At 69.3% G+C, this 114,273-nt stretch carries 98 protein-coding genes and 1 tRNA gene (1 of these 99 cut by a window edge); 43 read left to right on the forward strand and 56 right to left on the reverse strand.

Features of this window, described 5'->3' with window-relative positions:
- Positions 1-7: 7 nt before the first annotated feature.
- The 3 genes from JR064_RS03700 to JR064_RS03710 all read right to left on the reverse strand — a co-directional run bounded on the left by JR064_RS03700 (position 8) and on the right by JR064_RS03710 (position 5,178).
- A complete protein-coding gene (locus tag JR064_RS03700) occupies positions 8-2,833 on the reverse strand; it encodes a 2-oxoglutarate dehydrogenase E1 component (RefSeq protein WP_179565127.1) in 2,826 nt (941 codons plus the stop codon).
- Positions 2,834-3,014: 181 nt separating this feature from the next.
- Positions 3,015-3,929: a GNAT family N-acetyltransferase gene (locus JR064_RS03705; protein WP_206228846.1), complete on the reverse strand. Its 915-nt coding sequence runs from the start codon at positions 3,927-3,929 to the stop codon at positions 3,015-3,017.
- A gap of 10 nt (positions 3,930-3,939) precedes the next feature.
- Entirely contained in the window at positions 3,940-5,178 is a 1,239-nt protein-coding gene (locus JR064_RS03710; RefSeq protein WP_206228847.1) for a ribosomal protein uL16 3-hydroxylase, read from the reverse strand.
- Between the two features lie 237 nt (positions 5,179-5,415).
- Here JR064_RS03710 and JR064_RS03715 point away from each other — a divergent pair, with 237 nt between their 5' ends.
- The gene (locus tag JR064_RS03715; protein WP_206228848.1) at positions 5,416-6,597 is read left to right on the forward strand and encodes an OmpA family protein; all 1,182 of its coding nucleotides are present in this window, start codon (positions 5,416-5,418) and stop codon (positions 6,595-6,597) included.
- Positions 6,598-6,634: 37 nt separating this feature from the next.
- On the opposite strand, the gene JR064_RS03720 is transcribed toward JR064_RS03715, so the two are convergent.
- Entirely contained in the window at positions 6,635-7,273 is a 639-nt protein-coding gene (locus JR064_RS03720; protein WP_206228849.1) for a DUF3060 domain-containing protein, read from the reverse strand.
- Positions 7,274-7,343: 70 nt separating this feature from the next.
- Entirely contained in the window at positions 7,344-8,711 is a 1,368-nt protein-coding gene (purB, locus tag JR064_RS03725) for an adenylosuccinate lyase (RefSeq protein WP_206228850.1), read from the reverse strand.
- 222 nt (positions 8,712-8,933) lie between these two features.
- Here purB and JR064_RS03730 point away from each other — a divergent pair, with 222 nt between their 5' ends.
- From JR064_RS03730 to JR064_RS03740, 3 genes are all read left to right on the forward strand, one after another.
- Complete coding sequence (locus JR064_RS03730; protein WP_206228851.1) at positions 8,934-9,923, forward strand: YiiG family protein; 990 nt, start codon at positions 8,934-8,936, stop codon at positions 9,921-9,923.
- Between the two features lie 25 nt (positions 9,924-9,948).
- A complete protein-coding gene (locus JR064_RS03735; protein WP_206228852.1) occupies positions 9,949-10,185 on the forward strand; it encodes a hypothetical protein in 237 nt (78 codons plus the stop codon).
- A gap of 201 nt (positions 10,186-10,386) precedes the next feature.
- Entirely contained in the window at positions 10,387-11,799 is a 1,413-nt protein-coding gene (locus tag JR064_RS03740) for a class II fumarate hydratase (RefSeq protein WP_206228853.1), read from the forward strand.
- 456 nt (positions 11,800-12,255) lie between these two features.
- On the opposite strand, the gene JR064_RS03745 is transcribed toward JR064_RS03740, so the two are convergent.
- The 7 genes from JR064_RS03745 to JR064_RS03775 are packed head-to-tail and all read right to left on the reverse strand — an operon-like array spanning position 12,256 to position 16,693.
- On the reverse strand, positions 12,256-12,699 hold the full coding sequence (locus tag JR064_RS03745; RefSeq protein WP_206228854.1) for a hypothetical protein: 444 nt from the start codon (positions 12,697-12,699) through the stop codon (positions 12,256-12,258).
- Positions 12,700-12,752: 53 nt separating this feature from the next.
- Positions 12,753-13,313 carry a DUF2884 family protein gene (locus JR064_RS03750; protein ID WP_206228855.1) on the reverse strand — a complete coding sequence of 187 codons (561 nt, stop codon included), beginning with the start codon at positions 13,311-13,313 and terminating at the stop codon, positions 12,753-12,755.
- 40 nt (positions 13,314-13,353) lie between these two features.
- Positions 13,354-14,181, reverse strand: coding sequence for a GIN domain-containing protein (locus JR064_RS03755; RefSeq protein ID WP_179565656.1), 828 nt, complete (start codon positions 14,179-14,181; stop codon positions 13,354-13,356).
- Between the two features lie 55 nt (positions 14,182-14,236).
- Entirely contained in the window at positions 14,237-15,217 is a 981-nt protein-coding gene (locus tag JR064_RS03760) for an ABC transporter permease (RefSeq protein WP_179565112.1), read from the reverse strand.
- The gene (locus JR064_RS03765; protein ID WP_206228856.1) at positions 15,214-16,095 is read right to left on the reverse strand and encodes an ABC transporter ATP-binding protein; all 882 of its coding nucleotides are present in this window, start codon (positions 16,093-16,095) and stop codon (positions 15,214-15,216) included. Before JR064_RS03765 ends, JR064_RS03760 begins: the two co-directional genes overlap by 4 nt.
- The gene (locus JR064_RS03770) at positions 16,092-16,454 is read right to left on the reverse strand and encodes a GntR family transcriptional regulator (protein WP_046980357.1); all 363 of its coding nucleotides are present in this window, start codon (positions 16,452-16,454) and stop codon (positions 16,092-16,094) included. The genes JR064_RS03765 and JR064_RS03770 overlap by 4 nt, the downstream gene beginning before the upstream one ends.
- Before the next feature lie 2 nt (positions 16,455-16,456).
- Positions 16,457-16,693, reverse strand: a complete 237-nt coding sequence (locus JR064_RS03775; RefSeq protein ID WP_009603375.1) for a hypothetical protein — start codon at positions 16,691-16,693, stop codon at positions 16,457-16,459.
- Positions 16,694-16,823: 130 nt separating this feature from the next.
- Between JR064_RS03775 and JR064_RS03780 the strand changes: the two genes are divergently transcribed.
- The 7 genes from JR064_RS03780 (at position 16,824) to JR064_RS03810 (ending at position 23,835) form a co-directional block, all read left to right on the forward strand.
- Positions 16,824-17,390 carry a glutathione peroxidase gene (locus JR064_RS03780; protein ID WP_241092836.1) on the forward strand — a complete coding sequence of 189 codons (567 nt, stop codon included), beginning with the start codon at positions 16,824-16,826 and terminating at the stop codon, positions 17,388-17,390.
- Positions 17,391-17,477: 87 nt separating this feature from the next.
- A complete protein-coding gene (locus tag JR064_RS03785) occupies positions 17,478-18,425 on the forward strand; it encodes an FKBP-type peptidyl-prolyl cis-trans isomerase (RefSeq protein ID WP_179565110.1) in 948 nt (315 codons plus the stop codon).
- A 15-nt stretch (positions 18,426-18,440) separates the two neighbouring features.
- Positions 18,441-19,784: a UDP-glucose dehydrogenase family protein gene (locus JR064_RS03790; RefSeq protein ID WP_206228857.1), complete on the forward strand. Its 1,344-nt coding sequence runs from the start codon at positions 18,441-18,443 to the stop codon at positions 19,782-19,784.
- Complete coding sequence (locus JR064_RS03795) at positions 19,747-20,010, forward strand: SlyX family protein (RefSeq protein WP_047325588.1); 264 nt, start codon at positions 19,747-19,749, stop codon at positions 20,008-20,010. The genes JR064_RS03790 and JR064_RS03795 overlap by 38 nt, the downstream gene beginning before the upstream one ends.
- Positions 20,011-20,031: 21 nt before the next feature.
- Positions 20,032-20,808: a DUF2058 domain-containing protein gene (locus JR064_RS03800; RefSeq protein WP_206228858.1), complete on the forward strand. Its 777-nt coding sequence runs from the start codon at positions 20,032-20,034 to the stop codon at positions 20,806-20,808.
- 17 nt (positions 20,809-20,825) lie between these two features.
- Positions 20,826-22,973, forward strand: coding sequence for an acyltransferase family protein (locus tag JR064_RS03805; protein ID WP_241092837.1), 2,148 nt, complete (start codon positions 20,826-20,828; stop codon positions 22,971-22,973).
- Between the two features lie 31 nt (positions 22,974-23,004).
- On the forward strand, positions 23,005-23,835 hold the full coding sequence (locus JR064_RS03810; protein WP_206228860.1) for a transporter: 831 nt from the start codon (positions 23,005-23,007) through the stop codon (positions 23,833-23,835).
- 266 nt (positions 23,836-24,101) lie between these two features.
- On the opposite strand, the gene JR064_RS03815 is transcribed toward JR064_RS03810, so the two are convergent.
- The 4 genes from JR064_RS03815 to JR064_RS03830 form a co-directional block, all read right to left on the reverse strand.
- Positions 24,102-24,995: an NAD-dependent epimerase/dehydratase family protein gene (locus JR064_RS03815; RefSeq protein ID WP_206228861.1), complete on the reverse strand. Its 894-nt coding sequence runs from the start codon at positions 24,993-24,995 to the stop codon at positions 24,102-24,104.
- 91 nt (positions 24,996-25,086) lie between these two features.
- Positions 25,087-27,834, reverse strand: a complete 2,748-nt coding sequence (gene metH / locus JR064_RS03820) for a methionine synthase (RefSeq protein WP_206228862.1) — start codon at positions 27,832-27,834, stop codon at positions 25,087-25,089.
- 110 nt (positions 27,835-27,944) lie between these two features.
- Positions 27,945-29,063 (reverse strand): homocysteine S-methyltransferase family protein, encoded by a 1,119-nt coding sequence (locus tag JR064_RS03825; protein ID WP_206228863.1) that lies wholly within the window; start codon positions 29,061-29,063, stop codon positions 27,945-27,947.
- A complete protein-coding gene (locus JR064_RS03830) occupies positions 29,060-30,058 on the reverse strand; it encodes an ArsR/SmtB family transcription factor (RefSeq protein WP_206228864.1) in 999 nt (332 codons plus the stop codon). Before JR064_RS03830 ends, JR064_RS03825 begins: the two co-directional genes overlap by 4 nt.
- 93 nt (positions 30,059-30,151) lie before the next feature.
- Here JR064_RS03830 and JR064_RS03835 point away from each other — a divergent pair, with 93 nt between their 5' ends.
- Entirely contained in the window at positions 30,152-31,333 is a 1,182-nt protein-coding gene (locus JR064_RS03835) for an acyl-CoA dehydrogenase family protein (protein ID WP_206228865.1), read from the forward strand.
- Positions 31,334-31,517: 184 nt separating this feature from the next.
- Here JR064_RS03835 and JR064_RS03840 read toward each other — a convergent pair whose 3' ends face one another.
- From JR064_RS03840 to JR064_RS03850, 3 genes are read right to left on the reverse strand one after another with little or no spacing between them, the layout of a single operon-like run.
- On the reverse strand, positions 31,518-34,691 hold the full coding sequence (locus tag JR064_RS03840; protein WP_206228866.1) for a multidrug efflux RND transporter permease subunit: 3,174 nt from the start codon (positions 34,689-34,691) through the stop codon (positions 31,518-31,520).
- 12 nt (positions 34,692-34,703) lie between these two features.
- Positions 34,704-35,981 (reverse strand): efflux RND transporter periplasmic adaptor subunit, encoded by a 1,278-nt coding sequence (locus JR064_RS03845; protein WP_206228867.1) that lies wholly within the window; start codon positions 35,979-35,981, stop codon positions 34,704-34,706.
- Entirely contained in the window at positions 35,978-36,637 is a 660-nt protein-coding gene (locus tag JR064_RS03850) for a TetR/AcrR family transcriptional regulator (protein ID WP_185823849.1), read from the reverse strand. The genes JR064_RS03845 and JR064_RS03850 overlap by 4 nt, the downstream gene beginning before the upstream one ends.
- 252 nt (positions 36,638-36,889) lie before the next feature.
- Here JR064_RS03850 and JR064_RS03855 point away from each other — a divergent pair, with 252 nt between their 5' ends.
- The 5 genes from JR064_RS03855 (at position 36,890) to JR064_RS03875 (ending at position 45,627) form a co-directional block, all read left to right on the forward strand.
- Positions 36,890-41,998, forward strand: coding sequence for an NAD-glutamate dehydrogenase (locus JR064_RS03855; protein ID WP_206228868.1), 5,109 nt, complete (start codon positions 36,890-36,892; stop codon positions 41,996-41,998).
- Between the two features lie 255 nt (positions 41,999-42,253).
- Entirely contained in the window at positions 42,254-42,877 is a 624-nt protein-coding gene (locus JR064_RS03860) for a hypothetical protein (RefSeq protein ID WP_206228869.1), read from the forward strand.
- 73 nt (positions 42,878-42,950) lie between these two features.
- Entirely contained in the window at positions 42,951-43,721 is a 771-nt protein-coding gene (locus tag JR064_RS03865; protein WP_179565650.1) for an NAD kinase, read from the forward strand.
- Between the two features lie 134 nt (positions 43,722-43,855).
- A complete protein-coding gene (locus JR064_RS03870) occupies positions 43,856-44,821 on the forward strand; it encodes a 5'-nucleotidase (protein WP_179565081.1) in 966 nt (321 codons plus the stop codon).
- The gene (locus tag JR064_RS03875) at positions 44,818-45,627 is read left to right on the forward strand and encodes a spermine/spermidine synthase domain-containing protein (protein WP_206228870.1); all 810 of its coding nucleotides are present in this window, start codon (positions 44,818-44,820) and stop codon (positions 45,625-45,627) included. Before JR064_RS03870 ends, JR064_RS03875 begins: the two co-directional genes overlap by 4 nt.
- Positions 45,628-45,732: 105 nt before the next feature.
- Here the strand turns inward: JR064_RS03875 and JR064_RS03880 are convergent, their stop codons facing one another.
- From JR064_RS03880 to asnS, 13 genes are all read right to left on the reverse strand, one after another.
- Complete coding sequence (locus tag JR064_RS03880) at positions 45,733-46,269, reverse strand: DUF2939 domain-containing protein (protein ID WP_179565077.1); 537 nt, start codon at positions 46,267-46,269, stop codon at positions 45,733-45,735.
- Between the two features lie 111 nt (positions 46,270-46,380).
- Positions 46,381-47,067, reverse strand: a complete 687-nt coding sequence (locus JR064_RS03885; protein WP_179565075.1) for a DUF2461 domain-containing protein — start codon at positions 47,065-47,067, stop codon at positions 46,381-46,383.
- A complete protein-coding gene (gene sbcB / locus JR064_RS03890; protein WP_179565073.1) occupies positions 47,064-48,503 on the reverse strand; it encodes an exodeoxyribonuclease I in 1,440 nt (479 codons plus the stop codon). The genes JR064_RS03885 and sbcB overlap by 4 nt, the downstream gene beginning before the upstream one ends.
- Positions 48,504-48,631: 128 nt before the next feature.
- On the reverse strand, positions 48,632-50,011 hold the full coding sequence (locus tag JR064_RS03895; protein ID WP_206228871.1) for an FAD-dependent oxidoreductase: 1,380 nt from the start codon (positions 50,009-50,011) through the stop codon (positions 48,632-48,634).
- 34 nt (positions 50,012-50,045) lie between these two features.
- The gene (gene kynU, locus JR064_RS03900) at positions 50,046-51,317 is read right to left on the reverse strand and encodes a kynureninase (protein WP_179565069.1); all 1,272 of its coding nucleotides are present in this window, start codon (positions 51,315-51,317) and stop codon (positions 50,046-50,048) included.
- A 30-nt stretch (positions 51,318-51,347) separates the two neighbouring features.
- Entirely contained in the window at positions 51,348-53,483 is a 2,136-nt protein-coding gene (locus JR064_RS03905; protein ID WP_206228872.1) for an FUSC family protein, read from the reverse strand.
- 33 nt (positions 53,484-53,516) lie between these two features.
- Entirely contained in the window at positions 53,517-54,041 is a 525-nt protein-coding gene (locus JR064_RS03910) for a 3-hydroxyanthranilate 3,4-dioxygenase (RefSeq protein WP_179565065.1), read from the reverse strand.
- Between the two features lie 45 nt (positions 54,042-54,086).
- The gene (can, locus tag JR064_RS03915; protein WP_058197164.1) at positions 54,087-54,749 is read right to left on the reverse strand and encodes a carbonate dehydratase; all 663 of its coding nucleotides are present in this window, start codon (positions 54,747-54,749) and stop codon (positions 54,087-54,089) included.
- A 147-nt stretch (positions 54,750-54,896) separates the two neighbouring features.
- Positions 54,897-55,520, reverse strand: a complete 624-nt coding sequence (locus tag JR064_RS03920) for an FMN-binding negative transcriptional regulator (RefSeq protein ID WP_206228873.1) — start codon at positions 55,518-55,520, stop codon at positions 54,897-54,899.
- Between the two features lie 7 nt (positions 55,521-55,527).
- A complete protein-coding gene (locus tag JR064_RS03925; protein WP_179565061.1) occupies positions 55,528-55,842 on the reverse strand; it encodes a hypothetical protein in 315 nt (104 codons plus the stop codon).
- Entirely contained in the window at positions 55,839-56,144 is a 306-nt protein-coding gene (locus JR064_RS03930; protein WP_179565059.1) for a hypothetical protein, read from the reverse strand. The genes JR064_RS03925 and JR064_RS03930 overlap by 4 nt, the downstream gene beginning before the upstream one ends.
- Positions 56,141-56,518, reverse strand: coding sequence for an ADP-ribosylation/crystallin J1 (locus tag JR064_RS03935; protein WP_191824094.1), 378 nt, complete (start codon positions 56,516-56,518; stop codon positions 56,141-56,143). The genes JR064_RS03930 and JR064_RS03935 overlap by 4 nt, the downstream gene beginning before the upstream one ends.
- A gap of 4 nt (positions 56,519-56,522) precedes the next feature.
- Entirely contained in the window at positions 56,523-57,923 is a 1,401-nt protein-coding gene (gene asnS, locus JR064_RS03940) for an asparagine--tRNA ligase (RefSeq protein WP_179565055.1), read from the reverse strand.
- A gap of 141 nt (positions 57,924-58,064) precedes the next feature.
- Between asnS and JR064_RS03945 the strand changes: the two genes are divergently transcribed.
- Entirely contained in the window at positions 58,065-58,418 is a 354-nt protein-coding gene (locus JR064_RS03945) for a HesB/IscA family protein (protein ID WP_179565053.1), read from the forward strand.
- 15 nt (positions 58,419-58,433) lie between these two features.
- Here JR064_RS03945 and JR064_RS03950 read toward each other — a convergent pair whose 3' ends face one another.
- Entirely contained in the window at positions 58,434-59,222 is a 789-nt protein-coding gene (locus JR064_RS03950) for a 4'-phosphopantetheinyl transferase family protein (RefSeq protein ID WP_206228874.1), read from the reverse strand.
- 427 nt (positions 59,223-59,649) lie between these two features.
- Here JR064_RS03950 and rpsF point away from each other — a divergent pair, with 427 nt between their 5' ends.
- The 5 genes from rpsF to zipA all read left to right on the forward strand — a co-directional run bounded on the left by rpsF (position 59,650) and on the right by zipA (position 65,531).
- Positions 59,650-60,084 (forward strand): 30S ribosomal protein S6, encoded by a 435-nt coding sequence (gene rpsF, locus JR064_RS03955; RefSeq protein ID WP_003473337.1) that lies wholly within the window; start codon positions 59,650-59,652, stop codon positions 60,082-60,084.
- Between the two features lie 11 nt (positions 60,085-60,095).
- Positions 60,096-60,326 (forward strand): 30S ribosomal protein S18, encoded by a 231-nt coding sequence (gene rpsR / locus JR064_RS03960; protein ID WP_003473336.1) that lies wholly within the window; start codon positions 60,096-60,098, stop codon positions 60,324-60,326.
- Positions 60,327-60,553: 227 nt separating this feature from the next.
- Positions 60,554-61,003, forward strand: coding sequence for a 50S ribosomal protein L9 (rplI, locus tag JR064_RS03965; RefSeq protein WP_179565049.1), 450 nt, complete (start codon positions 60,554-60,556; stop codon positions 61,001-61,003).
- A 228-nt stretch (positions 61,004-61,231) separates the two neighbouring features.
- On the forward strand, positions 61,232-64,735 hold the full coding sequence (gene smc, locus JR064_RS03970) for a chromosome segregation protein SMC (RefSeq protein WP_179565047.1): 3,504 nt from the start codon (positions 61,232-61,234) through the stop codon (positions 64,733-64,735).
- Positions 64,736-64,793: 58 nt separating this feature from the next.
- Positions 64,794-65,531 (forward strand): cell division protein ZipA, encoded by a 738-nt coding sequence (gene zipA / locus JR064_RS03975; protein ID WP_206228875.1) that lies wholly within the window; start codon positions 64,794-64,796, stop codon positions 65,529-65,531.
- A gap of 218 nt (positions 65,532-65,749) precedes the next feature.
- Here zipA and JR064_RS03980 read toward each other — a convergent pair whose 3' ends face one another.
- Positions 65,750-66,874 carry a pyridoxal phosphate-dependent aminotransferase gene (locus tag JR064_RS03980; RefSeq protein ID WP_206228876.1) on the reverse strand — a complete coding sequence of 375 codons (1,125 nt, stop codon included), beginning with the start codon at positions 66,872-66,874 and terminating at the stop codon, positions 65,750-65,752.
- A gap of 331 nt (positions 66,875-67,205) precedes the next feature.
- On the opposite strand from JR064_RS03980, the gene ligA reads away from it, so the two are divergent.
- The 5 genes from ligA to gyrA all read left to right on the forward strand — a co-directional run bounded on the left by ligA (position 67,206) and on the right by gyrA (position 75,833).
- Positions 67,206-69,722, forward strand: a complete 2,517-nt coding sequence (ligA, locus tag JR064_RS03985; protein WP_206228877.1) for an NAD-dependent DNA ligase LigA — start codon at positions 67,206-67,208, stop codon at positions 69,720-69,722.
- 40 nt (positions 69,723-69,762) lie between these two features.
- Positions 69,763-70,722, forward strand: a complete 960-nt coding sequence (gene epmA, locus JR064_RS03990) for an EF-P lysine aminoacylase EpmA (protein WP_206228878.1) — start codon at positions 69,763-69,765, stop codon at positions 70,720-70,722.
- 139 nt (positions 70,723-70,861) lie between these two features.
- Positions 70,862-71,569 (forward strand): DUF3011 domain-containing protein, encoded by a 708-nt coding sequence (locus JR064_RS03995; protein ID WP_179565037.1) that lies wholly within the window; start codon positions 70,862-70,864, stop codon positions 71,567-71,569.
- A gap of 147 nt (positions 71,570-71,716) precedes the next feature.
- Positions 71,717-72,781 carry an S-methyl-5-thioribose-1-phosphate isomerase gene (gene mtnA / locus JR064_RS04000; RefSeq protein WP_206228879.1) on the forward strand — a complete coding sequence of 355 codons (1,065 nt, stop codon included), beginning with the start codon at positions 71,717-71,719 and terminating at the stop codon, positions 72,779-72,781.
- A 211-nt stretch (positions 72,782-72,992) separates the two neighbouring features.
- The gene (gene gyrA / locus JR064_RS04005) at positions 72,993-75,833 is read left to right on the forward strand and encodes a DNA gyrase subunit A (RefSeq protein ID WP_206228880.1); all 2,841 of its coding nucleotides are present in this window, start codon (positions 72,993-72,995) and stop codon (positions 75,831-75,833) included.
- Positions 75,834-76,220: 387 nt separating this feature from the next.
- Here the strand turns inward: gyrA and JR064_RS04010 are convergent, their stop codons facing one another.
- Positions 76,221-77,075, reverse strand: coding sequence for a tetratricopeptide repeat protein (locus tag JR064_RS04010; RefSeq protein ID WP_191824100.1), 855 nt, complete (start codon positions 77,073-77,075; stop codon positions 76,221-76,223).
- A 143-nt stretch (positions 77,076-77,218) separates the two neighbouring features.
- Here JR064_RS04010 and JR064_RS04015 point away from each other — a divergent pair, with 143 nt between their 5' ends.
- Positions 77,219-77,626 (forward strand): hypothetical protein, encoded by a 408-nt coding sequence (locus tag JR064_RS04015; protein ID WP_206228881.1) that lies wholly within the window; start codon positions 77,219-77,221, stop codon positions 77,624-77,626.
- A 349-nt stretch (positions 77,627-77,975) separates the two neighbouring features.
- Here JR064_RS04015 and JR064_RS04020 read toward each other — a convergent pair whose 3' ends face one another.
- From JR064_RS04020 to JR064_RS04050, 7 genes are all read right to left on the reverse strand, one after another.
- Positions 77,976-78,368 carry a DUF3037 domain-containing protein gene (locus JR064_RS04020; RefSeq protein WP_179565029.1) on the reverse strand — a complete coding sequence of 131 codons (393 nt, stop codon included), beginning with the start codon at positions 78,366-78,368 and terminating at the stop codon, positions 77,976-77,978.
- On the reverse strand, positions 78,346-79,122 hold the full coding sequence (locus JR064_RS04025; protein WP_206228882.1) for a HipA family kinase: 777 nt from the start codon (positions 79,120-79,122) through the stop codon (positions 78,346-78,348). Before JR064_RS04025 ends, JR064_RS04020 begins: the two co-directional genes overlap by 23 nt.
- 131 nt (positions 79,123-79,253) lie before the next feature.
- Positions 79,254-79,880 (reverse strand): TetR/AcrR family transcriptional regulator, encoded by a 627-nt coding sequence (locus tag JR064_RS04030; protein WP_179565027.1) that lies wholly within the window; start codon positions 79,878-79,880, stop codon positions 79,254-79,256.
- A complete protein-coding gene (locus tag JR064_RS04035) occupies positions 79,880-80,137 on the reverse strand; it encodes an acyl-CoA-binding protein (RefSeq protein ID WP_184410100.1) in 258 nt (85 codons plus the stop codon). Before JR064_RS04035 ends, JR064_RS04030 begins: the two co-directional genes overlap by 1 nt.
- Positions 80,138-80,234: 97 nt before the next feature.
- On the reverse strand, positions 80,235-80,966 hold the full coding sequence (locus JR064_RS04040) for a hypothetical protein (protein ID WP_179565023.1): 732 nt from the start codon (positions 80,964-80,966) through the stop codon (positions 80,235-80,237).
- 157 nt (positions 80,967-81,123) lie between these two features.
- Positions 81,124-82,644, reverse strand: coding sequence for a glycosyltransferase family protein (locus JR064_RS04045; protein WP_206228883.1), 1,521 nt, complete (start codon positions 82,642-82,644; stop codon positions 81,124-81,126).
- Between the two features lie 11 nt (positions 82,645-82,655).
- Positions 82,656-83,768: a glycosyltransferase gene (locus JR064_RS04050; RefSeq protein WP_206228884.1), complete on the reverse strand. Its 1,113-nt coding sequence runs from the start codon at positions 83,766-83,768 to the stop codon at positions 82,656-82,658.
- Between JR064_RS04050 and JR064_RS04055 the strand changes: the two genes are divergently transcribed.
- Positions 83,737-84,378, forward strand: a complete 642-nt coding sequence (locus tag JR064_RS04055; RefSeq protein ID WP_206228885.1) for a hypothetical protein — start codon at positions 83,737-83,739, stop codon at positions 84,376-84,378. The genes JR064_RS04050 and JR064_RS04055 overlap by 32 nt on opposite strands.
- A gap of 240 nt (positions 84,379-84,618) precedes the next feature.
- Here JR064_RS04055 and JR064_RS04060 read toward each other — a convergent pair whose 3' ends face one another.
- The 5 genes from JR064_RS04060 to hutI form a co-directional block, all read right to left on the reverse strand.
- Positions 84,619-86,055, reverse strand: a complete 1,437-nt coding sequence (locus JR064_RS04060) for a serine hydrolase domain-containing protein (RefSeq protein ID WP_206228886.1) — start codon at positions 86,053-86,055, stop codon at positions 84,619-84,621.
- A gap of 192 nt (positions 86,056-86,247) precedes the next feature.
- Positions 86,248-87,915 carry a urocanate hydratase gene (gene hutU, locus JR064_RS04065; RefSeq protein ID WP_191824106.1) on the reverse strand — a complete coding sequence of 556 codons (1,668 nt, stop codon included), beginning with the start codon at positions 87,913-87,915 and terminating at the stop codon, positions 86,248-86,250.
- A gap of 63 nt (positions 87,916-87,978) precedes the next feature.
- Positions 87,979-88,860, reverse strand: a complete 882-nt coding sequence (gene hutG, locus JR064_RS04070; RefSeq protein ID WP_206228887.1) for an N-formylglutamate deformylase — start codon at positions 88,858-88,860, stop codon at positions 87,979-87,981.
- A gap of 89 nt (positions 88,861-88,949) precedes the next feature.
- Positions 88,950-90,491: a histidine ammonia-lyase gene (gene hutH / locus JR064_RS04075; RefSeq protein ID WP_206228888.1), complete on the reverse strand. Its 1,542-nt coding sequence runs from the start codon at positions 90,489-90,491 to the stop codon at positions 88,950-88,952.
- Positions 90,488-91,690, reverse strand: a complete 1,203-nt coding sequence (gene hutI / locus JR064_RS04080; RefSeq protein ID WP_206228948.1) for an imidazolonepropionase — start codon at positions 91,688-91,690, stop codon at positions 90,488-90,490. The genes hutH and hutI overlap by 4 nt, the downstream gene beginning before the upstream one ends.
- A gap of 63 nt (positions 91,691-91,753) precedes the next feature.
- On the opposite strand from hutI, the gene JR064_RS04085 reads away from it, so the two are divergent.
- The 3 genes from JR064_RS04085 (at position 91,754) to JR064_RS04095 (ending at position 96,085) form a co-directional block, all read left to right on the forward strand.
- Positions 91,754-93,151, forward strand: coding sequence for a formimidoylglutamate deiminase (locus JR064_RS04085; protein ID WP_206228889.1), 1,398 nt, complete (start codon positions 91,754-91,756; stop codon positions 93,149-93,151).
- Positions 93,152-93,191: 40 nt separating this feature from the next.
- Positions 93,192-93,923 (forward strand): histidine utilization transcriptional repressor HutC, encoded by a 732-nt coding sequence (hutC, locus tag JR064_RS04090; RefSeq protein WP_206228890.1) that lies wholly within the window; start codon positions 93,192-93,194, stop codon positions 93,921-93,923.
- 173 nt (positions 93,924-94,096) lie between these two features.
- A complete protein-coding gene (locus tag JR064_RS04095; protein WP_191824111.1) occupies positions 94,097-96,085 on the forward strand; it encodes an SDR family oxidoreductase in 1,989 nt (662 codons plus the stop codon).
- 232 nt (positions 96,086-96,317) lie between these two features.
- On the opposite strand, the gene JR064_RS04100 is transcribed toward JR064_RS04095, so the two are convergent.
- The 3 genes from JR064_RS04100 to JR064_RS04110 all read right to left on the reverse strand — a co-directional run bounded on the left by JR064_RS04100 (position 96,318) and on the right by JR064_RS04110 (position 99,517).
- Entirely contained in the window at positions 96,318-97,322 is a 1,005-nt protein-coding gene (locus JR064_RS04100; RefSeq protein ID WP_206228891.1) for a restriction endonuclease, read from the reverse strand.
- 201 nt (positions 97,323-97,523) lie between these two features.
- Complete coding sequence (locus tag JR064_RS04105; RefSeq protein ID WP_206228892.1) at positions 97,524-98,159, reverse strand: phasin family protein; 636 nt, start codon at positions 98,157-98,159, stop codon at positions 97,524-97,526.
- A gap of 83 nt (positions 98,160-98,242) precedes the next feature.
- On the reverse strand, positions 98,243-99,517 hold the full coding sequence (locus JR064_RS04110) for a patatin-like phospholipase family protein (protein ID WP_206228893.1): 1,275 nt from the start codon (positions 99,515-99,517) through the stop codon (positions 98,243-98,245).
- A gap of 87 nt (positions 99,518-99,604) precedes the next feature.
- Between JR064_RS04110 and JR064_RS04115 the strand changes: the two genes are divergently transcribed.
- Positions 99,605-100,324, forward strand: a complete 720-nt coding sequence (locus tag JR064_RS04115) for a DUF8198 family protein (RefSeq protein WP_179564995.1) — start codon at positions 99,605-99,607, stop codon at positions 100,322-100,324.
- A gap of 195 nt (positions 100,325-100,519) precedes the next feature.
- On the opposite strand, the gene JR064_RS04120 is transcribed toward JR064_RS04115, so the two are convergent.
- Positions 100,520-100,795, reverse strand: a complete 276-nt coding sequence (locus JR064_RS04120) for a polyhydroxyalkanoic acid system family protein (protein ID WP_003473856.1) — start codon at positions 100,793-100,795, stop codon at positions 100,520-100,522.
- Between the two features lie 119 nt (positions 100,796-100,914).
- Here JR064_RS04120 and JR064_RS04125 point away from each other — a divergent pair, with 119 nt between their 5' ends.
- Positions 100,915-101,712 (forward strand): FHA domain-containing protein, encoded by a 798-nt coding sequence (locus JR064_RS04125; RefSeq protein WP_206228894.1) that lies wholly within the window; start codon positions 100,915-100,917, stop codon positions 101,710-101,712.
- On the opposite strand, the gene msrQ is transcribed toward JR064_RS04125, so the two are convergent.
- Both msrQ and msrP read right to left on the reverse strand, forming a co-directional pair.
- Positions 101,681-102,310: a protein-methionine-sulfoxide reductase heme-binding subunit MsrQ gene (msrQ, locus tag JR064_RS04130; RefSeq protein WP_206228895.1), complete on the reverse strand. Its 630-nt coding sequence runs from the start codon at positions 102,308-102,310 to the stop codon at positions 101,681-101,683. The genes JR064_RS04125 and msrQ overlap by 32 nt on opposite strands.
- A 105-nt stretch (positions 102,311-102,415) precedes the next feature.
- Entirely contained in the window at positions 102,416-103,384 is a 969-nt protein-coding gene (gene msrP, locus JR064_RS04135; RefSeq protein WP_206228896.1) for a protein-methionine-sulfoxide reductase catalytic subunit MsrP, read from the reverse strand.
- 152 nt (positions 103,385-103,536) lie between these two features.
- On the opposite strand from msrP, the gene serC reads away from it, so the two are divergent.
- The 3 genes from serC to aroA all read left to right on the forward strand — a co-directional run bounded on the left by serC (position 103,537) and on the right by aroA (position 107,661).
- Positions 103,537-104,622: a 3-phosphoserine/phosphohydroxythreonine transaminase gene (gene serC, locus JR064_RS04140; RefSeq protein ID WP_206228897.1), complete on the forward strand. Its 1,086-nt coding sequence runs from the start codon at positions 103,537-103,539 to the stop codon at positions 104,620-104,622.
- Between the two features lie 78 nt (positions 104,623-104,700).
- Positions 104,701-105,894: a prephenate dehydratase gene (gene pheA, locus JR064_RS04145; protein ID WP_206228898.1), complete on the forward strand. Its 1,194-nt coding sequence runs from the start codon at positions 104,701-104,703 to the stop codon at positions 105,892-105,894.
- 453 nt (positions 105,895-106,347) lie between these two features.
- Positions 106,348-107,661: a 3-phosphoshikimate 1-carboxyvinyltransferase gene (gene aroA, locus JR064_RS04150; RefSeq protein WP_206228899.1), complete on the forward strand. Its 1,314-nt coding sequence runs from the start codon at positions 106,348-106,350 to the stop codon at positions 107,659-107,661.
- 79 nt (positions 107,662-107,740) lie between these two features.
- On the opposite strand, the gene JR064_RS04155 is transcribed toward aroA, so the two are convergent.
- Both JR064_RS04155 and JR064_RS04160 read right to left on the reverse strand, forming a co-directional pair.
- On the reverse strand, positions 107,741-107,959 hold the full coding sequence (locus JR064_RS04155) for a hypothetical protein (protein WP_179564985.1): 219 nt from the start codon (positions 107,957-107,959) through the stop codon (positions 107,741-107,743).
- A 106-nt stretch (positions 107,960-108,065) separates the two neighbouring features.
- Entirely contained in the window at positions 108,066-108,725 is a 660-nt protein-coding gene (locus JR064_RS04160; RefSeq protein WP_206228900.1) for an energy transducer TonB, read from the reverse strand.
- Between the two features lie 141 nt (positions 108,726-108,866).
- On the opposite strand from JR064_RS04160, the gene serS reads away from it, so the two are divergent.
- From serS to JR064_RS04185, 5 genes are all read left to right on the forward strand, one after another.
- Complete coding sequence (serS, locus tag JR064_RS04165; RefSeq protein WP_179564981.1) at positions 108,867-110,147, forward strand: serine--tRNA ligase; 1,281 nt, start codon at positions 108,867-108,869, stop codon at positions 110,145-110,147.
- 573 nt (positions 110,148-110,720) lie between these two features.
- Positions 110,721-111,707, forward strand: coding sequence for a LysR family transcriptional regulator (locus JR064_RS04170; RefSeq protein WP_179564979.1), 987 nt, complete (start codon positions 110,721-110,723; stop codon positions 111,705-111,707).
- A 128-nt stretch (positions 111,708-111,835) separates the two neighbouring features.
- Positions 111,836-111,925 (forward strand) — tRNA-Ser (locus JR064_RS04175).
- Between the two features lie 484 nt (positions 111,926-112,409).
- Positions 112,410-113,057 carry a response regulator gene (locus tag JR064_RS04180; RefSeq protein ID WP_145706360.1) on the forward strand — a complete coding sequence of 216 codons (648 nt, stop codon included), beginning with the start codon at positions 112,410-112,412 and terminating at the stop codon, positions 113,055-113,057.
- 139 nt (positions 113,058-113,196) lie between these two features.
- Positions 113,197-113,760, forward strand: coding sequence for a putative glycolipid-binding domain-containing protein (locus JR064_RS04185; protein WP_241092841.1), 564 nt, complete (start codon positions 113,197-113,199; stop codon positions 113,758-113,760).
- A 182-nt stretch (positions 113,761-113,942) separates the two neighbouring features.
- On the opposite strand, the gene JR064_RS04190 is transcribed toward JR064_RS04185, so the two are convergent.
- Positions 113,943-114,273, reverse strand: the 3' end of a protein-coding gene (locus tag JR064_RS04190) for a ribonuclease E/G (RefSeq protein WP_206228901.1). 3,272 nt of this gene lie beyond the right edge of the window; the window shows 331 of its 3,603 coding nt (coding positions 3,273-3,603); its start codon lies beyond the right edge, outside the window; its stop codon occupies positions 113,943-113,945.

A 114,273-nucleotide genomic window follows, 5' to 3' on the forward strand; every position in this document is an offset into this window, starting at 1 on the left:
AGGAGGTTTATTCAGCGACTTGGTCGTTGAACGGATTCAATAGCGCGTCGGCGACCAGCTTCAGCTGCTCTTCCAGATGCTCGGCGAAATGGCCGGCAGCGGGAGACGGCGAGCGCGGGCGGCCGGCGTAGTGCAGGCTTTGCCCGTCGGCCAGGCAGGCCTGCAGGTGGTGCTTGATCTGGTACCAGGCGCCCTGGTTCTGCGGTTCTTCCTGGCACCAGACCAGGTCGGTGGCGTTGCCGTAGCGCTTCAGCTCCGCGGCCAGCAGCTCGCGCGGGAACGGGTACAGCTGCTCCACGCGCAGGAGGGCGACGTCGTCCTGGCCACGCTTGGTCTGGTCCTCGAGCAGGTCGTAGTAGACCTTGCCCGAGCAGGCCACGACGCGCTTGACCTGCTTCGGATCGGCCTTCGCATCCGGGATCAGGTGCTGGAACTCGCCGTCGGCCAGTTCCTCCAGCGTCGACACCGCCAGCTTGTGGCGCAGCAGCGACTTGGGCGTCATCACCACCAGCGGCTTGCGCGTGGTCATGCGCATCTGCCGGCGGATCATGTGGAAGCACTGCGCCGGGGTGGTCGGCACGCAGACCAGCATGTTCTCCAGCGCGCACAGCTGCAGGAAGCGCTCCAGGCGCGCGGAGCTGTGCTCCGGGCCTTGCCCTTCGTAGCCGTGCGGCAGGAACAGCGACAGCCCGCTGATGCGGCCCCACTTGGCTTCGCCGGCGGCGATGAACTGGTCGATCACCACCTGCGCGCCGTTGGCGAAATCGCCGAACTGCGCTTCCCAGATGCACAGCGCATTGGGGTCGGTGGTCGAGTAGCCGTACTCGAAGCCCATCACCGCTTCCTCGCTGAGCAGCGAGTCGATCACGGTGGCGTCTTCCGGGTTCTCGACCAGCTGGCGCAGCGGCAGGTAGTAGCTGTCGGTCTTCTGGTCGTGCAGGATCGCGTGACGGTGGAAGAACGTGCCGCGGCCGGCGTCCTGGCCGACCAGGCGCAGCTTGTGGCCCTCGCCGAGCAGGGTGGCGTAGGCCAGGTTCTCGGCGAAGCCCCAGTCGCCCGGCAGGTCGCCGGCGGCCATCTTCACGCGGTCGTCGTAGATCTTGGCCACGCGCGGATGCAGCTCCACGCCGGCCGGGATCGTGGTGATGATCTTGGCCAGCTGGTCCAGGGTCTTGCGCTTGACCGTGGTGTCGACCTTGTCGGCGAGCTTGCCGGACAGGTAGTTGCTCCAGTCGATGGCGAACTCGTCCGGCTTGCGGGTCGCCAGCTCGGTGGTGTATTCGCCCGAATCGAGCTTGTTGCGGTAGCTGTCGACCAGCGCCTGCGCCTCGCCCGACTGGATCACGCCCTCGCTTTCCAGCTGCGCGGCATACAGTTCGCGGGTGGTCTTGTGCTTGCGGATGGTCTGGTACATCACCGGCTGCGTCGCCGCCGGCTCGTCGGCCTCGTTGTGGCCCCAGCGGCGGTAGCAGACCAGGTCGATGACCACGTCCTTCTTGAACTGCTGGCGGAAGTCGTAGGCCAGGTTGGCCACGAACGCCACCGCGTCCGGATCGTCGCCGTTCACATGGAACACCGGCGCGCCGATCATCTTCGCCACATCGGTGCAGTACAGCGTGGAGCGGGCGTCGTCGCGGGCGCTGGTGGTGAAGCCGATCTGGTTGTTGATGACGATGTGCACGGTGCCGCCGACGGCGAAGCCGCGCGCCTGCGACATCTGGAACAGCTCCATCACCACGCCCTGGCCGGCGAACGCGGCATCGCCGTGGATCACCACCGGCAGTACCGTCTTGCGCGCGGCGTCGCCGTAGCGCTCCTGGCGCGAACGCACGCTGCCGACCACGACCGGGTCGACGATTTCCAGGTGCGAGGGATTGAACGCCAGCGCCAGGTGCACCGAATTGCCGTCGGCCACCGCCACGTCGGCGGAGAAGCCCATGTGGTACTTGACGTCGCCGGTGTGGGCGCGGTCGTCGTGGGCGTGCTCGAACTTGCCTTCGAACTCGTCGAACAGCTTGCGCGGGTTCTTGCCCAGGGTGTTGACCAGCACGTTGAGGCGGCCGCGGTGGGCCATGCCGACCACGATGTCCTTGACCGCATCGGCGCCGGCGCGGCGCACCACCACGTCCATCATCGGGATCAGCGCATCGCCGCCTTCCAGCGAGAAGCGCTTCTGGCCGACGTACTTGGTGTGCAGGTAGCGCTCCAGGCCTTCGGCGGCGGTGATCCGCTCCAGCGTGCGGCGGCGGCTGTCGGCGTCGCCGGCGATGTTGCCGCCGGCGTTCTCCAGCCGCTGGTAGATCCACTGGCGCTGCTCGAATTCGGGGATGTGCATGAATTCGCTGCCGATCGACCCGGTGTAGGTCGCCTTCAGCCGCGCCAGCAGGTCGCGCAGCTTCATCCGCGGCTGGCCGCCGAGGCCGCCGGTGCTGAACTCGCTGCCCAGGTCGCTTTCCGACAGGCTGTGGAACGGCAGGCCCAGGTCCGGCGGATTGATCGGCGGGGTCAGCCCCAGCGGATCGAGCCGGGCGCCGAGGTGGCCGCGCGAGCGGTAGGCGGTGATCAGCCGGCCGACATGGCGTTCGCGCTCGTCGCCGCCCGGGCTGGTGCCGCTGTTGGCGGCCTGGCGCGCTGCGCTGGCGATGTGCGCGATGACCGCCGAGTGGGGAACGTCACCGGCGTCGCGGCCCTGGAAGCCGTCGAAGTAGGTCTTCCACTTGGGGTCGATGCTGTCGGGAGAGACCAGGTACTGCTCGTACAGGTCTTCGATATAGGCGGCATTGCCGCCGGCGAGTTGCGATGACTGCGCAAACTGCTTTAGGAGATTGTCCACGATGGTGGGGTCGGGTCGCTTTGTGGGTTGGCTTGCGGTTGGAACCGGCGGACGCGTGGCCTGCGCGGGCGTAATCAAGCGAAAAAATTATACCCCCATGCGCAAGCCGGGGTGTGCATTTCGGATACACAGGGGCTACGCAGGGTTCATTCATTGCGTCATCGGCGGCGGCGGCGCGGCGCTACCAGCCCAGCGCGCGCAGCTCGGTGCAGTCGCGCGAGCGCTCCCAGACCCGGGCGAACGCCTCGCGCAGCTGGCGCGCGCGGCCGCCGCCGAGCAGGTCGGTCTCGCCGTCGTAACGGTGACCCAGCGCACGGAAGTAGTAGCCGCCGCCGTCGTTGACCAGGTACGCGGCGGCATAGCCCTGGTCGACCGGATCGACCACTTCGCGGAAGCGGAACACGCTGGGCAGGCGTTGCGCCAGGGCCAGCAACGGCGCGGCGGCGCGCTGCGGGGCGGCCGCATCGTGCAGCAGCACGCGCACCTGCTTGTCGTGCGCGGCCACCGCGAAGCGGCGCAGTTGCGCGAGCAGCGGCGCGCTGTCCAGCAGGCCCGGATCCAGTGCGCGGCTGTAGATCAGCACCTGGCGCCGCGCCTGCGCGACCACCGCGGCGCTGGCCGCGATCGCCGCGGCCGCATCCTCCACTGCGGCCGCGCCGCCGAGCAGCCGTTGCATCGGTTGCCGTTCGCCGCCGGCGCCGGCGCCGCGCGCGCCGGCCGGCAGGAAGCCGTGCCGGGCGTAGAAATCGAGCGTGGCCGGCGGCGCCTGCAGCTCCAGGCGCGGCCAGCGTCGGCGCTGCGCTTCCTCGATCAACGCGGCCAGCAGCGCGCTGCCGACGCCGCGACCGCGCCAGGCCGGCAGCACCGCCACGCAGCCGATGCGCTGCTCGGGGCCAAGCCGTGCGCTGCCGAGCGGCTGGCCGTCGTCGGCGCGGGCCAGCACGTGGTAGCTCAGCGCATCCAGCGCCTGCTCGGCCGCATCCGCATCCGCATCCGCAGGCGTCGGCAGGCCGGCCTGCTCGCGCAGCGCGCGCAGTTCCCCGGCCTGGCGGGCCGGGTCGAGCGTTTCGATGCGGAAGCCTGGGGCGGCGGGCATGGCGGGCGGCTCAGTCGTGCGCGTCGGCATCCTCGTCGCCGTGCTCGCTCTCGTCCAGCGGCTGGTAGAAGCCGGCTTCGACCAGCTGCAACAAGGTTTCGCGGCCGGCGGCGGACAGCGCCGCGTAGTCGCCGCCGTCGAGGTGCTCGGCCGCGGCCAGGCGCCGCGCGTCCTTGATCGGCAGGGCGAATTCCAGGCCGCTGCAGAACAGGGTGGCGCCGCGCGTGGCCCGGCGCCAGGCCGGCCGCGCCCACGGGTGGCGCTGCAGGACCAGGCCCTGTTCCAGCGCCGCCGCCACTTCCTGCGGCGCCGGCGGGTTGGCCGGCGGCAGGATCTCGCCGGCGGCGCGATAGGTGGTGATGAAGCGGCCGAACCAGGCGCCGAGGCGGTCGGGATCGTTCATGCGCAACGCGTTCAGCGCCTCGACCACGCGGCCCATCGCCGCCGCATCGATCTCGTACGGATCGGCCGGCACCTGCAGGTCCTCGTCGTGGTAGCGCAGCGCCTCGTCAGCGCCGTCGATCAGGGTGTCCAGGTAGTCGCCGATCAGTTCGGCCGAGGACGGCGCGCGGGTGCCCACCGAGAAGGTCAGGCAGGCGTCTTCGGCGACGCCGTGGTGCGGCACCAGCGGCGGCAGGTACAGCATGTCGCCGGGGCCGAGCACCCAGTCGTGGGTGGGCCTGAAGCGGCGCAGCAGCTTCAGCTCGACGTCCTCGCGGAAGTCGGTCGGCGGCGCCGCGCGGCCCATCGACGCGCTGGCGTCGATCTGCCAGCGGCGGTGGCCGTGCGCCTGCAGCAGGAACACGTCGTAGTGGTCCACGTGCGCGCCGACCGAGCCGCCGGGGGCGGCGAAGCTGACCATCACGTCGTCCACGCGCCAGCGCGGCAGGAAACGGAACTGCTCGAGCAGGGCGCGGATGTCCGGGTCCCATTTGTCAACGTCCTGCACCAGCAGGGTCCAGTCGTGGTCGGGCATCCCCGGGAATTCGCTTTCCTGGAACGGTCCGCTGCGCACGCTCCAGCGGTCGTTTGCGCGGTCGTGCACGATCAGCCGCGACAGCGCGGCCTCTTCGCAGGCCAGGCCGGCCAGATCGCCCGGCTCGATCGGCGAGACGAAGCCGGGGAAGGCGTTGCGGATCAGCAGCGGGCGCTTGTGCCAGTAGTCGCGCAGGAAGCGCGCGGCGGGCATGCCCAGCGGCAGTTGCCGGGTGGCGTCGATTTCGATCGGGAACGAGGCGGGTTTGTTCATGGGCAGGCGGTCCGGCAGGGGCGAGGCCGACGTGGAGGCCGGCGATGGCCGCCATTGTCGCCCAGCCCGCCGCACGCTGCGTTGTCCGTGCGCATGGCGGCGGCTGCGGCGGCGTGCTTGCGGGCGCGGCGGGCGCCGTGCCCATGCCGTCGCGGTTCGCCCGCCGGCGCGGCGCCGGTTTGACAAGCGGCCTGCGCGCAAGCTGAAGTGCGCGCCTCAGGACCAGGAGGGAAGGGAATGCGTTCACTGCCGATCTTGCTGTCGTCGTTGTTGCTGGCAGGGTGTGGGACCGCGGACACGCCGGGTACGCCGTCCGCGCCGGCAGCTGCCGCGGCCAAGGCCTCCGCCCCGCCCGACACCACGGCCGCCGCTGCGGCGGACATGCCGGAGTTTCCGGCCATTCCGCTGATCGTGGTCCCGGAAATCCTCGGGGTGACGCCTGCGCAGCGTGCGCTGGAAGCGTCGATGAAGGGCGCGCTGGATCCGATCCAGGGCGTCAGCATCGCGCCGGCGCGCTGCGGCACCGATGGCGTGCTGGTCAACGATGCCGGCATCACCGGCGTCGATGCGCAGGGCAATCTGCTGCGCAACGGCGCGGACGGCCTGTTCAAGATCAATGCCGACGGCAGCGGCACGGCCAACTTCGAGGGCGGCCTGGTCCAGGTCAACGCCGACGGCAGCGGCACCATCAACGGCACGGTCGGCGACGGCGAGGACGCGATCGTGCGGGTGCAGGCGGATGGATCGGGCAGCTACAACGGCCCGGCCGGCCTGATCACGCTGGACGGCAGGGGCGCAGGCACCTGGAACGGCGGCAGCGGCCTGATCCAGAACAATGGCGACGGCAGCGGCACCTGGAACGGCCCTGAAGGCCTGGTGACCATCAATGCCGACGGTTCCGGCACCTGGAACGGCGAGCACGAAATGATCCGCAACAACGGCGACGGTACCGGCATGATCGGCACGCCCGGGCGCAAGGTGGCGATGGCGCCGCTGCCCAAGGTGCCGCCGGCCGGGCGCTTCCCGCCGCTGCGCAAGTTCGCGCCGCCCGGCGCGCCATGCGGCTATCTGATCACCTTGAACGACCGGGTCCTGTTCGACTTCGACAAGTCGCAGATCCGCGCCGATGCCGCAACGGTGCTCGACACGCTGGCGACCGCGCTCGGCACCGTGCAGGCGCGCGACCTGGAAGTGGGCGGGCATACCGACAGCAAAGGCAGCGACGACTACAACCAGGTCTTGTCCGAACGCCGTGCCGCGGCGGTGCTCGAGGCGCTAAGGGCGCGCGGGCTGGCGCTGAAGGCGTCCGCCAAGGGCTACGGCGAATCGCGCCCGGTGGCGCCGAACCAGTTGCAAGGCCAGGACAATCCCGCCGGACGGCAGTTGAACCGGCGCGTGGAGATCTTCGTCAGGACCTGAGCGCGGTGCGCGGCCCGGCCGCGTGGCGTCGGCACGCTCAGTTGCCGGCGATCTGGTTGTCGCGGCCGTAGTCCTGGACCTGCGCCTTGCCGGTTTGCTGGGTGAGCCGGTTCTTGCTGCCGTGCAGGGTCGCCGACCCGATGGCGACCGCGCGCAGCTGGTTATCGTCGCCCGGCACCGCCAACGCCTCGATGCGGCCCATCTGCAGGTTGCCGTGGCGGCCGAACAGCTCGACGCTCTTGGCGTCGCTGCGCATGACCACCTGCGCGTTGTCGCCGACCACGCGCACGCCTTCGGCATGCTCGATCTGCAAGGTGCCGTTCGCGCCCAGCAGCGCGATCGTGCCGCACTGTCCGCGCAGCACGAGACTGGCATCGCGGCCGGTGATGTCCAGGTTGTGGCCGTCGCAGTCGATGGTGCCGCTGGTCGAGGTCACCATCAGCGTCGGACGTTCGCCGTTGGGCTGGTCGCTGGCCTGCGCGTCGCCGGTCGCTTGTGCCGACATGCTGGGGACTGCAGGCACCGGCGCGATCGGTGCCGCGGCCGTGGTGGCGGCGGCAGGCGCGGCCGCCGCAGGTGGGGTCGCAACGGCGGCCTCGGTGCCGGAGGGCGAGGGCTGCTGGGTACAGGCCGCCAACGCCAGCAACGGCAGGCAGAGAAACAGACTCCGTGTCATCGCATATTTCCTTGTCGGGGTTCGAAGGCAGCGTCGCCGCGCCGGCGAGGGCGCGGCCGGCGCGTCTGGCTCAGATCGCGCGCGCCAGGCGCTCGGCCAGGCCGGTGTAGCCGCCCGGGGTCAGCGCGCGCAGGCGTTGCTTGGCGTCCTCGGGCAGTTCCAGGGTTTCGACGAAGGCCTGCATCGAGGCGGCGGTGATGCCCTGGCCGCGGGTCAGCGCCTTCAGCTGCTCGTACGGGTTGGGCAGGCCGTGGCGGCGCATCACCGTCTGCACGGCTTCGGCCAGCACTTCCCAGGCGGCGTCGAGGTCGCCATCCAGGCGCTCGGGATTGACGGTCAGCTTGCCCAGGCCCTTGGCCAGCGAATCCAGCGCTATCTGGCTGTGGCCGAACGCGGTGCCGAGCGCGCGCAGCACGGTGGAGTCGGTGAGGTCGCGTTGCCAGCGGCTGATCGGCAGCTTGGCGCTGAAATGTTCGAACAGCGCATTGGCGATGCCGAAGTTGCCTTCGGCGTTCTCGAAGTCGATCGGGTTGACCTTGTGCGGCATGGTCGAGGAGCCGACCTCGCCTTCCTTGAGCTTCTGCTTGAAGTAGCCCAGCGAGATGTAGCCCCAGATGTCGCGGGCCAGGTCGATCAGGACGGTGTTGGCGCGACGGGTGGCATCGCCGAGTTCGGCGACGTTGTCGTGCGGCTCGATCTGGGTGGTGTAGGGGTTGAACACCAGGCCCAGGCCTTCGACGAAGCGCTGCGCGAACGCCGGCCAGTCCACGTCCGGATAGCTGGCCACGTGCGCGTTGTAGTTGCCGACCGCGCCGTTGATCTTGCCGGTCAGCTCGACCGCGGCGATCTGCCGGCGCTGGCGTTCCAGGCGCGCGACGACGTTGGCGATCTCCTTGCCCAGCGTGGTCGGCGAGGCGGTCTGGCCGTGGGTGCGCGACAGCATCGGCTGCGCGGCCTGGGCATGGGCCAGCGCGCGCAGCGAGGCGACCACGCCGTCCAGCGTCGGCAGCAGCACCTCGCGCCGCGCCTGCTCCAGCATCAGTCCGTAGCTGAGGTTGTTGATGTCCTCGCTGGTGCAGGCGAAATGCACGAACTCCAGCGCCGGGCCGAGTTCGGCGTCGTCCTTGAGCTGCTCCTTGATGAAGTACTCCACCGCCTTGACGTCGTGGTTGGTGGTGCGTTCGATCTGCTTGACCCGCGCCGCGTGCTCGACGCCGAAACGATCGGCCAGCGCGCGCAGCCGCTGCGTGGCGGCCGCCGAGAACGCGGGCAGCTCGGCGATGCCCGGTTCGGCGCCCAGCGCCAGCAGCCATTCGATTTCCACCTTCACCCGGGCCTTGATCAGGCCGTATTCGGAGAAGATCGGCCGCAGGGCATCGACCTTGCCGGCGTAGCGGCCATCGAGCGGGGACAGGGCGAGCAGGGCGGAATCCGACATGGGCAGGGGCAGGGCGGCAGCGGTGGGGCGGATATTCTACGCCGGCCGCGCACCGGCCATGCCGTGCCGGCAGCCGCAGGACATCGGCGAGCGTGCGGGCGCGTGCGGACACGGCCGCTGCGGCGGACCGAAGCCTGGTTCCGCGACGGTCCGCATGCTGGCGCAGGACAAATGCGTGTTGCTAGAATGCGCGGCTGTAACCGTTTTCAACAGGGACGTCCTATGCATTCCCGCTTCCGCCTGGCTGCGCTGGCCGCTGCCGTCTCCGTTTTCCTGGTCGCCTGCGGCGGCAAACCGTCGGCCACTCCCGCCGCCCCGGCCGACGGCAAGGCGCCTGCCGACCACGCCGCGAGCGATCCGGACGCGGCGCTGACCAGCAAGCTCAACGCATATATCGAGTGCTTCAACAAGGTCGATGCGGACATCCACCGCGGCGCCCAGTCCTATGTGCGCTGGATGAAGGATCCCGCCGCCGGTCCGACCGGCAAGGAAACGACCGTGTACGGGCCGGCCAAGATCGACGAGTACGACATGAAGGTCTGCGGTGCGCCGATGGTGCAGGCGGCTGCCGCCAAGCCCGTGCTGCCGGCGCTGGATGCGGCCGCGAAGCGCTATGCGGCGGCGCTGAAGACACTGCAGCCGTTGAGCAACCAGGTCTTCGATTACTACGAGCGCGAAGACTATCAGGACGACGCGTTCGCCAAGGGCAAGCAACTGCATGCGCCGCTGATGGCGGCCCTGTCCGAGTTCGCCGAGGCGAGCCAGGCGTTCAGCGACGAGCTGGACGCGCAGAACGATGCCGCCCAGCGTGAGCAGCTGAAGGCGATGGAGCAGGCCGAAGGCCGCACCCGCGAGTTCTACCGGCTGTCGATGATGCTCGAGGCCAAGGAGATCGTCGCCCTGCTGCAGGAAGACGCGTTCGATACGGACAAGGCCACCAGCCTGGTCGATGGCTTCAACAAGCTGTCCGACGAGGCGCACGCCAAGGTCGCCGACCAGGAGCCGGGCAAGCTGGACTGGAACAGCTTCGAGACCGCCGCGGAGAACTTCCGCAAGGAAGGCAAGGCGCGGATCAAGCGGGTCGTGGAAAAGACCCCGTACAGCAGCATGGAGCAGGGCTGGCTGGACAACCCGACGCTGGCGCCGGAAGGCTCGCCGGGACGGCTGCTGAAGAAGTACAACGATCTGGTCTTCCAGAGCAACCGCCAGTAATCGCAGATCGCGGCGGCCGGTTGCCATGCGGCCGCCGCTGCGCCTGGATCGGGAGCGCGGCCGCGCGGCGATGTCGCGCCGGGCGCTGCCGAAGTGCCCAGGCATTGGCGCCGCCGCCGGCCGATTCCCGCGCTCGATCCAGGTGCGCCTGCACCAGGCGCGCCCGACCCATGCCTGGCTGCCACTTCATTTCCTGCGCGGGCATGTCCACGCCGCCGACACCGACGAGGCCTGCATGCCGGCAGCGGTGTGGCGGCGGTGATGCGTTCCGTCCGCAGCGCCATGCGGCCGCGGCGCCGCGCCTCCAGGCCTTGCTAACAACTGCTGGCGCACACTGCTGACGCCGGGCGCTGCGCCGCGGATAATGCCTGCGCCAGCCGCAGCTCCGCCAGCCTGCCTTCCCGGACGTCCCTCGCGACAGCGCCGGGTGGAATTCCTCTTATGCAGATGTGGAGATTGCGCAATGAGCGACAAATTCAGGGTCGAGCACGACAGCATGGGCGAGTTGCAGGTGCCGGCCGAGGCGTTGTGGGGTGCCCAGACCCAGCGTGCGGTGCAGAATTTTCCGGTGTCCGGGCAGCCGATGCCGCGCGGCTTCATCCGCGCGCTGGGCCTGATCAAGGCCGCCGCGGCCGGGGTCAACGCCGACCTGGAGCTGCTGCCCAAGGCCGTGGCCAAGGCGGTGCAGGCGGCCGCGCTGGAGGTGGCCGACGGCAGGCACGATGCGCATTTCCCGATCGACATCTACCAGACCGGCTCGGGCACCTCGTCCAACATGAACGCCAACGAGGTCATCGCCACGCTGGCCTCGCGCGCGGCCAAGCCGGGCGCGCCGGCGGTGCATCCGAACGACCACGTCAACCTCGGCCAGAGTTCCAACGACGTGGTGCCGACCGCGATCCGCGTCTCCGCCCAGCTGGCCACGCAGGAGCAACTGCTGCCGGCGTTGAAGCACCTGCGCAAGGTCATCGACAAGCGCGCCAGGCAACTGGACAAGGTGGTCAAGACCGGGCGCACGCACCTGATGGATGCGATGCCGCTGACCTTCGGCCAGGAGTTCGGCGCGTGGTCGGCGCAGTTGGCCTCGGCGCAGGAGCGGCTGCAGGACAGTCTCAAGCGGCTGCGGCGGCTGCCGCTGGGCGGCACCGCGATCGGCACCGGGATCAACGCCGATCCGCGCTTCGGCGGCAAGGTGGCCAAGGCCCTGTCCGCGCTGACCGGCTGCAAGTTCGACAGCGCCGACAACAAGTTCGAAGGCCTGGCGGCGCAGGACGATGCGGTGGAACTGTCCGGCCAGCTCAATGCGCTGGCGGTGGCGCTGATCAAGATCGCCAACGACCTGCGCTGGATGAATGCCGGACCGCTGGCCGGCCTCGGCGAGATCGAATTGCCGGCGCTGCAGCCGGGCAGCTCGATCATGCCGGGCAAGGTCAATCCGGTCATTCCCGAGGCCACGGTGATGGTCTGTGCGCAGGTCATCGGCCACCACACCGCGATCACCGTGGCCGGGCAGACCGGCAACTTCCAGTTGAACGTGGCGTTGCCGCTGATCGCGGCCAACCTGCTGGATTCGATCAACCTGCTGGCCAACGTGTCGCGGCTGCTGGCCGATTCGGCGATCGCCGGGCTGAAGGTGCGCGAGGATCGGGTCCGCGAGACCCTGGACCGCAATCCGATCCTGGTTACCGCGCTGAATCCGATCATCGGCTACGAAAAGGCGGCGGCGATCGCCAAGCGCGCCTACAAGGAGAACCGCCCGGTGCTGGAGATCGCGCTGGAGGACAGCGGCCTGGGCGAAGCCGAACTGCGCAAGCTGCTCGACCCGGCGGCGCTGACCAAGGGCGGCATCCACGCCGGCGCGGGCGGCGGCGGCTGAGGCGCGGTGCCTCGCATGGTGCGGCGGGTGCCGTGCCATGCGGGGATGGCGTATCGCGTTTGGAACGGATCCAGGGAGCCGACAGGCCGTCGCACGAGGCGTAAACCGGAGCCGCTGGACGAGCCTCCGGCAGATCGGCCAGTCAGCCGCAACAAAGTTCCGAAACGTGCACCTTCACAGCTTCGCGCGTCGCGACTTAAGTCGCTCCCACAACAGCCCTATGGGATCGCCAACCTGGATGCGCTGTGGGAGGGGCTTCGGCCTCGACGGTATCCGAAGCAGGGACCTTTGCCACCGTGCTTGTCGCGGCTGAAGCCGCTCCTACAGGGGAGCTGCGATGGAATGTCCGGGTGCACTGCAGGAGCGGCTTCAGCCGCGACAGGATCCGGCGTTGCACGTCCATCGTTACCGCCGCGGCCAGGACCGATGGCGTGTGTGCGGCAGGCGCCAGCTACTTCAGCGCCGTTCCGCCTGCAGGTTGCCGAAACTTTCCTGGTACGGCTGCAGCGACGGAATGTCGTGCAGCACCGCGCTCTGCAGGGTGCTGATTTCCGGCGTGGTGGCAAAGCCGACCGAGCGCATGTTCGGGTCCGGCGCCGCGGTTTCCAGGGTGCGCTGGCGCTGCATCTGCAAGTGCATGAACAGCTGTTGCAGCTGGGTGCGTTGCGCCTGCGGCAGCGGCAGTTCGATGTCGTCGATGCGCAGGCTGCCGTCGGGGCCGATCGAGGCGTTGGCGGCCGGCGCGCGGCGCAGCATCACGGTCATGCTGTCCACCGACACGCGCGGCTTGCCGCGTTCGGCGCGCGAGGACGAGGCTGCGCCGTCGCGCGCGCCGCACGCCGCCAGCAGCAGCAGGCACAGCGAGATCAGGAAAAACCAGGCGACTAGCGTCTTCTTCATCGATCGATTCGGAGCAGGAGGGTCCCGGCCATTTTAGGCCGGGACCGCCGCAATTACTTGACCGATTTGTCGCAGTCGCTGATGTCGCTGGCATCGAGGCTGGCATAGGGCCGGAATGCCGGCAGCTGCTGCGCCAGCGTGTCCTGCGCCTGGCGCAGCGTCGCCACCTGCGCGCAGATCTTCAGCGCTTCCTGCTTGAGCTTCTCGGCCTGCGCCTCGATGTTCTCGCCGACGTGGTCGGTGTTGCCGCTGATGACCCCGGCCAGCGCATCGCCGGCCGCCTTCACCCCGAGCGCGGCGCCTTGCTTGCCGACTTCCAGGCCCTGCATGCCGACCGCGCCGAGTTGCGCGCGGTAGGACACCAGCAAGGCGTGCTGCTCGGCGCTGACCGCGACCGGCTTGCCGTCGATCAGCAGGTCGCCGGCACGGGTGATGGTCGCCGGCGGTTGCCCGGACACCTTCAGGGTGATGTCGCCGTTGTCGAAGCTCAGGCTGCGCGCGCTGGGCGTGTTGCTGGTGGTCCGGTCGGACTGCGGCGTCGAGGGCTGGCAGGCGGCCAGGGCCAATAGCGCGATCAGGGCGACGCCGGCTGGCGCCAGGGAACGATGCTGCATGGGTGTGTCCTCGGTCGAAGCGAGAAGGGAAGGCCGCGGCTCAGCGCGGCTTGGGCACGTTGACGCTGCCGCGCACGCCGCTGTGGTGGATGTCGCCGCTGCCGACCCGCTCCACGGTGAGGTTGCCGCCGACGCCGCTGACTTCCAGGTCGCCGGAGCCGATCGACTGCAGCGCCACGCTGCCAGTCACGTCGCGCAGCTGCGCATCGCCGGAGCCGATGCTGCCGATCTGCACCGCGCCGCGCACGCCGTGCACGGTCAGGTCGCCGGAGCCGACGGTGCCGATCTTGACGTCGCCGCCGACCTGGCTCGCCTTGACGTCGCCCGAACCCAGCGTCGGCAGGCTGAGGCTGCCGATGTCGCGCAGCTCGATGTCGCCCGATCCCACCGTGGCGCTGACCGCGCCGCGCACGCCGTGCGCATGCAGGTCGCCGGAGCCGACCGTGGCGTCGAGCGAGGCCACGCCGCCGATGTCGGCATCGCCGGAGCCCAGCCGCAACTGCACCGGCAGCGAACTCGGCACGCTGCCGGCCAGGTCCAGGTAGGCATAGCGGGTGCCCGAGCTGATGCCGTGGATCTTGCCGTCGTGCTGCAGGGTCACGATCAGCGTGTCGCCTTCGCGGCGCTGGCGCACGGTCAATTCCTTCAGCATGTCCGCATCGGAGGCGCAGGCGCGACCGCGCAGTTCGAACGCGGCGCCGCTGCTGGCGCCGGTCAGCTTGAGGTTGTTCTGCTGCGCGTCGAAGATCACATTCTTGGCGCCGGCCAGGTCCAGTTTCAGGTTGCGTGGCTCCGAATGCCGGCATTCGTCGGCCAGGGCCAGGGCCGGTACCAGCAGCAGCGCGGACAGCAGCAAGGTCTTGCGCATCATCGTGAACTCCATATGCAAAGAGGGAATCGGGAAAGAGAAAGAGCGGTGCGGATCAGGCTTCGTCGCGCCAGCGGCGCAGGTAGATCGCCGCGACGATGAAGGCCACGCCGACCGCCGCGCCGATCCAGATGTCGGCGCTCTGGAAGATGCGCCAGGCATCGCTGAGCTGGATCGCGTTGGCCAGGTCCTGCGCGCCGTCGATCTGCGCCGGCGGCGCGCTCTCGCTCAGCACCGGCAGCCAGGTGCCCGGCAGCACGCTCAGCAGGCCGCGGTAGACCACCGTGTACCAGATGGCGTTGTGGTTCACGTGCAGCATCGGCAGGATGCCCATCATGCTCGCCATCACGCAGCCCAGGACCGGGATCAGCACCGCCCACAGGAACGGCTTGGTACGCGCCCAGGCCGAGCACAGCATCAGCCAGCCGATGGTCGGCAGCGACCACATCACGTAGATCGGCAGGTTCGACAGCACGCCGCCGATGATGCGCAGCGGATGGGAGTGGGTGAAGACGGCGCCGCTCTGTTGCACGCCGTTGACCGACAGGGTCAATGCGGTGATCACCCACAGCGCGATGCCGATCAGCAAGCCGATGCCGATCGCCACGATCGGCGCCAGCAGCAGCGCCCAGGCGGCCTTGGACAGCACCGTGTTCAAGTCCGACAGCGGCAGCGACTTCCAGAACAGCACGCTGCGGTCGCGGCGGTCGTCGTACAGCGAACCCAGCGCGTAGAAGAACACCACGAAGCCCAGCACGATGCAGGCCAGCAACACGCCGGCCAGCATGGTGCCGTCGCCCACGGCGCCGATGATCTCGTTGACCTTTTGCGGGCCGCCGTCCCAGTTGATGCTGTTGGTATCGTTGCCGCGGCCGGCCACGGTGCCGATCAGCGCGAGCACCGCGTACAGCACGGTGATCACGCTGCCGGCGATGACCGGCGCCCACAGGAAACCGCCGCGGTTTTCCCAGTATTCGCGCTTCAGCAGCCACTTGAAGGTGGTCAGGGCAGAGATGGACTTTGCGGGTGCGTTCATGCGTAGGTCCCCTTCATGATGGCGACGAACAGGTCGGCTAGGCCGGGAGTGCGGGTTTCGCCGAGCGCGGCCAGCTGCGCCTGCGGCACGCCGTCGTACAGGAACACGGTCTTGCCGAACGGCAGGCCGCGCTCGTCGATCGGCTGCAGCGCGCGCGCCGCGTCGATGCGCTCGGCCGGCACCAGCAACTCGGTGTAGCGCGTGGCCATGTGCTCCATGTCGGCGCTGAGCACGATGCGGCCGTCGCGGATGAACAGCACGTCGGTGAGGATGTGCTCGATCTCTTCGACCTGGTGGGTGGTGATGACGATGGTCTTCTGTTCGTCGAAGTAGTCCTCCAGCAGGCGCTGGTAGAACTCCTTGCGGTACAGGATGTCCAGGCCTAGGGTGGGTTCGTCGAGCACCAGCAGGCGCGCGTCGATGGCCATCACCAGGGCCAGGTGCAGCTGCACGATCATGCCCTTGGACATCTCGCGCACGCGCAGCTTGGGGGTGAGCTTGGTGTTGGCCAGGAAACGCTCGCACTTGGCGCGGTCGAAGCGCGGATGCACGCCGGCGACGAAGTCGATCGCCTCGCGCACCCGCATCCAGCGCGGCAGCACCGCCACGTCGGCGATGAAGCACACGTCGTTCATCAACTCGTTGCGCTGCTTGCGCGGGTCCATGCCCAGCACGCGCAGTTCGCCCTCCACCGCGGTCAGGCCGAGCACCGCTTTCAGCGCGGTGGTCTTGCCGGCGCCGTTGGGGCCGATCAGGCCGACGATGCGGCCCGGCGCGATCGCGAAGGAGGCATCGGCCAGCGCCGGCTTGTGGTTGTAGGTCTTGCGCAGCGAGCGCGCGGAGACGACGGATTCGGATGCGGCGACAGCGGCAGTCATGGTGTTTTCCCCGGTGGCAACAAGTCTTCCAATGTCAGGCCCAGGCGCTGGATCCGTTCCAGCACCAGTGGCCACTCTTCGTTGAGAAAGCGGTCGCGTTCGCTGCCGCGCAGCTTCTTGGCCGCTTCCTCGGTCATGAACATGCCCAGCCCGCGGCGCTTCTCGACCAGGGCCTCGTCGGCCAGTTCCTGGTAGGCGCGCGAGACGGTGATCGGGTTGAGCTGGTATTCGGCGGCGACCTGGCGCACCGAGGGCAGCGCGTCGCCGGGCTTGATGATGCCGTCCAGCATCATCGCGATCACGCGATCCTTCAGCTGGCGGTAGATCGGAGCGCCATCGCTCCATTGGATATCGCTCATGGTCAGCTCCGTGGACGCAGGGTGTGCGCGAAGGAGAAATAGGGCATCGACAGCGATGCACGCATCCGCCGCACCGGCGCGGGCGCGGCGGGAGGGGCGTGGCTGTCTTCCTGCGGCTCGCTGGCGCCATAATCGGGCGACCGTCCCTGGCTGCCTTGGGCGCCGACCCAGCTCACCGAGAACAGGGCGCCGACGATGACCATGGCCGGAAGGCTGCGCTGCATGCGTTGGAGGTTCATCGTTGGCCCTGCTCTGGGTGAGTGGTGTTGTATTTAACTATAACACCGTCACACGTCATGTCAACACAGCGATCGCCCCAACTCATGGCCTAGTGCCTGCGCGTTTCTTTTTTCCTCTTACGGTGCCCTGATGAAACTATCCAAGCGTTTGTTTTTCCTCGCGATCCTGGCCGCTGCCGGCACCGTCGGCAGTGCCTGGGCGGCCTCCTTGCTGGACCTGGACTACCGTCCGCTGGCCGGCAAGGGCAAGGTGAATCTGAACAAGACCTACGGCGGCAAGGTGCTGCTGGTGGTCAATACCGCCAGCAAGTGCGGCTTCACCCCGCAGTACGACGGCCTGGAGCAGTTGCAGCAGCGCTACGCCGCGCAGGGTTTCAGCGTGCTCGGTTTCCCGTCCAACGACTTCAAGGGGCAGGAGCCCGGATCGGAGAAGCAGATCCAGGAATTCTGCACGCTGACCTACGGGGTCAAGTTCCCGATGTTCGAGAAGGTGCATGTGCTCGGCGCCGAGGCGACGCCGCTGTACCAGCAACTGACCAAGGCCACCGGCGTGGCGCCGGGCTGGAACTTCCACAAGTATCTGATCGCGCGCGACGGACGCGTGGTCGCGCAGTTCCCCAGCAAGATCGCGCCGGACGATCCGTCCTTGCGTGCGGCCATCGAACGCGAACTGAAAGCGCAGCCGGGATCACATTGAATCCGGGTCGATATCGTTGCCGCGCATGCGACAATGCGGCCTCTGCGCCATGGCGGCGCCTCTAATTCACTTCCAGGAACGTAGCGAATGAAGATGGGAATGCGCGGCGCCGTAGCGTCGCTGTTGATGGGGATGGCGGTGGTCGCGGGCGCCGCGTCCGCGCAGGCGCCGGCGGCGGCCAAGCCGGCGGCGCTGGGCAGCGAGAAGCAGAAGGTCAGCTACGCGATCGGCATGGATGTGGCGCGTTCGTTCGAGCCGATCGCCCAGGACATCGACCTGGACGCCATGCAGCGCGCGATCGAGAACGCGTTCAAGGGCGGCAAGCCGCTGCTGTCCGACGAGCAGGCGCAGGCCACCGACACCGCATTGCGCACGCAGATGGCCGCGCGCGCCGGGCAGCCGATCCCGGGCATGGCGCCGGGCAGCCAGCCGCCGCCGGTGTCCAAGCAGAACGTGGGCCTGATGCTCGGCGATCGCGCGGTCGGCCCGTCGCTGGCGCGGATCCAGAACGAGATCGATCTGGCCACCTTGATGGGCGCGGTGCGTACCGTGTTCGCCAAGGGCGACACCGCGATGACCCAGGAGCAGGCGGCCGCGACGCTGCAGGCCTACAGCGCCTCCAAGCAGGCCGCCGCGTCGACCGAGAATCGCGAGAAGGGCAACGCCTTCCTGGCCCAGAACAAGACCCAGAAGGGCGTGGTCACCACGCCGTCGGGCCTGCAGTACATGGTGCTGCGCCAGGGCAGCGGCGAACGGCCGATGCCGACCAGCAAAGTGCGGGTGAACTACGAAGGCAAGCTGCTCAATGGCGAGGTGTTCGACAGCTCGTACAAGACCGGGCAGCCGGCCGAGTTCTCGCTCAGCCAGGTGGTGCCGGGCTGGAGCGAGGGCGTGGCGTTGATGCCGGTCGGCTCCAAGTACCGTTTCTGGATTCCGTCGAACCTGGGCTACGGCCCGCAGGGCACGCCGGGCGGCCCGATCGGCCCGGATTCCATGCTCACCTTCGACGTTGAACTGTTGGGCATCCTTCAATAACCGAAAGGAGATTACATGCGCGTAGCGATATTCGGCACCGGCTATGTCGGGCTTGTCACCGGAACCTGTCTGGCCGAGGTAGGCCATCACGTGGTATGCGTGGACATCGACCAAGCCAAAGTGGATGGGCTCAACAAGGGCGTGGTCCCGATCTACGAGCCTGGCCTCTCGCCGATGGTCAAGGCCAATCACGCCGCACGGAGGCTGTTCTTCACCACCGATGCGGCCAGCGCCATCGCGCATGGAGATATCGTGTTCATCGCCGTCGGCACGCCGCCGGACGAGGACGGTAGCGCCGATCTGCAGTACGTGCTGGCGGTGGCCCGCACCATCGGCCAGCACATCCAGGGACCGACCGTGGTGGTCAACAAGTCGACGGTGCCGGTCGGGACCGCCGACAAGGTGCGCGCGGCGATCGCCGCCGAGCTGGACAAGCGCGGCGAGACGATCGAGTTCGACGTGGTGTCCAATCCGGAATTCCTGAAGGAAGGCGACGCGGTCGCCGACTGCATGCGTCCGGACCGGATCGTGATCGGCAGCAGCAAGCCGGGCACCGCCGCGCGCCTGCGCCGCCTGTACGCGCCGTTCAACCGCAACCACGACCGCATCGTGGAGATGGACGTGCGTTCGGCCGAACTGACCAAGTACGCGGCCAACGCGATGCTGGCGACCAAGATCAGTTTCATGAACGAGATCGCCAACATCGCCGAGCGGGTCGGCGCCGACGTGGAGAAGGTGCGCCAGGGCATCGGCTCGGATCCGCGCATCGGCTGGCACTTCATCTACCCGGGCGCCGGCTACGGCGGCTCGTGCTTCCCCAAGGACGTGCAGGCGCTGGCGCGCACCGCGCAGCAGTACGGCCACGAGGCCAAGCTGCTGGATGCGGTGGAAGCGGTCAACGAGGCGCAGAAGGGCCATCTGTACGAGTTGATCCAGCGCCACTACGGCGGCGCCAGCGTGGCCGGCAAGACCTTCGCGGTGTGGGGCCTGGCGTTCAAGCCCAATACCGACGACATGCGCGCCGCGTCCAGCCGCCGCCTGCTGGCGCAGCTGTGGGAGGCCGGGGCGACGGTGCGTGCCTACGATCCGGAGGCGACCGAGGAAGCCAAGCGCATCTTCGGCGAGCGCGGCGACCTCAGTTTCTGCGAGGACGCCTTCGCGGCGCTGGAAGGCGCCGATGCGCTGGTCGTGGTCACCGAGTGGAAGCAGTTCCGCAGCCCGGATTTCACCCGGATGAAGGAACTGCTCGGCGATGCGGTGGTGTTCGACGGCCGCAATCTCTACGATCCGCAGGAAATCGAGACCTTCGGCCTCGCTTACTATGGCATCGGCCGCGGGCGTTCGATCAGTGAAACATGACTTCTCCACCCAGGATCGACTGCTGGAGAACCGGTTGATCGAGCTGGAGACGCGCCTGTCCTTTCAGGAACAGGCGCTGTCCGAGGTGAGCGATGCGTTGGCCGAGGCGCGTGCCGAAAGCCAACGCAACGCCACGCTGCTGCGCCATCTGCTCGAAGACCTGGGCAAGGTGCGCAGCACGCTGTATGCCGATGCCGCCGACGAACCACCCCCTCCGCATTATTGATACCGATCCAATCCTGCCACGATGAGCGATACCCTCCGCGACCAGCTGCTGGGCCTGGGCTTCAAGCCTGTGCCGAAACCCGAACGCCCAGAGCGCAACGCCACGCCCGCGCCGCCCTCGCGAGGGCGGCCCGGCCAGCGTCCGGCGCACGGCCACAAGCCGGCCGGCGCGCGTGGCGAACGCCCGCATGCCGCCGGCAAGCCCGATGACGCGCGTGCGCATGACGGCACCGGCCGTCCGCGCGGCGACGGCGCCGCGCGCCCGCATGCGGCAGGCGACGGCCGCGGCCGTCCGCAGGGTGCGGGCAGGCCGCAGGGCGCGCCTGGCCAGCAGCCGGCGCGGCCGCATGCCGCACGGCCGCCGCGCACGCGCGAGGACATCGACCTGGCCAAGGCCTATGCGATCCGTGCGCAGCGCGAGAAGGACGAGCGCATCGAGGCCGAGCGGCTCAAGCAGGAACAGGCGCGGCTGCGCCGCGAGGCGCGGGCCAGGCTCGACGAACTGCTCAAGGACCAGGCGCTGAACCACGCCGAGGCCGACATCGCCCGCCATTTCCCCTATGGCGGCAAGATCAAGCGCATCTACGTCACCGCCGAGCAGCTCAAGGCGCTCAATGCCGGCGAGCTGGGCGTGCTGCAGCAGAACGGCCGCTACCTGCTGGTGACCGCGGCGCTGCTGGATCAGGCCGAGGCGATCTTCCCGGCGTCGGTGGCGCTGCGGGTCGATCCGAACGCCACGGCCGAAGAGGATCCCTACGCCGATCCGAAGTACCAGATCCCCGACGACCTGGTCTGGTAAGCGTGGCTTTCCCAGGGATGGGGCGCGCAGGGGCAGGGCGCCTGCACCCGTCATCGCCCGCGCACGCGGCGGGCGGCTATCTGCCGTATATCGACGGACTGCGCGCGCTCGCGGTGCTGGCGGTCATCGCCTACCACCTGGATCCGGCCTGGCTGCCGGGCGGGTTCACCGGCGTCGACGTGTTCTTCGTGATCTCCGGCTTCGTGGTCAGCGCCTCGCTGCAGCGCTTGCCGGCGGCCGGCAGCTGGGGCGTGTTCGCGCAGTTCTATGCGCGGCGCATGCGCCGCATCGCGCCGGCGCTGGTGGCCTGTCTGCTGGCGACCGCGCTGGCCAGCGGCCTGTTCATTCCCGACTCCTGGTTGAGCGAGACCAGCGCCAAGACCGGGCGCATGGCCTTCGTCGGCCTCAGCAACTGGGTGCTGGCCGCCAGCGACAACGATTACTTCTCGCCGAAGGCCGAGTTCAATCCGTACACGCATACCTGGTCGCTGGGCGTGGAAGAGCAGTTCTACCTGCTGTTCCCGTTGCTGTTCCTGGCCTGGAACCGTGGCGGCCGCGGCCGCGCGTGGTCGACGTTGCTGGTGACGCTGGCTTCGGCCAGCTCGCTGGCGTATGCGCTGCTGCGCAGCCGTGGCGGCGGCGAGGCCGGCGATGCGTTCTACCTGACCACCGAGCGCTTCTGGCAACTGGGCAGCGGCGTGCTGCTGTACCAGGCGCTGGCGTTGAGCGGACGCTTCGATGCCGGCGCTGCGCCGGCGCCGCGTGCGGCCTGGAACTGGCGTTCGCCGCTGCTGGCGTTGGCGCTGGGCTTGGTCGGCTACGGATTGTGGCGTGCGCGCCCCGGATACTCGCCGTGGCCCGACGGCCTGTGGCCGGTACTGGGCACGCTGGGCCTGCTGGGATTGCTGCATGGCGCGCCGGCCGGCTGGATCAAGCGGGCGCTGTCGCAGCGCGCGGTGGTGGCGATCGGCCGCGTCTCCTATTCGCTGTACCTGTGGCATTGGCCGGTGTTCGTGCTGTTTCGCTGGACCGTGGGCCTGGAGTCGGCGCTGGCCAAAGCGCTGGCGCTGCTGCTGGTGGCGGCGCTGGCGATCGCCTCGTACCGCTGGGTGGAACTGCCATGGCGCAGCGGCCGCATCGGCAAGGCGCGCACGCCGGCGCGCACCATCGTCGCCGGGCTGGGCCTGATCCTGCTCGCCGCCGGCGTGCATGCGCTGCTGCTGGACACGCAGCGCTACTACTCGCTGAGCACGGTGAGCCGGCATCCGCTGGACTGGTACGCGTATGCCAAGGGCATGCGCAAGGAGTTCCCGCACTGCACGCTGAAGACCGGACGGGCGGAGTTGCAGGTCGGCAGCGCCAAGCTGTTCGAGCGCGGCGATTGCGACCTGCGCGACCGCGGCCTGGAGACGCCACGCAAGCCGACCCAGCTGTTCGTCGCCGGCGATTCGCATGCGCTGGCCTACAACGAACTGCTGCGCCGCTTCGCGCTGCAGAGCGGTGTGGCGGTGCGCCTGTACGGCGTCGGCGGGTGTCCGATCGTGGGCCTGCAGGCCTGGCAGGCGACGCACGCCGGTTGCCAGGCCTACGAGCGCAGCACCCTGGCCGATGTCACCGCGCATGCGCGCGACGGCGACGTGCTGTTCCTGCCGGCGCTGCGCCTGCTGCGCCTGGCCGAGCAGACCCAGCTGTTCGACGAGGCGGCGGTGATGGCCGAGCAGGACAGTGCGCAGGCGCAGGCGGTACGCGCTGCCGGCGAAGAGGCGGCGGTCGCGTTGCTGCAGCCGTTGGCGCAGCGCGGGGTGCGCATCGTGTTCGAGGCGCCCAAGCCGTTGCTGCGCGCGCCGCCGTACCGCTGTTCGGACTGGTTCAACCGCGGCAACGCGATCTGCGCGCGCGGCACGCAGATCCAGCGCGACACGATGGAGCGCTACCGCGCGCCGGTGCTGCAGAGCCTGCAGCGGATCGCCGCGCGGCTGCCGCATGCCTCGGTCTGGGATCCGTTGCCGGTGCTGTGCGAGCCGCAGCGTTGCGCCGGCATGCGCGACGGGCACCCGTTGTTCTTCGATGCCGATCACCTCAGCGGCTACGGCAATCGGCTGCTGTTGCCGGGCTTCACGGCGCACTTCAAGGCGGTGCAGGCAGAATCGGGCACGGCGCCGTGAGCGGCGGCGCTCGCTCTTGCGGAGGCAGACCATGACCACAGCCAGTTCCGTTGCGCCGTTGCGCGCGCAGGTCCGCATCCGCGGCGCATGCGCAACGCATCGCGCCGTGGCGTTCCTGCATTGCGCGCTGGTGCTCGGCGCTCTGGGCGCCGCAAGCGTCGCCCATGCCGACGACGCGCCGGCGTTCGATCGCCCCGGCATCGGCTTCGCCTCGCAGACCCTGCCGGCCGGCGGCATCGCCTGGGAGCAGGCGCTGTCGGACGTGAGCTACGACCGCAGCGGCGGCGTGCACACCACCGAGTACGTGGCCGACAGCCGCCTGCGGATCGGCCTGAGCGCGCAGGCGGAGCTGCAATTGGCCATCGACAGCCAGGTCTGGCAGCGCGTGCGCGGCACCGGCCAGGATTTCCGCGGGCATGGCGGCGGCGATGCCAGCATCGGTTTGAAATGGGCGTTGCCGAGCACGCGCGACACGTTTTCCTGGGCCGTGCTCGGCACCGCCGCGGTGCCGGTAGGGCGCGCGCCGTACGGCGACGATGGGCATCGCTACGATCTCGGCGTCGGCGCCGGCTGGGACCTGGACGGCGGGCGTAATGTCGCGCTGTACGCCAACCTCAGCGACAGCGACGACGGCCACGGCTGGACCGTGTCGCCGAGCTATACGTTCTATGCGCGGGGCGACCTCAGCGCCTATGCCGAAGCCGGCATCGGCGGCGGCGAGGACGAGATGCGCGCGCTCGGCACCGGGCTGACCTGGTTGGTCGCCCAGCGCGTGCAGCTGGACCTGTCGGTGCTGCGCGGCTTGTCCGCGCCGACGTCGGATTGGCAGGGCGGCCTCGGCGTATCGGTGCTGCTGCGCTGAGCGGCCGCAAGCCCCTCTCCCGCCGGGAGAGGGGTTGGGTGAGGGTCCGGCGCGCAGCGACTCGCGGAGTTGGGTGCAGGAGGCTGCGCCCGTACCTTCATCTGCCCCTGCGGGGCCCCTTCCCCCGAAAAGGGGGCCATGGTCCCGAGGGGCGATGGGAATAGCCGTAAGCCCCTCTCCCGTCGGGAGAGGGGTTGGGGTGAGGGTCCGGCGCGCAGCGTCTCGCGCAGTTGGGTGCATGAGGCTACGCCGATGCCGGCGCGCGCTCACTCGCGTGCGGGCTCGCCGTCGTCGGGTGGCAGGACCTCCGGGAGGTGCTGGTCGTAGTGCGCCAGCACCTCTTCGAAGCCGTAACGCGGTCGCCAGTCCAGCGCCTGCAGCGCCTGCTGTGCCGAGTAGACGCGGTCGATCCGCGTCGGCAGCGGCCAGCCGCGGCGCCGGAACGCGTCGACCAGCAACGGCGCGCGCTGCCGCAGCAGCGCCTGCGGGTCGAGGTGCAGCGCCTGGCAATCCTCGCGCAGGAACGGCGTGGCGCCGGAGACGACGAAGGTCGCCGCGACCGGGCCGGCATGGGCCAGTGCCGCCGCGTGCGCATCGGCGACGTCGCGCGCGTCGATGCCGCGGTGCAGGCGGAACACCGCCATCAGATTGGCCGGTTCGGGGAAGCAGCGCGACATGCGCAGGATGCGCACGCTCGGCCCGCCTTGGGCGGCCGCCTCGCGCAGCAGCGCTTCGGCCTCCAGCTTGGTGTGGTGATAGATGGTCTGCGGCTGCGGCGCCAGTTCTTCGTCGACCCAGGCCGCCGTGTCGACGGGGCTGGCGGCGCTGCCGTACAGCGCGGTGGTGCTGGTGAAGACGATGCGGCCGACGCCGGCCGCGCTCGCCGCATCGAGCACGCGGCGGGTGCCATCGACGTTGACCTGGCGGAACCTGGCTGCGCCGACGTGCGGCACATGCGGTGCGTGCAGCGCCGCGGTGTGCACCACCGCGTCCGCGCCCTGCATCGCACGCGCCAGCAGCGCGCTGTCGGCCAGGTCGCCGACCCAGGCGGCGGTGGAGGAGGGCGCGCTGTCGAAGCCGTCGACGCGGTGCTGCCGCGACAGGCGGATGTGGATCGCGCGGCCGATGCGGCCGCTGCTGCCGGTGACCACGACCTTCATGGGGACAGTTCCGATGGCTTGGAGGCCTTGCTCAGGGAGTGCGTTGCGGCGACTGCACGCGGGCGGCGACCGGCGGCGGGCCCGTCATGGCTCACTCCGGATCGTAGTCCAGGTTCGAGGCCAGCCAGCGCTCGGCCTGCAGCAGCGGCACGCCCTTGCGCCGCGCGTAGTCGGCGACCTGTTCCTTGGTCAGACGCCCGACCACGAAATACTGGCTCTGCGGATGGCTGAAGTAATAGCCGGACACCGCCGCGGTCGGCAGCATCGCGAAACTTTCGGTCAGCGCCATGCCGGCGTTGCGTTCGGCGTCGAGCAGCGCGAACAGGGTCTTCTTCTCGCTGTGCTCGGGGCAGGCCGGATAGCCGGGGGCAGGGCGGATGCCGCGGTACTTCTCGGCGATCAGCGCCTCGTTGTCCAGCGCCTCGTCGGCGACATAGCCCCAGAATTCGCGGCGTACGCGCTGGTGCAGGCGCTCGGCCAAGGCCTCGGCCAGGCGATCGGCCAGCGCCTTGAGCAGGATCGCGTTGTAGTCGTCGTGCGCCGCTTCGAACCGCGCCACGTGCGGCTCGATGCCGATGCCGGCGGTGACCGCGAACGCCCCGATCCAGTCCTGCTTGCCGCTGTCCCTGGGCGCGATGAAATCGGCCAGGCAGAAATCGGGGCGTTCGACGGGTTTGTCGACTTGTTGGCGCAGGAAATGCAGGGAATGGGGAATGGAGAATCGGGAATGGTCGAAAGCCGGAGCGTCGTCGCCCGATTCCCCATTCCCGGTTCCCGATTCCCGGTCCGTCAGGACCACAACATCGTCGCCCACGCTATTCGCCGGCCACAGCCCGAACACCGCCTTGGCGGTGAGCCACTTCTCGCCGACGATGCGCTTGAGCATCGCCCGCGCGTCGCGGTACAGGTCGCTGGCCTGCTGGCCGACCACCGCGTCGCTGAGGATCGCCGGGAACTTGCCGGCCAGTTCCCAGGCCTGGAAGAACGGGGTCCAGTCGATCAGCGGCAGCAGTTCCTCCAGCGGGTAGTCGTCGAACACGTGCAGCCCGGGCTGCTTCGGCGCCGGCGGGGTGTAGGCGTCCCAGCCGCCGTCGAAGCGCTGCGCGCGCGCCTTCTCCAGCGACACCAGGCGCTTGGCGTCGCCGCGGTTCCTGTGGCGCTGGCGGATCTCGGCGTAGTCGGCGTCGTTGGCGGCCACGAACGCGGCGCGCAGGTCCTTGGAGATCAGCGACTGCGCCACGCCCACCGCGCGCGAGGCGTCCTTGACCCACACCGTCGGCGCGGCGTAGTGCGGGTCGATCTTCAGCGCGGTGTGCGCGCGCGAGGTGGTGGCGCCGCCGATCAGCAGCGGCATCGAGAAGCCCTGCCGCTGCATCTCGCGGGCGACGTGGCTCATCTCTTCCAGCGACGGGGTGATCAGCCCGGACAGGCCGATGATGTCGGCGTTCTCGGCGCGCGCGCGGTCGAGGATGGTCTGGGTCGGCACCATCACCCCCAGGTCGATCACGTCGAAGTTGTTGCAGGCCAGGACCACGCCGACGATGTTCTTGCCGATGTCGTGCACGTCGCCCTTGACCGTGGCCATGATGATCTTGCCGTTGGACTTGCCGGTGTCGCCGGTGCGCAGCTTTTCCGCCTCGATGTACGGCAGCAGGTAGGCCACCGCCTTCTTCATCACCCGCGCCGACTTGACCACCTGCGGCAGGAACATCTTGCCGGCGCCGAACAGGTCGCCGACCACGTTCATGCCGTCCATCAGCGGGCCTTCGATCACGTCCAGCGGGCGCGTGGACTGCTGCCGCGCTTCCTCGGTATCGAGTTCCACGTAGGCGTCCACGCCGTGCACCAGCGCATGCGCCAGCCGCGCGCGCACCGGCTTGTCGCGCCAGCTCAGGTCCTCGACGCTGCTCTGGCCCTTCTTGCCCTTGTAGCGCTCGGCGATCTCCAGCAGGCGCTCGGTGCCGTCGCGGCGGCGGTTGAGGATCACGTCCTCCACGCGCTCGCGCAGGTCCGGGTCCAGGTCGTCGTAGATCGGCATGCCGCCGGCGTTGACGATGCCCATGTCCATGCCCGCGGCGATGGCGTGGTACAGGAACACCGAGTGGATCGCCTGGCGCACGGTCTCGTTGCCGCGGAACGAGAACGACACGTTGGACACGCCGCCGGACACGTGGCAGTGCGGCAGGGTCTGGCGGATGATGCGGGTGGCCTCGATGAAGTCCACCGCGTAGTTGTCGTGCTCCTCGATGCCGGTGGCCACGGCGAAGATGTTGGGGTCGAAGATGATGTCTTCCGGCGGGAAGCCGACCTGCTCGGTCAGGATCCGGTAGGCGCGGCTGCAGATCTCCACCTTGCGCGCGCAGGTGTCGGCCTGGCCCTGCTCGTCGAACGCCATCACCACCGCGGCGGCGCCGTAGCGCAGCACCTTGCGCGCGTGCTCGACGAACACCGCTTCGCCTTCCTTCAGCGAGATCGAGTTGACCACGCTCTTGCCCTGCAGGCACTTCAGCCCGGCCTCGATCACGCTCCACTTGGAGGAGTCGACCATGATCGGGATGCGCGCGATGTCCGGCTCGGACATGATCAGGTTGAGAAAGCGGGTCATCGCCTTCTCCGAATCGATCAGGCCCTCGTCCATGTTGACGTCGAGGATCTGCGCGCCGCTGGCGACCTGCTGGCGCGCCACGTCCACCGCTTCCTCGTAGCGCTCTTCCTTGACCAGCTTGCGGAACTGCGCGCTGCCGGTGACGTTGGTGCGCTCGCCGACGTTGACGAACAGCAGGTCCGGGGTCAGCAGCAGCGGCTCCAGGCCGGACAGGCGGGTAATGCGGACGGACATGGGCTCAGCCTTGCAGGATCGTTGCGGTGGACGCGCGCGCGCCGGCGGCCGGTGCGGCGCATGCGGCGCGCCCCGCGAATGCGTGAAGCGGCAGCGGATGCAGCGTCATCTCAGGCCGCCTGTGCCTGCGCCGCCAGCGGCGTGCGCGGACGCAGGCCGCGCACCGCCTCGGCGATCGCCTGGATGTGCGCCGGGGTGGTGCCGCAGCAGCCGCCGACCAGGTTCAGCAATCCGGATTGGGCGAATTCCTTCAGCGTCGCCGCCATTTCCTCAGGGGTTTCGTCGTACTCGCCGAAGGCGTTGGGCAGGCCGGCGTTGGGATGCGCGCTGACGTAGCCGTCGGCGATCCGCGCCAGCGTCTCCACGTGCGGGCGCAGGTCGCTGGCGCCGAGCGCGCAGTTCAGCCCCACCGACAGCGGCCGGCCATGCGCCACCGAGGCGTAGAACGCTTCGGCGGTCTGCCCGGACAGGGTGCGCCCGGAGGCGTCGGTGATGGTGCCGGAGATCATCACCGGCAGCCGCCCGCCGCGCGCTTCGAACACTTCCTCGATCGCGTACAGCGCCGCCTTGGCGTTGAGCGTGTCGAAGATGGTCTCCACCATCAGCGTGTCGGCGCCGCCGTCGATCAGGCCCTCGACCGCTTCGCGGTAGGTGCCGCGCAACTCGTCGAAGCTGGTGTTGCGGAAGCCGGGATCGTTGACGTCGGGGCTGATCGAGGCGGTGCGGCTGGTCGGGCCGAGCACGCCGATGACGAAGCGCGGCTTGTCCGGGGTGAGCGCCTCGGCCGCGTCGCAGCACGCGCGCGCGACCTGCGCGCCGGCCTTGTTGAGTTCGTAGACCAGATGCTCCAGGTGGTAGTCGGCCTGGCTGATCGAGGTGGCGTTGAAGGTGTTGGTCTCGAGCAGGTCGGCGCCGGCATCGAGGTAGGCGCGGTGGATGCCGGCGATCACGTCCGGCCGGGACAGCAGCAGCAGGTCGTTGTTGCCCTTCAGGTCGTGGCCCTGCGGCGCGTGGTCGCAGCCGGGGCCGTGCACGTGCGCGCTGTCGTAGCCGGCGGCGAAACGTTCGCCGCGGTAGTCGGCCTCCTGCAGGTCGTGGCGCTGGATCATGGTGCCCATCGCGCCATCGATGATCAGGATGCGTTCGGACAGCGCCTGCAGCAGCTTCTGCGTACGTTGGGGGTGCAGCCAGGGCAGCTGTGACTGAGGAGACATGGATGAGCTGCTCATGCGGTCGCTCCTGCCTTTGCCTTTGCCTTTGCGATTCCCGAATCCCCATTCCCCAATCCCGGCTCCACCGGCTTCACAGCAATCAACGACACCACCTCGAAATGCGGCGGGCGCTTCTCGCGGGTCACGGTTTCCAGGCTGGACACGTCCAGCCCGGCCTTGTGCACGAACTTGCGCAGTTCCTTCGACGAGAAGCCCAGGTTGACGTGGCCGTAGGCCTGCACCGCGGCCTTGTGTTCGTGGCGGGCGAGGCTGCACAGCAGCAGGCGTCCGCCGGGGCGCAGCACCCGCGCCGATTCGGCCACCGCCTGCGCCGGCTTGGCCGCGTAGGTCAGCGCATGCATCATCACCACCAGGTCGAAGCTGGCGTCGGCGAACGGCAGCGCGTGCATGTCGCCTTCGCGCACTTCCACGTTGCCCAGCCGGCGCAGGCGCTCGCTGGCCGCGGCCACCACCCGCGCGCTGGTGTCGATGCACACGTAGCGGCGCGCATGCGGGGCGACCAGTTCGGCCAGCACGCCGTCGCCGGAGGCGATGTCGAGCACGTCGCCGGTTTCCAGCAGCGGCAGCGCGGTGCGCGCCAGCGCTTCCCAGGTGCGCCCGGGCGAGTAGTGGCGTTCCATGTCGCCGGCCACCGAGTCGGCCCAGTTCTGGTCGGCGGCGCGGTTGGCCAGCACCGCGGCCACGCGCTCGGCGTCCTGGCGCAGCAGCGGGTCGTCGCTGCCGGTGCTCAGCGCCAGCCACAGCGCGCGCTGCGCCGGGTCCAGTTGCGCCTCGTCGAAGCGGTAGTAGGCCGACACGCCGGCGCGGCGGTCGCGCACCAGCCCGGCCTCCTTCAGCTTGGCCAGGTGGGTGGAGACGCGCGGTTGCGCCAGCCGGGTGATCGCCGACAGCTCGGCCACGGTCAGCTCTTCCTGCTCCAGCAGCGCCAGCAGGCGCACGCGGGTCGCGTCGGCGAACACCTTCAGCCGGGTCGACCAGTCCTCCAGATCCATAATATCTTCCTATCGCGATATAGAGATATTCTGGTCCCGCGGGCCGACCGGGTCAAGTCGTGCACACGCCAGCGTATGGTCTGGATGGCTACAATGGCGCACCAGACAGCCCGGGAGGGGTTCTACGTGGATTTCAGCTTTACTGAAGAGCAATTGATGATCCAGGACGTGGCGCGACGCATCGCCCAGGAGCGGATCGCGCCGAGCGCCGAGCACCACGACCGCACCGGCGAGTTCCCGCTGGAGAACATCCGCCTGCTCGGCGAGAACGGGCTGATGGGCATCGAGGTGCCGGAGGAGTACGGCGGCGCCGGCATGGACCCGATCGCCTACGTGCTGGCGATGGTCGAGATCGCCGCCGGCGACGCCGCCCATTCCACCATCGTCTCGGTCAACAACTCGCTGTTCTGCGCCGGCATCCTGAAGAACGGCAACGAGGCGCAGAAGCAGAAGTACGTGCGCGCGATCGCCGACGGCAGCCATATCGGCGCGTTCGCGCTGACCGAGCCGCAGTCCGGCTCCGACGCCACCGCGATGCGTTGCCGGGCGGTGCGCCAGGACGACGGCAGCTTCGTGATCAACGGCAAGAAGAGCTGGATCACCTCCGGCCCGGTCGCCAAGTACATCGTGCTGTACGCGCTGAGCGAGCCGGAGCAGGGCTCGCGCGGCATCACCGCGTTCGTGGTCGACACCGACAAGCCCGGTTTCCACCGCGGCAAGACCGAGCCCAAGCTCGGCATCCGCGCCTCGGCCACCTGCGAGATCGAGTTCCAGGACTACGTGGCGACCCCGGACGAGATCCTGGGCGCACCGGGCGAGGGCTTCAAGATCGCGATGAGCGTGCTCGACGCCGGCCGCATCGGCATCGCCTCGCAGGCGATCGGCATCGCCCGCGCCGCCTACCAGGCCACCCTGGACTACGTGAAGGAGCGCAAGGCGTTCGGCTCGCCGATCGGCGCGTTCCAGATGACCCAGGCCAAGATCGCCGACATGAAGTGCAAGCTCGACGCCTCGCTGTTGCTGACGCTGCGCGCGGCGTGGCTGAAGGGGCAGGGCAAGCGCTTCACCACCGAGGCCTCGGTGGCCAAGCTCACCGCCTCCGAGGCGGCGATGTGGATCACCCACCAGGCGGTGCAGATCCACGGCGGCATGGGCTATTCGAAGGAGATGCCGCTGGAGCGCTACTTCCGCGACGCCAAGATCACCGAGATCTACGAAGGCACGTCCGAGATCCAGCGCCTGGTGATCGCCCGCAACGAGACCGGGCTGCGCTGAGTAGCCGGGAATCGAGAATCGGCAGTAGGCAATCGGACCAGCGCTGCCACAGGCATCGCTGGGACCGAGAGAACAAAAAAAGCGGCCGTCATGGCCGCTTTTTTTGTTTGCATCAGGAACCCGAGGATTTCAAGGGCCGGGGATTCTGACGAATCCCCAATCCCGAATCCCCAATCCCGGCCCCTCACCGATCCGGCTGATTCCGCGACTGCCCTTCCTGCTGCAGCGCCGCGTATTCCTTCGACGGCTCGTCCAGCTTGTCGCCGAGCATGCGCCGCACCACCACGAAGAACAGCGGGATGAACAGCACGCCGAGCACGGTGGCGAACACCATGCCGCCGATCACGCCGGTGCCGATCGAGTGGCGCGCGTTGGCGCCGGCGCCGGTGGAGATCGCCATCGGCAGCACGCCGAGGATGAACGCGAACGAGGTCATCAGGATCGGGCGGAAGCGCAGGTGCGCCGCCTCGGTGGCCGCCTCGCGCAGGGTCTTGCCCGCCGCGCGCTGCTCCACCGCGAACTCCACGATCAGGATCGCGTTCTTCGCCGCCAGGCCGATCACCGTGATCAGGCCGATCTTGAAGTAGATGTCGTAGGGCAGGCCGCGCAGCAGCGAGAAGGTGACCGCGCCGAGCACGCCGATCGGCACCACCAGTAGTACCGACACCGGGATCGACCAGCTCTCGTACAGCGCCGCCAGGCACAGGAACACCACCACGATCGACAGCACCAGCAGCAGCGTGGCGCTGTTGCCGGCGATGATCTCCTGGTAGGACATGCCGCTCCAGTCGAAGCCGAAGCCCGGCGGCAGGTCGGTGTTGACGATCTCCTCCATCGCGCTCATCGCCTGGCCGGAACTGCCGCCCGGGGCCGGATTGCCGACCACGTTGACCGCCGAATAGCCGTTGTAGCGGCTCAGCGACGGCGAGCTGTAGATCCAGTTCGACTTCACCACCGTGCTCAGCGGGATCATCTGCGGCAGGCCGTCGCTGTCGGTGGCGCTGCTGCTGGGCACGTAGAAGTTGCTCAACGACTCCGGTCCGGTGCGGAAAGGCGCGTCGGCCTGCATGTTGACGCGCTTGATGCGGCCTTCGTAGAAGAAGTCGTTGACGTATACCGGCGCCAGCATCATCTGGATCGACTGGTAGATGTCGCTGACCGACAGGCCCATCGACTGCGCCTGCACGCGGTCCACGCTCAGCTGCAGCTGCGGCGCGTTCTCCAGGCCGTTGGGGCGCACCCCGGCCAGCGCGTCCTGGCGCGCGGCGGCCTTGCCGAGCAGGATGTTGCGCGCCTGGGTCAGCGCTTCCTCGCCGGCGCCGGTGCGGTCCTGCAGCCACATGTCGAAGCCGCCGAACTGGCCCAGGCCGTTCACCGTGGGCAGGTTGACCACGAAGATCTGCGCGCCCTTGATGCCGTAGAACATCCCGTTCAACTGCTGGATCAGGTCGGTGGCGGTGACGTCGCGGTCGGCCCACGGCTTGAGCCGGATGAAGCCCATGCCGACGTTCTCGCCGCGGCCCAGGAAGCTGAAGCCGGCCACCTGCAGCATGCCTTCCACGGCCTTCTGCTGCTGCAGCACGCCGCGCATCTGCGCGAACACCTCGTTGGTGCGGCCGACCGTGGCGCCCGGCGGCAACTGCACGATCGCCAGCGCGAAGCCCTGATCTTCCTCGGGCAGGAAGCTGCTCGGCATGCGCGTGAACAGGAAGCCGCACAGCACCACCAGCAACGCGAACACCGCCATCCAGCGCGGCGCGCGGCGGATGGTGCCGCCGACCGCGCCGACGTAGCGGTGCGACAGCTTGTCGTAGTACTTGTTGAAGGTGCGGTACACCCAGTTCGGGTTCTCGTTGTGGGTGGCCTTCAGGAACGCCGCGCACAGCGCCGGGGTGAAGCTCAGCGCCAGGAACGCCGAGAACCCCATCGCCATGGCGATGGTGATCGCGAACTGCTTGTAGATCGCGCCGGCCGCGCCGGGCTGCATCGCCGAGGGGATGAACACCGCCGCCAGCACCACGGTGATCGCCACCACCGCGCCGGTGATCTGGGTCATCGCCTTCTGCGTGGCCGCCTTCGGCGCCATGTGCTCTTCGGACATGATGCGTTCGACGTTCTCGATCACCACGATCGCATCGTCGACCACGATGCCGATCGCCAGCACCATCGCGAACAGGGTCAGCTGGTTGATGGTGAAGCCGATCACCCACATGCCCAGGAAGGTGCCCAGCAAGGCCACCGGGATCACCAGGGTGGGGATGATGGTGGCGCGGAAGTTCTGCAGGAACACCAGCATCACCAGGAACACCAGCACGATCGCCTCGATCAGGGTCTTGACCACTTCCTCGATCGAGATCCGCACGAAGGTGGTGCTCTCGTACGGGGTGAACCAGGTCACCCCCTGCGGGAAGCTGGGCTGCAGCTCGTCCATCTTGGCCTTGACCGCCTCGGTCACGCTCAGCGCGTTGGCGCCGGGCAGCAGCTGGATCGCGAACGCGCCGGTCGGCTTGCCGTTGTACTGGGTGTCCACGCCGAAGCTGGTCGGGCCGAACGCGACCCGCGCCACGTCCTTCAGCCGCACCACGCTGCCGTTGCTGTCCGCGCGCAGGATGATGTTCTCGAACTGCTCGGGCGAGCTGAAGCGGCCTTCGGCGGTGACCGTGGCGGTGAACGACTGCCCGGACGGGGCCGGATCGGAGCCGATCGAGCCGGCGGCGAACTGCACGTTCTGCGCGCTGATCGCGTTGTACACCTGGCTCGGCGACAGGTGATAGCCCTGCAGCTTTTCCGGGTTCAGCCAGATGTCCATCGCGTATTCGGCGCCGAACTGCTGGGTGCTGCCGACGCCGGGCACGCGCGAGATCTGCTCCAGCACGCGCGAGCCGACGATGTCGTTGAGCGCGCTGCGGTCGATCGACGGGTTTTCCGAGCGCAGCGCGATCACGCTGAGGAAGCCGGCGTTGGCCTTGGCCACCACCACGCCCTGCGCGGTCACTTCCGAGGGCAGGCGCGGCGTCGCCAGCGACACCTTGTTCTGCACCTGCACCTGGGCGATGTCGGCATTGGTGCCGGTCTCGAAGGTCAGGGTGACGGTGGCGGTGCCGCTGGAGGAGGACGAGGAGCTGAAGTACAGCAGGTGATCGATGCCGGTCAGCTGCTGCTCGATCACCTGGGTGACCGAGCGCTCGGTGGTGTCGGCGCTGGCGCCGGGGTAGGTCGCGGTGACGGTGACCTGCGGCGGCGCGATCGAGGGATAGGATTCGACGCCGAGGTTGAGGATGGCGATCACGCCGCTGAGCGAGATCAGGATCGCCACCACCCAGGCGAAGACCGGGTGTTCGATGAAGAACTTAGGCATGGCGGGGGTCCGTTACTGCTGCTCGGGCTTGGAATCGGCCGCGGCGGCCGGCGTGTCGCCGCTCGCTGCGCCCTGCGGTTGGCCGGCGGCCTTGTCCTGCGGCGCGGCGCCAGCGGGTGCCTGGCCCTGCGGCGCGGTGCCGCCCGGGGCCTGGCCCGGAGCGCCCGGGGTCCACGGCGTGGCCTTGGCCGGCGCGCCTTCCTTGGCCTTCTGCAGGCCGGAGACGATGACCTGGTCGCCGGCGGCCAGGCCGGAACCGACGATCCACTTGCCTTCCTGCTGGCCGACCGTGACCACGTCCTTGCGCAGCACCTTGCCGTCCTTGCCGACCACCAGCGCGTAGGCGCCCTTGGCGTCGCGCTGGATCGCTTCCTGCGGGATCAGGTAGGCGTTGTTGCGCTGGCCCAGGTTGGCGGCGAAGCTGACGAACGCGCCGGGCAGCAGCACCCGGTCCGGATTGGGCAGCAGGGCGCGCAGGGTCACCGAGCCGGTGCTCGGGTCGACCGCGGTGTCGGAGAAGTCCAGCGTGCCGGACTGGGCGTAGACGCTGCCGTCGCCGAGCTTGACCTGCACGGTCGACTTGCCCTCGTCGTTCAGCGCCACGTTGCCCTGGGTCTGCGCCTGGCGCAGCTGCGCCAGTTCGTCCGAACTCATCGAGAAGTTCACGTACAGCGGGTCGAGCTGGTCGATCGTGGTCAGCAGGGTGGTGTCGCCCTGGCCGACCAGCGCGCCTTCGGTGACCTGCTGCTTGCCGGCGCGGCCGGCGATCGGCGCGGTGACGGTGGCGTAGCCCAGGTTGATGCGTGCGGTGTCCACCGCGGCGCGCGCCTGCTGCACCGACGCGGCCGAGGTGCGTTCGGTGGCCTCGGCGGTGTCCAGGTCGGACTTGGACACGTAGGCCTGCGGCGCCAGGCTGCGCGCGCGGGTGGCGGCGACCTTGGCGTTGGCGTAGGTGGCCTCGGCCGCGGCCAGCTGGCCCTGCGCCGACGCCAGCGAGGCGCGCAGCGGCGCCGGATCGATCTGGAACAGCGGCTGGCCTTCCTTCACGTCGGTGCCTTCGGTGTACAGGCGCTTTTCCAGCACCCCGGCCACGCGGGCGCGCACGTCGGCGCTGCGGTAGGCGGACAGGCGCCCGACCATGTCGCGCTGCAACGGCAGCGTCTGCGGCTTGGCTTCCAGCACGCCCACTTCCGGCGGCGGCATGGCCTGCTGTTCTTCTTGTTTCTTGCAGGACGCCAACACCACCACGACGGCGCAGGCCAGGGCGAGAGAACGCAACGGGGAGGTCATCGGGTGGTACTCCGGTCTGGTGTCGAAAACGAAAGGGAAGGGGCAGGGGGCGCGGCGAACGCGCGCAGGAAACCGTCGACGGCGAATTCGGCCCAGGCGCGCTGCGCGGCGGCGTCGCTGCGATGGGCGGTATGGAAGCGTTGGCGCTCGAAATCCATCCCGACGATCATGCTCAACAGCAGTTCGGCCATGAAGTGCGGATCGTCATGGCGCAGCTGGCCGGCGGCCACCGCCAGTTGCAGGCGTTCGCTCAGGCGCTGCATCAGCGCCTCGGCGCTGTCGCGGAACAGCGCGCGGACCTGCTCGGGGAAATGCCGCGATTCGGCCGCGATCAGCTGGCAGCTCTGCAGCACGCTCGGCTCGGACAGCTGCTCCAGGTACTCGCGGGCGAAGCGCAGCAGGCTGCCGCGCAGTTCGCCCTGCGCCGGACCCAGGTGCGTGGCGCTCAGTTCGGTATGGTCCTGCATCACCCGCTGCAGCAGGTCCTGCTTGCTGCGGTAGCGGCTGTACAGGGTCTGCTTGGAGCAGCCGGCGCGGGCGGCCACCGCATCCATGCTCAGGCGCATGCCGGCTTCGGCCAACAGTTCGCGCACGGCGGCGTACACGCGCTGATCGCGCGCCTGAGGCAGGCGGGACGGGGCAGGGGAGGCGGTCATTGAATGTGGACTATACCGTCCAGTTTAGAATTGGAACAGCCTTGACATCGGCGCGCCGATCGCGACAAGTCCCGGCATCGGCGACGCTCCACTGCACGAAGTTATGACGGCGTGACGGCGGCGCGCGCGACTTTGCCCGATATGGCGCGTCGTTTCGTTCCCGGCGCTGGTTTGCGCCATGCAGCAAGGTAGTTGAACGCGCCACCGGTACAATTCTGGCTTTCCCAACGAGCATCGTTGTTGCTCCCCGTCATGAAACCCAAATCAGACGCTTCCCGTTCCAGCACGTCCTCGGCCGGATCCTCCAGCAAGTCCGCGTCCAAGCCCGCTTCCCCCTCGTCCAAGGCGTCCGCCAAGCCGTCGGCCAAGCAGGCCAAGGCCGCACCGGTCGCGAACAAGCGCGGCGCGGCGCGCGCCACCGCCAATTCGCGGGTGATCGACGCCGTGCCGGCCGCTTCCGCCGGCGGCTTCAGCCTGGAGCCGGTGTACGCGGCCCTGCGCCAGCGCTACCCGGGCGGCCGCCAGGCCGAGGCGCAGGCCTTCGCCGAGGAGTTCTACAAGCGCATGGAGGAGGACGAGTTCCCCCACCACAGCGCGCAGGAATGGGCCGCGCTGGCGGCGTCGATGCTGGAGTTCGCGCGCAAGCGCAAGCCGGGCACGTTCAACGTGCGGGTGTTCAATCCGAGCCTGAAGGAAGACGGCTGGGAGTCCTCGCGCACGGTGCTGCAGATCGTCAACGACGACATGCCGTTCCTGGTGGATTCGGTGAGCATGGCGCTGTCGGAGCTGGGCATCGGCGTGCACGTGCTCGGCCACCCGGTGCTGCGCATGAGCCGCGACAAGGGCGGCAAGCTGGAGACGGTCGGCGAGGGCAAGCCGGAATCGCTGATGCTGCTGGAGATCGACCGGCAGCCGCCGGAGGACATGCCGCGGGTGGACGCGGCGATCCAGCGCATCCTCGGCGAGGTGCGCAACATCGTGCGCGACTGGAGCGGCATGCGCGAGAAGATGCTGACCCTGGCCGACGACCTGACCACGCGGCGCCTGCCGGTGGACGACAAGGGCCGGCGCGAGGCGCAGGAATTCCTGCGCTGGGCCGCGGCCGACCATTTCACCTTCTTCGGCTACCGCGAATACCGGGTCGAGAAGCAGGGCGGCGAAGACGTGCTGGCGCCGCTGGAGGACAGCGGCCTGGGCCTGCTGCGCGGCCACGACAAGTCGCCGGCGCGGCCGGTGCGCACCCTGGCCGCGCACGGCCTCAGCGAATCGGGGATCAAGGAAGCGCTGATCCTGACCAAGACCAACGCGCGCTCGCGGGTGCACCGCAGCGGCTACATGGACTACATCGGCGTGCTGGAGTTCAACGCCAAGGGCCGCATCGTCGCCGAGCAGCGTTTCCTCGGCCTGTTCACGTCCAGCGCCTACAATCGCCGGCCGTGGGAGATCCCGCTGGTGCGCGAGCGCCACGACTACGTGATGCGCAAGTCCGGGCTGACCCCGAGCAGCCATAGCGGCAAGGCGCTGCGCCACATCCTGGAGACGCTGCCGCGCGAGGAACTGTTCCAGTCCAACGAGGAGGAGCTGTACCGCACCGCGATGGGCATCCTCGGCCTGCAGGAGCGGGTGCGCAGCCGCCTGTTCCTGCGCCGCGACAAGTACGGCCGCTTCATTTCCGCACTCGTGTACATCCCGCGCGAGCGCTTCAACACCGACGTGCGCCTGCGCATCGAGGCCCTGCTGAAGGACGCGCTGCACGGCGAATACATCGATTCCAGCGTGGTGCTGGGCGAATCGCCGCTGGCGCAGCTGCACCTGATCGTGCGGCCAAAGCCCGGCGAAGCGCTGGAATTCGATACCACCGAACTGGAAGCGCGCCTGGCGCACCTGCTGCGCAACTGGCAGGACGACCTGCGCGAGGCGCTGGTCGCCAGCCGCGGCGAGCGCGACGGCCTGCGCCTGGCGGCCAACTACGGCCGCGCGCTGCCGGCCGGCTACATCGAGGAATCGACCGCGCAGATCGCCGCGCGCGACGTCGAGCGCCTGGCCGCGCTGCGCGGTCCCGACGACCTGCACCTGAGCCTGCAGTCGCTGCGCCGCGACGGCGCCGACAGCCTGCGCCTGAAGCTGTACCGCCAGCGCGACGACCTGCCGCTGTCGGACGTGCTGCCGATGATGGAGAACCTGGGCCTGCGGGTGATCTCCGAGCGCCCGTACCGGCTGACCGTGGACGGCACGCTGCTGTACATCCAGGACTTCGAAGTGGAGCCGCTGGCCGGCAGCATCGACGTCGAACGCGCCGACGCGCCGCTGTGCGAGGCGTTCGTGCGCATCTGGCGCGGCGATGCCGAGAACGACGGCTTCAACCGCCTGATCGTCGGCGCCGGCCTGGGCTGGCGCCAGGTGGCGATCCTGCGCGGCTACTGCAAATACCTGCTGCAGACCGGGGTGCCGTTCTCGCAGGCCTACGTCGAAGAGACCTGCACGCGCTATCCGCTGCTGGCACGGCTGCTGGTGGAACTGTTCGAAGCGCGTTTCGATCCGGCCACCGGCAACGAGAGCAAGGCGCAGATCGCCGACGGCCAGGCCGCGCTGACGGCGCAGCTGCACCTGCTGGCGGCCGGCGACGAAGGCGCGCTGAAGGCGCTGCAACCGGTGATCGACGCGCGCCGCGGCGACCGCGATGCGCAGCTGGAGGCGGCCAATGCCGCGCTGCTGAAGCTGTTCGACCAGGTCGCCAGCCTCGACGAGGACCGCATCCTGCGCAGCTTCAAGGGCGTGATCGAAGCGACCCTGCGCACCAGCTACTACCAGACCGGCAAGGACGGCGGCCTGGGCCACTGCATCAGCTTCAAGCTCGATTCGGCCAAGGTGCCGGAGCTGCCCAAGCCGCGCCCGTACCGCGAGATCTTCGTGTACGGCCCGCGCGTGGAAGGCGTGCACCTGCGCTTCGGCGCGGTGGCGCGCGGCGGCCTGCGCTGGTCGGACCGGCGCGAGGATTTCCGCACCGAGGTGCTGGGCCTGGTCAAGGCGCAGATGGTCAAGAACACGGTGATCGTGCCGGTCGGCGCCAAGGGCGGCTTCTTCTGCAAGCGCTCGCCCGCCGGTGGCGACCGCGACGCGGTGCTGGCCGAAGGCATCGCCTGCTACAAGCTGTTCATCCAGGGCCTGCTCGACATCACCGACAACATCGTCGGCGGCAAGATCGTGCCGCCGCCGCAGGTGGTGCGCCACGACCAGGACGATCCGTACCTGGTGGTCGCCGCGGACAAGGGCACCGCCACGTTCTCCGACATCGCCAACGGGCTGGCGATCGACCACGGCTTCTGGCTGGGCGACGCGTTCGCCTCCGGCGGCTCGGTCGGTTACGACCACAAGGGCATGGGCATCACCGCGCGCGGCGCCTGGGAGTCGGTCAAGCGCCACTTCCGCGCGCTGGGCCGCGATTGCCAGAGCGAGGACTTCAGCGTGGTCGGCATCGGCGACATGTCCGGCGACGTGTTCGGCAACGGCATGCTGCTGTCGCGGCACATCCGCCTGCTGGCCGCGTTCGACCACCGCCACATCTTCCTGGATCCGAATCCGGACCCCGCGGCCTCGTTCGCCGAGCGCGAGCGCCTGTTCAAGCTGCCGCGCTCCAGCTGGGCCGACTACGACGCCAAGCTGATCAGCGCCGGCGGCGGCCTCTATCCGCGCACGCTGAAGTCGATCGAGATCAGCGCGCCGGTGCGCGAGGCGCTGGGCCTGGAAGCGGGCGTCAAGCAGCTCTCGCCGAACGAGCTGATGAACGCGATCCTCAAGGCGCCGGTGGACCTGTTCTGGAACGGCGGCATCGGCACCTACGTCAAGGCCGCCAGCGAGACCCATGGCGATGTCGGCGACCGCGCCAATAACGGCCTGCGCGTCAACGGCGGCGAGCTGCGCTGCAGGATCGTCGGCGAAGGCGGCAACCTGGGCCTGACCCAGCTCGGCCGCATCGAGGCCGCGCAGGTCGGGGTGCTGCTCAACACCGACTTCATCGACAACTCGGCCGGCGTGGACACCTCCGACCACGAGGTCAACATCAAGATCCTGCTCAACGACGTGGTGCAGGCCAAGAAGCTGACCGTGGCGGCGCGCAACACCCTGCTGGCGTCGATGACCGACGAGGTCGCCGAGCTGGTGCTGTGGGACAACATCCGCCAGAACCAGGCGCTGAGCCTGATGGAGCGGATGAGCGTCAAGCGCCTGGGCTCCAAGCAGCACTTCATCCGCACCCTGGAAGCGCAGGGCCTGCTCGACCGGCAGATCGAATACCTGCCGTCGGACGCGGAGATTTCCGCGCGCAAGGCGCGCGGCCAGGGCCTGACCCGGCCGGAGCTGGCGGTGCTGCTGTCCTACTCCAAGCTGGTCGCGTTCCAGCAGCTGCTGGAATCGGACATCCCCGAGGACCCGTACCTGTCCAAGGAGCTGCAGCGCTACTTCCCGCAGCCGCTGCAGAAGAAATACGCCGATGCGATGGAGCGGCACCGGCTGAAGCGCGAGATCATCGCCACCGCGGTCACCAACACCACCATCAATCGCATGGGCGCGACCTTCCTGATGCGCATGCAGGAAGACACCGGGCGCAGCATCGGCGAGGTGGCCAAGGCGTACACGATCAGCCGCGAGACGCTGGACGCGCGCGCGCTGTGGACGCAGATCGACGCGCTGGACGGGCAGGTGCCCGAGTCGGTGCAGATCGATGCGCTGGAAGTGATCTGGAAGCTGCAGCGCGCGTTCGTGCGCTGGCTGCTGTTCCGTCCCGGCCCGATGCCCGGCATCACCGCGGCGGTGGAGCGCTACCACGAGCCGTTCAACGACATCCGCGTCGCCTCCGGCGTGCTGTCGGACTCGCAGCGTCCGCTGTACGAGGCGCTGGTGCAGGAATGGCAGGACAAGGGCCTGCCGCCGGCGCTGGCGCAGCAGCTGTCGGAACTGCGCTTCCTGGAGCCGGCGTTCGACATCATCGAGATGGCGCGCACCCGCAAGCTCAAGCCGGTGGAGGTGTCGAAGGTGCATTTCCGCCTCGGCGAGGCCTTGCAGCTGCCGTGGCTGTTCGAGCAGATCGACGCGCTGGAGGTCAACGGCCGCTGGCATGCGGTGGCCCGCGGCGTGCTGCGCGACGAACTGGCCAAGCACCACAGCGCGTTGGCCGGGCAGGCCCTGGCGTTGCCGGGCGGCAATGCCGAGGCCAAGGTGCAGCAGTGGCTGCAGCGCGACGACAGCAGCCTGCGCTTCACCTTGAACATGCTGCAGGAGCTGTCGGCGCAGAAGGCGCTGGACTACCCGACGGTGTCGGTGGCGGTGCAGCGGCTGGGCCAGCTGGCGGCGCACGGGGTGTGACCCGTGCGCGGGTCCGCGACGCGGGCCCGACGCGCAGGTCGGCAGCGCCGGGCCCTGCGGCCCGGTCGCTGCGGCCGTCGCCATGCCTCTTTCACGAAAGGGGCGTGATCGCAGGCGTCGCGCTTGTCGCGATGCCGGCGCACGTCGCATGATGCCCATGGCCATGCGCGTGGGGCCGTTTGCCCTGGCGCTGGCCGGTCCGGTTCCCCGCGTACCGTCCGCTTCGCGTTCCGCGGCTTCGCGCCGGCAGAGACCATGCTCTACCTTCTGATTCCCGCGTTCGTCGTGCTGCTGCTGGTGCTCCTGGCCCGGCGGCCTTCGCTGGAGGTGCGGCTGCAGCGTGCGTTGCAGCAACAGCGGCAAGGCAACCTGGCGCCGCTGCGCGCGCTGTCCAGGAAATCCTTCGGCGACGCCGCGTATGCCTGGTTTCTGCACCTGGATGCCAGCGGCGAGCCGGTCGCGGCGCTGGCCGCATTGAAGCGCGCGGTCTATGCCCGTACCTGGCTGGACAATCGCTTCAGCGTCGCCTACCGCGAATATGGCCGCCGCTGCTTTCTGGGCGTCGGTACCGAACCGGATCATGCCGCGCTGCTGGCGCAATGGGGCGCGCGCGGCTGGCGCGAGGGCGCGGGCTGGGAACCCGAACTGGCCTGGATCCAGGCCTTTGGCCCGCAGCCATGCCGGGATGTCGCACGTGCCTGGTACTGGTTGTGTCTGGCCGATGCGCGGCAGGGCGAGGGCATGGGCGACATCAAGTCCGCGCAGCTGGCGCAGCAGGTCCGCGAACGCCTGATCGCCGTCGTGCCGGCGTCGGTCCGCCAGGACATGCAGGAACAGGCCGCGCGCACCGTCTACGACGATTACGCGTCCGGACGCTAGCGTCGCCGCCGCCGGGGTGGCCGCGCGCGCGTAACGGCGTGCCGGGTATGATCGCGGCATGAACGTTCCTGTCCTGCCGTCTTCTCCCCGCATCTGTTTCCTCGCCAGCACCGCGCCAGCCGCGCTCGCGGCGCGCGACCAGCTGATCGCGCGCTATGGCGACCATGCGCCGGCCGACGCTGATGTGCTGTGCGCGCTCGGCGGCGACGGCTTCATGCTGCAGACCCTGCATCGTCACGGCGGCCTGGGCAAACCGGTGTTCGGCATGAAACTGGGCACGGTCGGCTTCCTGATGAACCAGTATCTGGACGACGATCTGGTGGTGCGGCTGGCGCAGGCCGAGCCGGCCAAGCTGCGGCCGCTGGAGATGCTGGCGCAGACCGAGTCCGGCACCACCACCGGTTCGCTGGCCTACAACGAAGTGTCGCTGCTGCGGCAGACCCGCCAGGCCGCGCACGTCAGCATCGACCTCAACGGCCAGACCCGCGTCGACGAACTGATCTGCGACGGGGTGATGGTGGCCACGCCGGCCGGCAGCACCGCCTACAACTCCTCGGCGCACGGCCCGATCCTGCCGCTGGGTTCGCACACCCTGGCGCTGACCCCGATCGCGCCTTACCGACCGCGGCGCTGGCGCGGCGCGATCCTCAAGGCCGACACCGAAGTGCGCCTGCGCGTGCTCGATCCGTACAAGCGCCCGGTCAGCGTCACCGCCGACTCGCACGAAACCCGCGACGTGGTCGAAGTCACCATCCGCGAATCGCGCGACCGCCTGGTCACCCTGCTGTTCGATCCGGAGCACAACCTGGAGGAGCGGATCTTGAGCGAGCAATTTATGGTTTGAAAGCGGGGATTGGGGAGTCGGGATTGGGGATTCGCAACCGCCAGTCTGCCTTTCTGTCGCTTTCTCTATCTGCTTTCCGATCCAATTGACCGCTTTTGCCAATCCCGAATCCCCAATTCCGAATCCCTGCTCCCATGTCCGACAACTCCCCCCGCCTGCTAACCGTCGCGATCACCTCGCGTGCCCTGTTCGATCTGGAAGAGGGCCATGCCCTGTTCGAGCAGCAGGGAGTGGAGGCGTACAGCGCGTACCAGCGCGAGCGCGAGGACGATGTGCTGGCGCCGGGCGTGGCGTTCCCGGTGGTGCGCAAGCTGCTGGCGCTGAACCAGGGCACGCCGCCGGAGACGCCGCCGGTGGAGGTGATCCTGCTGTCGCGCAATTCCGCCGATACGGGGCTGCGCATCTTCAATTCGATCCAGCACTACGGGCTGGGCATCGTCCGCGCCACCTTCACCTCCGGCGAGGCCACCTGGCCCTACGTCAAGCCGTTCGGCACCGACCTGTTCCTGTCGGCGAATCCGGAATCGGTGCGGCGCGCGCTGAGCCACGGCATCGCCGCGGCGACGATCCTGCCCAAGCCGCCGGGCGAACATGCGCAGGAAGCGGCCGCGGCGGCCGGAGCGATCGATTCGGAGCGGTTGTCCACGCAGCTGCGCATCGCCTTCGACGGCGATGCGGTGATCTTCGGCGACGAGGGCGAGCGCTTCTCGCGCGAGCAGGGCGTGGAGGCGTTCGGCCGCTACGAGCGCGAGAACGCGCGCGAGCCGCTGACCGGCGGGCCGTTCCGCAATTTCCTGTCCGCGCTGCATGCCTTGCAGTCCGCGTTCCCGGCTGGCGAAGCCTCGCCGATCCGCACCGCGCTGGTCACCGCGCGCTCGGCGCCGGCGCACGAGCGGGTGATCCGCACGCTGCGCGAATGGGGCGTGCGCCTGGACGAGGCGCTGTTCCTGGGCGGCCGCCACAAGGGGCCGTTCCTGCAGGCGTTCGGCGCCGACATCTTCTTCGACGACTCGCAGCACAACATCGACAGCGCCGCGCGCGAGCGGGTGGCCGCCGGGCATGTGCCGCACGGCGTGGCCAACCTCATCGCCAAGCCGTGAGCGCGGCCTCCGGCGGCGGCGCAGGCCGCTGGGCCACGCTGCGCCAGTTGCTGAGGCCGGACCGCGCGCAGACGCAGGCGCTGCGCCCGGGACGGCCGTACGTGGAGCGCGGCTGGCGCTACACCAGCCTGCAGTTCAAGGGCGAGGTGACGCAAAGCCGGATGCTCACCTGGTGGCCGCACGTGCTGGAAGTGGACTACACCCGCAGCATGCTCGGCGCTCTGCTGCTGCGGCCGGAGCCGCGCTGCATCGGCATCGTCGGCCTGGGCGGCGGCTCGCAGGCCAAGTTCTGCTACCGGCACCTGCCGCGGGCGCGCATCGAGGCGATCGAGGCCGATGCCGACGTGCTGGCGCTGCGCGACGCCTTCCACATCCCGGCCGACGACGCGCGTTTCCAGGCGCTGCACGGCGACGGTGCGCAGCTGCTGCCGCAGCGCCGCGGCCGCTACGACCTGCTGCTGCTCGATGCCTACGATGCCGACGGCATCCCCGCGGCGATGCGCACGCGCGGTTTCTACGACGATTGCCATGCCGCGCTGACGCCCGGCGGCGTGCTGGCGGTGAACCTGTACGACACCGACACCCGCCAGCACGTGGCGCACCTGCGCAAGATCTTCGGCGGCCGGGTGCTGCGCATGGACGAGCCGGAACTGGACAACCACGTGGTGTTCGCCTGGACCGGCGATCTGCCGGTGCTGGACGCGCGCGCGGCATTGGCGCACCTGCCGTGGTCGGCGCGCTGGCAGTTGCGCGTACCGTTCCGGCGCGTGCAGCAGGCGTTCGAAACGACCGCCTGGCGCCGCTGAGCGGCGCGTCGCTGCGATATGCCGCCCGTCACTGTGGCAGCGGCTTCGGTCGCGACCGGCGGAGGCGGATACCATCCTGGCTCCCGAGGCCACGTAGAGCCGCTCCTACAACGGCAGCAGGATATTGCTGAGCTTCCAACGCAGCCCGTCGCGGGTGAAGACGCAGGGCACCGCGGTGCCGTCGGCGGTGTGGAGGGTGGCGACGAAGCGCGAGGTCGATTCGAAGCGGTGCTCGGCCTGCCGCAACGGTTGCGGCGGACGCGGCGCGGCATAGGTGTCGCCGCCGACGGTGTCGCCGCTGGCGCGCTTCCACAGCGCGTCGCCCTGCAGCAAGGCGCCGATCCCGGCCGGGGTGACCATCGCATCCACGCCCATGCCGCTGACGCTGCCGGCCAGCGACAGCAGCGCGCCGCCGAACAGGCCGGCCTGCAGGTCCGGCCCGGCGCGGCGCAGCAATGCATCGTCGACCTGCGCCTTCAGGTTGACCCGCAAGGTGGGGAAGTCGACGTAGCGCTCCAGCGCCGCCGCATCGCGCTGTTCCAGCGCCTGGCTGATGCCGCGGATCGCCAGGTAGGGCCCGGCGACGACGTAGCCGCCGAGCGCGAGCAGGGCGAGGAACAGCAAGGCCAGCCATTTTTTCATCGTGTGCCTCGGTGCGGATGCATCTTTTGTAGGAGCGGCTTCAGCCGCGACAGGCGTTACCGATGATGCCTGTCGCGGCTGAAGCCGCTCCTACAGGGAAAGCGGACTGCCTCAAAATTCCAGATCCAGGGCCGCGCACAAATAGTCCACGAACGGGGCCAGCGTCTGCAGATCGGCCGCCACCAGCGAGCGCAGTTTCGGCCCGGTCATGGTGGCGTCGTCGAGCTGGCGCCAGAACACCCAGTTCTTGTGCTTGAGGTCGTCGATGAACTCGAACTCGGCGGGGAAGCCGCGCGGCGGCCGCACCAGCATTTCCGTGGCCTCGAAATCGAAGCGGCGGCGTAGCTTCGGCGCGTGCGCGGCGGCTTTCCAGCTGCCCGGGTTGTCGAAGATGAACTGGCGCACCTTGCGCTGCGTGTCCGGCTCCGGATGCCACAGGCCGGCGCCGACGAAGCTCTCGCCCGGCTGCAGGTGGATGTAGAACGACGGCGCCGGTACCTGTTTGCGCCGCTCGTGGAACAGGCGTGCGCCCTGCCAGGTCTTGTACGGCGATTTGTCGTGGGAGAAGCGCGCGTCGCGATGGATGCGGAACAGCGAGCCGCCGACGCCGCGCGGGTCGGAGCGGAAATGGTCGCTGACCTGGGCCAGGTCCGGCTGCAGGTCGGTGATCAGGCGCAGGAACGGCTGGCGCACGTGCTCCTCGTACTTGTGCCGGTTGTCGTTGAACCAGGCCTTGTCGTTGTGCCGCGCCAGGGCACGCAGGAACTTGAAGCTGGCGTCGCTGAAATAAGAGGTCATAGAGTCCGTTGCAGGTCCTGGCCCCAGGCGGCCAGCTGATCGAGCAGGGCTTGCTTGGTAGCATCATCGGAGTGAGCCAGACGTAAATCGGCGAGCTGCGCGAAGTAGCCGTCCAGGCCGAGTTCGGACAGGCCGCTGTCGCCGTGCAGGCGCCGGCGCCGGTAATCGTCCCAGCGGTTCTGCTCGACGATGGACAGCGTCTGCGGCCAGTTGCGCGCGCGGTAGCGGAACAACAGCTCGGGCAGGCGCGGATCGCGGAAGCCGGTTTCCAGCGGCGCCAGCTGTGCCGGCGGGGTCGCGCGCACCTGCGCCATCGCGCGCTTGTCGGTGTCGGCCAGGAAGCCGTCGTACAGCGAGGCATCCACGTCGGCCGGAGCCGCCGCGCGTTCGTTGCCGAACACGCGGCGGACCTTCTCGGCCAGTTCCGGCCCGGCCTCGCGCAGGCGCGCGGCCTTGGCCAGGATCTGCGCCGGGTCGATCTGCAGGCGGGCGAAATCCGCATCGCGCAGGTGCGACCAGGCGACCAGCGCCGGCGCCTTGTTCAGGTGCACTTCCTTCAGCGGGATGCGCTGCTCGCCTTCGGGCAGGTCGGCCTGCGGGGTGTACAGGCGGTCGGCGATCTGCTCCGGGGTGTAGCGCAGCAGCGGCTCGATATCGCCTTCCAGGTCGAACACCAGCACCCGGCTGTCGATCCGCGGATGCCGCGCCAGCGGCAGCACCGGTGCGGCGCACAGGCGCGCGGCCGGATAGCGCATCGACACGTGCAGCACGGGCTGCATCGCCACCACGTCGAGCAGGCCGCCGCAGAAGCGCTTGTCGCGCAGTTTCAGCGCGTAGTCCCACAGCCGCGGTTGCCGCTCGCGGAACAGCCGCGCCATGCCGATGGTGGCATAGACGTCGGACAGCGCCTCGTGCGCGTCGCCGTCGCGCACGCCGTTGGCCAGCGCCAGCTGTTCCAGCTTGAACGAGGTGGCGCCGTCCTCGCGCTGCGGCCAGACCACGCCGTCCGGGCGCAGCGCGTGCATCAGCCGCAGCATGTCCAGCAGGTCCCAGCGCGAATTGCCGCCGCGCCACTCGCGCTCGTACGGATCGTGGAAATTGCGGAACAGGCCGTGGCGCACGAATTCGTCGTCGAAGCGCAGCGAGTTGTAGCCCAGCGTGCAGGTCTGCGGCCGCGCCATCTGCTCGGCGATGCGCGCGAACGCATCGGCCTCGTTGACCCCGTCGCGCAGGGCCTGCTGCGGGGCGATGCCGGTGATCAGCGTCGCGATCGGCGAGGGCAGCAGGTCGTCGGCCGGCTGCACGAAGAAACTGACCGGCTCCTCGACCACGTTCAGCGCCGCATCGGTGCGCACCGCCGCGAACTGGGCGATGCGCGTGCGCCGCGGATCGGCACCGAAGGTTTCCAGGTCGTAGAAGAGAAAGCTGTCGGGCATGGTCGGACCAGAGCGGTGTGGGTGGTGCGTGCGGGCTGGCTTTTGCGGGAGCGGCTTCAGCCGCGGCCAACGCTACCGGTAATGCCGGTCGCGGCTGAAGCCGCTCCTACAGGGTAAGGCAGACAGGCTCAATGCGCGCCGTCCAGCGGTGCCAGGCGCTCGTGCACGGTGCGTTCCAGCCAGGCCCAGTCGATCCGCGACAGGTCGCTGTGGCCCTGCGTGGCCTGCACCAGGATCTGGCGCTGGATCTCGCTGCGCTCCAACGCCAGCGCGTACGGCGTGCGCAGGAAAGTGACCATGGTGTAGTGCGGCACGAAGCGGGTCGGGTGGCGCTCCTGCAGCGCCTGTTCCAGTTCGCGCTGCAGCAGGAAGCCGGCATCGCCGACGCGGTCGCGCATCTCGATGTAGTTCTCCAGCGCCATCTGCTGGATCGCGCTGGCGTTGGGCTTGCGCTCGGCCTCGAATGCGGCGTGGGCGCGGCCCAGGTCCGGCTCGCGCTGCAGGTGCGCGGCCAGGGCCACGCAATCCTCGAACGCGCAGTTCATGCCCTGGCCGTGGAACGGCACCATCGCATGCGCGGCATCGCCGAGCAGCACCGCGCGCCCGTCCAGGTGCCAGCGTTCCAGGCGCAGCGTGCCGAGCAGGCCCGGCGGGTGCTGTTCCCAGTGTTCGGCCAGTTGCGGCATCAGCGGCAGCGCATCGGCGAAGTCGCGTTCGAACAGCGCCAGGGCTTCCGCGCCGCTGCGGGTGGTGGCGAAACTGGGCTCGCCTTCGTTCGGCAGGAACAGGGTGACGGTGAAGGTGCCTTCGTCGTTGGGCAGGGCGATGCACATGTAGTGCCCGCGCGGCCAGATGTGCAGCGCGTTGGCCTCGATGCGGAAGCCGCCGTCGGGGTTGGGCGGGATCTCCAGTTCCTTGTACGAATGGTCCAGGAACTCGGTGTGCTCGGCCATCGGCGACTTGCGCTGCATCGCCGCGCGCAGCGCCGAGCCGGCGCCGTCGGCGCCGATCATGCTGCGGAAGCGGATGTCGTGCGGCTGGTCGTCGCGGTCGTCGATGAAGCGTGCGTAGCCGGCGTCGAAGTCCACCGTGTGCAGGCGCCGGTAGAAGTGGATCTGCGCGCCGGCCTGTTCGGCCAGCTGCAGCAGGGTGATGTTGAGGTCGTTGCGGTGCACCGACCAGATCACTTCGCTGTCGTCGCGGCCATAGCGCTGCAGTTGCTGGCGGCCGTCGGCGAAATGCACCATGCGCCCGCGCATCATCACCGCCTTGGCCATCACCGCGGCGTCGGCGCCGGCCTGGCGCAGCGCGTGCAGGCCGCGCTCGGCCAGCGCCAGGTTGATCGAGCGGCCGCGCTCGTAGTTCTGGATGCGCGGATCGCCGCGGCGCTCGTAGACGGTGACGCGCCAGCCCTGGCGCGAGAGCAGGATGGCGAGCAGGGAACCGGCCAGGCCGGCGCCGATCAGGGTGATGCTGCGGGGGGAGGCGCTCAAGGAGAAATCCGGCATGACGCGCGGCGGTGGCCGCGCAGGAGGGGGCGGCTCAGACGCCGGCCCAGGTTTCCGCTTCCTCGACGAAGCGGTAGACGTCGCGATAGCGGGTGTACAGCGGCACCGGGCTGATCCGGATCACGTCCGGCTCGCGCCAGTCGCCGAGCACGCCGACCGATTGCAGGTACTCGAACAGCGCACGGCCGCGTTCGCGGCCGCCGATCACGCGCAGCGACAGCTGGCAGCCGCGCTGCGCCGGGTCGGCCGGGGTGACGATCTGCAGGGTCTCGGCCAGGCGCGCGCGGATCAGCGTTTCCAGATAGCCGGTCAGTTGCAGCGACTTGCGCCGCAGCGCCGGCAGCCCGGCGCGTTCGAACAGCTCCAGCGAGGCGCGCAGCGGCGCCATGCTCAGGATCGGCGGATTGCTCAGTTGCCAGCCGTCGGCGCCGGGCGCGGCGACGAACTCCGGCCGCATCTGGAAGCGGGTGCGCTTGTCGTGGCCCCACCAGCCGGCGAAGCGCGGCGTGTCGCCGTGGCCATGGCGCTCGTGCACGAACGCGCCGGCGACCGCGCCGGGGCCGGCGTTGAGGTACTTGTAGTGGCACCACACCGCGAAATCGGGCGCGGTGTCGTGCAGGGTCAAGGGGATGTTGCCGACCGCATGCGCCAGATCGAAACCGACCGCGGCGCCGGCCGCGCGGGCCAGCCGCGCCACCGCGTCCAGGTCGAAGGCCTGCCCGGTGCGGTACTGCACGCCCGGCCACAGCACCAGCGCCAGGCGCGGGCCGTGTTCGGCGATCGCGCGCTCGATCGCCGCCAGCGACACGGTGCCGTCGGCGCCGTCGGGCTGCACTTCGATCAGTTCGGTCGCCGGGTCGAAGCCATGGAAGCGGATCTGCGAGGCCAGCGCATGCTGGTCGGACGGGAACGCGCCGGCCTCGATCAGGATCGCCGGGCGCTCGCGGGTGGGGCGGTAGAAGCTGACCATCAGCAGGTGCAGGTTCACCGTCAGCGTGTTCATCGCCACCACTTCGTGCGGCAGCGCGCCGACCAGCTGCGCCAGCGGCGCGGCCAGCAGTTCGTGGTAGGTCATCCACTGCGTGTCGCCGGTGAAGTGGCCTTCCACCGCCAGCGTCGACCACTTGTCCAGCACCTCCTGCACCGCGGCGCGCGCGCCGCGCGGCTGCAGGCCGAGCGAATTGCCGACGAAGTAGGCCTGGTCGGCGCCCTGGTGCTGCGGGAACAGGAATTCGCGGCGCAGCTCGCGCAGCGGGTCGGCGGCATCGAGCGCGGTGGCGTGGTTGCGGGTCAGGATCTCGTTCATCGGCAGCGGGTAACGGGACGAGGGCACAGTCTACCGGTCGCGGCGTAGCGCTTCGTCGGCGGGCGTGGCGGTGGCCGGCAGCATGGCGCTGCGCAACAGGTGGGTGAGGGTGCCGACGCTGTCGGCGACGCGGTCGCCGGTGTCGGCCAGCGCGGCCAGCGCCGAGCCGTCGCTGGCTTCCTGCAGATGCGCGGCCAGCGCCTCGGCCAGGCGCCGTTCGTCGTTGCGCAAGGTCGCCTGCGGCGGCGGGGTGCCGCTGCGCAGGCTGTCGGCCAGTTGGGTCAGCGCCGCATGCGCCTGCTGCCGAAACTGCGCCAGTTCCGGCAGCGGCGGCAACGCCGGGCTGTCGCGCAGCACCGCTTCCAGCGCCAGCGAGGCGCGGATCAGGCGGTTGCCGTTGGCCAGCACCGATTCGGCCAGCTTGAGTTCGCGCAGGTTGCGCTTGCGCCGCGGTTCGCCGCGCAGGCGCTCGATCGAGGCCTGCACGTTGGTGCGCGCGGTACGCGACGCGGCGCGGGTCTCCGGCAGCGCCTGCAGGCGGCCTTCGAGCAGCGCGGCGAGATGGTCGCGATAGGCCAGCAACAGCTGCGCCAGGGTGGCGCGGATATGCCGCCGCTCCCAGGTCGGCCACAGCGCATAGGCGACCAGCGCCAGCGCGCTGCCGAGCACGGTGGCCTGGATGCGTTCGCCGATCGCCTCGCCCGGGGCCATGCCTTCGAACGACAGCAGCAACACCAGCATGCCGGTCAGGCAGGCCACGCCGAGGCCGTAGTTGACCTGGGTCAGCAGGCGGAAGCCCAGGCAGAACACGGTCAGCAACAGCAGCCGCACCACCGCGCCGTCCATCGTGAAGTGGGCCAGCACGGTGGCCAGCACCAGCCCGGCGAAGGTGCCGGCCACGCGCAAGGCGCCGAAGCTGAGGGTGCCGCCGAAATCCGGCTTGAGCACGATCGCCGTGGTCATCGGGATCCAGTAGCCGTGCGGGATCGCCTGCCAGCGTTCGAACAGCACCGCCAGGCTCAGGCACACGCCGCAGCGCAAGGCATGCCGGAACGCGACCGAGGAGAAGCCGAGGTTGGCGCGCAGGGTCTGCAGCGGCGCCAGCGGGCGCAGCGCCGCCGGCAACCGGGCCTCGGCCAGCTCGGCCTGGATCTCGCCGCGGCTGCTGGCCCAGTGGCCATTGCGCACCAGCGCGCGCAGCTGCCCGCCCAGGCCCTGCGCGCGGGCCACGGCGATGCGCAGCAGGCGCCGCTCGCGGGTGTCCTGCGCTTGCGCCTGGGCCTGCGCCAGCGCCTCGGCCAGATCGTCGAAGCCTGTCATCGAGGCCTCCGCCGCGGCCGGGTCTTCGGCGTTGTCCAGCGCGTAGGCGAGCTGGTCCAGCACCACCGCGCTGCGCTCCAGCACGCGCTCGATCGGCAGCCGCGCGGCGGCGGCTTCGTCCAGGCGCCCGTGCAGGTCGGTCAGGGTCAGCAGTTCCAGTCGCGCGCGTTCGCACAGTTCGGCGATGATCCGGAACGACTGCACCGCCAGCCCGCGCGAACGGTGCTCGCCGTGCAGCATCACCATCGCCTCGAGCACCGCTTCGGTGGCCGGCGGCGCCAGCGTCGCGCTCGGCCGCTGGCGGGCGATGCCGGCCAGCTGCCGCATCAGTTCGGCCAGCGCGAACCGCTCCGGGCGGTAGCGCTGCAGCGGCCAGGCGGCCAGCGCCATCAGCATCTGCAGCACGCCGCCGGCGAAGATCAGCGAGGCCACGCCGACGCTCTGTGCGGCGGGGAGGCGCACGTCGGCGCTGACCACCAGCAGGATCATGCTGGTCAGCCCGACCCGCGCCGCGACCGGGCCCAGCGCCACCAGCAGGCCGCCGCCCAGGCCCAGCAACAGCGCCGCCAGCGCCAGCGCCGGGGTATGCGCGCCGATCAGCATGCCCAGCAGCGCCGCGCCGCCGGCGGCCAGCGCCGCCATCAGCATGCGCTGCATGCGCGCCCGGTACGGCCCGGGCTGGTCGGAGAACATGGTGTTCAGCGCGCCGGTGGCCATCGCCAGGCCCAGTTCGGCATGGCCGCTGGCCACGCCCACGGCGAGCGGGGCGACCACCGCGAAGGTGTTGCGCAGGGCGACGCGCAGCGGGACGTCGCGCGGCTTCAGCGCGATCAGGCTATGCAGCATCGCAGCCCGGCGCGACGGTCGGCGAGGGTGCGCTCACGGCGCGGCGACGGGCGCCGGCACCGGGTGCAGCTGTCCGCAACGGCCGCAGGTGCGCAGCGCCTCGGAGGCGTAGAAGCGCGCGAATACCGGCGGAAAATCGGTCTCGATATTGCGCAGCGGGAAATATTCTGCGTACAGCAGGTGGTTGCAGCGTTCGCAATACCACTGCAGGCCGTCGTTCTCGTGCGGCAGGCGGCGGCGCTCGATCACCAGGCCCACCGAATCGGGCAGCCGCTGCGGCGAATGCGGCACCTTCGGCGGCAGCAGGAAGGTCTCGCCGGCGCGAATCGGGATCTCGCGTACCGCGCCGTCTTCCTGGATCCTCAATACCATCTCGCCTTCGAGCTGGTAGAACCACTCCGGGCCTTCGTCGTAGTGGAAGTCGGAGCGCGCGTTCGGCCCGCCGACCGCCATCACGATGAAGTCGCCGGCGTAGATGCACTTGTTGCCCACCGGCGGCTTCAGCAGGTGCCGGTGTTCGTCGATCCAGGCGTGCAGGTTCAGCGGGGCGGGGAGCATGCGGTGTCCTTGGGCAGTCGTGTCGGCGCGGGCGCCGGCACCGGATCAGCGATCCTCGCGGTCCTGGCAGATCCGCGCCAGTGCGGCATCGTAGCGCGGCGCCAGGTCCTCGATCCGCTCCAGTTCCATGCCCAGGTCGTGCACGCGGCCGTCGCGCAGGCTGTAGACCCAGCCGTGCACGGTCAGCTCCTGGCCGGCGGCCCAGGCGTCGCGCACGATCGAGGTGCGGCTGACGTTGACCACCTGCTCGAGCACGTTGAGCTCGCACAGGCGGGCGTGCTGCAGGGTCAGGTCGCCGGCCTGCTGCAGGCAGCCTTCGTGCTTTTCGGCCACGTCGGTGACGTGGCGGATCCAGTTGTCGACCAGGCCCAGGCGGGCGCGGGTCAGGCCGGCATGCACGCCGCCGCAGCCGTAATGGCCGACCACCAGGATGTGCCGCACCTTCAGCACTTCCACCGCGAACTGGATCACCGACAGGCAGTTGAGGTCGGTATGCACGACCACGTTGGCGATGTTGCGGTGGACGAACACCTCGCCCGGCGCCATGTCGATGATCTGGTTGGCCGGCACCCGCGAATCCGAGCAGCCGATCCAGAGGTATTCCGGGGTCTGCTGCTTGGACAGGCGGCCGAAGAAGTCCGGATCCTCGCGATTGATCCGCTCGGACCAGGCGCGGTTGTTGTGCAGTAGCTGATCGATTTTGCTCATAGCCGCGCATTATTCCAGAAGCCGGCGCACACATGGGCGGGTCGCGGCGGCGGCAGGCGTGGCGCGGTTCATCGGCGCGGACACACGCCGGCGTATGTTGGTCGGGACGCGCGGCGCGCCCGCGCCCGCGCGCGGACGCAGGCGCCGTCAGCGCCGTTGCAGGCGCTCGCGCATCAATGCGGCCACCGCCTGCGCGCCAGGATCGGCCTGCGCCTGCAAGGCCGCGCTCACCGCCGTCGCGTTCGCTGGCGGGTGGTTTTGGCTCAGCTTGAACTTCAGTTCCACCCGCTCCGGTTCGAAACGGAAACCGACGATGCCGCGCAACTGGCGCCGGTGCGCCTCGTTGTGCGGTTCGTAGCGCCAGTCGCTGCCGAGCGCGCGCTCGTGGCGTTCGCTGAGCCGGGCCACGATGTCGGCCAGCAGCGCTTCGTCGTCGCTGGCCTGCAACCGGCCATGCAGGTGCGCGGTGGCGTAGTTCCAGGTCGGCACGCGCGCCATCGCCTCCTTGTCCGGATACCAGCCCGGCGACACATAGGCCTGCGGCCCGTGCACGATCAGCAGCGCCGGGCCGGCATGCCGCGACTGCGGGTTGGCGCGCGCCCAGTGGCCCTCGATCACGATGCGCGCCCCGTCGCGCCGGTACAGCACCGGCAGCGGCGTGGCGCAGGGCAGGCCGTCGGCGACGGTGACCAGGGTGACGAACGGATCGCGCGCGATCAGCGCGTCGAGCGCGCCCAGGTCGGTTTCGGCGAACGCCGGCGGGACGTGCATCGGCGGCTCAGGCGCGCGTGCCCAGGGTCTGGGTCATGCGTCCGCGCAGCGCGGCATCGTTGTCGGCCTGCGGCGGCGCCACTTCGTGCAGCGAGAACCCGCGCGCCAGCGCGTCGTCCTCGTCCAGGCCGTCGAAGGCGACGAACTCGGCGTCGAACAATGCCGCCTGCGCGGTGTCCTCGCTGTCGTAGCTGAGCGTGTTGCCGTCGCTGTCCAGCACCTCGGCGGTGCCGGCTTCGCGCACGCGCAGGCGCGCCCACACCAGGATGCGGCCGAGGCTGGCCAGGTACCACCGATCGGCGGCGGAAGCGTCTGAAGTCATGGAATCACCAGGGAAAGCAGCCAGAGCAGGGCGGCCATGCCCAGGCCGAAGAAGATGGTCAGCAGCGACAGCCAGGCCGGGGTCGCCAGCCCGGACAGCGAGCGGTCGCCGAGCGGGCGGTAGCGCCGCGCCAGCAACCAGCCCAGCGCCACCGGCTTGAGAAACGCGCCGGGCCCGAATTCAGCCACCAGCGGCGGATGCCGGTCGCGGATATGCACCAGGGTCAGCGGCCAGAAGATCAGGAACGCGCTGAACCCGGCGATGGCCACGCCGACGAAGCACAGCGCGAAGAACAGGATCATGCCGAGGTCTCCTCGAGCGGAGCATCGAAGCGCGCCACGATCTCGATGAGACCGACGATATTGTCGTTCAGCGTCTCCAGCGCCTCGGCCGGGATCCACCACTCGGTGTGCTGCGCGCCGCCCACCTTCTGGATTGGATAGGGCGCCATGAATGCCGCGCGCACCGCGAACCGCGCCACGTAGCCGACCCCGCTGTCCTTGACGTTCCAGCGCCCGGCGATCTCCTCGGCGTAGCGCTGGTTGGTCACCGGATAGAAGATCGGCTGTTCCGGCAGCCGCGGCGGCCAGCGCCGGAACCCGGAATCGCGCACCAGCGCGAATTCCTCCGGTCCTAGCGGCCGGTACATGGTCACCGTGGCGTCGGCGTCGGCCATGTCCTCAGAACTCGGCGCTGCCCGGCGCGCGCGGGTAGGGGATCGCGTCGCGGATGTTGCTCAGCCCGCAGATGTAGACCACCAGGCGCTCGAAGCCCAGGCCGAAGCCGGCGTGCGGCACCGTGCCGTAGCGGCGGAAGTCGCGGTACCAGCCGTAGTGCTGCGGATCCAGGCCGAACTGCACCATGCGCGTGTCCAGCACGTCCAGGCGCTCCTCGCGCTGGCTGCCGCCGATGATCTCGCCGATGCCCGGGGCCAGCACGTCCATCGCCGCCACGGTCTTGCCGTCGTCGTTCAGGCGCATGTAGAAGGCCTTGATGTGCTCGGGGTAGTTGGTCACCACCACCGGGCGGCCGACGTGCTGCTCGGTCAGCCAGCGCTCGTGCTCGGTCTGCAGGTCCAGGCCCCATTCCACCGGGAACTCGAACTTGTGCCCGGACTTCTGCAGCAGCGTGATCGCATCGCCGTACTCGATGCGCTCGAACGGCGAGTTGATGAACGCCTCCAGCTTGCTGATCGCGGTCTTGTCCACGCGCTCGGCGATGAACGCCAGGTCGTCGCCGCGCTCCTCGAGCACCGCGCGGAACAGGTACTTGAGGAAGTCCTCGGCGACCCGCGCGTCCTCGGCCAGGTCGGCGAAGGCGATCTCCGGCTCGATCATCCAGAACTCGGCCAGGTGGCGGGTGGTGTGGCTGTTCTCGGCGCGGAAGGTCGGGCCGAAGGTGTAGACCTTGCTCAGCGCCAGGCAGTAGGCCTCGACGTTGAGCTGGCCGGACACGGTCAGGAAGGTTTCCTTGCCGAAGAAGTCGCGGCCGAAATCGACCTGGCCCTTGCCGTCGCGCGGCAGGTTGGCCAGGTCCAGGGTCGACACGCGGAACATCTGTCCGGCGCCTTCGGCGTCGGAGGTGGTGATGATCGGGGTGCTGATCCAGTTGTAGCCGTTCTGGTGGAAATAGCGGTGCACCGCCTGCGCCAGGCAGTTGCGGATGCGGGTCACCGCGCCGAACAGGTTGGTGCGCGGGCGCAGGTGCGCGACCTCGCGCAGGAATTCCAGCGAATGCGCCTTGGGCTGGATCGGATAGGTTTCCGGATCCTCGACCCAGCCCACCACCTCGATCGCCTCGGCCTGGATCTCGAAGCTCTGGCCCTGGCCCTGCGAGGCGACCAGGCGCCCGCGCGCGATCACCGCGCAGCCGGCGGTCAGCCGCTTCACTTCCGCCTCGTAGTTGGGCAGCTCGGCCGGCGCCACCACCTGGATCGGCGCGAAGCAGGAGCCGTCGCTGACGTTGACGAAGGACAGCCCCGCCTTGGAATCGCGCCGGGTGCGGACCCAGCCGCGTACCGTCACCTCGCCGCCCGCCGGGATCTTCCCGGCCAGCGCATGCTCAACGCTCACCACCGTCATGACTTGAATCCTCGCCGCAGCGACTCGATATGGAACGGGCAAGTGTACTGGCTGAACCGCGGCGCTTGCGAGGCACGGTGCGCATCCGCCGCCGCGCTTCCTCCCTATAATGACCGTTCGCTGTTCCCGGAGTCGTTCGCCATGGCCATCCATCTCACTCCCGTCGCCTTCGAGCGCGTGCAGCGCTTCGTCGCCCAGACCCCCGGCGCGCTGGGCCTGCGCTTCGGCGTCGAACGCACCGGCTGCTCGGGCTGGGGCCACGTCACCGACCTGGCGCGCGAAGCGCACCCGGACGATGCGGTGTTCGAGCAGGATGGGGTGCGCATCTACGTCAACGCCGCCAGCCTGCCGCTGGTCGACGGCACCGAGATCGATTTCGCCAAGCAGGGCCTGGGCGAGACCTTCATCTTCCGCAATCCCAACGCCACCGCCGAATGCGGCTGCGGCGAGAGCTTCACCACCGACGCCGAGCATGCGGCGGCCGCCGCGCGCTGAGCGCCGGCGCTGCGCTCACCACGCGTAGTGGGTCAGCACCAGCTGCGGATCCAGGTCCAGCCGCGCAAAACCGATCTCGCAGGCCTGGCCTTCGACGAACTGCGCGCATAGCGTCTCGGTGAGCCGCAGGCGCAGGCGCTGCCGCACCGGATCGACCCCGCAGACGCGGGCCGCGGCGAAGTCGAAATAACGCCCGACCGCGCCGAACGCGGCCTTGAACAGACTTTCCTTGGCCGAGAACAGCGCGGTCAGCAGCGCATCGTGCGACCACTGCGGGTTGGCCGCGGCCGCCAGCAGCTCGGCTTCTTGCGCATCGATCGCCACGCCCAGCACGGCCTCGCGCGCGGCCGGCGCGAGCAGCCGTTCCAGGTCGATGCCGATGCCATGGGCCTGGCCGGCCGGCAGCGCCACTGCCGCCGCGCAGCCGCCGCTGTGGGAAATGCTGCCCAGGCCGCCGGCCGGCCAGCATGGCTCGCGCGACGCGCCGATCGCGATTTCGGCCCGCGCCTGCGCCGGGCCGAGCGCATCGTCCAGCGCCAGCCGCGCGGCCAGGCGCCCGAACAGGAATTCCGCCTGGCGCTTGCGCACGCTGCGCGCGACGCTGTCCGGGCAGGCGATCGTCGCCGCGGCGAAGGCCTGGGAGTGGAAGCGCTCGGCGTCGAATCCCAGCGCGTACAGCGGCGTGCCGTCGTGCAGCAGGTAGCGGTGTGCACTGCGCAGGGCGGTGGCGACCGCCGGCGGCAGGTCCAGCTGCAGCGGCTGGCCGACGCGCAGGGCAGGGTCGGCGTCCAGGCGGGCGCTCAATGCGCGTACCCGGCCGACATGCCGCGTATGCGAAAGGGGAGCGCGGCGCTTTCGGCGCGGCGTACTCGTGCAGGCCTGGCCGCAAGGTCGCGGCCTGCGGCAGCGGGCAGGGCAGGCCGCTGCGCGGGCAGGCGTGCAGGAAGCGCGCTGGCGTCGGTGGCTGAGGGCGAGGGCGGTGTGCGGTTCACCCGGCCAGTGTCGCAAAACCGGCGCCGGCGCGGCAGCGGCCCAGGCGGGCGCATCGGCTGCAGCCGGTGGCACCCGCTCAGGGCGGGTGACAGCCCCCGCCTTGCGGCGCGGCCTCTGCGCTGCCATACTTTCCGGCTTCCTGCGCCTGTCGTGGCGGGATCCCTTGCCCCACCGCACCCGTTTTGGGCTTCGCGGGGGGCTGTCCGGCCCTCGGGCCACATCCGAAAGGTATAACCACATGAGTCGTCATTACGAAATCGTGTTCCTGGTCCATCCGGACCAGAGCGAGCAGGTCCCGGCCATGATCGAGCGCTACAAGTCGCTGGTCGAGAACGGCAGCGGCACCATCCACCGTCTGGAAGACTGGGGCCGCCGCCAGCTGGCGTACCCGATCCAGAACCTGGTGAAGGCGCACTACGTCATGCTCAACATCGAAGTGGACCAGGCCATCCTCGCCGAACTGGTCGAGAGCTTCCGCTTCAACGACGCCGTGCTGCGCCACCTGGTGATCAAGCGCGACGGCCCGGACACCGAGCAGTCGCTGATCATGAAGAGCAAGGACGAGAAGGGCGACAAGCCCGAGCGTAGCGAGCGCCGTCGCCGCGACGACGAGGAAGGCGATGCGCCTGCCGCCGCCACCGAAACCGACGGCGACGCCGCCGAAGCCGCCTAAGGAGCACTGCCATGTCCAAGTTCTTCCGTCGCCGCAAGTTCTGCAAGTTCACCGCCGAGGGCGTCAAAGAGATCGACTACAAGGATCTCAACACCCTGCGCCAGTACCTCACCGAGAACGGCAAGATCGTGCCGAGCCGCGTGACCGGCACCAAGTCCAAGTACCAGCGTCAGCTGGCCACGGCGGTCAAGCGCTCGCGTTTCCTGGCGCTGATCCCGTACACGGACAACCACGACATCTGATGTGACCGCTCCGGAAGCGCCCGCACGGTTGTGCGGGTCCTTCCGGGCAACAGCCCACGCATCCGTGCGCGGGCTACTCAATAGAAGTCTGGCGATCGAAGAGTGCGGCGTTGCTCGGGAATTTTGCGATTCCCGATTCCCGATTCCCGATTCCCGGCTTTTCCTATTCGGACAGCAAGCGTTGCGGGCGCCTTCGGGCGTGCGCTAACGAATAACGGAGCAACACCATGCAACTGATTCTTCTGCAGAAAGTCACCAACCTGGGCGGCCTCGGCGACAAGGTCGACGTCAAGCCGGGCTATGGCCGCAACTTCCTGGTGCCGCAGGGCAAGGCCGTGCCGGCCACCGCCGCCAACATCGCCGAGTTCGAGGCCAAGCGCGCCGAGTACGAAGCCAAGGCACAGTCGATCCACGCCGACGCCGAGGCCCGTGCGGCCAAGCTGGAAGGCGCCAGCGTGACGGTCAAGGCCAACGCGTCCACCGAAGGCAAGCTGTACGGCTCGGTCGGCCCGCGCGACATCGCCGAGGCGTTCACCGCCGCCGGCCTGCCGCTGGAAAAGGGCGAAGTGGTGCTGGGCGAAGGCGCGTTCCGCAACATCGGCGAGTACGAGGTGCTGGTGCGCCTGCACGCCGACGTCGAGACCACGGTCAAGGTCGTGGTCGAAGCCGAAGCCTGATCCACGGCTTCATGCTGTACCGAAACGGGCACCGCAAGGTGCCCGTTTCGTTTGCGGCCTCCGGCCCCGGCCCTCGCTGGGTGCCGTTATACTCATCGGTTCGTGCCTGTTTCCTGTCCGGCGATCGTAGTCGTATCAAGGACTTGGAAGCGGGACTTCACCTGGATATTCATTAGCGGCAGCGCGTGCCGGCCCGCCGGCCGCCGCCTGCCATGGATTGCCTGCCCCATGCGCCTGTCGACCATCAAGCTGTCCGGCTTCAAGTCCTTCGTCGATCCGACCACGCTGCACCTGCCGACCAACATGACCGGCATCGTCGGTCCGAACGGCTGCGGCAAGTCGAACATCATCGACGCGGTGCGCTGGGTGATGGGCGAAAGCTCGGCCAGCCGCCTGCGCGGCGACTCGCTGACCGACGTGATCTTCTCCGGCTCCTCGGCGCGCAAGCCGGTGTCGCAGGCCACGGTGGAGCTGATCTTCGACAACTCCGACCACACCATTTCCGGCGAGTACGCCTCGTTCAACGAGATCTCGGTCAAGCGCCAGGTCAGCCGCGACGGCAGCAGCAGCTACTACCTCAACGGCACCAAGTGCCGGCGCCGCGACATCACCGACCTGTTCCTCGGCACCGGCCTGGGCCCGCGCAGCTACTCGATCATCGAGCAGGGCATGATCAGCCAGATCATCGAGGCGCGCCCGGAAGACCTGCGCGTGTACCTGGAAGAGGCCGCCGGCATCTCCAAGTACAAGGAGCGGCGCAAGGAGACCGAGACCCGCATCCGCCATACCCGCGAGAACCTGGAGCGGTTGGGCGACCTGCGCGAGGAGATCGGCAAGCAACTCGAGCACCTCAAGCGCCAGGCGCGCCAGGCCGAGCAGTACCAGGCGCTGCAGGAAGAGCGCCGGGTCAAGGACGCGCAGTGGAAGGCGCTGGAATACCGCGGCCTGGACGGCAAGCTGCAGGGCCTGCGCGAGGCGCTGGGCCAGGAAGAGACGCGCCTGCAGCAGTTCATCGCCGAGCAGCGCGAGGCCGAGGCGCGGATCGAGACCGGCCGCGTGCGCCGCGAGGAAGCCGCCGACGCCCTGAGCAAGGCCCAGGCCGAGGTCTACCAGGTCGGCAGCACCCTGGCGCGCATCGAGCAGCAGATCCAGCACCAGCGCGACCTGTCGCAGCGCCTGCACAAGGCGCGCGACGAAGCGCAGCTGGCGCTGGCCGAACTCGGCCAGCACATCAGCGGCGACGAGGCCAAGCTGGCGCTGCTGCGCGAGTCGGTGGACATCGCCGGGCCGCAGCTGGAGCAGCTGCAGGAAGACAACGAATACAAGCAGGAAGCGCTGCGCGACGCCGAGGCCAGGCTGGCCGACTGGCAGCAGCGCTGGGAAGCGCACCAGCGCTACACGGCCGAGGCCTCGCGCGCCGGCGAAGTGGAGCGCACCCGCGTCGACTACCTGGACCGGCAGTCGCTGGAAGCCGAGCGCCGCCGCGAAGCGCTGGCCGCCGAGCGCGCCGGGCTGGACCTGGACGCGCTGGCCGCCGCGTTCGAACAGGTGGAGCTGCAGCACGAGACCCAGCGCGCCGCGCTGGACGGGCTCAACGAACAGGTCGAGACCCGCAAGCAGGCGCTGACCGCGCTGCAGGAACAGCAGCGCGGCGCGCAGGCGGAACTGGCCGAGGTGCGCAAGCAGGCGCAGGCCGCGCGCGGCCGGCTGTCGTCGCTGGAAACCCTGCAGCAGGCCGCGCTCGGCCAGGAGCAGGGCGCTGCGGTGGCTTGGCTGAAGGCGCGCGGACTGGATTCGGCGGCGCGCGTGGGCGAGCGCATCAGCGTCGAAAGCGGCTGGGAAAACGCGGTCGAAGGCGCGCTCGGGCAGTTGATCGAAGGCGTGCTGGTCGATGCGCCGGAGACCCTGGTCGACGCGCTGGGCGAGCTCGGCGAAGGCCGTATCGCGCTGGTCAGCAGCGACGAGGAGGCCGGCCACTTCGCGCCGACCTCGCTGGCCGCCAAGGTGCAGGGGCCGATCGCGATCCGCCGGCTGCTGTCGCGGCTGCACGCGGCCGAGGACCTGGCCGCCGCACGCGCCTTGCTGCCGCAGCTGGGCGAGGGCGACTCGGTCATCACCCGCGACGGCGCGCGGCTGGGCGAAGGCTGGCTGCGCGTGTCGCGCTCCGGCGCGGCCAAGCAGGGCGCGTTGCTGCGCGAGCGCGATATCCAGGCCCTGCGCGGCCAGATCGATGCGCTGCAGGACCGCGAAGCGGAACTGGACCAGCGCCTGGCGAGCCTGCGCGAGCAGTCGCTGGCCGCCGAGCAGCAGCGCGAGGAAGCGCAGCGCCAGCTGTACCAGGCGCACCGCAGCGTGTCCGAACTGGCCGGGCAACTGCAGAGCCAGCAGGGCAAGGTGGACGCCGCGCGCACCCGCATCGAGCGCATCGAGACGGAGATCGCGCAGCTGCTGGAAACGCTGGACAGCAGCCGCGAGCAGGCGCGCGAGGCGCGTTCCAAGCTGGAAGACGCGGTCACCAGCATGGGCGACCTGGAAAGCACCCGGCACACCCTGGAGAGCGAGCGTCGCCAGCTCACCGAAGCGCGCGACCTGGCCCGCGATGCCGCGCGCCGGGTGCGCGAGGCCTCGCATGCGCTGGCCCTGACCCTGGAATCGCAACGCACCCAGATCGCCTCGCTGAGCCAGGCGCTGGAGCGCATGGGCAACCAGCGCGGGCAGCTGGATTCGCGCCTGGGCGAACTCAGCGCGCAGCTGAGCGAAGGCGATTCGCCGGTGCATGCGCTGGAAGCCGAGCACCAGGCGGCCCTCAGCGAACGCGTGCGCACCGACCGCGCGCTCGGCGAGGCGCGCGCGCTGCTGGACGGCATCGACAACGAATTGCGCGGCCTGGAACAGACCCGACAGCAGCGCGACGAACAGGCCCTGGCGCAGCGCGAGCGCATCGCCCAGCGCCGCCTCGACCAGCAGGCGTTGGTGCTCAGCGCCGAGCAACTGTCGGCGGCCGTGGTCAAGGCCGGCTTCGTGCTCGAGGACGTGATCAACGGCCTGCCCGAACAGGCCGATCCGGCCGAGTGGGAGCAGGCGGTGCAGCAGATCGACGGACGCATGCGCCGCCTGGAGCCGGTCAACCTGGCCGCGATCAGCGAATACGGCGAGGCCGCGCAGCGCGCCGAATACCTGGAAGCGCAGGACGTCGACCTGAACACCGCGCTGGAAACCCTGGAGGACGCGATCCGCAAGATCGACCGCGAGACCCGCGGCCGCTTCAAGGACACCTTCGACCGGGTCAATTCCGGCGTGCAGGCGCTGTATCCGCGCCTGTTCGGCGGCGGCCACGCCTATCTGGAACTCACCGGCGAAGACCTGCTCGACACCGGCGTGGCGATCATGGCGCGTCCGCCCGGCAAGCGCGTGTCCAGCATCTCGCTGCTGTCCGGCGGCGAGAAGGCGATGACCGCGGTGGCGCTGGTGTTCGCGATCTTCCAGCTCAACCCGGCGCCGTTCTGCCTGCTCGACGAGGTCGACGCGCCGCTGGACGAAGCCAACGTCGGCCGCCTGGCGGCGATGGTCAAGGAGATGAGCGAGAAGGTGCAGTTCCTGTTCGTCAGCCACAACAAGGCCACGATGGAAGCGGCGCACCAGCTCAGCGGCGTGACCATGCGCGAGCCGGGCGTCAGCCGCCTGGTCAGCGTGGACCTCGAGGAAGCCGCGCGTTTGGCGGGCGCGGCCTGACGTGACATGCTAAATACCTTGTCTTCCCCCTACGCACCCCTGCCGGAGTAACCCCCGAATGTCCGACATGGCAATGCTGCGCATCGGCATCCTCGCCGCCGGTCTGTTGCTGATCGCGGCGATCTTTCTGTTCGGCCGCCCGAAGAAACCGACCCAGGGTCGGCGCGTGGAGCCGGCCGACCCGGCCGCGCCGCGCCGCGAGCCCTCGCTCGGCGATGCCGCGACGCCCGCCGACGGCGACGCGATCGCCGCGCCCGACCAGGACGGCGCCCTCGGCCAACCCGAACTGGGCCTGTCCGCCGCCGAGGCGGCCAACGCCGAACTCGGCAAGCGGCCGAGCCAGGACTTCGACAAGATCGTCTCGCTGTACGTCGCCGCGCGCGCCGGCCAGGTGCTGCGCGGCGAGGACATCGTCGTCGCCGCCGAGAAGACCGGGCTGGTGTTCGGCCACATGAGCGTGTTCCACCGCCTGGTCGAAGGCCATCCCGAGCGCGGCCCGATCTTCAGCATGGCCAGCATCATGAAGCCGGGCAGTTTCGACATGGCCCACATCCGCGAGATGGAGACCCCGGCGATCGCGTTCTTCCTGACCCTGCCGGCGCCGCTGACCGCGCTCGACGCCTGGGAAAAGATGCTGCCGACCGTACAGCGCATGGGCGAACTGCTCGACGGCGTGGTCCTGGACGACAGCCGCAACGCCCTCGGCCGCCAGCGCATCGCCCACATCCGCGACGAACTGCGCGCCTACGACCGCCAGCATCAGGCGCCCCCGTTGACCAAGGCGCCGCGCTGGTAGCGTGGCGCCGGGATTGGGGAGTCGGGATTGGGGATTCGTAACAGCGAATCCGCTGCGCCTTCCCTTCTCCCATCGGGACTCACGGCCCCCTTTTGGGGGGAAGGTGCCCCGAAGGGGCGGATGAGGGTACGGGGGCCGATGAGGTTACGGGCCGATGAGGTAAGCGGCGAAGCCAGCTTTTACGAATCCCCAATCCCGACTCCCCAATCCCAAGCGCGCTATTTGCGCGCTTTCAACACCGCCTCACGAAACCGCAGCATCTCCGCCTCGGTGCCGACGGTGACGCGCACCAGCTTCGGCCAGATCGGCCAGCTGCGGCCGATCATCACGCCCTGCTTGGCCATCGCCGCGGCGAACGCCTTGCCGTCGCGCTTGACGTCGACCATGAAGCAGTTGGCCTGCGACGGCAGGCACTTGTAGCCCTTGCTCTGCAGCCAGGCGATGGTCTCGTTGCGGATCCGCGCATTCTCCGCGCGCCGTGCCGGCACCAGTTGCACGTCGCGCAGGCTGGCGATGCCGGCGGCCACCGCGGGGATCGCCACCGGGTTCTCGCCGAACGCGGCCAGCTTGGTCAGCAGTCCCGGCGAGGCCACCGCCAGGCCCAGGCGCAGCCCGGCCATGCCGTACAGCTTGGAGAAGGTGCGCAGCACCAGCAGGTCCTGGCGCTGGCCGATCAGGTCGATCACCGAGGGCTGCTCGCTGTAGTGGATGTAGGCCTCGTCGACCAGCAGGACGCTGGAAGCGGGCTTGTTGGCCAGCAGCCATTCGATGTCGGCGCGCGCGGTGATCGAGCCGGTCGGATTGTTCGGGTTGCACAGGTAGATCAGCCCGGCGTTCGGATCGGCGCTGGCCATCGCCCTGACGTCGTGCCCGCCGTCGGCGCGCAGCGGCACCCGCCGCACCGGCGCACCGTGCGCGGCGGCGACATCGGCGACCGCTTCGAAGGTCGGATCGGCCACCACCACGCCGGCGCGGGCCGAAGTGAACGCACGCGCGGCGCGGTTGAGCGGGTCGCTGGAGCCGGGATAGACCGCGACGTGATCGCTGGGCAATTGCTGCTCGCCGGCGAACAGCGCGATCAGGTCGTTCTGCAGTTCGAACAGGTAGCGGCCGGCGCGCGGCAGGATCGCCTGCGCCGCATCCAGCGCGGCCGGCGCCGGACCCAGCGGACATTCGTTGAAGTTCAGATAGACCGGGCCGACCGCCGGCGCCACGCCGGGCGTCGCGACCGCCGCCGCCTTGCGCTTTGCCGCTTCCGCAGCGGGCGCCAGGCCCAGTGCGCCGACCGCCAGGCCCGAGGTGGCGAGGGAAAGGAAGGAACGGCGCGAAACCGGTAGCGACACGGGCATTCTCCAGCGAAACGTCAGGGCGGGGAGGCAAACCTAATGTTTCCTTAACGTTTCGGCAAGTTTTCTGAATAGTGGGAAAACAGGGCATCGAGAAAGGGGAGTGGGGAATCGGAAAAGCGCGGCGCTGCGATCGGAGCGTCCGCTGCGCCCCTTTCCCCTCGGGAGAGGGGTTGGGGTGAGGGTACGTCCGCCGCGCTACCGGTCCCCCACCTTCAGAGCCCCAATCCGAATCCCCAATCTCCAATCCCGGCCTCACCCGCATTTCCCCTTGCCAGGCACGCAGTTACTATCGCCTCCCTCTCCGTCACCAGGTCCCCGGCCGCGCATGACCGCCACGCCCGATCTCCAGCAGCGCGCCGCCGACTTGCGCCAGCGCATCGAAGACGCCAACGACCGCTACTACGTGCACGACGATCCGTCGATCACCGATGCCGAGTACGACGCGTTGATGCGCGAGCTGGAGGCGCTGGAAGCCGAGCACCCGCAGCTGGCGCGCGACGACTCGCCGACCCGTACCGTCGGCGCGCGGCCGGATGGCGGCTTCCCGGAAGTGCGGCATGCGATCCCGATGCTGTCGCTGGCCAACGCGTTCGAGACGCCGGGCGTGGCCGAGGATGCCGACGACCGCGAGCGCTTCGCCGAAGTCGCCGATTTCGAGCGGCGCATCGAGCGCGCACTGGACCTGGCCGCGCCGGTGTTCTCGGTCGAGCCGAAACTGGACGGCCTGGCGATCAGCCTGCGCTACGAGGACGGCGTGTTCGTGCAGGGCGCCACCCGCGGCGACGGCAGCACCGGCGAGGACGTCACCGCCAACCTGCGCCAGGTGCGCTCGGTACCGTTGAAGCTGCGCGACCTGGGCACGCCGTTTCCGGCGGTGCTGGAGGTGCGCGGCGAGATCTACATGCCGCGCGCGGCGTTCGCCGCCTGGAACGCCAAGGCGCTGGAACGCAACGAGAAACTGCTCGCCAATCCGCGCAACGGCGCCGCCGGTTCGCTGCGCCAGCTCGATCCGGCGGTCACCCGGCGGCGGCCGCTGGCGTTCTTCGCCTATTCGGTCGGCGAGGTGCGCGGCCTGGAACTGCCCGAGACCCATTCGCAGACCCTGGCCCTGTTGCGCCGCTATGGCTTCCCGGTGGCGCCCGAGGTCGCGACGGCGACCGGCTTCGACGGCCTGATCGCGTATTTCCGCCGTATCGGCGCCAGGCGCGACGCGCTGCCGTACGACATCGACGGCGTGGTCTACAAGCTCGACGACTACGACCAGCAGGCAGCGATGGGCTTCGTCTCGCGCGCGCCGCGTTGGGCGCTGGCGCACAAGTTCCCCGCGCAGGAACAGTCCACCGTGTTGCGCGCGATCGAAGTGCAGATCGGCCGCACCGGCGCGGTCACCCCGGTGGCGCGGCTGGAACCGGTGCAGGTCGCCGGGGTCACCGTCACCAACGCGACCTTGCACAACGCCGACCAGATCGCGCGGCTGGATGCGCGCGAAGGCGACACCGTGATCGTGCGCCGCGCCGGCGACGTGATTCCCGAAGTGGTGCGGGTCATCGAAGAACGCCGTCCCGCCGGCACGCTGCCGTGGACGATGCCGGCCACATGCCCGGTGTGCGGCTCGGAGCTGGTCAAGGAAGAGGACGCGGTGGCCTGGCGCTGCAGCGGCGGTCTGGCCTGCGCGGCGCAGCGCAAGGAGGCCGTGCGCCATTTCGCCTCGCGCCGGGCCATGGACATCGAGGGCCTGGGCGATCGCCAGGCCGATGCCCTGGTCGAATTCGGTTTCGTGCAGTCGCTGGCGGATCTGTATGCGCTGAGCGTCGAAGACCTGGTGCGGATGAAGGCGGCGCTGGATGCGGCGACCGCGGCCGACCTGGTGCAGGCCGTGAACGACAGCAAGGGCGCGCTGATGCTCGATGCGCGAGCGCAGGCGCTGCTGGCGCAGGAATCCCCGGACTGGAAGCGCGCCGACTTCCTGCGTGCGCACCTGGCCGTGGATCTGGGCGGCAAGCTGGCGACGAAATGGGCGGAAAACCTGGTCGCCGGGATCGCCGCCAGCCGCGACACCACATTGCCGCGCTTCCTGTTCGCGCTGGGCATCCCGCACCTGGGCGAGACCACCGCCAAGGCGCTCGCGCACTGGCTGGGATCGCTGGACTTCGTGCGCAGCACGCCGGCGGTGCTGCTGCAGGCGCTACCCGATATCGGCGGCGAGGTCGCGCGATCGATCGCGACCTTCTTCGAACAAGCCGGCAACGCGGCCGTGGTCGATGCGCTGGTCCAGGCCGGCATCCGCTTCGCCGACGAGGGCGTGCCGCCGGCGGAGCTGCGCGAGCGGCTGGACCTGGCGCACCTGCTGACCACGTTGCCGGTGGACAAGCTCGGCGGCAAGAGCGCGCAACGGTTGGCCGCGACCTACGGCACGCTCGATGCGCTGCTGCGCGCCAACGAAAGCGGCTGGACCGGCGCCGGGCTGTCGGCGGCGGGCGCGGCCAATCTCGCCGCCTATCTGGCCGATGACGCGCGGCTGCAGGCGTTGCGCGCCGCCGACGCGGCGATGTGGCGCCTGCTCGACGCGGCGCCGGCGCAGGCCGCGCGCCGCGCCGCGCCGCTGGACGGGCAGACCGTGGTGCTGACCGGCACCCTGCAGCAACTCGGCCGCGACGCGGCCAAGGCGCGCCTGGAAGCGCTGGGCGCGAAGGTCGCCGGCAGCGTGTCGAAGAAGACCAGTTTCGTCGTCGCCGGCGCCGAGGCCGGTTCCAAGCTGGACAAGGCGCAGGAACTGGGCGTTGCGGTGTGGGACGAGGCGCAGTTGCTGGCCTTGCTCGGCGAGCACGAGGGGCAGGGGTGAGCCGGCTTCCGGGCGCGACGCACCCGATCGGATCGCCGCGATGAGCGAGGCCGTGGACATCGCCGCGCTGCGCCTGCGCGCCGCGCTCAACGCGCGCATCCGCGCCTTCTTCGCCGCGCGCGACGTGCTCGAGGTGGAGACGCCGATGCTGTCGGCGGCCGGCAACACCGAACCCAACATCGACAGTTTCCAGACCCGCTTCAGCGGCCATGTCGATGCCGGCCCGGCGCTGCGCTGGCTGCGCACCTCGCCCGAGTATCCGCTCAAGCGCCTGCTGGCCGCCGGCGTCGGCGATTGCTACGAACTCGGCCGGGTGTTCCGCAACGGCGAGGCCGGCGGCCGCCACAATCCCGAATTCACCATGCTCGAGTGGTACCGGGTCGGCTGGCATCATCTGCAGCTGGTGGACGAGACCGTGGCGCTGGTGCGCGAGGCGCTGGCGCTGGTCGCGCGCACGGCGACGCTGCAGGTCGTCACTTATCGGCAACTGTTCCTGGATACGCTGGGCATCGATCCATTGCTGGCGCCGCTCGATGCGCTGCAGCAGCCATTGCGCGACATCCGCATCGACGCTGCAGGGCTGACCCGCGACGACTGGCTCGACCTGCTGATGACGCATCGCCTGCAAGCGGCGTTTCCGGCCGACCGCATCACCGTGGTCCACGACTGGCCGGCCACGCAGTGCGCGCTGGCGCGCGTCCGCGACGAACAACCGCCGGTGGCCGAACGCTTCGAACTGTACCTGGGCGGCTACGAGCTGGCCAACGGCTACCACGAACTCAACGACGCGGCCGAGCAGCGACGCCGCTTCCTGCGCGATCACGCGCTGCGCCGCGAGCGCGGCGCGCAACTGCCGCCGCTGGACGAGCGTCTGCTGCAGGCCTTGCCGGCGCTGCCCGATTGCGCCGGCGTCGCGGTCGGCGTGGATCGCCTGCTGATGGCGATGCGCAGCACCGGGTCGATCGGCGATGTGCTCGCCTACGATTTCGCGCGAGCCTGAACCGTGCGTTGTTCATGTAGCATCTTCTTGCTTTGTCGACATCGATGATGGTTTGATCCAGCCCAGCATGCGGTCGATGCGCGATATCGGTGGAGTGGTCTTCGTTGTTCAGGTTCCACGCATAGGGGCAGAGCCAAGCATGAAGTGGTCGTACGGGCTCGGTAGCTGGTGTTGGCTGGGATTGGCGGTATCGGCGTGTCCGGCGAAGGCGTTCGCGCAGGCGCCGGACGGTTACGACGCCGCGGTGGTGCGGTGCGAATCGCGCGACATGAGTTGGGTGCATTGCCCGATGCCGACCGAACAGGGCGTGGAATTGATCCGGCAATTGTCCGACAACGACTGCATCCGCGGCAGCGAATGGGGCTCGGACGGCACCGGGGTGTGGGTGACGCTGGGCTGCCGCGCCGAGTTCCGTTCCAATCCGCCCGAGCCCACGCGCAGCGCGATGCGCCGCGTGCTGCGCTGCGAATCCGACGGCCGGGTCGAGAGCTGCCCGGTGATGCTGCGCGGCGCGCCGGTACGGCTGATGCGCCAGCTGTCCTCGGTGCCGTGCCGCGAGGAGCGCAGCTGGGGCGTGCGCCGCAACGAGATCTGGGTGTCGCGCGGTTGCCGCGGCGAGTTCGAGATTGGCGCCAGCGACGGGTCCGGCTTCCCGGTTGGCGCGCGTCCGGTGCTGTGCGAATCCAAGGGCCGCTCGCGGCGCCGCTGCGGGGTCAGCATCCACAACAGCGTGCAGCTGCGCCGGCAGCTGTCCGGCACCGCCTGCGTGCAGGACGACAGCTGGGGCTGGGACCGCGACGGCATCTGGGTGGACAAGGGCTGCCGAGCGGAATTCAGCGTCAACTGAGCATCGCAGCCACCGCGCGCCGACGCTGCGCCGAGCGCCAGGGCAGGGCCCATGGCACCGCACGCAGCGCCGCTTCTGCGAACCGCTTTTCCACAGCCGTATGGCTGGTCATCCCCAATCCCCAATCCCCGCCGTTAAAATAGCCGGATGAACGCCGACCTCGATATCGATTACGCCCGCTACGACCATATCCGCCCGATCCTGTGGACCGGAGAAGCGCTGGAGCTGCTGGACCAGCGCAAGCTGCCGTTCGTGGTCGAGCACGCGCAATGCACCGACAGCGACCAGGTCGCCGACGCGATCCACACCCTGGCGGTGCGCGGTGCGCCGGCGATCGGCATCGCCGCCGGCTGGGGCGTGGTGCTGGCCGCGCGCGACGTGCAGGCCGACGACGGCGCACAGGCGCTGGCCAAGCTGGAACCGGCGCTGCAGCGGCTCAATGCGGCGCGGCCGACCGCGGTGAACCTGGCCTGGGCGCTGATGCGCATGCGCAAGGCGCTGGCCGCGGCCGGCGCCGACTGGCGCGAGGCGATCGCACGCCAGGCGCAGGCGATCGCCGAGGAAGACCTGGCCGCCAACCGCCACATGGGCGCGCTCGGCGCGGGCCTGATCGCGCCCGGCAGCGGCGTGCTGACCCATTGCAACACCGGCTCGCTGGCCACCGCCGGCTTCGGCACCGCGCTGGGCGTGATCCGCGCCGGCATGGCCCAGGGCCGCATCGCCAAGGTGTTCGCCGGCGAGACCCGGCCATGGCTGCAGGGCGCGCGGCTGACCGTGTGGGAACTGCAGCAGGACGGCATCGACGCGACCCTGATCGCCGATTCGGCCGCGGCGCATCTGATGAAGACCGGCGCGGTGCAGTGGGTGATCGTCGGCGCCGACCGCATCTGCGCCAATGGCGACACCGCCAACAAGATCGGCACCTACCAGCTGGCGATCGCCGCGCGCCACCACGGCGTCAGGTTCATGGTGGTGGCGCCGTGGTCCACCGTGGACATGGACACCGCCGACGGCGCGCAGATCGAGATCGAGCAGCGCGACCCGGGCGAGCTGTTCGGCGTGGGCGGGGTGCGTACCGTGGCCGAGGGCATCGCCGCCTGGAACCCGGTATTCGACGTGACCCCGGCCGAATTGATCGATGCCATCGTCACCGAACGCGGGGTGATCGAACGGCCGGATTCCGAGCGCATGCGCGCCGCGTTCGGCGGCTGAGCCGCGGCAACCGCGCCAGCCGCCCTGCACGGCCCCGCAAATCCACGCAAGTGCTTGTTCGGGCCGGCAAAAACCGGGCATTCGCGCGCCCGTCATGATAGAATCCGGCGGTTCGATCGACCGCTGCGCGCCGTAGATTTTCGGTGCCGGCAGGCCCGCTTGCCGTGGGCCGGCGTCCTGGTCGATTAGCCACCAGACTTACGGAACCCGAATGGCAGAATCCGCCAAGGAAATCATCCAGGTCAACCTGGAAGACGAGATGCGCAAGAGCTACCTCGATTACGCGATGAGCGTGATCGTGGGGCGTGCCCTCCCGGATGCGCGCGACGGCCTCAAGCCGGTGCATCGCCGCGTGTTGTTCGCGATGAACGAGCTGGGCGCGCACAGCAACAAGCCCTACTACAAGTCGGCGCGTATCGTCGGCGACGTCATCGGCAAGTACCACCCGCACGGCGACCAGTCGGTGTACGACACGCTGGTGCGCATGGCGCAGCCGTTCTCGCTGCGCTACCTGATGGTGGACGGGCAGGGCAACTTCGGTTCGGTCGACGGCGACTCCGCGGCGGCGATGCGTTACACCGAGGCGCGCATGTCGCGGCTCGCCCACGAGATGATGGCCGACATCGACAAGGAAACCGTCGATTTCCAGCCCAACTACGACGAGAAGGAACTGGAGCCGACGGTCATGCCGACCCGGTTCCCGAGCCTGCTGGTCAACGGTTCGGCCGGCATCGCGGTGGGCATGGCGACCAACATCCCGCCGCACAACCTGACCGAATCGATCAACGCCTGCCTGGCGCTGATCGACAATCCGCAGATCGACGTCGACGGGCTGATGGAATACATCCCCGGCCCGGATTTCCCCACCGCCGGCATCGTCAACGGCACCAGCGGCATCGTCGCCGGCTACCGCACCGGCCGCGGCCGCGTGCGCATGCGCGCCAAGGCCGAGATCGAGATCCAGGACAACGGCCGCGAGGCGATCGTGGTCAACGAGATCCCGTACCAGGTCAACAAGGCGCGGCTGATCGAGAAGATCGCCGAGCTGGTCAAGGAAAAGAAGCTCGAAGGCATCAGCGAACTGCGCGACGAGTCCGACAAGGACGGCATGCGCATCTACATCGAGATCAAGCGCGGTGAAGCCGCCGATGTGGTGCTGAACAACCTGTACCAGCAGACCCAGATGGAGTCGGTGTTCGGCATCAACATGGTGGCGCTGGTCGATGGCCGCCCGCAGCTGATGAACCTCAAGCAGATGCTGGAGGCGTTCGTCCGCCACCGCCGCGAAGTGGTCACCCGCCGCACCATCTTCGAACTGCGCAAGGCGCGCGCCCGCGCGCACATCCTCGAAGGCCTGACCGTCGCGCTCGCCAACATCGACGAGATGATCGAGCTGATCAAGACCTCGGCCAACCCGACCGAGGCGCGCGAGCGCATGCTGGCCAGGCGCTGGGACGCGGGCCTGGTCGGCGCGCTGCTCGGTGCCGCCGGTGCCGATGCCTCGCAGCCGGAAGACCTGCCGGCCGGCGTCGGCCTGCTCGCCGACGGCTACCAGCTGACCGAAGTGCAGGCCTCGCAGATCCTGGAAATGCGCCTGCACCGCCTGACCGGGCTGGAGCAGGAGCGCCTGACCGAGGAATACAAGCAACTGCTGGAAGCGATCGCCGGGCTGATCCGGATCCTGGAAAACCCCGACGTGCTGCTGCAGGTGATCCGCGAGGAGCTGATCAGCATCCGCGAGGAATACGGCGATGCGCGCCGCACCGAGATCCGCCACAGCGAGGAAGATCTCGACATCCTCGACCTGATCGCGCCGGAAGACGTGGTGGTGACGCTGTCGCATGCCGGCTACGCCAAGCGCCAGCCGGTCAGCGCGTACCGCGCGCAGCGCCGCGGCGGCCGCGGCCGCAGCGCGGCGGCGACCAAGGAAGAGGATTTCATCGACCAGCTGTGGCTGGTCAACACCCACGACACGCTGCTGACCTTCACCAGCAGCGGCAAGGTGTTCGCGCTGCCGGTGTACCAGTTGCCGGAGGCCGGCCCGAACGCGCGCGGCCGCCCGATCATCAACTGGATCCCGCTGGAGAACGGCGAGCGCGTGCAGGCGGTGCTGCCGGTGCGCGACTATGCCGGCGGCCGCTACGTGTTCTTCGCCACCCGCAACGGCATGGTCAAGAAGACCCCGCTCAGCGACTTCGCGTTCCAGCGCAAGGCCGGCAAGATCGCGATCAACCTCGACGAGGGCGATGCCCTGGTCGGTGTGGGCCTGACCGACGGCGAGCGCGATGTGCTGCTGTTCGCCTCCAACGGCAAGACCGTGCGCTTCTCCGAACGGCCCAAGGACGACGAGGCCGAGGACGGCACCATCGACGAGGGCACGGGCGAGGACAACGGCGACGATGAGATCGCGCTGGCCGAGGCCGTCGAAGACGGCGACGACGCGCGCAGCCCGCGCCGCAAGAGCCGCGGCGGGGTCAAGCCGACCGGTCGCAGCAGCCGCGGCGTGCGCGGCATCCGCCTGGCCAAGAGCGAGTACGTGGTCAGCCTGATCGTGGCCGAGCCGGCCGTGGGCCAGGACGAGGATGCCGAGGACGTCGAGACGGCGCCGGAGACGGAGGCCGACGTCGATGCCGAGGCCGCGGTGCGCAACGGCGACGAGCCCGATGCCTACATCCTCACCGCCACCGAGAACGGCTACGGCAAGCGCACCCCGCTGGCCGAGTACCCGCGCAAGGGCCGCGGCACGCAGGGCGTGATCGGGATCCAGACCAGCGAGCGCAACGGCAAGCTGGTCGGCGCGGTGCTGCTGAGCACCAAGGACGAGGTGTTGCTGATTTCCGATGGCGGCACCCTGGTGCGCACCCGCGCTTCGGAGATCTCCCGCGTCGGCCGCAACACCCAGGGCGTGACCCTGATCCGCCTGTCCAAGGGCGAGAAGCTGCAGGCGGTGGAGCGCCTGGACGGTTCGCTGGTCGAGGAAGAGCCGGCCGAGCCGATCGTGGGCGAAGGCAGCAGCGCCGAGATCGCCAGCGAGTTGCCGCCGGAAAGCTGATCGCGCGTGCTGGAGGTATACGACGACGCCGGCGCAATGCCGGCGTCGTCGTTTCTGGCGCGGGCAGGGCGCGGCATGACGCCGCCGCCGATGCACTGCAGGCACGTATGCCATGCGCGGCTTCTTCCGCACCTCATCCGCGCCTTCAGGACGAAAAGGCGGCCATGGTCCCGACGGGAGAAGGAAGCGGCCGCGGCGCGCTTTGGCCCCTCTACCCTGGGAGAGGGGTTGGGGTGAGGGTACGGCGCGAAGCGACTCGCAATGATCGATTGCATGAGGCTTCGCCCATACCCTCATCCGCCCTGCGGGGCACCTTCCCCCGAAAAGGGGGCATGGTCCCGATGCGAGAAGGGAACGGCCGCACATGCATGGCACTGCGGCCGCCAACTACTCCAACTGCTCGCGCGCGAACGCCGCGTCCAGCGCTTCCATCGCGTCGCGCGGCTTGAGCTTGGCGGCTTTTTCGAATGCGCCGGCAGCGGCGTCCTCGCGCTTGTCGCCGTGCAGCAGCAACAGCACATTGGCGTATTCGACATGTGCGATCGGCGCATCCGGCGTCAGCTTCAGCGCTTGCTGGATATGCTGTTCGGCGGTCGCGGCCTTGGCGCCGTAGGTGAGTCCGCCGATCATCGCGCCGACCTTGCCGATGATTTCGGCGTGGTACAGCGCCAGCGCCATGTGCGCCTCGGCGTGCTTGGGCTCCAGTTCCAGCGCGGCCTCCAGCGATTGCCGCACCTTGCCGGCGATGCCTTGCTTGAGCGCCTTGACGATGCTCAGCCCCTGGCTGTAACGGCCCAGCGCGAACGCGTGGCGATAGTGGCTGTTGGCCTCGTCCGGCAGCGCGGCGATCGCCGCTTCGGCCAGCGTCGCGGCCTGCTGCAGGCGTTGCAGTTTTTCCTTGTCGTCGTCGACCAGGTAGCTGGCGTGGATGCCCAGCGCCTTGACCGCGACCGAGGCGCCGAACACGCCCAGCGCCTGCCCGGCGCTGTACGCCTGCTGGAACTGGCCCTGGTGGAAGGCGCGCCAGGCCTCGATCAGCGCTGCTGACAGCGTCTGCGCATCGTGGCCCTTGCCGGCCTTGCCGGCGGCAGCGAGCAGCGCCTGCGCGCGGGCCGGGTCCGGGAACGGCTCGCGGTCGCCGGCGTGCAGCTTGGGCCAGGCTTTCTTCAGCGCCTCGCCCGGGTAGGCGTAGGCGTTGGCGTCGTACGGAAACGGCGCCCATGCGGTCGGTTTTGCTGCCATGCCTGGCCTCCCTGGAGTTCGCGCCGAGCATGGCGCCGCGATGGCTGGCTGGCAAGCTGCACTGCGGATAGTGTGTTTGCTCAAGCCGCTGCCGCCAGCATGCGTCGCATCGGTGCCGCTGTCGGCATCCAAGGAGACCTGCGATGGCGACCAAGAAGCGTTCCACCTCTGCACCCCGATCCGAGACCCTGGCGCCGCGGCACCTGTGGCTGGCCGGCCTGGGCCTGGTGTCGCTGACCCGCAAGCGTGCGCTGGCCGCGGCCGCCGATGCCGCCAGCGGCGCGACCACGTTGAAGGCGCTGGTGGCGCAGCTGGCCGACGGCGCCGAAAGCAGCGTGCGCGAGGGCGCTGCGGCGCTGCGCGGCCAGGTGCAACCGTTTAGCGCCGAGGTCGAGGCGCGGCTGCAGCCGGTGCTGGTCAAGCTGGGCCTGCAGCCCAGGCCACGCGCCACGCCGCGCAAACGTGCGGCGGCGACCAAGACCGCGAAGCGGGCGACGAAGAAGACCGCTGCGCCACGCCGCGCGGCGAAGCGCAGCGCACGCTCGCCATAACAGCGCACGGCATCGCTGCCGGATGTGGGGCGCGTCGGGTGCGGGCACGGCGATCCGCGTGCCGCGTGCTGGATGCTGTCGCGGCTGAAGCCGCTCCTATAGGGGCTTGCGGCAGGTCTGCCGGGTGCGCTGTGGGAGGGAGGTCAGTCCGGACTGTGACCGGAGCCGGGAAGATCCGCCGCTGTGACGGTCGCGGCTGGCGCCGCGCTTGGAAAGACGGTTGCCTGCCGGGTGGAAGGCGATATCTACAGAGGGGCGCCGCGAGCTGCTTGAACGCGTTGCGGTAGCAACAGGGCTATGCGGTCGATCCGCCAATGTGCCGATGGAGGCCGGCCACCACGTCGGCGCGCTAGCGCGGCGTCCTGACCATGCGTTCGAGCAGATGCTCGACCACGCGCTCGGGCTGGGTGGTGCGACCGACGTGCGCGGAGGACATCTGGATGATGGAGCTGCGCCGCGCGGTCAGCCAGTGGAAGCGCGCGCGCGGCGGCAGCAGTGCGATCGGGCCGGCATCGGCGTCGCCGCGGCAGATCGCCGGGATCGCGTCCAGGTACGGACGCAGGCGTTCGATGTCCAGGGTCGGGTCCAGCGCGTGCAGCCGTGCCGGCGCCAGTTCGATCGCCGCATGCAGCAGCTTGGAGGTCGGGCACGACACGATCACCCCGACGTTGACGAATTCCTCGCGCTCCACCCGCGGCACCACGCGGATGACCGCGTAGTCATACGTGTGCAGCGTGGGCACGGAGCGCCTCCTCGACGAATGCGGCGCGCAGTAGCAGCCGCTGCTTGAGGTAATCGGCATAGGCCTGGCGATGCGCGTCCACGCTCGCGAAGCTGGCTTCGGCCTGCAGCCATGCGTCCGGGATCTGCGCCACGATCGCGTCGATGACCGCATCGGTCAGCCGCGGCGCCAGTTCCGCGTCGGCCTGGGCGATGGCGCTGGCGTAGGGCAGCAGCACGTGGTCGCGGATGCGCGCGAACGGCGAGGCGCAGGCGCTGCCGGCGTGTTCCCAGTCGTGATGGAAATACAGCGCCGCGCCGTGGTCGATCAGCATCAGCTTGCCGTGCCAGACCATCAGGTTGGTATTGCGCGCGGTGCGGTCGACATTGGTGACGAAGGCGTCGAACCAGACGATCGCCGAGGCCAGTGCCGGGTCCGGGCGCAAGGCGGCCGGGTCGTAGTTGATCGCGCCGGGCAGGTAGTCCAGCGCCAGGTTGAGGCCCTCGCTAGCGCGGATCAGGTCCTGGATTTCCGGATCCGGCTCGGTGCGCGCGAACTCGCGGTCGAGCAGCGCGAACACCAGTTCCGGCATCGGCAGGCCCAGCGCACGCGCCAGTTCGCCGCCCAGCAGTTCGGCGATCAACGCCTTCGGGCCTTGGCCGGCGCCACGGAACTTCAGCACGTACAGGCCGTCGTCGTCGGCCTCGACCACCGCCGGCAGCGAGCCGCCTTCGCGCAGCGGGGTCACGTAGCGGGTGGCGACGACGGTTCTCACGCGGATTCCGGGCGGCGAGGGCAGGGCGGCAAGCCTAGCCGATGCCGGCCGCGCTTGGCGAATCGCTGCGCGCGGCGCACCTGGGACCTGGCGTCGCGTCGTCGCCTGCTGGGTGGGCGCGTTCCCCGCGCTCAGTCCAGATAGGCCTGCATCAGCGTGGCCAGGTGCGCGCGCTCGGCCTCGCGCAGGAACGGACTGATCAGCAGCATCACCTGCACGATGCCGTGACGGATCGCCAATTGCTCGTCCTTTTCGCCGCGCGCGGCGGCGTAGTTGAGCCAGAACGTGGCCACCACCAGCACGTTGGTGGCGATGCCGCCCAGTTCCTGCGCGGTGGCGCGCATCGCCCCGGCCTGCGCCAGGCCCTGGAACACCGCCTGGGTGCTGTCGTCGGCGCGGCGCAGGATGCGCGCGAAGCGCAGGCGCAGGCGTCGGCTGCGGCTGAGGATTTCGATCAGGTCGCGGTACAGGAAGCGGTAGTCCCAGATGCACTCGAACACCAGGTGCAGCTGCAGCCAGATGTCCTCCAGCCCGGGCAGGCGCGCGCTCGGCAACTCCAGCGCCGCGTCCATACGCTCCTCGTAGCGCGCGAACAGGTGCTCGATGATGTCGTCCTTGTTGCGGAAGTGGTAGTACAGGTTGCCCGGGCTGATCTCCAGCTCGTCGGCGATATGGTTGGTGGTGACGTGCGGCTCGCCCTGCGCGTTGAACATCGCCAGGGCCGTGTCGAGAATGCGCCGGCGGGTGTCGCGCGCCATCAGGCCAGCAGCTTCTTCACCAGGTCCACGTACTTCTTCTGCGCCTCGGCCTGCGGCATGCCCTTGAGCTTGGCCCAGGCCTCGTACTTGGCGGTGCCGACGAAGTCGAAGAACCCCGGCTTGGCGCCGGCGACGTCGCCTTCCGCGCCCTGTTTGTACAGCGCGTACAGGCGCAGCAAGGTGTCGTTGTCGGGACGCTCCTCGCGCTGCTTGATGTCCTTGGCCGCTTTTTCGAAGGCCGCCTTGATGTCTGCCATGTCGCTGCTCCCACCCGGATCGGGACGCATCACAGCACGCGCGACCGGTCCGGTCAACGCGGGCGTCAGGGGCGCGCGTTCGCCCGGTGGTGGTACGTCAGGCGACCGGTGCCGCGTGCAGTTCCGCGCTGGCCTGGGTCTGCGCCTGCCGCGCCAGCGATGCCTTGGCGGCGATGGAGCGGATGGCGTCGGTCACATCGGCGAGCGGGACGTGGCTGCTCAGCCGCTGGAACGTGTCGCGGCTGTTGTAGCCGGATCCGTCCTTCAGATATTGCTCGTACATCGCCAGCAGTTCGGTGCAGGCGGCGGTCAGGGTGTCCACGTTGCCCCTGGCCAGGGCGTGGCCGATCTGGTCCAGGCTGTGCAGGCAGTCGGAGAGCCAATGCAGGTCGTAGCGCGCGCTGCTCAGCTCCGGCGCGTTGTGGCCGCGGCTGTAGGCGCTGTAGCGGCGGATGCTCCGGGCCACCCGCGCCACATGCGCGAGCAGCGTGCCGATCTCCGCGGAAATGTCCAGGCGTTCCATCACCAGGATCGGCACCGGTGGCCGCTCCACGGCCTGCTCGGCCGGCGGCGCGTCCTGCTGCGCCTGCAGTTCCAGCGTCTGCCGCAGGCTGGCGTAGGCCTGTTGCAGCGCCTCCAGCTCGCGCGCGCTGACGGCCGCACGCGCCTTCATCTGCGACAGCGCGGCCTGGTGGCGGGCGAGGCTGTCCTGCACGCTGGCCTGTTGTTGTTGTTCGCGGCGCAGGCGGCCGAAGAAGACCCAGGCGAGAACGGTGGCGGTGATCGCCCAGAGCGCGACGGCGGGAGTCAGGTAGATCAGGATGCCCATGAAGGCTCCTCGAAACGTTGCATCTCTTGTCGGCGCCGGTTCGACGATCTTGAGCCCGCGTGTCGCAAGGCGTGACCGCGTTCCAGTTGAGCGCCGTTCGCGCGCGATCCGGGTGGCCGCGGATGTGGCGCCCGCGAGGGCGGCGGCTTGGCCTGCGCTATTTGCCCAGCCTGGTCAGGACCGCGTTGACTTCGTATTCCCTGGGCACCTCCCCGGTACAGCCGCCGGCGCGCCGATAGACGCAGTAGGCCTTGCTGGAGCACCCCAGCAGTGCGTATTCCGGGGCCAGCGGCGGGGCCTGTGCGACCGACAGCACGGTGTCGTAGGCGCTGCGGTAACGCAATGCGGCGGCGTGGTCGTCGCGCGTGTCGAACAGGTAGATCGGGGTCTGGCGACCGTACAGGGCGTAGGCGGCGCTCAGTGGATTCGGTGGCCGGTACAACGCCATTCCGCAGGTGTCAGGGTCGGCGCCGGCCAGTTGCATCGCCGCGATCAAGGGGCGCCCGGATTTCCAGTAGCGTTTCACCGGCCCGGTAGTGGCCACCAGCAGCGAGGCCAGCAGCCACAGCAGCAGCGCCTGCCCGCACAGACGCTGCAGACGCAGATCGTCGCCGGCAGCGCGGCGCTGCAGCGCGTCGACGGTGCCGAACGCGGCCAGCACCACCAGCAGCGTGGTGGACAGCAGGACGAAGCGGTATTCCTTGTGCGGGATCAACGAATGCATCAACAGGTTGACCAGCGCCACCGCCAGCAGGACCGGGTAGCGCCGCGCGCCGAGGATGGCCAGCGGCACGATGCCCAGCGCCGCGAGCCGCCACTGGTTGCAGATCCGGGTCAGATACCAGTACGCCGGTTTGGTGCCGAAGCTGGCGCTTTTCTGCTCCACCAGGTTGATGTGGAAGTTGGCGTAGATCCAGCGCAACGGCGGCTGTCCTGCGACCAGCATGTCCACCGCCGCATCCACGCCCAGGCCGAGCAGGCCACCGGCCGCCAGCCACAGCCAGTCACGCCAGCGCAGGCCGCAGGCCCAGGCCGCGAGCACGAACAGCGCCGGCGCCAGCTGGAAGCGCGCCGAGAAGCACAGGCCGAGCAGCAACCCGGCGCCTGCGTAGGTGGCCCGGGTGCGCTGCGCCAACGGCCGCGTGAGCAACAGCGCGGCCGGAAAGAACAGCGCCATCGCCACCGGTTCGGACATCGCCCGCGGCCCGAAATAGACCAGTTCGGCCCAGATCGCGGCGACCACGCCGGCCATCGCGCCATGCAGCCGCGACAGGCGCATCCCCATGCCGGTGGCGCAGGCGACGGTGGACAGCGACAGCAGCACCAGCATCAGGCGCGGCAATGCCAATGTCAGGCCGCCGTCGGGCGTCAGCCAGGCGCCCAGCCGCATCGGCATGGCCAGCAAGGCGGGGATCAGCCAGGTGCGGATGCCGTCGCGGTATTCCCATGCCACGACCCAGTGCCCGAACACGAGGCGATGCGCCGGTTCCAGGTATTGCCAGATCTCGTCGGGGTGGTGGTAGTTGCTCGGCACCATCGCCAGCAGCCGCAGCAGCAGCGCCAGCCCCAGCACGCCTGCGAACATGCGCCGATCGGTGGACCACCACCACGCCAGGCGCGAGACGCCCGGCGTGCTGCCAACCGGCGGCCGGAGTTGCGCCGCAGGCGAACCGGACATGGGCGGGCGCATCAGCGCGACGACACGCGCAGCTCGACCGCCACCGCCGCGGCTTGCGGCGGATTCAACGTCGACGACCATGCCGTGCGCTTGGCCGCGTGATAGTTCCACAACGCGGCGGCCACGCTGCCGGCGCCCGCCGCCAGCGCCCAGTTGACGCCGGCCGCGTGCAAGGCCCAGCCGATGCTTTCGTTGACGAACGCACCGAACATGCAGGCCAGATAGAACATCAGCAGGCCGCTGAGCATGCGTGCGCCACGTAGGCGGCAGTGGCGAAACGTCAGGATGTTGTTCATCAGGAAATTGCAGGTCATCGCCGCCATGATCGCCACCAGTTGCCCGACCCAGAACGGGCAGCCGGCATGCAGCAGCGCCCACAACGCCGTCAGGTGCACTGCCAGGCCGCCCAGCCCGACCGCGAAGAACAAGGCCATCTGCGCCGGCAGCAGCCCGCGCGTGCGCTTTTCCAGCAGCAGGGTCAGCAGGTCGGCCACCACGCGCGGATCCATCTTGGACACGCCGCCGCGGCGCTCGCCCAGTTGCGTGGGCACCTCGGCGGTGTTCGGGCGGCGGCGGCCGGAGGCCACCACGTCCACCAGGATCTTGAAGCCGAGCCCGGACAGGTGCGGACGCACGTCGGCGTACCAGTCGCGGGTCATCGCAAAGCAGCCGCTCATCGGATCGGCCAGCCGCGCGCCGAGCAGCAATTGGGTCAGGCGGACCGCACCGCGGCTCATCGCATGCCGCACCACGCCCAGCCCGGAGCTGCGGCTGTGCAGATAGCGGCTGGCCACCACGACGTCCTGTCGGCCCTGCTCGAGGAGCCGGAACATCTGTGCGATCAGGCGCGGATCGTGTTGGCCATCGCCGTCCATGATCGCCAGGTACTGTCCATGCGCCGCATCCCATCCGGCGATCGCCGCGGAGGCCAGTCCTCGGCCTTCGCGCCGCCGCAGCAGGCGGATCTGGGGCGTGTGCGCGGCACAGGCCAGGACCGCCTGCGCGGTGAGCTCGTCGTGCGAATCGTCCACCACCACGATCTCGTGATAGATGCCGGCCATCGTTGCGGAGAGTTCGTCCAGGACGCCAGCGATGGCGTCCGACTCGTCCAGCGTGCAGATCACCACGGACAACCTTGGACTGGAAGAGCAGGGGGAAGCGGTGCCGATGGACGACATGGATGGCCTTGGCGGACTGGAGTTCGCCGAAGGTTCAAAACCGCCTGTTGCGCTCGATTGGCGAATTGCGCCGCCCGCTGCGATGCGCCAGCACGTGACGGCGCGTGGCATCCGCAAAGCCGCCGCCGATCCGCCCGCGACCCTTGTACCTGCAATCGATCGGCGTCCGCACGGCGCGTGCGCGGGCATGGCCGAAAAGCTTGAATCGCCCCTGACTGCTTCGACCGGCATCCTCTCCAGGGCGACAGCGGCACACCGCTATTGCGCGTATTTGCGCAATGTGCACAGGCTCTGGATTGGCGCGAGGATGTCCGGTTCGTGGCGAATGCAGCCACAGCATCGCGGTCGGCACCGCAGGCTGCCCGGGTCGGGCGGCCTGCGGCGCGAGGCCATGGTCATCGGTCGGTGTAGGTCGGCAGACGCGTTCGCTTGCGATGTACGGCATGCCGCTGTGTGTCCGGCCTGTTGCCACTGGCCGTCACCGGCCTCCGGCGGTTCGCGCAGTCCAGCGTTCGGATCGGCCGCGCGTTTCTGCGCGGTGAGCGCGTCGCGTTGATGCCCGCGATGTCTGCGATGCGAGCCGGTATGCCATGCAGCCCCTTGCGGGGCCATGCGCACCCCGCTGCCCCGTGACGCTTGCTTGAGCACGACTGTCGCGATGCGTGGCGGCGGTCCGGTTACGCTCCAGTCGGCGCGCTTTTCGTTGCGTTTGCGCTCGCTCGAACGCGTGGACCGGCATGCAATGCATTCTGCGCAGATCTGGTTCGGGGCGGGCGGCTGTCCAGCAAACGCGACCCTAAGGAATGGGCTTGGACAGCGCCTTCGACTTCGCGTACAGCGCCTTGGCGATCTCGGCATCGCCCAGCGCAGCGCGGCATTCGGCCAGGCTGTCCCAGGCGTTGGCCGAGTCCGGATACAGCTCGGTGTTGAGGGTGAACACCTTCAGCGCCCTGCCTGCTCCGAGACTCTCGCGGATGGCGTAGCCGCTGGCATTGATCGCGCGTTCCCGCTCACTGGCGGGGACGCCGTCGCCATCGCGCAGCCACGCACGCATGGCGTCCGCAGCGCCGGCGCGTTCGTCCATCGCGTAGGCGATCAAGCGTTCGGCGAGGACCGCATGCGGGAACTCCTTCGGCGCGACCTGCGCCATCGTGCTTTCCACCAGCGTGCTGGACCAGACATTGCGGGCGCTGCCGTTGGTGAAGTACACGAATACCCAATAGCCGCTGGCCAGGGTGCCCTTGTAGGCCAGTCTCGCCCGCACGCGGGTGCCGCCATCGTGGCCGACCTGGGTATAGCCATCGCTGCGGGTGGTATCCCATCCGGTGGAAAAGAAGTTGCTGCCGCCGCCGGTCAGCATCTGCGGTTGCCACAGTCTTTCCAGGGTTGCCGTGCGCACCAGCTTGCCGTTGGCCAGCGCCTGCAGGAATCGGTTGATGTCGCCTACGGTGGTCTGCAGGTCGGCGTGGCCCCAGCCGTAGCTCGGCCAGGGGTCTTCATTGGCCGGCTGCAGCGTGCCGTCCTTGCCGATGTACGGCACGGTCGCGCGATCCGGCGGGACGCTGGCCAGGCCCCACGACGTGCTGCGCATCTTCAGTGGCTGCAGGATGCGTTCGCGTGCGATGGCCGGGTAAGGCTTGCGGTAATACGCTTCCAGCAGGGCAGTCAGCACCAGGTAGTTGGCCTGCGTGTACTGCACACGGCTGCCGGTGGCGAACTGCATCGGTGCCGCGCCGGCAACCTTCAGCGCAGCGGCGAGGTCGGGCGCCACGCCGGGGTAGCCCTTGCTCACCCAACGGTTGTCCACACGGTCGTAGTATTCGGCAATGCCGGAGCTGTGATTGAGGAAATCGCGCACGCGGATCGCCTGCCACGCGGCCGGCAGGTCCGGGACGTAGCGGCTGGCTGGGGCATCCAGATCCACCTTGTCCTGATCCACCAGCTGCATCACCAGCGTGCTGGTCAACAGCTTGGCCATCGACTGCGCGGCGAAGATGGAATCGACGGTGGCCGGCGCGTGGGTGGCTGGATCGCGTTCGCCGCTGGCGCCCTGGTAGAGCACCTGGCCATTGTGTGCGACCAGCACCGCCTGACCGGCGATGCCATAGCGTTCGCGGTTGGCCTGCAGTTGGGCGTCCAATTGCGAGGCGAGGTCGTGCGGTGTATCCCGAGCCGAAGCAGGCAGGCTGCCGAGCAGGGCGCAGAGCAGTGCGGCAGCAAAGGCGCGAGACATCGCGGTGATCCGTCAGCGGCGATCGCGCATCATCGTCACGACCGGGGACAGGGTCAAGCGTGCGTAGCCGAGCCTTTGCGCGGCTGCTCCTGGATGAGGCAGCGTGCGCCCGGATCCATTGAGCCGATGCCCGGCTCTACGGAAAGAGGGCGCTTGCAGGCCAGCGACCTGCAAGCGCCCGGCGGCACTCGGTCAGCCCACAATCCCAGGCAGATCCAGTCCCTTCTCCTTCGCGCATTCCACCGCGATCTCATACCCCGCATCAGCATGGCGCATCACACCGGTCGCCGGGTCGTTCCATAGCACGCGCGCGATGCGCTTGGCCGCCGCCTCGCTGCCGTCGCAGACGATGACCATGCCGGCGTGCTGGGAGAAGCCCATGCCGACGCCGCCGCCGTGGTGCAGCGAGACCCAGGTGGCGCCGCTGGCGGTGTTGAGCAGGGCGTTGAGCAGCGGCCAGTCGGAGACGGCGTCGGAGCCGTCGGCCATCGCTTCGGTCTCACGGTTGGGCGAGGCGACGCTGCCTGAATCCAGATGGTCGCGGCCGATCACCACCGGCGCCTTCAACTCGCCGTTGGCCACCATCTCGTTGAACGCCAGACCCAGGCGGTCGCGGTCGCCCAGGCCGACCCAGCAGATGCGCGCCGGCAGGCCCTGGAACTTGATCTTCTCGGCGGCCATGTCCAGCCAGCGGTGCAGGTGCGGGTTGTCCGGGATCAGCTCCTTGACCTTGGCATCGGTCTTGGCGATGTCCTCCGGATCGCCGCTCAGCGCCGCCCAGCGGAACGGGCCGATGCCGCGGCAGAACAGCGGGCGGATGTAGGCGGGCACGAAGCCGGGGAAGTCGAAGGCATTCTCGACGCCTTCTTCCAGCGCCATCTGCCGCAGGTTGTTGCCGTAGTCCACGGTCGGCACGCCGAGCGCGTGGAAGGCGAGCATGGCGCGGATGTGGTTGGCCATCGAGTCGCGCGCGGCGGCCTCGACTTCCTTCGGCGCGCTGGCGCGCTTTTCGTCCCACTGCTCGACGCTCCAGCCCTGCGGCAGGTAACCGTTGACCGGGTCGTGCGCGGAGGTCTGATCGGTCAACAGGTCCGGCTTGACCCCACGGACCAGCAGCTCGTCCAGCACGTCGGCGACATTGCCGAGCAGGCCGACCGACAGCGGCTTCTTCGCCGTGCACGATTCCTCGATCAGGCGCAGCGCTTCGTCCAGGTCGTCGGTCCAGGTGTCGAGATAGCCGGTGCGCAGGCGCATGTCGATGCTGCTCTTGCGGCATTCCACCGCCAGGCACGAGGCGCCGGCCATCACCGCGGCCAGCGGCTGCGCGCCGCCCATGCCGCCGAGGCCGCCGGTGAACAGCCACTTGCCGGCCAGGCTGCCGGCGTAGTGCTGGCGGCCCATCTCGACGAAGGTTTCGTAGGTGCCCTGGACGATGCCTTGCGCGCCGATGTAGATCCAGCTGCCGGCGGTCATCTGGCCGTACATGGCCAGGCCTTTTTTATCGAGCTCGTTGAAGTGGTCCCAGGTGGCCCAGCGCGGCACCAGGTTGGAATTGGCGATCAGCACGCGCGGCGCATCGGCGTGGGTGCGGAACACGCCGACCGGCTTGCCGGATTGCACCAGCAGGGTCTGGTCGTCGTCCAGGCGCTTGAGCGCGGCCACGATCGCGTCGAAGGACTCCCAGTCGCGCGCGGCGCGGCCGATGCCGCCGTACACCACCAGTTCCTGCGGGCGTTCGGCCACGTCCGGATGCAGGTTGTTCATCAGCATGCGCAGCGGCGCTTCGGTCAGCCAGCTCTTGCAGGTGAGGGTGCTGCCGGTGGGCGCTTGGATCGTGCGGGTGGTGTCGAGGCGGGTCATGCGGATTCCTTGATCTGAAAAGTCCGCACATGCAGGTGCGGGGTTTGCGAAGGATTCGCAGCGTCAAACGTTCGTGGAGGGCGGTGCGGGTGCTGGCGAGCAATGCGCGCTGTCGCGGGCGAAGTCCAGGCACGCCTGCAGCACCTGCTGCAGCACCGCACGCAGCGGCGCGGCGTAGTCCGGCTGCCACGGCGAGGGCCAGTTGTCCGGCGCCACCTCGGCCGGTTCGTGCATGTAGCCGCGGCAGGCCAGTTCCATCTGGATCGCATGCACGCCGCGGCGCGGCGCGGCGTGGTGGCGCGTGCTCCAGCCGCCCTTGAAGCGGCCGTTGCGCACGTGGCTGAAGCCGCTGCCGGCGCAGACCCGTTCGACCGCATCGGCCAGCGCGGGGGCGCAACTGCTGTCGTTCGCGCCGGAGGGCCCGGCGCTGCCGATATTGAACTGCGGCAGTTCGCCGTCGAACAGGTGCGGGATGCGCGAGCGGATCGAATGCGCGTCGTAGACCACGATGGCCGGGTGATGCGCACGCAGGCGCTCGATCTCCGCGTCGAGCGCGGCATGGTAGGGATCGAACCAGTGCGCGCGGCGCGCCGCGATCTCGTCCGCGTCCGGCTCGGCGCCGGGGCGATACAGCGGTTGCGCGTCGAAGGTGGTCAGCGGGCACAAGCCGGTGGTGTTCTGCCCCGGATACAGCGAGGTGCCGCCGGGATCGCGATTGACGTCGATCACCGACCGCGAGATCGCGGTGCGCACTGTGGTGGCGCCGAGCGCAGCGGCGAAGGCGTACAGCTGGTCCACCCACCAGTCGGCATCGCGTTGCGCCAGCCACGGCGACACGAAGCGATCGGCCAGCGCTGCCGGCAGCTCGGTGCCGGTATGCGGAAAGCTGACGATCAGCGGCGCATCGCCGCGATGGAGGGTGAGCCAGTCGGGTAGGGTGGTCATGCGGGTCCTCGCTTTTTGTAGGAGCGGCTTCAGCCGCGACCGGGTTTTACCGGTAAGGCCCGGTCGCGGCTGAAGCCGCTCCTACAGGGTCATGGTCCGGACGTTGCGTCGGGCAGGGACACATCGACCGCTTCGGCCAGCGCGCCGCCGCGCACCAGCGCCGTGGCGGCCAGCATGTCCGGATGGAAATAGCGGTCGTCCTGCAGCGCCGGCACCTGCACGCGCAGCAGCGCGCGCGCCGCTTCCAGCGCGGCGCTGGAGGTCAGCGGCGCATGGAAGTCGCAACCCTGCGCGGCGGCCAGCAGTTCGATGCCGACCACGTTGGCCGCGTTCTCGGCCATCGCCAGCAGCCGCCGCGCGCCGTGCGCGGCCATCGACACATGGTCTTCCTGGTTGGCCGAGGTCGGGATCGAATCGACGCTGGCCGGGTAGGCGCGCTGCTTGTTCTCCGACACCAGCGCGGCGGCGGTGACCTGCGGGATCATGAAGCCGGAGTTGAGCCCCGGCTTCGGAGTCAGGAACGCCGGCAGCCCGGACAGTGCCGGATCCACCAGCATGGCCACGCGGCGTTCGCTGATCGAGCCGATCTCGCACACCGCCAGCGCCAGCATGTCGGCGGCGAAGGCCACCGGCTCGGCGTGGAAGTTGCCGCCGGACAGCGCCTCGCCGGTCTCGCTGAACACCAGCGGATTGTCGGATACGCCGTTGGCCTCGATCGCCAGCGTGGTCGCGGCCTGGCGCATCACGTCCAGCGCCGCGCCCATCACCTGTGGCTGGCAGCGCAGGCAGTACGGATCCTGCACGCGCACGTCGTTGTCGCGGTGCGAATCGCGGATCGCCGAGCCGTGCATCAGTTCGCGCAGCGCGGCGGCGGTGGCGATCTGCCCGCGCTGCCCGCGCAAGGCGTGGATGCGCGGATCGAACGGTGTGTCCGACCCCTTCGCCGCTTCGGTGGACAGCGCGCCGGCGACCAGCGCGGCATGGAACACGCGCTCGATCTCGAACAGCCCGGCCAACGCGTAGGCGGTGGAAAACTGGGTGCCGTTGAGCAGCGCCAGACCTTCCTTCGCGCCCAGCGCCAGCGGCTGCAGCCCGGCCTGCGCCAACGCCTGCGCGGCGGGCAGGCGCTCGTCGCCGACGAAGGCCTCGCCGACCCCGATCATCACCGTGGCCAGATGCGCCAGCGGCGCCAGGTCGCCGGAGGCGCCGACCGAGCCCTGGCACGGCACCACCGGGATCACGTCGTGCCGCAACAACGCTTCCAGCAGCGCCAGCGTGGCCGGGCGCACGCCGGACGCCCCCTGCGCCAGACTGGCCAGCTTCAGCGCCAGCATCAGCCGCACCACCGGCACCGGCATCGGCTCGCCGACTCCGGCCGCATGCGACAGCACGATATTGCGCTGCAGGGTATCCAGGTCTTCGCGCTCGATGCGCACGCTGGCCAGCTTGCCGAAGCCGGTATTGATGCCGTACACCGGCGCACCCTTGGCGACGATCGCCTCCACCGTCTGCGCGCTGCGCAGCACCGCCTCGGCGCAGGCAGGGTCCAGGCGCACGCCGGCGCCACGGTACACGGCGCGCCACTGCGCCAGGCTCACTGCGCCCGGGCGCAGCACGATCTCGTTGCTCATTGTCCCCTCCAGATGCGCGCATGCAGCGGGTTGAAGCCCATGCGATAGACCAGTTCGGCCGGTTGTTCGATGTCCCAGATCGCCAGGTCGCACTGCAGCCCGGCGCGCAGCCGGCCGACCTGTTCGTAGCGTCCGAGCGCGCGCGCCGCCTCGCGGGTGAAGCCGGCGATGCATTCGGCCACGCTCATGCGGAACAGCGTCGCCGCCAGGTTCATCGCCAGCAGTGGGCTGGTCAGCGGCGAGGTGCCGGGATTGCAGTCGGTGGCCAGCGCGCGCGGCACGCCGGCGGCGCGCAGTGCGGCGATCGGCGGCAACTGCGTGTCGCGGGTGAAGTAGAACGCGCCCGGCAGCAGCACCGCCACGGTGCCGGCGGCCGCCATCGCGGCGATGCCGGCGTCGTCCAGGTACTCGACGTGGTCGGCCGAGCGCGCGCCGTAGCGCGCCGCCAGCGCCGCGCCGCCCTGATTGGATAGCTGTTCGGCATGGATCTTCAGCGCCAGGCCATGCCGCTGCGCGGCCTGGAACACCTGCTCGGTCTGCGCCGGGGTGAAGGCGAGGTGCTCGCAGAACACGTCCACCGCCTCGGCCAGGCCTTGTGCGGCGACGGCGGGAATCATCCGTTCGCAGACTTCGTCGATATAGGCCTGGGCCTCGGCGCCGGGCGGCACCGCGTGCGCGCCGAGGAAGGTCGGCGCCACCGCGACCGGGCGCAGTTCGCCCAGGCGCCGCGCCACCCGCAGCATGCGCAGTTCGTCGTCCAGGGTCAGTCCGTAGCCCGACTTGATTTCCACCGTGGTCACGCCTTCGGCGAGCAGCGCGTCCAGCCGCGGCAGGCTCTCAGCGAGCAGCGCGGCTTCGTCGGCGGCGCGGGTGGCGCGCACGGTGGCGACGATGCCGCCGCCGGCACGGGCGATGTCGGCGTAGCTGGCGCCGAGCAGGCGTTGCTCGAACTCGCCGGCGCGGTTGCCGGCGTAGACCAGGTGGGTATGGCAGTCGATCAGGCCCGGGCCGATCCAGCGTCCGCCGCAATCGACGCTGTGCTGCGCGGCCAGCGGTTCCGGCAGCGCCGCGGCGGCGCCGGCATAGACGATGCGTCCGTCGCGGCAGGCGACCACGCCGTCGCGGACCAGGCCCAGCCCGCCGTCGTCGGCGTCCAGGGTCATCAGGTGAGCGTTGTGCCAGAGCGTGTCGCAGGGCATGGTCACGGGCGGGCTCGTCGGTTATTTTGTATATACAATATTGTGGTCGACGGAGGGTGTCCAGTGCAGACCCTGGCGCAGCAACAGGCAGGCGGGAACGAGGCGGCGAGCGGTTTCTGGTGCGCGCAGGCGCTGCTGCCGGAGGGCTGGGCGCGCGACGTGCGGATCGAGGTGCGTGGCGGGCGCATCGCCGCGGTGCAGTCCGGCGTGGCCGCGGCGTCCGCCGACCATGCGCTGGCGATCGCCGTGCCCGGGCTGGGCAACCTGCACAGCCACGCGTTCCAGCGCGGCATGGCCGGGCTGACCGAGGTCGGCGGCCGCAGCGGCGACAGTTTCTGGAGCTGGCGCGAGCTGATGTACCGCTTCCTGCAGCGGCTGGACCCGGACAGCATGCAGGCCATCGCCGAACAGGCCTACGTGGAAATGCTCGAGGCCGGCTTCACCCGGGTCGGCGAATTCCATTACCTGCACCACGCCGCCGATGGCCGGCCGTATGCCGAGCGCGCGGAGATGGCGCAGCGCCTGGCCGCCGCCGCGCACAACAGCGGCATCGGCCTGACCCTGCTGCCGGTGTTCTACGCGCATGCCGATTTCGGCGGCGCCGCGCCGAACCCGGCGCAGCGGCGGCTGATCCACGACGTGGACGGTTACGCCGAACTGCTCGACGGCAGCCGCCGCGCGCTGCGCGGCCTCGACGACGCGATGCTGGGCATCGCGCCGCACAGCCTGCGCGCGGTGACCCCGGACGAACTGGCCGCGCTGCTGCCGCTGTGCGACGGCCCGGTGCACATCCACATCGCCGAGCAGACCCGCGAGGTCGAGGCCTGCCTGGCCTGGAGCGGGCAGCGGCCGGTGCAGTGGTTGCTGGCGCATGCGCCGGTGGACGCGCGCTGGTGCCTGGTCCATGCCACCCACGTCGACGCCGCCGAAGTGCAGGCCATCGCCAGCAGCGGCGCAGTGGTCGGCCTGTGCCCGATCACCGAGGCCAACCTCGGCGACGGGCTGTTCCCGATGCGCGCGTTCGTCGAGGCCGGCGGCCGCTTCGGCGTCGGCTCCGATTCCAACGTGCTGATCGATGCGGCCGAGGAGTTGCGCCTGCTCGAGTACGGCCAGCGTCTGCAGCTGCGCGGGCGCAACGTGCTCGCTGGGGACGCCGCGCAGTCCAGCGGCCGTTTCCTGTTCCAGTCCGCGGCGCAGGGCGCGGCGCAGGCGCTGTGCGTGGAACAGGGCCTGCGCGTCGGCGCGCCGGCCGATCTGGTCGAACTGGATCCTGCGCATCCGGCGCTGTGCGCGCGCAGCGGCGACGCCTTGCTGGACAGCTGGATCTTCGCCGCGCGGCGCGGTGCGGTGCGTTCGGTCTGGCGCAACGGCCGCGCACTGGTGCGCGACGGCCGCCATCATCGCCGCGAGGCGGTCGCTGCGGCTTATGCGCGCGCGCTGACCGCGCTGTTGGACGCATGATCCGGCGGCGCCTGCGGCACGCTGCCGCGCGGACGCGCCGATGAGCCCGTCCCGGCCCGCGGCGACGCTCAACCACCGCATCCGCAGCGACATCGAAGGCCGCATCCGCAGCGGCGAATGGCCGCCGGGCCATCGCATCCCGTTCGAGCACGAACTGATGGCGCAGTACGCCTGCTCGCGGATGACGGTCAACAAGGTGCTGGCGCTGCTCGCCGACGCCGGCATGATCGAGCGCCGCCGCCGCGCCGGCTCGTTCGTGGCGCGGCCGCATCCGCACATGGAACAGGTGGCGCTGGAGATCCCCGACATTCCGGTCGAGGTCGCCGCGCGCGGCCATGCCTATCGCTTCGAACTGCTGGATCGGCGCCAGCGCGTGCCGCGCGCCGAACTGCCGCAGGAGGCCGAGGTCGCTGCCGCCGGCACGCTGCTGTCGCTGCACTGCCTGCATTTCGCCGACGGGCGCCCGTTCGCGCTGGAGGAGCGGGTGATCAATCCGGTGGCGGTGCCGGAAGCGCTGCAGATGGATTTCGCGGTCGTCGTGCCCGGCAGCTGGCTGCTGCAGCACGTGCCGTGGACCCGCGCCGAGCACCGCATCAGCGCGGTCGGCGCCAACCCCGCGCAGGCGGCGCGGCTGCAGGTGGCCACCGGCACCGCCTGCCTGCTGATCGACCGGCAGACCTGGCGCGGCGAACAGGCGGTCACCTTCGTGCGCCAGGTGTTCCTCGGCGACACCTACGACCTGGTCGCGCGCTTCTCGCCAGGCGTGCGTTGAGCGCCACGCGGCAGGCGAAACCCGCCGTGTCGCGGGCGACCGATGCTGCGCTGCCGCACGCGGCGCGTGCGCGCCGTACCCCGGCGTGCGTTTGTCCTGCCTGCCGCACTCTGGCAAGTTAGCGGCCAGGACGGGGCGAGGGGCCGCGGCCGCAGCACGAGGGATGGTTCGGCATGACGTATTTCGTTACGGGCGCCACCGGTTTCATCGGCCGTTATCTGATGGCCAACCTGATGCGGCGCAAAGGCCTCATCCACGTCCTGGTCCGCAAGGAGTCGCAACGCAAGTTCGATGCGCTGGTGCGCGAGCAGGGCTGGGACGCCAAGCGCCTGGTCGTGCTGCACGGCGATGTCGGTGCCGACTGTTGCGGCCTGGACGAGGCGCAACGCAAGACGCTGCACGGCAAGGTCAAGCACTTCTTCCATCTGGCCGCGCTGTACGACCTCACCGCCAAGGCCGAGGCGCAGCGCGTGGCCAATCTCGACGGCACCCGCAACGCGCTGGAACTGGCGGCGCAGATCGGCGCCGGCGTCTTCCACCACACCAGTTCGATCGCGGTGGCCGGGCTGTACCCGGGCATCTTCCGCGAAGACATGTTCGAAGAGGCCGAAGGCCTGGACGATCCCTACCTGCGCACCAAGCACGACGCCGAGGCGCTGGTGCGCGCGGAAACCCGGATCAAGTGGCGGATCTACCGCCCCGGCATGGTGGTCGGCGATTCGCGCACGGGCGCGATCGACAAGATCGACGGGCCGTACTACTTCTTCCCGCTGATCAAGAAGCTGCGCCAGCTGCTGCCGCCGTGGGCGCCGATGCTGGGCATCGAGGGCGGGCGCATCAACCTGGTGCCGGTGGATTTCGTCGCCGATGCGATGGACCACATCGCGCACAAGCCCAAGCTCGACGGCCACACCTTCCATCTCACCGATCCGGAGCCGCTGCGCGTGGGCGAGGTGCTCAACGTGTTCTGCCGCGCCGGCCATGCGCCGGAAATGACCTTGCGGGTGGATGCGCGGATGTTCGCGTTCGTGCCGGCGGGGATCCGTGCCGCGGTCGGCGGGCTGCCGCCGATCCGCCGCTTCACCGGCATGCTGCTGCGCGATTTCCGCATCCCGCGCGAGGTGCTGAAGTTCATCACCTATCCCACGCGCTTCGACAGCCGCGAGACCGAGCGCGCGCTGAAGGGCAGCGGCATCGCCGTGCCGCGGCTGGAAGACTATGCCTGGCGCCTGTGGGACCACTGGGAACGGCACCTGGATCCGGACCTGTTCGTGGACCGCACGCTGAAGGGCAAGGTACGCGGCAAGGTGGTGCTGATCACCGGCGGTTCCTCCGGCATCGGCCTGGCCACCGCGCAGCGCGTCGCCGAGGCCGGCGCCACCACGATCATCGTCGCCCGCGGCGAGCAGGAACTGTTCGCCGCACGCGATGCGATGAACGCCAAGGGCGGCAAGGTGTTCGCCTACACCGCCGACCTGTCCGACCTGGCCGGCTGCGATGCGCTGCTCAAGACGGTGCTCGAAGCGCACGGCCACGTCGACGTGCTGATCAACAATGCAGGCCGCTCGATCCGCCGCTCGATCGAACTCAGCTACGACCGCTTCCACGATTTCGAACGCACCATGCAGCTGAACTACTTCGGCAGCCTGCGCCTGATCATGGGCGTGCTGCCGGGCATGACCGGGCGGCGCAAGGGCCACATCATCAACGTCAGCTCGATCGGCGTGCTGGCCAATTCGCCGCGTTTCTCCGCCTACGTGGCCTCCAAGGCGGCGCTGGACGCGTGGAGCCGCTGCGCGCAGGGCGAGCTGTCCGGCAAGGGCATCAGCTTCACCACGGTCAACATGCCGCTGGTGAAGACGCCGATGATCGCGCCGACCAAGATGTACGACAGCGTGCCGACGCTGAGCGTGGAGGAAGCCGCCGATCTGATGGTCAAGGCGATCATCGAGCGCCCGAGCCGGGTGGCGACGCGGCTGGGCATCTTCGCCGCGCTGGTCAACGCGGTGGCGCCGAAGGCCTACGAGGTGGTGATGAACACCGCCTTCGAACTGTTCCCGGATTCGGCCGCGGCCAAGGGCGACCGCAAGGCGCTACGCGAGGCCAAGCCCAGCCAGGAGCAGATCGCGTTCGCGGCGCTGATGCGGGGCGTGCATTGGTGATGAGCCGGGATTGGGGATTTGGGATTGGGGATTCGCGAGAGCGTTAGCACCTGCGAGTCCATCGTCCCGCTGCTGCATCCGGCGCGGCAAAAAGCGCTTTTACCAATGAGCCGGGATTTGGGATTGGGGATTCGCAAGAGCGTTAGCATCTGCAAGTTCATCGTCCCGCTGTTGCATCCGGCGCGGCAAAGCCGCTTTTACCAATCCCGAATCCCGACTCCCCAATCCCGGCTCAAAACGTCCTACATTGCCGCCAGCGCACCGGCTCGTCGCGGTCCGGGCGTGGATTGAGCTGGATGCGCACGGTGCGCAGCGAGGGGTAGCGTTCCACTTCCTTGCAGATCCGCGGCCACACCTGCGCGTCGTCGTCGCTGCGGTCGATCACCAGCGTCATCTGGGTCTGCCAGATGCCGCGGATCACGCCGGGCGTGCTGGCCAGGGCCTTGGAGACCGAATGGCGATACTCGGCCTCGGTGGCCGGGTCGGGGTCTGCGCTTGCCGGCGGTGCTTCGGTGACGGATGCGGCAGCGGCCGCTGCCGCAGGCGCGGCCACCGGCGTGGTGCCTGGTGCCGGCGGCGCTGCCGGCGTGGGCGCGGCGGGCGCGTGGGGCGCGGCCACGGACGTGGCATCGGCGCTGCGCTGCTGCAGCGCCAGCCCGCCCAGTCCCACCAGCAGGCCCAGGGTCAACGCGGCCAGTGCGGCGATCGCGGTATGCCGCTGCGCACGCCGGCGACTGGCGCCGATCACCCCGTCCTCCAGTTCGCTGGGCAGGTAGCGCTTGAGCATCGGCCAGATGCGGCGGCCGTCGAGGATCTCCACCGACTGCTTGTCGGCCGCGGCGATGCCGTCGCGCTGCACCTTGCCCTCGGTGACCAGGATGCCGCCCTGCGCGCCCATCAGCCGTGCCGCGGCTCCCAGTTCGTTGACCGCGGCCGAGCCGATCCGGTAGGCGCGGCCGTGCTTGCACGACAGCAGCCAGCGCGCATCGCCGCGGGTCATCACGAAATCGCTCTGCGGTTCCTGGGAAACGTCCTCGTCGGCCACCGCGTCGTGCAGGTCGCGCTGCTCGCGCATCGCGCGCCGCACCATGCGCGAGAAATCGCGCCAGTGCAGTCCGGCCAGCGCATGCAGCCCGGCGGTGGTCTCGTTCTCGCGGCGCCGGACCACCCACAGGTAGAGCGTGGCAGCGAGCCATGCTCCCACTGCCAAGACCGTTGCCACTATCCAGGAAAACATGCTCGCACCCGCGTAACGCTATTCGATGACGCCAGTCTATCGCCAGCGTGTCACAGCGCCGGCAAGGCGACAGCGGGGAACGGCGGACAGGAGAAGACCCGCCAGTCCGAAGCCGAGAGGGGAGGGGAGCAAACGGTCTTCAGATGGACTGGCGGGTCCGTCCCGATTGTCGGAAAAAATCTGCTGCTTTGCAACAAAACCTTATTCAGCCGCTGCCGACGCCGCTGCGCGCTTGCGGCTGGCGCGTTTCGGCGCGGGCGCGGCGCTGGCCACGACCGGACCGGCACGGCGTCGCGCCGGCGCTGCCTGCTTGGCCGGGCGGGGTTTGGGCGCGGCGGTCTTTGCCGCCTTCTTGGCTGCCGGCGCCTTGGCCGGCGCCTGGCGTGCGCGACGGCCGCTGCCGAGGTTGCGCAGTTCGGCATTCAAAGCGTCTACGCGGTCGACCAGCGTGCCGAGGTCTTCGCGGCTGGGCACTTCCAGCCTGCGCAACGCGCGCTGCACCCGGTCCTCGAACACCTTCTCCAATCGGTCCCAGGTGTCGGCGGCGCGTTCGCGCGCCTGGCCGACCCGGTTCTCCACCACGTCGCGCACCGCATCGACGCCGCCGCCGGCCAGCTTGCGCGTGCTCTGCTCCAGGGTCAGGCCTTCCTTCACCAGGGTTTCGAACAGCTTGCCGCCTTCGGCCTGGGCACGGCCGAACGCGCCGACCCCGGCCAGCCACACCTGCTGCGCGGATTCGCCCAGACGCTTGGACAGCTTTTCCGCCTGCGCCTGCAGGCCCTCGTCGGCAGCGGCGGCAGACTTCTTCTTGCGTGCGGATTTCTTCAGGGTGGCCATGACGGTGCGGTTCCTTCGGCGGTTGGGTGGCTGGATTCGAGACTCACGGCGTTGGTTAGAGTAATCACACCAGCGCCGGCGCCTCAGTCGGCGGAAAGCGGCGGCGCGCGCCGCGTGCGGCGGGTGGCGCGGCGCCGGGCGATCACCTGGTCGACGTCGTCGAGCGCGCGGCGCAGGCGCGCGGTGGCTTCGGTGGTGCGCCCTTGCTGCACGTCCACGCCGTCGATGAAGGTGCGTTGGCGATCGTTGAGGATGTCGTGGCGCAGCGCGATGCCGTGCGCGGCCAGCATCGGCTCCAGCACGTCGGCGTTGCGGCGCAGGTCGGCCAGCGTGTTGCGATAGGCCAGCTGGCAGACGCGGTGGCGCGCGGCATAGCTGAACAGATTGGTGAAGAACAGTTCGCTGTTGTCGGCGTTGGGTTCGAACACCAGCTGGTCCACGCGCGGATATTGCCGCGCGTACTTCTCCAGCCCGACCTGCATGCGCGACTGCAGCAGGGTGCGGAAGGTCTGCGACAGCACCGCCGGCAGGCCGCCGTTGAGCAGCCGCGCGTGGTCGATCTGGCCGTTGCGGCGCGGCGCGTGGGTGGCGTCGTAGGGCACCAGCGGGTTGATCCCGATCATCAGGTCGATGCCGCGCTCCAGCAGGGTGGAGGCATGCATCGTGCGCCGCAGCGCGCCGTCGACGTAGTGGTGGCCGCCGATCTCCACCGGCGGGTACAGCCCCGGCAGCGCGGCGCTGGCCTGCACCGCCAGCGAGATCGGCACCTGGTCCAGGCCCGGTTCGCCGAAGCGCACGGTGCGGCCGCTGTCCAGGTCCACCGCGACCACGAACAGGTCGGTGTCCAGCGCGCGGAAATCGTTGCTGCGGCCGCGGCGGCTGAACACGTCCTGCATGAAGCGCTCGACCCCGGCGTTGTCGAACAGCCCGCTGGGCACCAGTCCGCCGAAGCGGGTGATCAGGTCCGACCAGCGGGTCTTGCGCGGCTCGGTCAGCAGGTCGTGCCACCAGCCGTAGGCGAGCTTGGGCAGGGTTGCGGCGCGGCGCAGGTATTCATAGACGTTGGGGCGCAGGAAATCCTCGGGCCGGAAGTGCGCATCGTCGCTGTTGCCGGTGACGAAGATCCGGCAGATCTCGGCGCTGCTGATGCGATTGGCCAGGCCGGCGGTCAGGAACGCGCCGGAACTGACGCCGACGTAGCAATCCAGCCGGGTCAGGTCGAGTCCGTCAAGGGCCTCGTCCAGCGCGCGCAGCGCGCCGAGTCCGTACATGCCGCCGATCGGGCCGCCGCCGGCGATGGCCAGGCCGATACGGCCGTGAGAACGGGGGCGTGGCGAGGCGCTGTGGAGGGAAAGCATGCGCGGTCCGCGAAGGGCGTTGGCCGGAGTGTAGCCGAGCGGCATGATGCTTGCGGTCACGCGCGGCGACCAGCATCATCGGCGCCCATGGCGCGCAGCAATCCCGTCCTGGAACGACTCGGCCGCCGTCTGGCGTGGCATCAGGCCGTGCACGATCCGGCGCACGAGCCGCGCAATGCGCTGCGCTGGCTGCAGGAACTGCGGCGCTGGCAGACGCAACGGCTGGAGCGCAGCTTCGAACACTTCCTGGAGGACCCGCAGCGGCGCCCGGCGGCGATGTTCTTCCTGACCGACGTCTATGGCGACCGCGATTTCAGCCGGCGCGATGCCGACATCGTCAAGGTGCTGCCGATGATGCAGCGGCTGATGCCGGCCACGCTGCTGGACACGGTCGCCGACGGCATCGAGCTGGGCGTGCTGACCCACGCGCTGGACCTGCGCATGGCCGAAGCGCTGCAGGCGCTGGCGCCGCGCCGCAAGCGCCTGGACGACGAACTGTACGCCGAGGCTTACCGGCACACCGGCCTGCGCCGCCTGCGCCTGCATCAGATCGACCTGATCGCCAGCGTCGGCCTGGGCCTGGCCACCGCGGTGCACACCCCGGGCGTGCGCATGCTGCTGCGCTTCGCGCGCGGCCCGGCCAAGGCGGCGGGGCTGTCGGAGCTGCAGGGGTTCCTGGAACGCGGTTTCGACGCGTTCTCCAAGCTCGGCGATGCCGAAGGCTTCATCGGCGACATCGAAACCACGGAGCGCGAAGTCTCGCGGCGCCTGTTCGCCGGGCACCCGCAGCCGTTCGCGTTCGACTGAGCGGGCCGGACCCTCACCCCAACCCCTCTCCCGGTGGGAGAGGGGCTAGCCTGTCCCTTCTCCCATCGGGAGAAGGTGGCCCGCAGGGCCGGATGAGGGTAAGGGCGAAGCCTCGCGCGCCCAAACACAGCGAGCCGCTTCGCACCGGACCCTCACCCCACAACCCCGCTCCCGACGGGAGAAGGGCTTTGCCGCTCAGCCCAGCTTTTCCGCCAGCACGCGGCGGATCTCGCTTTCCACCGTGCCTTTCAGCGCCGACAGCAGGAAGCCCAGTTCGGCGGTGACGTGCACCTGCTTGGGCAGCAGTTCGATGCGCCCGTCCACGCCGGAGCGCGAGAACAGCAGCGCATCGCCGTCCCAGCGCGATTCCAGGTCGAAACGTTCGGACAGCTTCTTGGCGGCGTCTTCGATCGCCTTGCGCGCCTGTGCGGGGGTCTTGCCGTGGTCGTGGCGGATGTCGATGCTGGACATGCTGGCTCCTGTGCGGGCATGCGGCCCGCGGAAAAGATCAGGCATTGTGCGTATGCGCGGAGTGTTGTCCAGGTGCGGCGCGCTTCTTCAAGCGCGGGCAACCTGCTAGGCTCCCCGCCGTGCCCGACCTGCAAGTCCATTTCAGCAACCGCCAGCAACCCGACCGGCCCTTGCGCGCGGGCGTGCACCGCATCGTGCGGCAGGCGTCCGGGCATGTGCGCGTGGTCGACGACACCCAGGGCGCGCTGCTGCTGGCGCAGTTCTGCCTGGACCGGCGCGGGCTGTGGCTGCAGGTGGCCAACGGCGTCCGCGGCATCCACGTGAACGGGCGTCCGGTGCGGCGCATGGCGTTGCTGCGCGCCGGCGATGCGGTCTATGCCGATGGCGTGGAAATGGTGGTCCGGGGCGTGTGCGAGCCGCTGCAGCGCCTGCCCGATGTGGCGGAAGGCGAGGGCGACGATCCGCGGCTGGTGTTGCGCGGGGTCGGCGGCCAGCATCATGGCCGCAGCTATACCCTCGACCGGGTGCGCAGCATCGGCCGCCTCCGCGACTGCGATATCTGCATCGACGATCCCGCTTTCGCCGAACGCCACGCGCGCCTGGAGCGCCATGGCGAACGCGTGCTGCTGCGCGGGCTCGGCGATGCGCAGACCCAGGTCAACGGCAATGCGGTACGCGATTGCTGGCTGCAGCCTGGCGACCAACTGGTGTTCGACACGCAGCACCGCTTCGTGCTGGAAGTGCCGCAGGCGGCGGCCGGCGAGCCGCTGAAGCACGATCCGGCCAGCGTCCCGCTGGCCGCCGCAGCGGAGCCCGCACCGCGCCCGGCCACCGCGCTGCGCTGGCCGTGGCTGCTGCTCAGCGCCTTGCTGCTGGCGGCCGCGCTCAGCGGGCTGTTGTGGTTCGGCGCGCGCTGAGCGCCCGCCAGCCGCGCCAGCCCAGCAGCAACGCCAGGATCGCCGCGTACAGCAGCGGTTCGCGGATGTCCGATTTCACCAGCCACCAGAAATGCAGCACCGCCAGCACGCCGATCGCGTAGATCGCCTTGTGCAGCTTGCCCCAGTTGCGCTTGAGCCTGCGCATCCAGCCCTGGGTGGAGGTGATCGCCAGCGGGATCAGCAGCAGCCAGGCGAGGAAGCCGACGGTGATATAGGGGCGCTTGACGATCTCCTCGAAGATCTGCGCCCAGTACCCGCGCAGGTCCAGGCCCAGATACACGCCCAGGTGCACGCAGGCGTAGAAGAACGCATATAGCCCGAGCATGCGCCGGAAGCGCAGCAGTACCGATTGCCCGCTCAGCTGCCGCAGCGGCGTGATCGCCAGGGTCAGCAGCAGCAGGCGCAGTGCCCACAGCCCGGTGCGGTGCTCGATCTCGGCGACCGGATCGGCGCCGAGCGCATCGCTGCCGCTCTGCCACACCTGCCAGAACTGCCAGCCCAGATAGGCCAGCGGCGCCAGCGCGAGCGCATGCACCAGCGTCTTGGCCGCGATCAACGAAGCGGATGTCTTAGCCATGCGGTCTCAGTACGTCGGCGGCGGCTAGGCAGATCGGACGCGAGTTCGATGGCCGCACAGCAGCCACGCGTTCCCAATCCCGAATCCCGAATCCCCAATCCCGGCTCAATACCATTTCTTCAGATCCATCCCCGCGTACATCCCCGCGACCTGCTCGGCATAGCCGTTGAACGGGCGGGTCGGGATGCGTTCGGCAAACAGCTTGCTGGCCTTGCCGGCGATGCGGCGTTCGGTCTTCTGGCTCCAGCGCGGATGGTCCACCGCCGGATTGACGTTGGAGAAGAAGCCGTACTCGGAGGCCTGCAACTCGTGCCAGGCGGTTTCCGGCATGCGTTCGACGAAGCGGATCTCGACGATCGACTTGATGCTCTTGAAGCCGTATTTCCACGGCACCACCAGCCGCAGCGGCGCGCCGTTCTGCTGCGGCAGCGGCTTGCCGTACAGGCCGGTGGCGAGCAGGGTCAGCGGGTTCATCGCCTCGTCGATACGCAGGCCTTCCTTGTACGGCCAGTCGATCGAGCGGTAGCGGATGCCGGGCATCTGCTGCGGATCGGCCAGCGTGGTGAAGGCGACGTACTTGGCCTTGGAGGTCGGTGCGAAGCGCTTGAGCACCGCGGCCAGCGGCACCCCCAGCCACGGGATCACCATCGACCAGCCCTCGACGCAGCGCAGCCGGTAGATGCGCTCCTCCGGGCTGCTGCCCCTGAGCAGGTCGTCCAGCGCCAGGGTGCCGGGCTTTTCGCATTCGCCGGAGACCTTCACCGACCACGGCGCGGTGCGCAGGGTCTTGGCCGCCTTCGACGGATCGGTCTTGTCGGTGCCGAATTCGTAGAAGTTGTTGTAGCTGGTGACGTCCTCGTAGCGGGTCAGTTCTTCGCTGGTGCGAAAGCCGCTGCGCGCCTGCTCCGGGGTCACCACGGTCTTCGGCGGGGCCGGCGGCTCGGCCTCGGCGCAGCCGACCAGGCCCATCGCCGGGGCCAGCGCCAGGGCCTGCAGCAGGCGTCGCCGATCGCGGTAGACCGCCTCGTCGGTGATCTCGCGGCTGGGGATGTTGAGCGCATCGCGCAATGACATGGCTGACTCCTGGAGGGGGCGGGCGACCGTTGGCGGCTTCTTGGCAAAGACTACGCTTGCGCCGGGCCAATGGATGCAAATGCAACCTAAATTGCCCGGGCCGCAAGCTGGTGCGCTGCGGCATACTAGGCGTCTTGTCCGATAGGTGCCCCATGACACGCGCGTTCAATTTCAGTGCCGGCCCCGCTGCATTGCCGGAATCGGTCCTGCGCCAGGCGCAGGCGGAGATGTTGGAGTGGAACGGCGTAGGCGCCTCGATCGTGGAGTTGAGCCACCGCGGCGCCGAGTTCATGGCGGTGGCGGCCGAGGCCGAAGCCGACCTGCGGCGCCTGATCGGCATCTCCGACAACTACGCGGTGCTGTTCCTGTCCGGCGGCGCCACCACCCAGCAGGCGCTGCTGGCGCTGAATTTCGCCGCGCCCGGGCAGACCGTGGACTACGTGGTCACCGGGCATTGGGGCAAGACCGCGATCAAGCAGGTCACCCCGTACGCCAACGTGCACGTCGCCGCCAGCAGCGAGGCCGGCGGCTTCCACGACATCCCGCCGCGCGACAGCTGGCAGCTCAGCGCCGATGCCGCCTACGTGCACATCACCGCCAACGAGACCATACACGGCGTCGAATTCCGCGACGCGCCTGACGTGGGCGCGGTACCGCTGTTCGCCGATTTCAGTTCCAGCATCGCCGCCGAGCCGATCGACGTGTCCAAGTACGCGGTGATCTACGCCGGCGCGCAGAAGAACCTGGGACCGGTCGGGGTGGCGGTGGTCATCATCCGCAAGGACCTGTTGCAGCGCAGCGGCCAGCCGCGCGCCGACATCTTCGACTACCGCTCGCACGCCGCGCGCGATTCCATGCTCAACACGCCGCCGACCTGGAACTGGTACCTGGCCGGGCTGGTGTTCAAGTGGATGCTGGCCGAGGGCGGGGTGGAGGAATTCGCGCGCCGCAACCAGGCCAAGTCGGCGCTGGTGTACGCGGCGATCGACGGCTCCGGCGGCTTCTACCGCAACGAAGTGGTGGCCGATGCGCGCTCGCGGATGAACATCCCGTTCTTCCTACCGGACGAGACCCTCACCGCGCGCTTCGTCGCCGAATCCAAGGCGGCCGGATTGCTGGCGCTGAAAGGACACAAGGCGGTCGGCGGCATCCGCGCCTCGCTGTACAACGCGATGCCGGTGGCCGGCGCGCAGGCGCTGGTCACCTTCATGCGCGACTTCCAGCAACGCAACGGCTGAGCCGTCCCCCTGTAGGAGCGGCTTCAGCCGCGACCGGATGCTTCACAGGCGCTCCGGAACATCGAGGAACCACGATCCATGGCCGCAAAGCCGAACAAATCCCGAACCGCTGACGCCGAATCGAGCAAGCCGACCAGGAAGGCCAAGCCGGACAAGCCGAAATCGACGGCGATCGCCGAGCCCGCCGCGGCGGCGCCGGCGCTGGCCGAGGTGCGCGCCAAGATCGACCAGATCGACCGCACCATCCAGGCGCTGATCGCCGAGCGCGCGCAGTTCGCGCACCAGGTCGGCAAGGCCAAGGGCAAGCTCGCCGCGGCGGTGGACTACTACCGTCCCGAGCGCGAGGCGCAGGTGCTGCGCATGGTGGTGGACCGCAACCAGGGGCCGCTCAGCGACGAAGTGCTGGTGCACGTGTTCCGCGAGATCATGTCCGCCTGCCTGGCGCAGCAGGAGCCGCTGAAGATCGGCTATCTCGGTCCGGAAGGCACCTTCAGCCAGCAGGCGGTGCTCAAGCATTTCGGCCGTTCGGCGGTGGGCCTGCCGATGGCGACGATCGAGGAGGTGTTCCAGGAAGTGGAGAGCGGCAACGCCGATTTCGGCGTGGTGCCGGTCGAGAATTCCGGGCAGGGCACGATCCAGGTCACGCTGGACATGTTCCTGACCTCGAACCTGAAGATCTGCGGCGAGACCGAGCTGCGCGTGCACCAGTATCTGCTGTCGCGCACCGGCCGGCTCGATGCGATCGAGCGCATCTATGCGCATCCGCAGTCGTTCGCGCAGACCGCGGGTTGGCTGCGCGCGCACCTGCCGAAGGTGGAGAAGATTCCGGTGTCGAGCAATGCCGAGGGCGCGCGGCGCGCGCGCAATGCGGAGGATGCGGCGGCGATCGGCGGGGAGAGTGCGGCGCATGTGTATGCGCTGAAGAAGGTGATCATGAAGTCGATCGAGGATGACGACGACAACACGACGCGCTTTCTGGTGATCGGCCGGCAGATCTTTCCGCCGTCGGGGCACGATCGGACGTCGGTGCTGGTGTTCATCCACGACAAGCCGGGTGCGCTGTTCGATGTGCTGAGCCCGTTCGCGCGGCATGGGATCAGCATGAACCGGATCGAGTCGCGGCCTTCGCATCAGGCGAAGTGGGAGTATGGGTTCTTCATCGATCTGGCCGGGCATGTGGAGGACGAGTCGATGAAGCAGGCGTTGGCGGAGTTGAAGGCGCATTCGGCGCAGATCAAGGTGTTGGGGTCGTATCCGGTGGCGGTGCCCTGATCTGATGGTTTGCTTACGGGCGGCTTTAGCTGGAAACCAAAGCCAGAGCTAGAAGCCAGAGCTAGAAGCCGGAGCTAGAAGCCGGAGCTAGAAGCAAAGGCTTTCGCGCGTTGCGCGACTTACTTTTCTTTGTACGGCCAAAGAAAAGTAAGCAAAAGAAAGGCCGCCCCAGTCGGGTCGCCCCGCGCTGCGCGCGGGGTCCGCGAGCAACCTGGGATTTTTCGCTGGCACATCCATGTGCCAGCGAAAAACGTCGCGCATCCTGCGCGCCGCCCCTGCGGGGTTCTTCCCAGGCCGCTCGCCGACCCTCAATGGGGACCCCTGAAAAGCGAAGGGCAACAACAGCAACAACAGCAACAGCAACAGCAGTGGCGACGGTGGAATCGGCTGCAACAACAAGATCAACAGCACGGGGCCCGCTTGCGGGTGACGACGGCAATCTCAGGAACGGTGATGAGCAACGAGCAGTACTGGATCGCGACGAAGGGCTCTGCCTTGCAGGGGACGTTGAATGTGCCGGGCGACAAGTCGGTCTCGCATCGGGCGGTGATGTTCGCGGCGCTGGCCGACGGGGTGTCGCATATCGATGGGTTCCTGGAGGGTGAGGACACGCGGTCGACCGCGGCGATCTTCGCCAGGCTCGGGGTCAGGATCGAGACGCCGTCGCCGTCGCAGCGGATCGTGCATGGCGTCGGCGTCGATGGCTTGCAGGCGCCGCAGGGCGAACTGGATTGCGGCAATGCCGGGACCGGCATGCGCCTGCTTGCTGGTTTGCTGGCGGCGCAGCCGTTCGACAGCGTGCTGGTCGGCGACGCGTCGCTGTCCAAGCGGCCGATGCGCCGCGTCACCGAGCCGCTGGCGCTGATGGGCGCGCGCATCGACACCGACGCCAACGGCGTGCCGCCGCTGCGTATCCATGGCGGGCAGCCCTTGCACGGCATCGAGTTCGCCTCGCCGGTGGCCAGTGCCCAGGTCAAGTCGGCGGTGCTGTTGGCCGGGCTGTATGCCGACGGCGTCACCTCGGTGCAGGAACCGCATCCGACCCGCGACTACACCGAGCGGATGCTGTCCGCGTTCGGCGTGGAGATCGCGTTCGAACCCGGCCAGGCGCGCCTGCGTGGCGGCCAGCGGCTGCGCGCCACCGACATCGCGGTGCCTGCCGATTTCTCTTCGGCGGCGTTCTTCATCGTCGCCGCCAGCATCGTTCCGGGTTCGGACATCACCCTGCGCGCGGTCGGCCTCAATCCGCGCCGCACCGGCCTGCTCGTGGCGCTGCGGCTGATGGGCGCGGACATCGTCGAGCACAATCACAGCGAACACGGCGGCGAGCCGGTGGCCGATCTGCGGGTGCGCTACGCGCCATTGCGCGGAGCGCAGATTCCCGAAGCGGTGGTGCCGGACATGATCGACGAGTTCCCGGCGCTGTTCGTCGCCGCCGCCGCGGCGCAGGGCCAGACCGTGGTCACCGGCGCGGCCGAGCTGCGGGTCAAGGAATCCGATCGCCTGGCCGCGATGGCCACCGGTCTGCGCAGCCTGGGCATCGTCGTCGACGAGACGCCCGACGGCGCCACGATCCATGGCAGCCTGCTGGGTGGCGGGGTGATCGAAAGCCACGGCGACCATCGCATCGCGATGGCGTTTGCGATTGCCGGCCAGCTGGCCGATGGCGAGGTGCGGATCAACGATGTGGCCAACGTGGCGACCTCGTTCCCGGGCTTCGACACGCTGGCGCGCAATGCCGGATTCGGTCTGGTCGCTGCCGGTTGAGAGGGGCCGCGGCCTGCCAGGCGCAGGCCGCGCCGCGTGCATCGTTTGCCGGCCGCAAGGCGGTCCGGCGAGCGCGTCGCTACGGAGCGCGTGGAGGATCGTTGGCAGGCGTCGCCGGCGCGGGGACATTGGTAGGCATATCGTCGCCGCGATCGCGGCTGAGCCACCAGCCGCCGGCGGCCAGCACCAGCGCGACGACAAGGATCCATGCCCAAGGCGAACCCCGGTGGGCATGCGAACGGGCCTTGGTGTCGTTTTCCCGCGTGTACAGCTCCTGGGTATCGTGCGGTCTCGACATGTTCGTGCTCCTGCGTCTTGAGGACGCGACCAGTCTTGCCTCGATCCTGTTCAAGGTGTGTCAGCCACCTGTGAACGCGCAGCGCGCGCCGCAAGCTTTGTTCAGCTTACTGAGCCGGCTTGAAGTCGAACGGAATCTCGAGGCTGCCGGCGACCGCCTGGCCCTTCTGCTGCGCCGGGCGGAAGCGCCAGCGACGCACGGCTTCCATCGCGGCGCGATCCAGTTCGCGCGAGCCGCTGCGCTTGACCAGGGCCACGCCACCGGGGTTGCCGCTGGCGTCCACCTCGACCCGCACCACCACCGTGCCGCTATCGCCGCGGCGCAAGGCCGCCGACGGATAGCGCGGCGGCGGTTGCCCTTCCAGCGGCACCGGACGATCGCCCGGTGCCAGTGCGGTGGCGTTGGTTCCCGCAGCAGCGCCTTCGGTGCCGCCGGGCACCAGCGCCATCGCATCGGCGGGCGGCTGGGCCGGCGGCGCGGTCTCCACCAGTTTCGGCGCTTCTTCCGCTGCCGGCGGCTTGGCCTGCGGCATGTCGCTGGCGCCGCTGCCGGCGGGCAGGGGTTCGGGCAGCGGCTTGATCTCTGCCGCATCCTGCTGCACCTGCGCCGGCTGCGGCTTGTAGAAGTCGTTGTCCTTGCGCCCGACCAGCCATACCGCCAGGAACAGCAGCAGCCCTGCGCAGAAGGCGATGCCGACGATCACGAGGAGGCGGCGCGGCAGGCGCAGCACGATGCCGGTGTTGGAGGACGGAGGCGACGTGGACATGGGACTCACCGTAGGGAACCGCTGGATTCTGGCATAGCCGCGGTTAATCGGGTGCGCAGCACGGCGCAGCCTCGCTGTTTCGGCAAAAGCGCGGCCGACAGGCGATAATGCGCGGCTCCGATCCATCCACGTGCCGCGCCCATGCTCGATCCCGTCCTGCTCCGCCAACAGCCCGCCGACCTCGCCGAGCGCCTGCGCACCAGTCGCGGCTATGCGCTGGACGTGGCCGCTCTGGAGGCCCTGGAGGCCGACCGCAAGCGCATCCAGGTGCGTACCCAGGAATTGCAGAGCCTGCGCAACAGCCGTTCCAAGGCGATCGGCCAGGCCAAGGCCAAGGGCGAGGACGTGGCCGCGCTGATGGCCGAAGTCGCCGGATTCGGCGACGAACTGAAGGCCTCCGAACAGCGCCTGGACGAGATCCGCGCGCAGCTGGAGACGCTGGCGCTGGAGATTCCCAACCTGCCGCAGGCCGACGTGCCGGCCGGCAAGGACGAGGCCGACAACGTCGAGGTGCAGCGCTGGGGCACGCCGCGCGCCTTCGATTTCGAGGTCAAGGATCATGTGGAACTGGGCGCGCGCCACGCCTGGCTGGACGGCGAGACCGCGGCCAAGCTGTCGGGCGCGCGTTTCACCGTGCTGCGCGGGCCGATCGCGCGCCTGCACCGCGCGCTGGCGCAGTTCATGCTCGACCTGCATACCGGTCCGCACGCCTACCAGGAAACCAACGTGCCGGTGATCGTCAACGCCGACAGCCTGTACGGCACCGGCCAGTTGCCCAAGTTCGAAGAGGACATGTTCGCCACCCAGCTCGGCGAGCAGAAGCGCTACCTGATCTCCACCTCGGAGATCTCGCTGACCAACCTGGTCCGCGACGAGATCGTCGAGGCCGAGCGCCTGCCGCTGCGCATGACCGCGCATTCGCTGTGCTTCCGCTCCGAGGCCGGCAGCGGCGGCCGCGACACCCGCGGCATGATCCGCCAGCACCAGTTCGAGAAGGTGGAACTGGTCAGCATCTGCCGTCCCGAGGACAGCGCTGCCGAGCACGAGCGCATGACCCGCTGCGCCGAAGTGGTGCTGGAAACGCTGGGGCTGCCGTACCGCAAGGTGCTGCTGTGCACCGGCGACATGGGCTTCTCGGCGACCAAGACCTACGACCTGGAAGTGTGGCTGCCGTCGCAGCAGACCTACCGCGAGATCTCCTCGTGTTCCAACTGCGGCGATTTCCAGGCGCGGCGCATGCAGGCGCGCTGGCGCAATCCCGCCACCGGCAAGCCGGAACTGCTGCACACGCTCAACGGCTCCGGCACCGCGGTCGGCCGCGCGATGATCGCGGTGATGGAGAACTACCAGAACGCCGACGGCTCGATCGACGTACCGGACGCGCTGCGTCCATACATGGGCGGTATCGACCGCATCGGTTGAGCTTCAGGCCCCTGCGCACGCGGCGCGGCGGCCGGTCGTGCGGCAGTCTCCGCCGGTAGGTGCGGGAGCGAGGTCAGTCGCGACGGGCATTGCCAGGAACGCCTGTCGCGACTGACCTCGCTCCCACAGTCGTTGCCAGTTGACGAAAGCCGCTCCGGCGTGGCGTCCTGTGCCTTGCCGCTGTGCGGATGCGGTGGCGGCGCATTCGCCCGCCCCCAGGCAAGATTTCCATCCGACCTGGCATCCCTGGCACGCCGCTCGTCTGCGTTAGGGTCAGGCGCATTCGATCGCATCGGCGCACCGGCAACCAAGACGCCGGTGTTGCTGCATGCTTGAATGGCTGCGAACGACCCAGCCGCCACGTGCCGATGCAAGGCTCAGGGCCGGGGCAGGGCGTTCACGTGATCACTCTGTCGCGAACCGGGAGCTGCTGCGTCGTTGCTGCCGGACGGGCCGCCGCGACGCGCTCGGGGATGCGTCATGCCAGGCAGGCCCGATTGCACAGCCCGGATCGTTGTGGGAGTAGAATGAATCCAACGCGATTTCATCCATCGTTCTAAATATCGAAAGAACATGCACGATCTCAACGACCTGTACTACTTTGCGATGGTGGTCGATCACGGCGGTTTCGCCGCCGCCGAGCGCGCCCTGGGCATTCCCAAGTCGCGCCTGAGCCGCCGCATCAGCCAGCTGGAAACCGATCTGGGCGTGCGCCTGCTGCAGCGCTCCACGCGCCGCTTCGCGGTCACCGACCTGGGCATGAGCGTGCATCGCCACGCGCAGACGATGCTGGCCGAGGCGCAGGCCGCGCGCGAGGTGGTGGATCGGCTCAGCGCCGAGCCGCGCGGCCTGGTGCGGGTCAGCGTGCCGGTGTCGCTGGCGCAGATGCAGTTGCCCAAGCTGCTGCCGATGTTCCTCGACCAGTACCCGAAAGTGCGCCTGCAGTTGAACATCAGCAACCGCCGCGTGGACATCATCAACGAGGGCTACGACGTCGCGCTGCGGGTGCGCTCGCGCCTGGACGACGACGGCAGCCTGGTGATGCGCAGCTTCGGCCAGGTGCAGGAACTGCTGGTCGCCAGCCCCAAGTATCTCGACCGCGCCGGGCGTCCCAAGGATCCGGAAGAACTGGCCTCGCACGTGACCTTGAGCATCAGCGAGGACGAGGCGCGGCAACGCTGGGAACTGCACGGACCGGCCGGCGAAGTGCGCCGCGTCGATCTGCAGCCGCGCGTGGCCGGCTTCGATTTCCCGTTGCTGCAGTCGATGGTCAAGGACGGCTTCGGCATCACCCTGCTGCCCGAAACGGTCTGCGCCGATGCCGTGCGCAACGGCGAACTGGAAGTGGTGCTGCCGGAGTGGTCGCTGCCGCAGGGCATCTGCCACGCCGTGTTCGCTTCGCGCCGCGGCCTGTTGCCGGCGGTACGCGTGTTCATCGACTTCCTCGCCGAGCACCTGCCACGCCAGATCGAGGCCTCGCGCCTGGACTGCAGCGGCTGCCCGGAGCGGATCAAGGTCAAGCATTCGACCCTGGGCGCGATGGCAGTCGAAGCCGGCTGAGCAAAACCGGCGCGGCCGTGCGAAAATGCGCGGCCGCAGCGCCACGCCAACGCTGTGAGCCGTTCTAATCAGTTGCAAGCGCATGCCAGGCAATCTGGCATGCAGCGTGAAGTGGTGTAGTCGCAATCGGAGAGATGGCCGAGCGGTTTAAGGCACCGGTCTTGAAAACCGGCGAAGGGTCAAACCTTCCGTGGGTTCGAATCCCACTCTCTCCGCCAGTCGGTTCGACCCTGTTTCTTCGACAAGCGCCGAGCGCGCCCTTCGCGTGTGCGATTGCGCTGGTTGCATGCGCCATGCGCGCCTGACATGTGGTCGTTGTGGAGCGTCAGAAAATTCCGCTTCGGTACGGCGTACAACTGTTGCATCGAAACTCGGATTTCGGGTCGAGCGAGGTCAGGAAAATCTGACCCGATATCAGGCTTTGCCCTGATAACGTTGTCGCTGGCCAGCCGCGATACTGCGCCTGCCTGACGCAGGTACCGCCGCGCTTTCCTAGAGGAGCGAACAGGCTGGTCACTCGCCCTGCGTGCCGAGCCTTGAGTAAGCTCGGTGTGGTGTTTTTTTCAGCATGATGACAGTGCGGCGTAGCTAGCTGAGCAGGCTGTGAAATCTGGATGATTTTGTCTACAAATTGTAGTTGCCCTGAACAATTCACGCCGCTAGTCTGACTATGCGGCGTTCGCTGCGTTGGGGTTATACGAGATGGCCATTAGAGTTTTTTTGGTCGACGATCACGCTCTTGTCCGTACCGGCATGAAGCTGATCCTTTCGAATCAGACCGATATCGAGATCGTCGGTGAGGCCGAGAGCGGCGAGGCCGCGATGCCGCAGATCCGCCAGCTCAAGCCGGACATCGTGCTCTGCGATCTGCACATGCCTGGCGTCAGCGGGCTCGAGGTCACCGAGCGCATCGTCAAGGGCGATCACGGCACCAAGGTCATCATCGTGTCGGTGCTGGAGGACGGCCCGCTGCCCAAGCGCCTGCTCGAGGCCGGAGCGTCCGGCTATGTGGGCAAGGCCGGCGACGCGCAGGAGCTGTTGCGCGCGGTGCGCGACGTGGCGATGGGCAAGCGCTATCTCGGTGCCAACATCGCGCAGAACCTGGCACTGGCCAATCTGGAAGGCGGCGGTTCGCCGTTCGACGCGCTGTCTCCGCGCGAACTGGAAGTCGCGCTGCTGCTGACCCGCGGACTGCGTCAGGAAGACATCGCCAAGCGTTTGAGCCTCAGCGCCAAGACGGTCAACACGCACAAGGCGCGGCTGTTCGAGAAGGTCGGCATCCACGACAACATCGCGCTGGCGCGGCTGGCGACACAGTACGGTCTGCTGGATCCGGCGCATCCGCTGTAGCGCCACGGATTTTCCTTGCGCAAAGGAAAGCGACCTGACGGGTCGCTTTTTTTGTGTCCGTCGTGTGCATGCGGTGCCGTCGGACGTCGCCAGTTTGCAGGGTTTGCTTCGGGTGTCCGCCCCCGGCATCATCCGCGGCATGCAAACCGTTGCCTCCATCCTGTGGCGCAGGCTCGACGCACCGGGTCATGACGCTTGCCGGCTCCAGCGCAACGCCAGCGCATGGCAGCTCGACGGCGCCGCCGTGTTCCGCCTCGAACATGGCCGCATCGGCCAGTTGCAGTACCGCGTGCAATGCGATCTGCACTGGCACACGCAATGGGGCACCGTGCGCGGCTGGCTCGGCGGCGGGACGGTCGACCTCGCGATCGCGCGCGATGCGCGTGGCCACTGGACGCTCAACGGCCGGCCGGTGGCCGACGTGTCGCACTGCATCGACCTCGACCTCGGCTTCACGCCGGCCACCAACCTGCTGCAACTGCGCCGGCTCCGCCTGGCAGTGGGCGAGGGCGCCGACGCCCCGGCGGCCTGGGTCGACCTCGACGGCGGCGGCACGCTCAGCGAGCTCATGCAGCACTACGCGCGCACCGCCGACGATGCCTACGCCTACCAAGCGAAGCGCTTCGGTTATTCGGCGACGCTGTGTGCGACCGGCGAGGGCTTCGTGCGCGACTATCCGGGGCTCTGGACCGCAGAGGCCTGAGCGGTCGCCCCAACGGCGAGCGTCTCCCGCCAGCGGTTCCCGATTCCGTGTTCGGTCCGCTCCGATCGCGCGCCCAAGCTGCGCACGGCCCGGATGTGGTGCGCGAATAGAGATGGATCCACGCCCAGACAAAAAAAGCGGCCCGAAGGCCGCTTTTTCCTGCTGCGAAGAACGGCGCCGGATCAGCTGGCGCGTTCCTTGTGCTCCCTGTCGTCGTCGCTTTCGCCTTCGCTGGACTTGCTGGCATGCGGCTGGTGCTGAGCGACGCTGACCGGCGCGTCTGCCGGAGCAGCGGGCGGCGCATCGAACAGGCCATTGCCAGCCGCAGCGGCAGGTGCCGGTTCGGCATCGCCGACGTGGCGGCTTTCGGCGCTGTCCGACACCGGAGCAGCAGCGACCGGCGCGTGCACCGGCGTCGGTTCGACCGCGGCGGCCGGCTGCTCTTCATGGAAGACGTCCAGCAGGGTGGTCTGCACCGGTACGTAAGCCGGCTTGCTGGGCGCTTCTTCCTCG

The sequence above is a fragment of the Xanthomonas bonasiae genome, assembly GCF_017163705.1.
Lineage (GTDB): Bacteria > Pseudomonadota > Gammaproteobacteria > Xanthomonadales > Xanthomonadaceae > Xanthomonas_A > Xanthomonas_A bonasiae.

Excerpts from the sequence above, each read along its gene's own strand:
- JR064_RS03705 (WP_206228846.1), bottom strand. The coding sequence starts at position 3,929 with ATGCCCGCCGCCCCAGGCTTCCGCATCGAAACGCTCGACCCGGCCCGC.
- JR064_RS03710 (WP_206228847.1), bottom strand. The coding sequence starts at position 5,178 with ATGAACAAACCCGCCTCGTTCCCGATCGAAATCGACGCCACCCGGCAA.
- JR064_RS03715 (WP_206228848.1), top strand. The coding sequence starts at position 5,416 with ATGCGTTCACTGCCGATCTTGCTGTCGTCGTTGTTGCTGGCAGGGTGT.
- JR064_RS03720 (WP_206228849.1), bottom strand. The coding sequence starts at position 7,273 with ATGACACGGAGTCTGTTTCTCTGCCTGCCGTTGCTGGCGTTGGCGGCC.
- purB (WP_206228850.1), bottom strand. The coding sequence starts at position 8,711 with ATGTCGGATTCCGCCCTGCTCGCCCTGTCCCCGCTCGATGGCCGCTAC.
- JR064_RS03730 (WP_206228851.1), top strand. The coding sequence starts at position 8,934 with ATGCATTCCCGCTTCCGCCTGGCTGCGCTGGCCGCTGCCGTCTCCGTT.
- JR064_RS03735 (WP_206228852.1), top strand. The coding sequence starts at position 9,949 with ATGCGGCCGCCGCTGCGCCTGGATCGGGAGCGCGGCCGCGCGGCGATG.
- JR064_RS03740 (WP_206228853.1), top strand. The coding sequence starts at position 10,387 with ATGAGCGACAAATTCAGGGTCGAGCACGACAGCATGGGCGAGTTGCAG.
- JR064_RS03745 (WP_206228854.1), bottom strand. The coding sequence starts at position 12,699 with ATGAAGAAGACGCTAGTCGCCTGGTTTTTCCTGATCTCGCTGTGCCTG.
- JR064_RS03750 (WP_206228855.1), bottom strand. The coding sequence starts at position 13,313 with ATGCAGCATCGTTCCCTGGCGCCAGCCGGCGTCGCCCTGATCGCGCTA.
- JR064_RS03755 (WP_179565656.1), bottom strand. The coding sequence starts at position 14,181 with ATGCGCAAGACCTTGCTGCTGTCCGCGCTGCTGCTGGTACCGGCCCTG.
- JR064_RS03760 (WP_179565112.1), bottom strand. The coding sequence starts at position 15,217 with ATGAACGCACCCGCAAAGTCCATCTCTGCCCTGACCACCTTCAAGTGG.
- JR064_RS03765 (WP_206228856.1), bottom strand. The coding sequence starts at position 16,095 with ATGACTGCCGCTGTCGCCGCATCCGAATCCGTCGTCTCCGCGCGCTCG.
- JR064_RS03770 (WP_046980357.1), bottom strand. The coding sequence starts at position 16,454 with ATGAGCGATATCCAATGGAGCGATGGCGCTCCGATCTACCGCCAGCTG.
- JR064_RS03775 (WP_009603375.1), bottom strand. The coding sequence starts at position 16,693 with ATGAACCTCCAACGCATGCAGCGCAGCCTTCCGGCCATGGTCATCGTC.
- JR064_RS03780 (WP_241092836.1), top strand. The coding sequence starts at position 16,824 with ATGAAACTATCCAAGCGTTTGTTTTTCCTCGCGATCCTGGCCGCTGCC.
- JR064_RS03785 (WP_179565110.1), top strand. The coding sequence starts at position 17,478 with ATGAAGATGGGAATGCGCGGCGCCGTAGCGTCGCTGTTGATGGGGATG.
- JR064_RS03790 (WP_206228857.1), top strand. The coding sequence starts at position 18,441 with ATGCGCGTAGCGATATTCGGCACCGGCTATGTCGGGCTTGTCACCGGA.
- JR064_RS03795 (WP_047325588.1), top strand. The coding sequence starts at position 19,747 with ATGGCATCGGCCGCGGGCGTTCGATCAGTGAAACATGACTTCTCCACC.
- JR064_RS03800 (WP_206228858.1), top strand. The coding sequence starts at position 20,032 with ATGAGCGATACCCTCCGCGACCAGCTGCTGGGCCTGGGCTTCAAGCCT.
- JR064_RS03805 (WP_241092837.1), top strand. The coding sequence starts at position 20,826 with ATGGGGCGCGCAGGGGCAGGGCGCCTGCACCCGTCATCGCCCGCGCAC.
- JR064_RS03810 (WP_206228860.1), top strand. The coding sequence starts at position 23,005 with ATGACCACAGCCAGTTCCGTTGCGCCGTTGCGCGCGCAGGTCCGCATC.
- JR064_RS03815 (WP_206228861.1), bottom strand. The coding sequence starts at position 24,995 with ATGAAGGTCGTGGTCACCGGCAGCAGCGGCCGCATCGGCCGCGCGATC.
- metH (WP_206228862.1), bottom strand. The coding sequence starts at position 27,834 with ATGTCCGTCCGCATTACCCGCCTGTCCGGCCTGGAGCCGCTGCTGCTG.
- JR064_RS03825 (WP_206228863.1), bottom strand. The coding sequence starts at position 29,063 with ATGAGCAGCTCATCCATGTCTCCTCAGTCACAGCTGCCCTGGCTGCAC.
- JR064_RS03830 (WP_206228864.1), bottom strand. The coding sequence starts at position 30,058 with ATGGATCTGGAGGACTGGTCGACCCGGCTGAAGGTGTTCGCCGACGCG.
- JR064_RS03835 (WP_206228865.1), top strand. The coding sequence starts at position 30,152 with ATGGCGCACCAGACAGCCCGGGAGGGGTTCTACGTGGATTTCAGCTTT.
- JR064_RS03840 (WP_206228866.1), bottom strand. The coding sequence starts at position 34,691 with ATGCCTAAGTTCTTCATCGAACACCCGGTCTTCGCCTGGGTGGTGGCG.
- JR064_RS03845 (WP_206228867.1), bottom strand. The coding sequence starts at position 35,981 with ATGACCTCCCCGTTGCGTTCTCTCGCCCTGGCCTGCGCCGTCGTGGTG.
- JR064_RS03850 (WP_185823849.1), bottom strand. The coding sequence starts at position 36,637 with ATGACCGCCTCCCCTGCCCCGTCCCGCCTGCCTCAGGCGCGCGATCAG.
- JR064_RS03855 (WP_206228868.1), top strand. The coding sequence starts at position 36,890 with ATGAAACCCAAATCAGACGCTTCCCGTTCCAGCACGTCCTCGGCCGGA.
- JR064_RS03860 (WP_206228869.1), top strand. The coding sequence starts at position 42,254 with ATGCTCTACCTTCTGATTCCCGCGTTCGTCGTGCTGCTGCTGGTGCTC.
- JR064_RS03870 (WP_179565081.1), top strand. The coding sequence starts at position 43,856 with ATGTCCGACAACTCCCCCCGCCTGCTAACCGTCGCGATCACCTCGCGT.
- JR064_RS03880 (WP_179565077.1), bottom strand. The coding sequence starts at position 46,269 with ATGAAAAAATGGCTGGCCTTGCTGTTCCTCGCCCTGCTCGCGCTCGGC.
- JR064_RS03885 (WP_179565075.1), bottom strand. The coding sequence starts at position 47,067 with ATGACCTCTTATTTCAGCGACGCCAGCTTCAAGTTCCTGCGTGCCCTG.
- sbcB (WP_179565073.1), bottom strand. The coding sequence starts at position 48,503 with ATGCCCGACAGCTTTCTCTTCTACGACCTGGAAACCTTCGGTGCCGAT.
- JR064_RS03895 (WP_206228871.1), bottom strand. The coding sequence starts at position 50,011 with ATGCCGGATTTCTCCTTGAGCGCCTCCCCCCGCAGCATCACCCTGATC.
- kynU (WP_179565069.1), bottom strand. The coding sequence starts at position 51,317 with ATGAACGAGATCCTGACCCGCAACCACGCCACCGCGCTCGATGCCGCC.
- JR064_RS03905 (WP_206228872.1), bottom strand. The coding sequence starts at position 53,483 with ATGCTGCATAGCCTGATCGCGCTGAAGCCGCGCGACGTCCCGCTGCGC.
- JR064_RS03910 (WP_179565065.1), bottom strand. The coding sequence starts at position 54,041 with ATGCTCCCCGCCCCGCTGAACCTGCACGCCTGGATCGACGAACACCGG.
- can (WP_058197164.1), bottom strand. The coding sequence starts at position 54,749 with ATGAGCAAAATCGATCAGCTACTGCACAACAACCGCGCCTGGTCCGAG.
- JR064_RS03920 (WP_206228873.1), bottom strand. The coding sequence starts at position 55,520 with ATGCACGTCCCGCCGGCGTTCGCCGAAACCGACCTGGGCGCGCTCGAC.
- JR064_RS03925 (WP_179565061.1), bottom strand. The coding sequence starts at position 55,842 with ATGACTTCAGACGCTTCCGCCGCCGATCGGTGGTACCTGGCCAGCCTC.
- JR064_RS03930 (WP_179565059.1), bottom strand. The coding sequence starts at position 56,144 with ATGATCCTGTTCTTCGCGCTGTGCTTCGTCGGCGTGGCCATCGCCGGG.
- JR064_RS03935 (WP_191824094.1), bottom strand. The coding sequence starts at position 56,518 with ATGGCCGACGCCGACGCCACGGTGACCATGTACCGGCCGCTAGGACCG.
- asnS (WP_179565055.1), bottom strand. The coding sequence starts at position 57,923 with ATGACGGTGGTGAGCGTTGAGCATGCGCTGGCCGGGAAGATCCCGGCG.
- JR064_RS03945 (WP_179565053.1), top strand. The coding sequence starts at position 58,065 with ATGGCCATCCATCTCACTCCCGTCGCCTTCGAGCGCGTGCAGCGCTTC.
- rpsF (WP_003473337.1), top strand. The coding sequence starts at position 59,650 with ATGAGTCGTCATTACGAAATCGTGTTCCTGGTCCATCCGGACCAGAGC.
- rpsR (WP_003473336.1), top strand. The coding sequence starts at position 60,096 with ATGTCCAAGTTCTTCCGTCGCCGCAAGTTCTGCAAGTTCACCGCCGAG.
- rplI (WP_179565049.1), top strand. The coding sequence starts at position 60,554 with ATGCAACTGATTCTTCTGCAGAAAGTCACCAACCTGGGCGGCCTCGGC.
- smc (WP_179565047.1), top strand. The coding sequence starts at position 61,232 with ATGCGCCTGTCGACCATCAAGCTGTCCGGCTTCAAGTCCTTCGTCGAT.
- zipA (WP_206228875.1), top strand. The coding sequence starts at position 64,794 with ATGTCCGACATGGCAATGCTGCGCATCGGCATCCTCGCCGCCGGTCTG.
- ligA (WP_206228877.1), top strand. The coding sequence starts at position 67,206 with ATGACCGCCACGCCCGATCTCCAGCAGCGCGCCGCCGACTTGCGCCAG.
- epmA (WP_206228878.1), top strand. The coding sequence starts at position 69,763 with ATGAGCGAGGCCGTGGACATCGCCGCGCTGCGCCTGCGCGCCGCGCTC.
- JR064_RS03995 (WP_179565037.1), top strand. The coding sequence starts at position 70,862 with ATGAAGTGGTCGTACGGGCTCGGTAGCTGGTGTTGGCTGGGATTGGCG.
- mtnA (WP_206228879.1), top strand. The coding sequence starts at position 71,717 with ATGAACGCCGACCTCGATATCGATTACGCCCGCTACGACCATATCCGC.
- gyrA (WP_206228880.1), top strand. The coding sequence starts at position 72,993 with ATGGCAGAATCCGCCAAGGAAATCATCCAGGTCAACCTGGAAGACGAG.
- JR064_RS04010 (WP_191824100.1), bottom strand. The coding sequence starts at position 77,075 with ATGGCAGCAAAACCGACCGCATGGGCGCCGTTTCCGTACGACGCCAAC.
- JR064_RS04015 (WP_206228881.1), top strand. The coding sequence starts at position 77,219 with ATGGCGACCAAGAAGCGTTCCACCTCTGCACCCCGATCCGAGACCCTG.
- JR064_RS04030 (WP_179565027.1), bottom strand. The coding sequence starts at position 79,880 with ATGGCGCGCGACACCCGCCGGCGCATTCTCGACACGGCCCTGGCGATG.
- JR064_RS04035 (WP_184410100.1), bottom strand. The coding sequence starts at position 80,137 with ATGGCAGACATCAAGGCGGCCTTCGAAAAAGCGGCCAAGGACATCAAG.
- JR064_RS04040 (WP_179565023.1), bottom strand. The coding sequence starts at position 80,966 with ATGGGCATCCTGATCTACCTGACTCCCGCCGTCGCGCTCTGGGCGATC.
- JR064_RS04045 (WP_206228883.1), bottom strand. The coding sequence starts at position 82,644 with ATGTCCGGTTCGCCTGCGGCGCAACTCCGGCCGCCGGTTGGCAGCACG.
- JR064_RS04055 (WP_206228885.1), top strand. The coding sequence starts at position 83,737 with ATGGCGTCCGACTCGTCCAGCGTGCAGATCACCACGGACAACCTTGGA.
- JR064_RS04060 (WP_206228886.1), bottom strand. The coding sequence starts at position 86,055 with ATGTCTCGCGCCTTTGCTGCCGCACTGCTCTGCGCCCTGCTCGGCAGC.
- hutU (WP_191824106.1), bottom strand. The coding sequence starts at position 87,915 with ATGACCCGCCTCGACACCACCCGCACGATCCAAGCGCCCACCGGCAGC.
- hutG (WP_206228887.1), bottom strand. The coding sequence starts at position 88,860 with ATGACCACCCTACCCGACTGGCTCACCCTCCATCGCGGCGATGCGCCG.
- hutH (WP_206228888.1), bottom strand. The coding sequence starts at position 90,491 with ATGAGCAACGAGATCGTGCTGCGCCCGGGCGCAGTGAGCCTGGCGCAG.
- hutI (WP_206228948.1), bottom strand. The coding sequence starts at position 91,690 with ATGCCCTGCGACACGCTCTGGCACAACGCTCACCTGATGACCCTGGAC.
- hutC (WP_206228890.1), top strand. The coding sequence starts at position 93,192 with ATGAGCCCGTCCCGGCCCGCGGCGACGCTCAACCACCGCATCCGCAGC.
- JR064_RS04095 (WP_191824111.1), top strand. The coding sequence starts at position 94,097 with ATGACGTATTTCGTTACGGGCGCCACCGGTTTCATCGGCCGTTATCTG.
- JR064_RS04100 (WP_206228891.1), bottom strand. The coding sequence starts at position 97,322 with ATGTTTTCCTGGATAGTGGCAACGGTCTTGGCAGTGGGAGCATGGCTC.
- JR064_RS04105 (WP_206228892.1), bottom strand. The coding sequence starts at position 98,159 with ATGGCCACCCTGAAGAAATCCGCACGCAAGAAGAAGTCTGCCGCCGCT.
- JR064_RS04110 (WP_206228893.1), bottom strand. The coding sequence starts at position 99,517 with ATGCTTTCCCTCCACAGCGCCTCGCCACGCCCCCGTTCTCACGGCCGT.
- JR064_RS04115 (WP_179564995.1), top strand. The coding sequence starts at position 99,605 with ATGGCGCGCAGCAATCCCGTCCTGGAACGACTCGGCCGCCGTCTGGCG.
- JR064_RS04120 (WP_003473856.1), bottom strand. The coding sequence starts at position 100,795 with ATGTCCAGCATCGACATCCGCCACGACCACGGCAAGACCCCCGCACAG.
- msrQ (WP_206228895.1), bottom strand. The coding sequence starts at position 102,310 with ATGGCTAAGACATCCGCTTCGTTGATCGCGGCCAAGACGCTGGTGCAT.
- msrP (WP_206228896.1), bottom strand. The coding sequence starts at position 103,384 with ATGTCATTGCGCGATGCGCTCAACATCCCCAGCCGCGAGATCACCGAC.
- serC (WP_206228897.1), top strand. The coding sequence starts at position 103,537 with ATGACACGCGCGTTCAATTTCAGTGCCGGCCCCGCTGCATTGCCGGAA.
- pheA (WP_206228898.1), top strand. The coding sequence starts at position 104,701 with ATGGCCGCAAAGCCGAACAAATCCCGAACCGCTGACGCCGAATCGAGC.
- aroA (WP_206228899.1), top strand. The coding sequence starts at position 106,348 with ATGAGCAACGAGCAGTACTGGATCGCGACGAAGGGCTCTGCCTTGCAG.
- JR064_RS04155 (WP_179564985.1), bottom strand. The coding sequence starts at position 107,959 with ATGTCGAGACCGCACGATACCCAGGAGCTGTACACGCGGGAAAACGAC.
- JR064_RS04160 (WP_206228900.1), bottom strand. The coding sequence starts at position 108,725 with ATGTCCACGTCGCCTCCGTCCTCCAACACCGGCATCGTGCTGCGCCTG.
- serS (WP_179564981.1), top strand. The coding sequence starts at position 108,867 with ATGCTCGATCCCGTCCTGCTCCGCCAACAGCCCGCCGACCTCGCCGAG.
- JR064_RS04170 (WP_179564979.1), top strand. The coding sequence starts at position 110,721 with ATGCACGATCTCAACGACCTGTACTACTTTGCGATGGTGGTCGATCAC.
- JR064_RS04180 (WP_145706360.1), top strand. The coding sequence starts at position 112,410 with ATGGCCATTAGAGTTTTTTTGGTCGACGATCACGCTCTTGTCCGTACC.
- JR064_RS04185 (WP_241092841.1), top strand. The coding sequence starts at position 113,197 with ATGCAAACCGTTGCCTCCATCCTGTGGCGCAGGCTCGACGCACCGGGT.